The sequence below is a fragment of the Alteromonas sp. 5NS40-0096 genome, assembly GCF_057544385.1.
This window is the reverse complement of record NZ_BAAJLQ010000001.1, coordinates 1-115,343: the sequence shown is the minus strand read 5'-3', so window position 1 is coordinate 115,343 and position 115,343 is coordinate 1. Positions and strand designations below refer to the sequence as shown.

Below are 115,343 nucleotides of genomic sequence, written 5' to 3'. Positions count from 1 at the left end.
ACTCCCCGCCTGCTTAGATTCGTTCAAGGCCTCAACCAGTGACGCCATACCAGAGCTATCGATATAGTTGAGGGCCGAAATGTCTACGACTACGTCACTGCCTTGCTTGATCAATGCAATAATGGACTGCTTAACTTGCTTTGAATTACTGAGATCCACATCACCTTCTAAAGCAACAACATCTCTAGACTGTAACGAAGTGATTTTTAATTCCACGTGTTTACTCCCCGTAAGAAACAATGAGTTCTAACCAGTTGCCACAACCTTCATGTGGAACTAGCCTGACGCTTTCAGCGACGGTGTGTATTAAGTGAAGCCCAAGTCCCCCAGGCTCTTTGAGAGACTTTTTCTTGGGCCTAATTGTGTGATCCGAAATCTCTGAACAGGTATCTTTTACCGTAAAAACTGCATGATCATCATTTAATGTAATGACCAAACTAATACAACCCGACTTATCCATATCGTAACCATGTCGAATGACATTGGCACACGCCTCATCAACCGCGAGTACGGTGGCGGCCAATTTATCGCTACTAAACGGCGAATTCGCACAGGTACTTTCAACAAAATCTCGGATTTGTTTCAGTTCAGATGTACAAGACGTAAACGATTTTTCTTCCGTCATCATCAAGTGAAACCTCGAATGTTAATACTCAATTAGTATTTCAGCCGATGACACCATTTATATTGCTCAACAATAAAATAGTGTTCACCTCAATGTATGTCCAAAAACACGAATATCTACATTGCACGGAAAATTAATATTCATCAACTATATATCTATTCGAATTGATGGACACAGACCGCTAAAAAATCGAATAAATTCGCAGTAATAGTTCGAAACTGTGCAAAACTTTGAGTGTAGCCTATTTTCCGTACACATATTTGGACAGGCTAGCGATACTTTGCATTGCACCTATCGATAAAGATTTGACATTTTAGCACTTCCCCATAAAACTACCTATCACTAGATAGCTAAGAGTAGTATTCATTGTCATGTCTCAACAAACTGAAGTCGTCATAGCAGGTGCAGGCCTAAGCGGGCTTTATGCGGCCGAGCTCCTGTCAAGTCGAGGGGTGTCTTGTGTCGTCCTGGAAGCGCGACATCGCTGTGGTGGTAGAGTCTATTCTCCGGGTGGATTCGACGCCGGTCCAGCTTGGTTTTGGCCAGGTCACATCGAAGTGGAATCTCTGCTGGCACGATACAATCTCCGTTGGTACCCACAACAGGATAGCGGGATGGGCCTGTATCAAGCACACAGAGGCCTCAAACAACTTCCTCCTGGTTATACGGGGTTGGCTTATCGAGTTGACGGTGGCCTGTCGCGCTTGATTGATTCTCTAATAACTGCACTTCCTCCCACTAGTTTAAAAATCGAAAGGGTTGTCCAGGCCATTACCCGTCATGAAAACGCGGTGGTCGTAAAAGCTCGTCATCATGGCGTCGAAGAGGATTATCACGCTAAACACGTCATATTGGCGATACCGCCTCGGCTTATTGCGCAGAATATCGACATCCAGCCTCAGCTCGACATAGAAATGCAAGCTGCCCTCGAAAAGACACCAACGTGGATGGCGAGCCATGCTAAGGCTGTTATCACTTACCCTTCGCCATTTTGGCGCGATAAGGGCCTCAGTGGTACGGTCCTCAGCGAAATTGGCCCTTTAGCGCAAATCCACGATGCCAGTTTGCCCAATAGTCACCATTTTGCTCTGTTTGGTTTTTTCACACTACCGGCATCAATTCGCGGGCGCATGACACAAGCTGAGTTACAATCCAAAGTCATTGAACAATTGATCTCATTGTATGGTGATGAGGCACGGCACGCGACAACATTTGAGGTGTACGATTGGAGTAAAGAACCTTTTACCGCAGCGGCAGCAGATACAAAACCACTACATTACCATCCCATTTACGGTCTCCCGAAATATGCGGATTGGCAAGGTCAAATTCACTTTAGTTCAACGGAAACTGATCGACAGTTTGGTGGATTCTTAGAAGGGGCTTTGAGGAGTGCCAAACGGACGGTTGACGCCATTGTAAAAGAAAATATGCCAGCCAGTGTTTCCACCAGCTAGCATATGGACTTAGAGCGAACTATTAGCGGGTACGTTGCACCACTATTCGCGCTGTTGGGTTATCCCAACGATCACCTTCAGTCAGTACTGAATCGGCTAATCCCTCGAGGCTAGGATCCGTCGCATTCGCACTGGTTACCACACCAGGGTGGAAGTGAACTCGGTCAAACACATCGTCACGAGCGGCATCGAAACCCGCTGCCGCACCGCCGCCACCTGCAGCTTGTGCCGCCGGACCAGGAATAGTAGAAGCAGTTTCAGTATTTGCTTCTGTACCAGAGTCCCAGCTTGGCGCTGTAAACATGCGGTATTCACCTACAGCCATATTACTGATATCAACCGCATTAACACCAGTGAATGCATCGTTGGTATCAACCAGCATTGTCACAACCGACAAACGAAGGTTGTCAGTGTCTAACGCGGGCACGATAAGCGTGCTTTCGCTACCTTGTGAACGCTGAGGTGTACCTGAGCCTTCGACGGCATCCAAGTAATAACTGCTTGCCATTGCTTCAGCAAGTAAATCAGCTGGGTTACCCGCTTCCGCCAGTACTTCAAGCCCTAGGCTCGCTGGTTCACCGTCAACAAACGGCTGAAAACCGGGTTCATGCATCATCACTGCAGCCGGTGAAAATGGTTGGCTATACGTCAAGTTAATCACTTGAACTGTATAGGTCGCAAGCGTACCCACACCACCAGCAGGCCCTTGAGCACCTTGATCACCTTGGTCACCTTGAGGGCCAGCAGGACCTGCAGGACCTTGCTCACCTTGAGGGCCAGCTGGGCCTACAGGGCCTTGCTCACCGTCATCGCCGTTACAACCCGCAAGTGCGATTGCAAATAAAGGAACAATACTTAGTTTTAGAAGTCGACTATTCATCACGATTCTCCAAAACTTAAGCTGCTGGAACAGTGATGGTTACACGCGCGACAGGGTTGAGCCAACGGTGTACACGAGAATTCAGGTCACTCGCACCAGCTGTATCATCAGTGTCACCCAATACATTGCGATGAATGTGAACTGGGCCATCAGTGCCATCAATCACTTCGTTTGGTGCTGCCAAAGGCATGCCATCTGCGTCTTCACCAACCGTAACAGCCACACCTGTTGCGCCTACACCAACTGGAACCGGAGACGCGCCAACACCTGCCATACCAGGTGCACCATAGGCGCCAAGAGGACCACCACCGACTTCAACAATGTCGGTACGAGTCGCGTTTAATTCGTCATTGAGCTCTGTACCCGCGTCGTATGCATTGAGGTAATACGTGTAAGTACCGGGTTCAGTTGGGATGCGAATGCTATCTAGGCCAGCAAACGCGTCATTTGTTGGAATAAGCATAGTCACAACGGACAGGTACTCGTAGTCCATCGTATCAAATGGGTAAGACAGCGTAGATGATGGTTCTACCAAACCACCAAAACGGTGCCAAGTATTCGTGCCATTATCCGTATCTTCTGGGCCTAACATAGCTTCAAAGTTTTGACCCGAAGATGCTGCGTTTTGGTCGTCTTCGATAACACCAGCTTCTGCCATCCACGCTAATGCCGTGGTGGCTTCTTGACCCACTTCAAATGTATCAACAGTGGCATCGTGCGCAACTACTAGACGAGGCGTGAAATGCATTGCTTTAGTCAGATTGGTAATACTAACTTCTATCGTTTGCGCGGCTACAGACGCAGTCGCAGTTGATAATAGGATGGCAGATGCCAGCGTGCTGAATTTCATGATTTATCCTTTTTTAGGTTCGTTTAACAACGTCCAGTAAAAGATATTCAGCAGACATCAAGGCGGCATCACGAATTTATAACAATTTAATAACGGATGTGTACCATAAATATATAATGATATTTTTCAATGATTTAACTCGAATTTATTACGGTAACTAATTTCATTTTTCATTAAATCATCGATTTTTTCTGATTTTTGTTACAAGTCTTTCTCCGGTCATTTCACTTCCCCCTTAAATGTCACATACTCGGTGATATATTTTGCTAGCAATCGCAAAATATAGTGCGCTGAACGACTACCTATTCTGTTCGACTTGCTAAATAGGCATAGCACCCCCAACGTTAGTAGTAGAATAAATTGATGAGGTACACCGTTGATGTTTACAAAACTCAAAAAGTTTTTTGAAGTTCAAGGGGAAACGAACGACAAAGATTTACGACAATTGGAGTCTGCTTGTGCGGTACTCTTGATAGAAATTAGTAAATCAGATGGCGAAGCCAGTGATATAGAACAGCAAGCTATTACTGAATACATTGCGAACGCCTTTGAGCTTAAAGACGAAGAGCTAACTGCGGTAGTTGCTAAAAGCCAATCTGAAGAAGCGCAGTCAACGTCTTACTACCCTTTTGTCAAACTCATTAACGAACAGTACGAATACGACAAGCGCGTGGCACTGGTGAAATCGATGTGGCAAGTCGCTGCGGCGGACGGGGTTATCGATGCCTATGAAGAACACACGATACGCAAACTTGCCGACCTACTCTATGTGTCACATTCCGATTTTATTAAGACAAAACTGTCAGTGATGGATCACCAATAAGCTCACCAGATAACGCTAGCCGCTCAGACTGTTACTACCTTCCACTGACTAATGTAGGTGACATATAGCCGATTGATTACACGTAACCCATACCCTTTCGAAGTTAGCCAACGAAATAGCAGGCTATAGACCTTACTCACCTGCAATAATGGCTTTCATCTCATCAATAGATTTACGCTTGTGTGTTTCAACATAGGTTTGTAAAAACTCAAACGTGGCTTTGGGGTGCTCTCCCAGCATAATCTTCATAGTCGCATCCTTGACTAGTGTTTGGTAAAGCAAAATCTCATTGCTTCTCGCACTGAGCTTCTTAGCCAAAGGTGTGGTGATGCCGTTGGCAATCAGAGCACCGTATAAGGTCGTCAGCAATGCCACCGCCATGCTCGGCCCAATGGCATCGGGATTTTCCATATTTTGTAGCATGGCAACTAAGCCAATAAGTGTTCCTACCATCCCCATGGCCGGTGCAAATTCTGAAAATGTCGTCATGACTTTAATTGCAGACTGATTCCGCTCTCTAGTGAGATAAATTTCTTTGTTTAACAATGCTGAGACGGTATCGATATCATATCCATCGATAAGCATATCCATGGCTTTTGCCACAAAAGGGTCATCATATTTTTCATCTTCTAACGCTAATAACCCACCTTTTCTAGATTTGTCGGCTAACCGAATGCAAAGATTAATTGTCGCTTCGACGTCATGGTTTTTGGCCTTGAACACATGCACAGTATTTGTCAGCGCATTGAGAAAATCAGTGGGCCTAAAACTCAACATAACCGCGCCTATCGTTCCCAATACGACAATGGCAACCGATGACAAACTGATATACGACGCCAGCCCTTCACCACCCGACACGATTCCACCAATAACCGCAAAGATAATGAGAAATAATCCAATAATTGAGCCCTTATCCACGAGAGCCTCCTTGTTGTGTCAAAGATATGGTTTCTGATTTTGCTTGCCCCTGTCGAATCACAATTTCTACTCTGCGATTTGTCGCTCGGCTTTTGGCGTCGACATTGTCGACTAAGGGTTGTCCATCCGCCACGCCTCGGACTTGAACGTGAGCGAGCTTACCTGCTTTTTTCAGCACCCGAGCTATGGTTATCGCCCGAACGGCACTGAGCTCTAAGTTGTCGCCAAACAATTCATTGTTCAACGGTCTATCATCGGTGTGGCCTACCACTTCTATTTGCCCTGGAATAGTAGCCAGCAACGCCCCTATTTTTTGTAGTGGAGGACGAAGTGAAGGTTGTAGAAACGCACTGCTAGAAGCAAAACTGCCTTTTTCGCTGATTCGAATCACTAGCTGCTGCCCTTGATGGTCTAGTTCAAATTCTCCTTTGGCCAAAGCTTCAGCAAGGGCTTGCTCGAGTTGTTCTTGAAGGGCAAACAGCTCTGGATTACCTTCAGGTTTGTTGCGGCCAGTTTTGTCCTGTTGGCGATCTTGAGCTGGGTCTTCAACTCTCAACTCTCTTTCCATCTGCTCGGTAGTGTGTTGGCGTACTTCGTTGAGCGGCGTTGGCGGCGTTGTAGCTGGGCTAAATTCTTGCGCAATCACGCTAGTTCCCATGGGAACTGCCTGAGCTTGAATTTCGTTTTGTACACCAAATGCCGTTTTCATCGAACCGGCGATTTGTTTGAATTTAATCACATCAAGCTCAGAGAAAGACAACAAGAGTACGAAGAAGCACATCAGCAATGACATTAAATCTGCAAATGTAGCAAGCCAACCTTGTTGGTCTTCGGATTTCTCGGTTTCCGCTACCAATTCGGCACTACCCAAAATTTCATTCATCGTCTAAGGCTCAAATCGTTTGTAAGTGGCTGCTAAGTGAGACGTGTTGCCAAAGGCTGTTCATCGCATCACGAGCTTTTGATAAGGCCTGCTTACCCTGCCCTGTTACCGCGAAATAGCGTTTCGCTCGACCGCCTCGTTTTGCAGTTGCTTCTCCCATTCTCGATTCTACAAACCCTTTACTCTCGAGGCGTTCCATCGTTGCGTATAAAGCCCCCACAGACACATCTCGGCCCACTATTTCGTGGAGCTTCTGCCTTATGGTCGCGCCGTAAGCTTGTTCACCAACGATGATGGTCGCGAGCAGTACCATTTGCTCAAACTCCCCAAGAAACTTGTCAGACATAGTCTAATCGGCCCACTTTTATTTCTATAATGTAGTAATAATAAGCTTAACACTATTTTTTACTTTGTAGAACTAATGAAGCTGGAGAACAGAAAAAAGTGGAGTGGCGATTACCAGCGCAGGAACTGAGATTGGATTTGGGAAGGACGATTTGACACAGCCCTCTGTCGAGGGCTGCTGAGTTTGTTATTGTGCGTTTTGCTTTTTAATCCAACGGAACTGGAATGCATAGCCGACCAAGAAAATGATCAAAAACGCCAGGTAGAACTGCTTTAGCAAGGGATCATGTGGGCTAGTGAGAAAAGGGTCGCCTACGGGTAACCTTAAAGTCGCGTCAGTTATGGCTGGAATCATATGAAACAACAATGTTGCCGTATAACACCATGCTTGAAAGTAAGGGGCGATTTTGGATAGGAAGCCTATTTTGGTGACCAAGAAGCCACCAGCCAAGGCTACAAGTGTAAGCACAGCGAGCATGTGTGCCGCACCGAATTTACCGTGTTGAAAAATCATCAGTGCCGTTGCCGCAGCAACCAGTGTACAAGCCAAATATATTTTTCCGGTCACTGTATCTAAATTAATAACACTGAACTTTGCCAATGTGTAAAAACCGGTCACTAGCGCCGTTATGCCGACGATAGTGTGAAACCAGCCGAGTAGTGTGATTTCGGGCATTGTCTAACTCCTCTTATTATGTGTGATTTAAAACGTCTCTATTGGCATATCGACGATGTGCTCAAGCAACGGACTAGCAGCGGCTCTCGTCATTGCATCGTCAATCGCTTTCGCACGTTTTTGCATTGCTTTTTGAAAATTAGGATGGGTAAAAATGTAAAATTCTCCAGCCTTTAACGCTTCAACGGTGCGCTCACCGACGATTGATACATCAATACCGTTTTCCACAAGCTGTTTACTATGCTCTCTGGCTTTATCATTGATGTTAGCCATTGATATTGATGACGTTTCACTTTCTGGGCGGTTGCGATCAGATTCGTGTATACGGGTTTTCACAAAGCCTGGACATAAAACTGAGACAGCGATTTTACTTTTGCCCAGTTCCATCGCCCAGCCTTCTGACAACCCAACAACGGCAAACTTAGTCGCTGTGTAAGCACCACCAAATGGTACGCCTCCCATTCCTGCCATAGACGCAACGTTGACAATCCATCCCCCTTCGCCTTGCGCTTTGATAGTTGGTACAACCGCTTGTGCACCTTTGACCACACCCAACAAGTTAACGTCTAAACTCCATAGCCAACCGTCGGGTTGTTGACCTTCCAAAGGGCCGGTTTCGCCCCCGACGCCAGCATTGTTCACCAACATATGGATTTTGCCGAATGTCTCAATGGTTAGGGCGACCGCCTCCTGCCATTGCGCCGCATCCGCTACATCTAATTTCACCGCCAACACCGGGACACTAGCCTGCTCCAACTGTGCCTTAGCGCTATCGAGGTTGCCTTGGTCGATATCAGCAAGCACTATGTTCATTCCCTCTTTCCCAAGGGCTTGTGCGATTGATAAACCTATGCCCTCACCACCACCACTGATAAGCGCTGTTTTTCCTGAAAATTGACTCATTGTCCTACCCTCTCATTTGTGATTGGTTTATGTGGCTTCCATTCTGGAGAAATATCTCGAGAATGTTAGGCAGCAGCTCATCAAGGCTGGCTCCCTGATTTAAATTATTGGCGAGATGAAGCGATACCAAACCGTGGATCACTCCCCACAAACCGTGTGCGATAACAACAGCATCACCTTTTACAACGCCAACATCGATAAGGGATATCGTGGCGTTAAACAACACTTTCTTCGTTCTATTTTGGGCTCGCTCAATTTCTGAGTTAGCCTGTGACTGATGCAAATGAATCATGTACAGCAATCGATATGCAAAGGGCTCGTCCAAGGCAAAATTCACATAGGCTTGTCCCAAAGCCTGCATATATTCTTTGGGATTACTTTGCGTATCGACTGCTTCTAGTGCATCGGCCAGGCGGTCGAATAAAATCGCGCGTAAAAAACCAAAGACTTCCTCTTTGTTTTTAAAATAGCGATACGCGGTCATCGGACTGCATCCCATTTCCTTAGCAATACCACGCATAGAAACTGCGTGAAAATCATGTTGCTGATATAAGGCATAGGCGATATCGCAATAAGCTTCGCGAAAGTGTCGAATCTCGTCAGTGGACAGTGCTTTTCTCGTCATAGCTAAACTATACATTGCAAAAATTTACACTGTATATTTTTAATCTTTATAGACGAGTATTAGCACGAATAGAGAATGTAGACGTCATGACTGGGTCAAGAACTCAGAGCTTATAGACAAAGCAGTGCCAAGGGTATAGAGGGGTTATTGATTAAGTTTCAATTTAACGTGTTTTTCATAGGTTCGTGAGACTGGCACTTCGAGCTCATTGTGACACTGTATGACGAGCTTGCCCTGTTTTCGGGTCATATCACTGATGGCGTGATTCGCTACCCACCATGACCGGTGGGTTTGCATGCCATCAGCCCCAGCTAATGCACCGATGGCATCTGACAATCTCATCAGGATAAGCTCGTCACCGACATCAGTGAATACACGTAAATAATGGTCCTCTGACTTGATCGCGATAAGTGTTGCTCGGTGATGCTTTAGCGCCAGTCGCTTGAGAAATTGCTGCTCAACATGTTGTGACGCTATTTTCCCATTGTCGGTTGAATCCGGCTGCTCACCTTCTGACGTCTGACTTTCGATATAGGGCCGCAAAATAAAGTAACCGACGAAGACTAAAATGGCAGAAATCACTACGACATAGCGATACTGCAAAAGCCATATATAAAAAGACCAATCTAAACCATAGTTGTGGTCATAGGCTGCAATTACGAGAGTGACAGGGAAAGAGATAAGCACTGCAACAAACGAGAGTTGCAGCACTAGCGGCCGTTTGGGCAGCCATTTTAAAAATACCATGGGTGCAAATACACCGGTTGCAAAATTGCCCACAAACATGGTGGAAAACCAAAACACAAATCGATGGAAATACGGTTGGGTATTGGTGTTGTATACCCCTAAAAATGCAAATAGTGCCCCCAGTAAGATGGAAGCAATCATGCCATGTACAAAATACTTACGAACCAATGTCATTTTTATCCTGTATTTCGCGAATCGTGAAATGCACCTGCTGTCATTTCGTGAAGTATTCCTATCAATTTACGTAAATTCAATAGCATAGTGATATTTTCTGTTTACTCTGATTGCAATCAAATTGAATAGGACCAAGTAATGTTGCCACAAAACCCCGAACTCTTTTCACTGTTAAACACGCTAGCTATGGTTGGATGGGCACTGCTCATCTTATCGCCAAAACGCTGGCAATGGGTATTAGCTACCACGGGCATTGCCATTCCAACACTCATTGGCCTTGTTTACGGCGGCTTAATGTTGACTCATTTTACTCAAGTCGAAGGCGGAGGTTATGGCTCATTATCACAAGTAAAAGCCCTGATGAGCAATGAGGCTGTATTGGTTGCTGGGTGGGCACATTACCTGTGCTTCGATCTCGTCGTGGGTACCTTAATCGCCTACCTATCGGATAAGCAAGGAATTCATCGATTCATCCAAATTCCCATGCTGTTAGCCACCTTTATGTTTGGGCCGGTTGGTTTCGTCTTGTTCTTGTTCAGCAAAGGCATGTATACCCTAGTTGATTCAAAGGAGGCACAGTCGTGAACCTGAATCGCTCACAAGAGATATGGATTCAAAGCTCGGTGTTGATTCTTGCGTGCCTCCCCTTTTTTGGGTTCGCTTTGAGTATCGATACGCGGCTACTGAATGACATCAATATTTGGGTTAAACCACTCAAATTTCACGTATCAACGGCAATGCACCTATTAACGCTGTCCATTGTTATCCATTTTCTACCGCCTACCCTCAAGCAGTCGAAGTGGATTCTCGCTATTGCTTATGTCACGGGCATATCCACCTTGCTGGAGCTCGGTTTGATAGACATGCAAGCTTTTCGCGGCGTTGCTTCACATTTTAATTTTGCGACCGCATTCGATGTAATTGTCTACAGCATGATGGGGGTTTTCGCCCTTTTGTTGACCGTTCCGGCACTCTTTTTGGGGGTAATATTCGCTCGGGCTCCATTGACACCTCAGCTAACACCCGGGTTAAAGCTTTCAATTGTACTGGGGTTAATTCTTGGCTGTATTTTTACCTTAGGAATTGCAGGCTATATGTCGTCGCTGCCCAGCGGCCATTGGGTAAATGCACCAACAACTGATCAAGGTGGCGTCCCCCTTGTGGGATGGACTAAACAAGGTGGAGATTTGCGGGTACCACATTTTTTCGCGACCCACATGTTGCAAGTATTGCCGATCATCGGTTGGCTAGCTGATAAATTATTCACAAATAAAGCCAGAGTTATTGTGCTGGCGTCTACCCTAGTACTCATCGCCATAACGTTATTGACCTTACAACAAGCATTAGCAGGCATACCGTTAATTGCACATTAGGCTTTGTGCAAAGGGTTACTCTTTTTGATAGCGTCGCCCAAACCTATCGCTAACGCGTTAGGTTTGGGCAGTCGGAAAGCCATCAAACAGGATAGTAACTAGCCAATTTTAGTCATTTCATTTAGCGTAAACGACGCTACTGCCCCTTCGGTTGCTTGTAAGTACAATGCCAAATGCGTGTTGCCCATGTGACGTTGCCACAAGTCTCTGGATTCCCAATTTTCATAAAAGACGAAATGCGCAGGGTTCTCATTGTCTTGGTGCAAGTCATAATTGATGCAACCTTCCTCAGCCCTTGTAACATCAATAAGCTTCAACAGCTCCGCTTTCACTAATTCAACGCTATTGGGTTTTGCAATAATATTGGCCACGATGGTGAGTGTTGTCATAGTTTGATTCCTTTTAGTCAATCGCATTTTCTGTTGTTAATTGAGTTTGAAACGCAGTAGTTGATAGGGCTTGCGTGACGCTCCTTTACCTTGGCTGAATGCAGGGTGTTGGTGAAGCTGGTCTGCCGTGACATAGATATAGCCGTTGCTCCACGCCATACTGTCTGGCCAAGAAAGTTGGTCATCCTTCACTAACACTTGATATCCACCTGGCGTTGTTAGTCCAACTGCATTGTTTTCAAGATCAGTTATCGCAATGCCTTTGCCAGGCACATATAACATACCATCACTGGGCTTTTTGGGGCCGAATGTTTCAACTTTTGCCTGCATTGCACCGTCGCTCAGTTGTGAGTTTGCGAGAGAGTCGGCTGGTATGCGGTGAATCACTTCACCATTCATTGTGGCAAAGTACACCCATTCAAAATTTTCGTCTATGGCAATTGGATTCAGCCCAAATCGCAACCTGTTAGTGTTACCTTTGGCATCGACAGAAGCCAACAAGCCCCCCTCAATCACGATATCCCTGTCGGGCGCAACAAATGGTTCGATGCCTTGCATGACTCGTCGAGATTTACCCGTCGCTAGATCTAATACAATAATTGCTGGGCGAGTTTCTCCAGCAAAATTACCGAATGACATATCAGCGATATAAACTTTGCCTCGTTTTTCGTCGATGGCAAAATCTTGAGCAAACGAGTTCTCAACCAGAGATGACTTTGAAATCTTTATTACGGCTTCTAATTTGTTCTTTGCCGAGTTCCAACCTATAAGCTGAGTTGGTGATGTCTCAGACCCCATGTCCAGCATCCAAATAATACCTTGGCTGTCACTGTGAATCCCAAGGACAGAGGCCAAACCGACCTTACCCGTCTGAGGGCCATCTGCCCAATCGATTGTCGGAAAGGGGCGCTTTTCACCATTTGCCATCAATTCCAACACCTTAAATTCGGGATTGTCGAGAGGATGCATACTCACAAATAGTCGACCGTCGGGCGAAACCGTGACGCCAGCGGCTCTCGAATCGTGAAACTCTGCGACCTCCTCTAACTCTATTGTATTGGCTATCGCTGCAGGTATTAGGGCCGTCAGCGCTATTGCCGATAAAATGGTGGTAAGTCGTTTTAAACGCATTTTCATAAGTTGAACTCCATTGGTCGTTAATTTGACGAAAAGCCTTCTAGCACTACCTTTCCGATTGCACTGCCCGTTTCTAAAAGTTTGTGAGCTTTGATCAAGTTATTGGCATTAATGGCACCTAAGTGTTTGCCTGCAGTGGTTTTCACAATGCCTTGGTCAATCAGGTTACTGACTTCTGTCAGTAACTTATGCTGAGCAATCATGTCGTGGGTTTGATACATAGAGCGCGTAAACATGAATTCCCAATGCAGTGAAATGCTTTTACGCTTTAGCACTTTGACATCAAGAGACTCAGGGTCATCAATCAAGGCAAGTTTTCCCATTGGTTGCAGTAGCTCAACGTAGTCATCAAGGTAACTATCGGTATGGGTGAGGCTCGCGACGTGTGTTACATCGCCAATACCAAGCGTTCGTACTTGCTCTACAAGGGGTTGGCTGTGGTCAACCACAAAATCTGCGCCAAGCTCTTCGACCCAAGCTCGACTTGACTCACGCGAGGCCGTTGCAATGACGATTGCCCCTGTCAGTTTTTTCGCAAGTTGAATTAATATCGACCCCACGCCACCGGATGCGCCGACGACCAAGAGTACATCGTTGTCGCTACCTGAGGCTGAAGACTTGCGTTTGTCGATAGCCAAGCGTTCAAACAATAACTCCCAAGCGGTAATCGATGTTAAAGGCATTGCCGCAGCTTGCGCTGAACTGAGCGATTTGGGTTTGTGGGCAACCAAACGCTCATCTACAAGTTGATACTCAGCGTTACTTCCTTGACGGGTCAAATCACCAGCGTAAAAAACGGTGTCGCCCTTTTTAAACAAAGAAGCGTCTGGGCCTGTCTCAACCACTTCACCAACAGCATCCCAACCCAATACTTTGTAATCACCGCTGCCGGGCGATACATTCTGGCGAATTTTGAAATCAACGGGGTTAACAGCCACAGCGTGCACTTTGATGAGTAAGTCTCTCGCGTTGGCGACAGGCTTCTCCAGTTCAATGTCTACAAGGGCATGACGGTGAGTTATTGGCCCAGCTTCAAGGTATCCGATAGCTTTCATAACAAGCTCCAGTTGTCTGTCATCAAGTGCGAATGAGAATAGCCCTTGATTAAGAAAACAAAAACAGCCTATTATTTGAATAATAATCAAATTTAAATTGATAATATGCTAACAAGTGATCTGAATGTCGTATTAAAAGTTGCCGAGTTTAGAAGTATCAAAAAAGCGGCAGAAAGCTTGGACTTATTGAGTGCCACGGCAAGTGCCGCCTTAATGAGAGTCGAGAAATCACTTGGTGTTGAGTTATTTCAACGCTCAACACGACAGCTTAAAGTTTCCCCCGAAGGCGAGCGATTTATTCCCAAAATTGAACAGGCGCTTCTCCTTCTCTCACAAATTGAACAAGACTCAAAGAACGAGAGAGGTATCATCGATGGAGAGATCAGGTTAGCAGCGCCATCGGATTTAGGGCGAAATTTTGTCGTAGATTGGCTTGATGAGTTTATTGATGCCTACCCAGAGGTCTCGCTCAAGCTGCATATTAGCGATAGCGTGGTAGATTTTTACCGAGAACCCGTTGATATCGGTTTGCGCTATGGTGAACCCAAGGACGCGCGAATTTATGGCTTCAAGATATGTGAGGTGCCAAGAATACTGTGCGCTTCGCCGTCTTACTTGGAGAAATTTGGCCAACCGCAACACCCCGATGAATTGGTTAATCACAATGGGCTTATCTACCAACTCCATGATATCGCGCACGATACATGGGAATTTTCCCGTAGCGACGAAAAATTCAAAATTAAGATGAAGAGCAATAGAATGACTAACGATGCAGAATTGGTGCATCGTTGGTGCTTATCAGGAAAGGGGATAGCGTTAAAATCATCACTGGATATGTCGGCGGATTTGCTCAACGGTTCTCTTGTTAGGCTATTGCCAGATTACAGCCCTGTAGGAACAGAATTGTGGTTAATTTGCCCGAGTAAACAGCTCATCACGCCGGCGATAAGAGAATTGCGCGATCACCTAACGACTAAATGTAAAGGGATTATGGACGAGCTTGAGAGCAATTGATCACGATAACGACTGGCCGTCAAAACGCTATCTGCGCTTAAACCACGCATAACGAGAACGTAAGGGAATACGTCATTGGCTTACAAGCCATTGAGCCGGTTGCTAGGGATTACGTCAAGACTGGAATGCCGTTGAAATTTGGTGCGTCTACCCTGACTCGAACAGGGGACCTCTACCATGTCAAGGTAGCGCTCTAACCAACTGAGCTATAGACGCATCAAGAAGTGCTGATTCGTTGAATCGGCGCGTATAATAACGATGGCATTTCAAAGGTGCAAGCATAATTTCACTTTATGCGTTTGATTGCTGGTCTTTTGACCACAAGAGCGAAATTGCCCCCTTTCCAGCGACCGTTAGCGGCATTTAAATCTCAACGGTTGGATATTCTCTTCTACATCACCGGTTTCTACTAGAGACATAAAGTAGTCGCCAAGCCTATCGCTCTCACTAATTACGGTTTGCCAATATTGAATGCGCTGCTGAGCTTCCATCTTCTCGAAGTCTTTTCTATCTGGAATCTTCTTAAACGGCAAACTAGCAATAAATTCCTTTGACGGTACCAACATCACAACATTGTGATAACTCGACATGTGAGGGTGGCGCTTTGGTAACATCTTGTCGAACCAACCAGGGATCGGCGCGTCGTAAAAGTGAGGATACAATACCAACCCTGGCTCCGGACCAAATGCTAAATCAAAGTGGTAATCGATAATGCCCCCATCGCGGTAAACACCATCAGGCGCGTCCACTATGTGTTCAACGCCGTCCAATACGATGGGAATTGCACCCGACGCCAACAATGCATCTTTTAGGTTGTTGTAGCCAAGCTCCACAAAGTGGGTGTCCAACCCGTATGGGTCGCTTACCGATAGCTGACTGCCCGGCGCAGAAAACACATAGCGTTGATAGAGTCGCTGTAACTGCTTTCTGCTTACTGCATTGACAGCAGCGCTCACGCTTAAGCCAAGCGTTTGCCCTGCTCTACCATGGCATTTCATCAAACCTCTACACTTGGCAACGAAAATGTGCAATTTAAAACGTTCATTAGTAATGGCTTCCATTACGCCATTGCTACCCATCACGTCATCTAACAGCACTTTTGCTTTATCTGTGATCTCAGTAGAAGTCGGTTTATCGCTGTAAACGGTTGTCGAGTAATGGGTTGCCAACCTGTTTATCGCAGCCGTTGCATCTTTCTGTACCATACACGCAGCTCTAAAGGCGCCAGCTGAAGAGCCGATCACCTGTATTTGCCCGCTCTGATGAGGAAAAAATTCAGGAAACAACACTCGGTCTAGTCCAGCCAAAGCAAACCATTTAGGGCCACCTGACGCGCCAACAAAATACCGAAATAGTGACGCGGAAAATCCATACTTTCTTATGACATTGATAGCGCCTGGACCGGCGAATATATTAAGTGGTGCAGCCAAAACCGATTAATCCTTAGTTTTTGTTGTGGTCAGAATACCAATACCTCTGCCACAATTGAATTCTCAGCGCCGTTCCTTTGCGTAGATCTGTTCTCTCGTACAGGTTATTGATCACTATGTGTTTCTGCCTTTGTAAAGTTTGTATTATGAGGAAAAAACACCGTAGACGGAAATTTTTAACGAAAGACTAAATTTACACACACCTCAGACCTGATTGCACATTGTTTAACCAAATCCATAAATGCTTTATTTTCATACACCTATGAGTTAACCCCAAGTTATTCAACAAGGTTATCCACAGATTCAGTTTATAACCAGATGGTCAAATAACCCTCAACAAGAAAATTATTTGGAATATCACACGATCAAATAGATTCTTATGGATCTCTATGTGATCCAAGGGTTTAGCGCACATTTGCGATCTACCAAACGATCCTGTGAGCAAATTATAATCAGCATGTATTACAACCACTTAGCTTAAATTTCCTGCAAACATAGCGATGATAAAAGATCTCTAATCGAGCGATCTAACGCCAAGCTGTGAAAAACAATAAGGTTATTCACAATTTTAGTGGATATATCTGTGGACAAGTGTCCAGAGACGTTACAAATAAGGCTATCAACTGATTTGTTTCATTTTTACACGTTTTGGCCCAATATCATCGAAATCCCGTAGTAATTACACATTAATCACCTATGCTTACTCTCAGCAGTAATGATATTTGCCAGTTAGCCGAATGATTCATTATCTGGTGCTAATCTGGGTTAAACTGTGTTAAATCAACAGGTATCGCGTGCCTTCTGTGCCGCGCCATGATTTAATGCATCAACGACTTTTTATAGATGGACACTATGTCGAAGCAAACATTAGCAGTATTGCCACAGTCATTTGTAATACACAGCTTAGATTCAGACGCCACGATACCGGCGGCTGTACTGGCATCTCCCTTGTTTTTTATCGGAAAAACAGAAGACGAATTATCTGTTGTTGTTGATAGTAGTGTTGAAATCGATTCAATCGATCATGACTCCGGCTGGCGAGCGCTCGAACTTATCGGCCCATTGGATTTATCAATGGTAGGAATCATGGCCAGTATCGGGCAGGTTTTGGCCAAAGCCAAAATCAGTATTTTTGTCGTTTCTACCTTCGAGACTGACTTCTTCTTGGTCAAAAACAACAAACTCGATGATGCCATACAAGCCCTAGAGGGCGACGGCTACACCATTAATATGTAGGCGCAAACATGGCGGTGGTTTCTTCTAACTTGGTCACACAAGCACCAAAAGTATTCAAAAAACAAATCGCTGTCTCATCGCCTATTTCGGGTAAGTTAAAACCGCTTTCCGCATTTGAACACATTCCGACTCAAACCGGATTTTTGGGTCCCGGAGCGTGCATTGAATTAAGCGGCAGCAAAGTCATTGCACCTTTTTCTGCCAAAGTAGAATCGCTACCGTTGACTGGGTACGAGGTGGTATTGCGCGCTGCAAATGGGTTGAGAATGTGGATAAAAATTGGATCGTCCAAATCGTCATTAATGGGGCAAAGGTGCGTCTTACAAACTCGCGTAGGTAAAGTCGTGCGATCAGGCGACACAATAATGCTTTTAGATCCCTACTGGATGCGTCAACATCAACACAATACAGACTGTGCTGTCACCTTCATCAATGGTAGTAAGTTAAAGGCCATTATGCCCTCCTCCGCCAAATCTTTGGTCGCCGGAGAAGACCGTTTGTTTACTTTGTTCCTTTAACGTTCGAATACAACTAGCGCAACCGCTTTTGGTTACTGGCGTGATACTACAAATAATGCCTTTGAAAACAACGCCAGCTCACCTCACTTTTTGGTATACGGAAGGCGATAGTCCAAATTGCTTTTCAAAACTGGTTCGAAACGCGGCGACAGACGCGTAACCTAGTTGGTTTGCAGAGCGAGCCACTGAATATTTAGGTAACAAAAAGTCTCTGGCATATTCCATTCTCATCCGCTCATAAAACTTAGCAGGAGAACTGGCAAACACGGCGGAGAACTTACGCTGAAAACTCCGCTGTGACATGCACATAAAGTCAGACATCTGTGATATGGATATCTGTCTTGACACATTGGATTTAAGCCAAATGATCAAGTCAGCGAACTGTTCTTCCTCATTCGGTTTCATATCTTGAATTTCTGCAAACTGGGATTGTTTGCCCGGGCGTTGGCTGTACACCACCAGATATTTGGCGACCGAATGCATCAATTCACTGCCGTGGTCTCGCCTTATCATTTCTAGCGTCATATCAATGCCCGTCGTCACTCCCGCGGATGTCCAACAGCTTCCATCAATATGGTACAAGGCATCCTCTAATACCCTATCATCGCCTTTCCAATGCGATAGTGCGTCACAAGCTGACCAGTGTGTCGTCACCACTTTTGATTCAATTAAACCAGCGGATTGCAGCAGAAAGGTCCCGCTACAAATTGAACCGAACCTTTCACAATGGGGGGCTTGCTCAGCCAACCACCGATTCAATTGCTTGTCTCGTGTCGCTTTTATCAAAGGGCCTTTTTCAGCGCCCACGACGAGTACACAAGTACGGCTATCGCACGCTCTATCTGCCAAACTCGAAGATTGAATTGCAATCCCGGCACTCGTTTGCACTAGCCCATGTTCAACACTCAGGATATCAATGTGATATAGAGGTTGCTTTGCAATGGCATTTGCTGAAGAAAATACGGCCGCAGGCCCACTCAAATCAAGTAATTCAAATCCAGGGTAAACAACAAAGATAATATTTCTCACCACAGCTGGCACTATTTAGTCTAATACTGTCATTTACGCCAAATAAAAACACCGTAAAGTACAAAAGTCAATTCACAAGTCAAAACAGGATGAATATGTTAATCGCAATTGTTTTGTACCCGGGTTTCACTGCGATGGATGCAGTAGGGCCTTATGAAGTATTACGCATGATGCCAAACACAGAAGTGCGTTTTGTGAGCCACAAGGCCGAGCCTATTCCAGCGGATACCGGTATTTTTATTTTAGGTGCGACTCATACGTTCGAGCAGACCCCTAATCCGGATATGGTGCTTATACCCGGATCTACGGCAGACACCCTCACCGCCATGGCAGACAAATCACTTTTGACATGGCTAAAGCAAGTTCACCAACACACTAGGTTAACCTTATCGGTATGTTCTGGCTCTTGTATCTTGGCTGCCGCAGGCATTTTACGAGGCCATCGAGCGACGACCCATTGGGTTGCTCATCGATTACTCGAACAATACGGTGCGATACCAATGAAAAACGATCGCATAGTGGAATCGGGCAAAATCATCACCGCCGCAGGGGTATCTGCTGGTATCGATTTAGCACTTCAAGTTGCCATTAACCTTCACGGCGTAGCCATTGCACAAAAAATCCAGTTATTAATCGAATACGACCCTCAACCTCCCGTTGACGCAGGACATCCAAGTAAAGCGCCGAAGGACATCTTCGATACTGCGAAAAAAGAAATGCTCATCGCCGCTCAAAACAAGCGCAATCTCATATCTATTCCCAAGCTTCTTTGGCAAAAAGCGATTCTCAAAGCCCGCAAGCGTGCCTCGTAAATTTTGGGCCTAGCCAGTCGCGCTAACCTTATTGGTATGGCGTCGAATGGCTGGGTGGCATTTATTTGCATCAACGATAAATATCTCAGCGCCATGCACTCTCGTATTAATCACTCTCTTATAGCGATTGATACTAGCTCTTTACCTCTTACTCTTTGCAACCTGACATCGCTCAAGATAGACTGCCTTCACTATTAGTAAGTATCGGAACTCGACATGTCAGTAACGCTTTATGGCATTCCCAATTGTGACACCATCAAAAAAGCACGAAAGTGGTTGGAACAAAACGGCATTGAATACACATTTCACGACTATCGCAAGGATGGCCTGACTTCAGAATGGCTAGTTCAAGCCGAATCTCACTTGGGCTGGGAAGCCATGTTAAACAAGCGAGGCACTACCTTTCGCCAACTCGATGATGCACAAAAATCGGACTTGACCAAAGACTCAGCTTTGCCCTTACTCTTGGAACACCCTGCGATGATCAAACGCCCAATTTTGGCATCCGGTGGCGACTTCTTTATTGGCTTCAAGCCAGCTCAGTACGAGGAAATTTTTGGCTAATGCAAGATGTAATTGAACTCGCAAAAACACTGATTAATAAACGTTCTGTCACGCCTGAAGATGCCGGCTGTCAGGATTTGATGAAAACCTTGTTGGGTGATCTTGGTTTTGACAATGAAACCATGGTGTTTGAAGACACTACCAACCTGTGGTCAAGAAAAGGCAAAGACGGACCGGTATTCTGTTTTGCAGGTCACACTGATGTCGTGCCCAGTGGACCAGAGGATGCCTGGCAGACACCGCCATTTGTCGCCACCGAAAAAGGCGAAAACCTTCACGGACGCGGCGCAGCGGATATGAAAGGCAGTCTGGCGGCGATGCTCGTTGCGACTCAGCGTTTTGTAAAAGATTACCCGAACCACACAGGCAGTATTGCTTATTTGATTACCAGTGACGAGGAAGGTCCTTTTATCAATGGCACTACTCGCGTCATTGACACCCTTGAAGCGAGAAATGAAAAAATCAAATGGTGTGTCGTAGGCGAGCCATCAAGTACTGATCGCGTTGGTGATATCGTTAAAAATGGGCGCCGAGGCTCACTAACAGGCGACCTTATTGTCAAGGGTATACAAGGCCATGTCGCCTACCCTCACCTTGCCAAAAACCCTGTCCATCTGGCCGCGCCAGCATTGGCTGAATTGGCCCAAAGCCACTGGGACAACGGCAATGAGTTTTTTCCACCTACCAGTTTCCAGATATCCAATGTTCAAGCAGGTACAGGTGCGGGGAACGTCATACCGGGGCAAATGCACGTCTGTTTTAACTTCCGCTTTTCAACAGAAGTGACAGACCAAGAGCTGATTGGCCGCGTTGTCGACATTCTCGACAAGCACCAACTGGATTACGACATCAAATGGACGTTTAACGGCCAACCGTTTTTAACCGATCACGGTGAACTATTAAAAGCAACGCAAGACGCGATTGCGACGGTAAATGGCTCTCCTACTGAATTATCAACCGCGGGCGGTACATCTGATGGTCGCTTTATTGCACCCACTGGTGCCGAAGTTGTTGAGCTCGGTCCGGTTAATGCCTCCATCCATAAAATCGATGAACACGTTAATATGGCAGACTTGCGCAAATTGACCGACATGTACTACCACATCATGGTTAACCTTTTGGGGGCCTAATGAAATCCGTTTGGTTGGGGCTTGACGCCCCACCCTTGTTAGCCTTTGGGTCTAACCACTGGCTACATCAAGACGCCGCACCCGACTTTTTATCCATGCAGCGCGAGGCGCAAGCCGACGGGGTCGATTTACAATTGGTGAGTAGCTACCGAGATTTTCACCGCCAATTAGCAATCTGGAATCGAAAATGGCTTGGCAATGCCACCCTTTTTTCTAGAAGCGGAGACGTATTAGCGTTTGAAACGTTGAGCGAAACCGACAAACTACACGCTATCTTAACCTGGTCTGCCCTGCCGGGCACCAGTCGACATCATTGGGGTACTGACATTGATGTCTATGACAAACAGGCTGTGCAAAGCTGGTCGGGGTCGTTTGAATTGGTGGATGCCGAATATTGCCAAGGGGGCCCATGTTACGCGCTTGCTGACTGGCTAGATCGCAATGCTGGGCGTTTTGGATTTCACAGGCCTTTTTTACATGATAACGGTGGCGTGGCCGTTGAGAAGTGGCATTTGAGTCACACTGCTACGGCGCAATCAATGGAGTGCGAAAGAGACGTTCATTCCCTAACGCAAACGCTCTATGAGCATGATATTCTGGGAAAAGCTGTGATATTGGACAATATTGAGCAGATATTCGATCGATATGTTATGAATAAAGGGGAGCGATAAGCGTGGTTTGGCTAATTATCATCTTACTATTAGTAATAGGCCTTGTCGGTGGCAATATTCTACTATTGCGTCACACGAAAAAGTTTAACCTACCAGATAATTACCCTTCACCTGAAGAGCGCGCTAAGCAACAAAAAGACGACGAAGATAACTGGTGATATCGAAAACCACCAGTTAATCTCTCAAGAGCGGTAGGTCATAGCCTACAGCTTTCAATCTGAACGGCCTTTACGGCAAAGCGGTATCTTTAGCTAATACGGACTGCAGTGCCAGCAATACTCACCATCAGCATACTGCCTTTATCACCAATAACTTGGTAGTCTATATCAATACCAACTACCGCATTTGCGCCCATTGCTCTGGCTTCTTGTTCTAGCTCAGTAAACGCAAGCTTGCGAGCTTGTGTCAATTCATTCTCATAGGATCCAGAGCGTCCACCCACAATATCTCTGATGGAAGCAAAAATATCTTTGAATATATTCGCCCCCATTACGGCTTCACCAACAACAATGCCGTAATAATTTTCAATCTGCTTGCCTTCTATGGTAGGCGTAGTGGTTAAAATCATGAGAGTTCCTTCTGTATTTGTTTTTGAATCTGTGTAATCAATGACTGAGCTGCCTCTTGGGTATAAGCCACCGTCGGCTGGCGTCCCCAGATTGGCGCAGGCCATGCACAGTCGGTTTTCATTCTTACAACATGATGCACATGCAATTGACTGACAACATTTCCCAGTGCCGCAACATTCAATTTATCGGGTGCAAACGTATTTCGCAATACGCGGCTAATGAGCGCAGACTCTTCCCACAACTGTAATTGTTGAGTTTGAGACAAATCGATGATTTCCGTAATACCTTCAACACGCGGCACTAAAATTAACCACGGAAACTGTGTGTCGTTCATTAATAGCACGTCACACAATGCCAAATCTGTTAAGTGAAAAGTATCATTTTCCAACCTATCATCAAGCTTATACATCAAGTTTTTCCAATGTCGTTGGTACAACTGTTAGCAATGCTCGCTGCCCCAGTGCTACGTTCGCATTTGGGAATACAATCGCCTCACCATCTTGCTCAGCAATATAGCTGCTTCCCGTCTCAGATGCTAAAACAGTTCCCTTGGCAAAATCTGAGAAATTCGGCTCGTCATCACTGAAATGCAGTACAAAGTCATCTTTATGTTTATTGATAACTTGATTGACCCGGTAAATGTCCAGTTCACTCAATGCCACTGACGGCGAGTAATCATCCTCGCTTATCAAGGCTCGTAGACTGTGCTCCGCATCGGCAAATCGCGACATGTCATTTTGACCAAACGGCTTCACTTTACCCAGTTCAACGGTAAAAGCATGAGCATTGTGGTTGACCGAAGAGTGATAACTAAACGTTGTTGTTACTGATTCAGATAACAAGATAGTTTTGACACCACAAGATGCGATAAAACCCAATTGAGAAAGGCTATGCAAGCCTCCGTGAAGAAACGGATAAACGGCAAACTTCTCGTTTTTCGATGCTCTTATGGCAGTATGTAAGTCATAGTGAATTTTCGTATCACTTGAGCCCGCTGGCGCAAAGAACTGCGCCACTGCGTCTTCAAGTTGTTTAGCCCGTCTGCGCTCACTGTTAATTAAGCCAGGTCCTTTAGAATGCGCGCCGCAGAACAATCGATTCATGTTTTCTTCGACAAAGCGCTCGGCAATGTCCATGGACGCTAAATTACCGAAAATAAACAGCACTCGGTGCTTAATGACGAGATTACCTAGGATAATGTCCTGAACAATCTTGTCACAAATTTCAATAGGTGCAGTCTCATTACCATGCACACCACAAGAGTAAACAATGTGTTTTGTGGGTGTTTCAGTCGGCTTTTGCGGTTCAAAAACGATGATACCAGGTGCCAAAACAGTGGCTTGTGTGTTGTTTGCAACACTGAATGATTGATTGAGTACAAGGCTATCGGCATCTTGACGAGACATCGTCAAAAACTGCCCTTTTTGTTGTAGTGCGTCGAGCATAGGGTTACCAGAGATGAGAAATTGGCACTAGTCTAACGACTGTATCAATAAATGCAAAAGTCTGAATAAAAAGACCTTCGCGAACCGGCTATTACACCTTACAGATTCACTTTACCGCGCCTTGAAAGGCGCAACGGAGAGTCTCCGACAATGATTTCTTGTCGCGAGAACGACATAAAAGACGCCATAGGTACAGCTTTCGAAAATAAGTAACCTTGCCCGTACTTCACACCAATATCGCGCAATATATGCAACTGTTCAATGGTTTCAACGCCTTCGGCAATCACGTCGCATTGTTTGGCTTCGCCAATTAATTTAGCCGCCTCAATGATAGCTTTGTTTACTGGGTTATCGGTTAACTCAATCACAAAGGTTTTATCGACTTTCAATGCATTGATGTCTAGCTCTCGGATGTAAGCGAGGTTCGAGTACCCTTTGCCAAAATCATCGATCGAAATAGCAATACCCAAACGCCCCAAACTGTTGAGTTGTTTTTTCACCATTGGCGAGTTCGACAGCGCCACATCCTCGGTGAGCTCTAATTCAAATTTAGACAGGTCGAGTTGATGTTTGGTTTGTAATGAAGCGAGCGAGTCAACCAACTTGGAGTCGTACAATTGGGTAGGCGAAATATTAACCGACACCGTAATATCCATACCATTAGCGACAAACTTCGACTGTGCATTGAATGCTTGCTCAAGTGTCCAGTACGCCAATTCATTCATCATGTTATAAGACTCTGCAGCGTCTATCAGCGGTCCAGGAAACACTACACCATTGGTGGGATGATTCCAGCGTAACAGACATTCAGCACCCACAATTTCTAGGGTATTGAGTTCAACTTGTGGCTGATAGTAGAGTTCCAATTCATTGTCTGACAGCGCGCGTTTCAAGTCAGCTTTGAGGGCAAGATACTGGCCAGTCTCCGCTTTATCTTGCATGCCTAACATGTGAAAACTTTCGTATTTGTTTTCTTTCGCTTGTTTGAGTGCCGCTTCGGCTTGAGACACAAAGTTAGTGATATTGAATTCGTGTGTCGACTTAGCGATTGCCCCCACTTTAAAGTCAGCGATGAACGCGTAATCTTCGTGGTACATGGGCGTTTTAAAGTGCTCGATCAGTTTTTCAAACTGGGTTTGCATATAGTTTCGGCTGTGTTCTCCGGGGAATACAACACCAAATACGTCACCACTGATCCGTCCCACCAATCCATCTTGACCAAATAGCACCAAGATGCGGTTTGCAATCTCAAGTAGGAAGTTATCACCCACCGTTATACCGAAACTCGTTGTGACATCCGAAAATCGTACTACGTCAACTAACATTAATGAGAGATGGTCATGATCTCCAGCGCAGTCGGAGATGCAGTCGATAAACGCAAAGCGGTTTGGTATGGTCGTCAGTGATTGGTGCTGGTTGCTCACGAAACTACAGGGCCTCAAGTACGGTTTCTCTTACCGCTTCTTTTTATAATTAGTCGTTCAATAAAAACATGACCTTAGGCATTTAGCAACAGATATTTGGTCTAAAGTGTTTCAAAATATGGAAAATATTCCTTCCGCTAGCGCGCCTGTTTTTTGACGTCAAATTACCGTCTAAGCTATAGGCTTAATTTTATGATTTCTAAAATAAAAATAGGTGCCTAAGCACCTATTTTTGATTTCAAAATTGCGTCATTAAGACACTTTGCACGGGTTCAATTTCCACACTCTTTCGACGTAATCTCGAATCGAGCGGTCAGACGTAAATTTACCCATTTTAGCTGTGTTCATGATCGCCATTTCTGCCCATTTTTGGCTATCGCGATAAGCAACATCAATACGTTCTTGTGCATCTGCATAAGAGCGGTAATCTGCCAATACTAAGTATGGGTCGCCGTGGTCAAGCAAGCTTTGCTTGATTGAAACCAAGGCGCCAGGTTGACCAGGCGTAAAGTAATCGGTTTCCAACCAGTCCAGTACTGCTTTGATTTCAGCGTCACCGTAGTAGTAATCAAACGGGTTGTAACCCTCTGCTTTCAAAGCGGTCACTTCTTCGACCGTCAAGCCGAAGATGAAGATATTGTCATCGCCCACTTCTTCAGCAATTTCGATGTTAGCGCCGTCTAGCGTACCCACTGTCAATGCGCCGTTTAGTGCTAACTTCATGTTACCCGTGCCCGATGCTTCTTTACCCGCCGTACTGATTTGCTCTGAAACGTCGGCAGCAGGAATCATCTTCTCAGCCAGAGATACACGATAGTTAGGCATGAATACCACTTTCAGTTTATCGTTTACTCGTGCGTCGTTGTTGATCTTCTCTGCCACTTTATTAATGGCGAAAATAATGTCTTTTGCCAGTTTGTAACCCGGTGCCGCTTTCGCGCCAAATATAAATACGCGTGGGTGCATATCGTAATCTGGGTTTTCCAACAATCGACGATAAAGTGCCATAATGTGCAGCAAGTTCAGGTGCTGACGCTTGTATTCGTGCAAACGTTTAATTTGGATATCAAAAATCGCGTTTACATCAACGTCTATGCCCATTGACTCTTTGATCTCATCAGCGAGCAACTGTTTGTTCTCTTGCTTCACTTTCATGAACTGCTTTTGGAACGTTTTATTCGTTGCGAATTTTTCTAGACCAACTAATTTGTCGAGATCTAATGGCCAATCATCACCAATTTTCTTGTCTATCAGTGCTGAAAGCTTTGGATTACACGCTTTTAACCAACGACGTGGCGTAATGCCGTTTGTCACGTTAGTTAACTTACCAGGCCACAGTTGATCGAATTCTGGGAACAAGTTCTGCTTAACGAGTTGAGAATGAATTTCAGCAACACCGTTAACCGCAAATGAACCGATGACAGACAAGTTGCCCATGCGAACCATCTTCTCGTTGCCTTCTTCAATAATTGAAAGCTTGGCTTTCATCGCGTTGTCGCCAGGCCACTGCTTGTCGACTTCTTTCATGAAGCGATGGTTAATTTCGTAAATGATTTCCAAGTGGCGAGGTAGGATTTTCTCAATCATACGTGCAGGCCACTTCTCCAACGCTTCAGGAAGCAACGTATGGTTGGTGTAAGCAAACGTATTGGTACAAATCTGCCACGCGCTATCCCAGTCCATGTGCGCACGGTCAACCAAGATACGCATCAATTCAGGAATGGCAATTGCCGGGTGAGTATCGTTTAGCTGAATCACGACTTGATCTGTGAAGCGGCTCCAATCATCACCATGAGCGCGTTTATAGCGACGAATAATGTCTTTAAGTGAACAAGAACAGAAGAAGTATTGCTGAATCAAACGCAACTCTTTACCCGCTTCTGTTTCGTCATTTGGGTATAGTACTTTTGAGATAGTTTCCGCTTGTACGTTTTCTACTTGTGCATCAACGTAACCACCAGCATTAAACACATCCCAATTAAAGAAGTTGGATGATTGGCTTTGCCACAAACGCAATACGTTAACTGTGTTACCACCGTAGCCGACTACTGGGATATCCCATGGTACACCTTTAACAATTGAGCCAGGGTGCCATTCTTTCTCGATTCTGCCATTCTCACCGTATTTGGTTTCAACATAACCGTAAAGCGCTACTTCTTGAATAGATTCAGGACGGCAAATTTCCCACGGGTTGCCGTAGTCTCTCCAACTATCCGGACGCTCGATTTGCGCACCACTTTGAATTTCTTGACGGAACAAACCGTGCTCATAATGAATACCGTAACCAATCGCCGGCAACTCCATTGTTGCCAGAGAATCAATAAAGCAAGCGGCTAGACGGCCTAAACCACCATTGCCCAATGCCATATCCGGTTCTTCTTCCAACACATCTGATAGCTCGACGCCAAGCTCTTTTAACGCGCCACTGGCCACTTCGAACAAACCAAAATTTTGTAGGTTATTTGATAACAAACGACCCATTAAGAACTCCGCCGACAAGTAATGCACGGCACGAGTATCATTCATGTAATGGGTTTTTTGCGTCTTTCTTAATCCTTCTAGAACCTTTTCCTGCATGGCCGCGCAGGTAGCTTTCCACCAAGCGTGATTATTCGCTTTATTCTCGTCGGTTCCAAGTGTGGTATGTAAATGACGTACCACTGCTGCTTTAAATTCACCTTTATCGACCTTTACGTCAGGCTGTTTTTTTGCCTTGGCGTTCATAGCTCTCTCACTTTGTAAATAATGAAAATCGATTAATCGAAGCGCATTCGCTCCAACTGAAAACAGATTACAATTTGGTAATTAAATTACACAATTAAGAACAATTCTGAAAGGACTATAGCAACCTTTTTAACGGCTTTATGTAAAATCTTTGTTAAAAAACACAAAAAAAAGGACTGAATACGAATTCAGCCCTTATTTTTAACATTTAATTTACATAAAGCACATCATAAATTAACAACTGATGTTTTATTTGATGATTTTACCTACTAAACCTTCCGCTTCCTTGATAAGCTCTTGTAAGTGATTTTCACCATTAAAGCTCTCAGCATAAATTTTATAGATTTGCTCAGTACCCGATGGACGAGCAGCAAACCATCCATTTTGAGTCGATACTTTCACACCACCTATTGCGGCATTGTTACCCGGGGCATGAGTTTGTACAGACTCAATTGCCTCACCCGCAAGCTGATCGTTACTAACAACGCTGGCATCCATCGCTGACAATTTTTGCTTTTCTTCCAATGATGCGGCAACGTCGACGCGCTGATAGAAAGGCGTGCCGAACTTTTCCTGTAATGCCGAATAGTGTTCTCCTGGATCTTTACCAGTTACCGCAAGAATCTCTGCTGCCAACAGGCACATAATAAAGCCATCTTTATCTGTCGCCCAAGTCGCACCAGTGCGTTCTAAGAAAATGCCACCTGCACTCTCCTCGCCTGCAAAGCCGATTGTCCCGTTGGATAAGCCATCAACAAACCATTTAAATCCAACTGGCATTTCAGCGATCGTACGATTCATATCTGCAACGACTCTGTCGATCATGCTACTAGACACCAACGTCTTGCCCACTTTTAATGATGCGGGCCAATCGGTACGGTTCTGATACAAATAATGGATAGCAACGGCTAGGTAGTGATTTGGATTCATCAAGCCAGCGCTCTTGCACACAATTCCATGTCGATCGAAGTCTGGGTCGTTGCCCCAAGCAATATCAAATCTGTCTTTTAACTCAATTAAGCCTGCCATTGCATAAGGAGATGAGCAATCCATTCGCAACTTGCCGTCTTTATCTCTTCGCATGAAGCCGAATTGCGGGTCGACAGACTCATTAACAACAGTGATATTCAAACCATACTGCTGAGCAATTCGCTTCCAATAACCGACACCTGCACCACCCAAAGGATCGGTCCCCAAGGACAAACCAGCTTTGGCAATGGCTTCCATATCAACAACTAGCGACAAATCGTCAATATACGGCTGCATGAAATCATCGATACTCACAAACTCAGAGGCATACGCCGCCTTGATATCCATTCGATTCACATCAACATTGCCCGCAGCAATAATGTCGTTCGCTCGGCTTTCGATTTGTTTAGTGACGTCACTGTCAGCTGGACCACCGTGAGGCGGGTTGTATTTGAACCCACCGTCTACCGGCGGGTTGTGAGAAGGCGTAATGACTATACCATCAGCTTGAACATCGCTTTGCTGTCTGTTGTGGCGAATAATCGTACGTGATATGACAGGGGTTGGAGTGTATCCCATACTGTCGTTATCATCTCGTTGGATGACTACCTTCACCTTGTTTGCAGACAACACTTCGATAGCGGTGACCATCGCTGGCTCAGACAACGCATGGGTATCTTTACCAATGAACAAGGGTCCAGTAATACCTTGTTGTTGACGGTATTCAGCAAGAGCTTGGCAAATCGCTGCGATATGAGTGTCGGTAAAGGTGGTGCTTTCAGCGCTTCCCCGATGGCCTGATGTCCCAAATGCAACGCGTTCTGCTGGGTTATTTACATCTGGTTTGAACGTAAAATACTGGCTGACGAGTTGGGCAACATTGATGAGTTGCTCAGGCGCGGCTGGTTGGCCGGCTTCAGGGTGTAATGCCATTTGCTTACCTTTCCTATCTTGTTGATCAAGTACGAGCGTACCGTTGGTTTAATGGGGCAAAACGCCCCGAACACTTAAGAGAACTTTTTGACAATCGCGTTGATAATGTCCTCACTGTAACCCAGTGTATCGAGAACTTGTTTCAACATAGTGACTTTTTTCGCCGTGTTGTTATTGGTGACCACCCAAAATTCGCTGTTGGGTATTTGTTTAGGATTAGTACTGCTACCGGTTTCCAATAACTTTTCTTTTGACTGTGCAAAGTAGACGCGATTTTTGCCTTTGATAGATTCAACACTGCCAAAGTGTTGCGTATTGAGTTCATAGGCCACACTCAAAATATACAAAAACTGGTCAACGCGTTTTGCGTATTCGGATAACGCGCGATCGGTAATGCGCTCAAGAATATCGTCACTACTTTTCACCGCGGGAGACTCTGCCTTGACAGTTTCTTCAGGACTTTCACTCTTAACACTGGTAGGCTTAACTTCCACCGTGTCGCTTTCGGTCGATGAAGGCTCAGTAACATGAGTTGTTGTTTTTTGTTCTGTCACTAAGGGGGTGGTCGACTCAGCTTCTTCTATTAACAGTCTGCGCAAGATGTCGGAAGCGCTCTCTCCGATGTGCTTGGTTTGACTTGCAATAAACGTGTACAAATCATCATCAATTTCAATACTTTTCATAACTACTTCCTTTTTTAGGATGAACCATTATAGACAATATTTTCGTCTGAACGCAGCACAAAATCGGTCTTATCTGTTTAAAATCTTAGTGTATCGGCGACAAACGTGAACAAAAGCGGTGGCCTGCGAGGTCTTTGTTTTTATCGAATGGCATACCTATGTATGCCATTGACTAATAGGAAGCGTTGCGTTGTTCGCTAAAGTGCGGTTTTCACGCTATGTTTTTGTTATCTCTGCAACACTTCATTGCAGGCGGCTAAATGAGGTGTCAGCGTATTTATTTGTGAATTCAGCGACTCTGCTAGTTCAAATATGCAAGTCTGTGTTAACCATATTGTATGCGGTGAGGTCCGGTACCTAACCATTGTCATTAACCATTTTCGGTAGCGAGTTTCAGGTAGTACTAATGAAAGATGAATTCCATTCCCTCGTTAAGTCCATTGATAGGTTGATCATTGGCAAACAAGAGCAAATTAAACTCGCGATGACCTGTATTCTCGCCAACGGCCATTTGCTAATCGAAGATTTACCTGGCATGGGCAAAACCACCTTGTCGCAAACCTTAGCGCAAGGATTTGGCTTGGGGTTTTCTCGAGTTCAATTCACTTCAGACTTGTTGCCAGCGGATATGCTGGGCGTGAATATTTTCAGTCCTTCAGAGCAAGCTTTTAGCTTTCGTAAGGGGCCCATTTTCAATCAGCTCGTTTTGGCCGATGAAATTAATCGGGCTAGCCCAAAAACACAAAGCGCGTTACTCGAAGCAATGGAAGAGCATCAGGTGAGTGTTGAAGGGACTACGTATTCACTACCCCGCCCATTTCTAGTAATTGGTACACAAAACCCGAGCTACCAATCGGGCACCTATCCCCTACCTGAATCCCAGCTCGACCGCTTTCTCATGCGCATCAGTTTAGGCTATCCAGACTGGGAGTCGGAAAAAGCGATGCTTAAGTCGTCTAGTCAACGGCCAACGCCGTTAAATGAGGCACTGCTTTCACCTGACACCCTAGTACAAATGCAACAAGATGTGAGCCATGTAGTTACGTCGGATAGCGTAATAGAGTATGTATTGCGCCTAGTCACGCACAGTCGTGAGTTGCAGGAAGTGTCTAACCCACTCAGCCCCAGAGGCAGTAAAGCCATTTTACATGCGGCAAAAGCATGGGCATTTTTACACAATAGAGACTATGTTGTGCCTGAGGACGTGCAGGCTATTTTTATCGCGGTTGCCGAACATAGAATTAACCCTGAACGAGATTTGACAGCAAACGCTGAGGCGTCGTTAAGTCAACAAATTTTGGACAGTATTGATCCTCTGGCAGCCTAGAGAATGGCAATGATTGATTCGATAAGGAACCAATGGCATCACAAAACACAGCGCTGGCTAGACAAGCGTATTCCCGCAAGTCATAAACACCAACTCAATCACAATAGCATTTTTATTTTTCCGAGTAAGTTTGGCTTTGGCTATCTAGTGATGTGTGCCAGCGTTTTTGTGTTAGGTACCAATTACCAAAACAACCTAATGTTGCTGTTGTGCTATTTTTTGGTCGCACTTTTCCTACTCAATCTGTTTACCAGTTACATGAACTTTTCTAAGCTCATTGTCACTGCACAAAACGTTCAACCTGTCTTTGCAGGGCATCAAGGGAAGTTTTATCTACAAGTCGCACTGCCGCAGAAAGACGGTCAAGTTTCAGGCCTGTTAAACGTGAAGTGGTGGCAATCCGATAAAGTGTATAGCTATGACCTTGATCAACATCCAGCACACCTCTCCTTGCCTACTCACTTTGCGCAACGCGGTAAGTATCGATTGCCAAGGGTTATGTGTTATTCCTATTTTCCATTGGGACTATACCGGTGTTGGACTTATTTAGACTTTAATCAAAGTCAGCTCGTTTATCCCAACCCAATACCTACGAAAAAACGACTCCATGACATTGAAAGTGATGACGGCAACAGTCAAAGTGTTGTTCAGGGTCACGATGATTTTTCCTCGCTAAAAGAATATCAGCCTGGTGATGCACTCAACCACATTGCATGGAAACAAATGGCAAAGAATGGAGAATGGGTATCGAAATCATTTGATAGCCCGATCACCTCAGCAGGGTTCTTAAAGCTCAATGAGCACTATCGCGATATCGAAACTGAGATGGGGAAACTCGCCTTTCAAGTGCTGGAGTTAAGTGCCCAAAAAGCGACATTCGGGTTGCAGTTGGGTAAAGAGAGCATTGCTCCCAATAGTGGTGAACTGCATAAGCACCAATGCCTCCAAGCACTAGCGCTGTATCCAGGTGAGCATCATCATGGCCAATAAACGTTTACCTATTGCTGGCTATTCAGCGAGTTTGTTTATGTCACTGTTTTTCATTGCCATCACACTCAGTTTGTGGACGCCATTGCTCGTTTGGGTCACCTTACTTTGCGTGTGTGGGTTAATCGTCAGAGTTGCCTTGTACTTGGGTTGGTATCGCCACGCCCCCTCAGTTCGGACCGTGAACTTGCTCGCGGTACTTTCCGCCCTCGCGTTGGCTTGGTTCAGTATTGACTTAGGCCTGCTCAATAGCATGGTAAACCTGTTGGTTCTGTCCTGTTCCCTCAAGTTGCTGATGTTGACACGCACCAAAGATATGCTGCAATTATTCGCAGCGGGATTGTTCCTAATTGGCTGTGGCTTTATTTTTTCCCAATCCATTACCGCTATGATCTTTTATTCCTCGCTGTTACTTTTTCTCATAGTGACGCTTCACAGTACCTTTGCGCCATCAATCCGAGTCACGGCTCAACTTAGGCGTCTTGGCACAATGGGGATTCAAGCGTTACCCATCGCGATACTGTTGTTCCTTGTAATGCCGCAATTGCCACCTTTGTGGAAAATGCCCTCTTCCAAGTCGAGTTCAACTGGCCTATCTGAGCAAGTTTCACCTGGTGATATTGCCAGTTTAATTGAATCTGATGAACTAGTATTCAATGTCACTTTCGACGGTTCTGTACCGAGTCGAGGCGAGCGATATTGGCGTGCAATAACCCTCGAGTCATTTAATGGAGAAACGTGGACAACCAGTCAAGAACGAAAACGTACGGACCAGCAATATCAAGCTCTTGGGCATGAATTTTCGCCTCAAGTGGCAGGAAAAAACTACCGTTATGACATTATTGCAGAGCCCACCGGTCAGCGCTGGCTATACGCAATGGATATTGCTGTTCCCGCGAGTTATTCGAGTAGTGAAGCCATCTGGCAGAGTGCAGATTATCAGCTCAACGCTTTACAACCGATAATGAGTAAACGCGCCTATTCCGTCATTTCATACCCCGAGATTGCACTCAATCAAACCCTGATTACGCTGGATAGGCGCATCAACCTGCAATTACCGCAATCCGGTAACCCTAGAACCCAAGCTTGGGTTCGTCAGTTAGTCGCTCAATCGCCAGATGCTGACGCGTTTATTTCCCACTTACTGAGCTATTTTGCTGAAGATGGCTTTACCTATACGTTGTCACCAGATGAAATGCCAAACCACGTCATTGACACATTTCTATTCGACAAGAAAGCGGGTTTTTGCTCCCACTATGCCAGCGCAATGGCTTACGCAATGCGATTAGCGGGTATTCCCGCCCGTTTAGTGACTGGCTATCAAGGTGGGGAGCCTCTCAAGGAGCAAGTACTCACCATTCGCCAATATGACGCGCACGCATGGGTAGAAGCCTACCTTGGCGATCGAGGCTGGGTAAGGTTCGACCCCACGTCCGTCGTTGCTCCCAATAGGATTGCTCAAGGTCTAAGCTTGTCTTTTGGCGAGCAACGAACTCAAGACGCGCTGGTTCGTTTAAACCAGACCGACATGTTTAAATCTGTCGTGAAGTTTTTTACCGAGATGGATTATTTATGGTCAAAATGGGTATTAGGGTTCAACGCTGACCGGCAACAAGATTTGCTAAATGACATTTTAGGCAATGTCACGCCCTCAAAACTATCTTTATTCTTTTTGTCTATTATTGGGCTGATCTGTGGCTTACTGATGTTGTACTTCATTCCTCAGTGGCAGCGCAAAAACCCGTCACCACATTTAAAATATTATCTAAAGAGTGCTGAAATGGTGGGCAAATATACTGGTGTGGCAAGAGAGAACATGGCGCCTTACACCTACTATCAAGTGGTTTCAGCACTATTACCTGAACGTGTTTCATTGGTATTTGAACAAATCACGTCTGGCTATCAGGCCATAGAGTATGAATTGAAAGATAAGCAGAACAGTGACGAGTTTAAACGGCAACACCGTCGATTAAAAAAAGCATTGGCTTTTAGCAAACGCAAAAGCCAATGAAACTGCACCCAGGTACAGTGTTGAGAAACACATGAGCTGAAAGCTATGCCTATTCAAAGTGTTACTGGATACGTCATTCTCTCAGTCAATCCCAACATTCTTTATTCCTTTATTTTTAGACGATTTTCATCAATAACTTTCCACACTGGAAAGTTATTACTTGCCAAAATGGAAAGTAATTATCTATACTGACTTTCCAAGGTGGAAACTAATAGAGGGATTAATGATGAAAGACACCACACGTTCGCAAGCGCAGGATGCACTTAAATCTATACAAGATGCTCAACAATCATTGATACAAGAATCTAAGCCATCAGTCTGGATTCGGCTCATTATTGCATCGAGCTTGGGTAGCATCATTTTCGGATATGGGATGACAGAACACGACAACACGTGGGCACTGGCCATCTGGGGTGGCGCCATTGCTTTTGTACTGTCATCAATACTGTACGTGTATATCTACCGTGTTCAGGGTATCAAGTTAAGCTTTTTACCAAAATCGAGTGAATCCGAAAAACTCAATGTCTATGTCGCGTTTATATTTGCATTTTTGGCTAGTGGTTCGCGTTTGTTGCGCACGGAGTTTGATTGGTCCTACTCCCCTCACCTGTGTGCACTGCTTTCTGCAGCATTATTTTTTTGGATTCAAAGCCGTTACCCGACCGGAGAAATTGTCAACAAAGAGCAAGACAATGGCTGAACTTGATACCGTTATTCACGCCCCCAACCGCCTCCAAATTTGTGCATTGTTGGCAACCAGTGCCGAATTGGATTTCCGTTTGATAAAGGAAAGGCTAGACGTTAGTGATTCCGTTATGTCAAAACAACTCAAAGCGCTGGAGGTTGCCAGGTATATCACTATGACAAAGCGCACTCATAACGGCAGACCCAAAACTTGGGTAGCGCTAACAAGCGAAGGTAGAGCGGCGTATCAATCACATGTCGAAGCGCTACAAGCCATCATTAACACAAGCCAAGGTTAACTTGGCTTTGTTTCATAAAGTGTGGCACTCAGCCGTTTACCCTACGTACTGAAAAGTTGAGTAATGAAGTGATGAATGGGATAAAAATACTTACCTTGACGACAACGCTATCCTAAAAGTATTTAGCCGTACCCGCCCAAATTGAATAAATGTGAAAAACGTTCTAAGACGGGCGAACGAGATAGTTAGCCAAGCGACAAAAGCATTGCGACCCGCTCTGCGACTGCACTGGATAAATACATTGAGTTGAGCAGCTAACACTGATTGAGTTTAGCCAACCCTAAGTCAATGTGGGCGACTATGTATCCATACTGCTTGGCCGACAGTAAACCAGAATCGTAACTAGCCTGGGCAATATCGTGGTTCCAGGCCGAGCCACATGGTGCATCAGGTATCGATAGATCCAAGTTCAACAAGTACGTTTGCGATTCATCAATATCAAAACCTTTTGCCGCAGCCTGATTGGCACATAAACTGAGTGCATATTCCACGGCATATTTGTCTACACTGGGTAAGCCCACAAACTCGACGTCGCAAGCCAGAACCCGCTTCCCTGTGTCATCGGTGTAGTACAACTGCCCCGTAGTACAAGCAAACGTGAGTACTGCTAAGGTAACAATGATTGCAAATTTTTTACGCACGCCCTCTCCTTATCACATTTTACGACAGCCAGATAAATAGCCACGACCTGACGCTCATCCAAATTTAACAGTAACGTCTTGTTACTTAAATTCTTTACAAACAAAAAACCCGCCAGAAGGCGGGTTTTTTTAAAGCTAAAAGCGATTACTTAGCGTTACGCGCTTTTGATTCTTCAATGACTTTGTCTGCAACGTTCTGAGGACATGCAGAGTAGTGGCTGAACTCCATAGAGAACTGACCACGACCAGAAGTAATCGTACGCAAGTGACCGATGTAACCGAACATTTCTGAAAGCGGTACGTCAGCCTTGATACGAACACCAGTAGCACCAGCTTCTTGGTCTTTGATCATACCACGACGACGGTTAAGGTCACCGATTACGTCACCAACGTTGTCTTCTGGAGTGAAAACGTCAACCTTCATCACAGGCTCAAGAAGTTGAGGACCTGCTTTAGGCATAGACTGACGGTATGCACCTTTCGCTGCGATTTCGAACGCGACTGCAGATGAGTCAACTGCGTGGAAACCACCGTCGAATAGTTCAACTTCAACGTCTAGTACAGGGTAACCCGCTAGAGGGCCTGTATCCATCATGCCTTTGAAACCCTTCTCGATTGCAGGGAAGAATTCTTTAGGTACGTTACCACCTACAACCGTAGATGAGAATGTGAAGCCAGAGTTAACCTCACCAGGCTTGATGCGGTAGTCGATTTTACCGAACTGACCAGAACCACCAGACTGCTTCTTGTGCGTGTACGTATCTTCGATCGGCATAGTGATCGTTTCACGGTATGCAACCTGAGGCTGACCCACATCTAGTTCAACACCGTAAGTACGCTTAAGGATGTCAACTTTGATGTCTAAGTGAAGTTCACCCATACCTTTAAGGATGGTCTCACCTGAATCTTCGTCAGTTTCAACTTGGAACGATGGATCTTCTGCAACCAATTTACCGATTGCGATACCCATTTTCTCAACACCACCTTTATCTTTAGGCTTAACAGCAATTGAGATTACTGGCTCAGGGAAGATCATTGGCTCAAGTGTACAAGGGTTGTTTGGATCACATAGCGTGTGACCAGTTTGTACGTTCTTCATACCAACAACAGCGATGATATCACCGGCTTGCGCAGACGTTAGCTCAGTACGGTCATCAGCGTGCATTTCAACCATACGGCCGATACGCTCAGTTTTACCTGTTGCGCTGTTAAGGATAGTCATACCTTTTTCCAACTTACCAGAGTAAATACGGATAAAGGTTAGTGCACCGAAACGGTCGTCCATGATCTTGAACGCAAGCGCACGGAACGGCTCATCAACAGATACTGTTGCCACTTCACCAGTCGGCTCACCAGTCTCTTCATCAGTAAGAGGCTGAGGGTCAACTTCTGTAGGGCTTGGTAGGTAATCTACAACAGCGTCAAGTACTAGTTGAACACCTTTGTTCTTGAATGCAGAACCACAGTAAGTTGGGAAGAAGGCTAGGTCGCGAGTACCTTTACGGATACACTCTTTGATTTGCGCTTCAGTCGGTTCTTCACCTTCCATGTAAGCCATCATCAAATCGTCATCCATTTCAACTGCAGATTCGATTAGTTGCTCACGGTACTCTGCCGCTTTTTCAACCATGTCTGCAGGAATGTCTTGTACTTCGTAGTTTTCAGGAAGACCAGAGTCATCCCACACGTAAGCTTTCTGAGAAAGTACGTCTACAACACCAACGAAGTCATCTTCGATACCGATTGGCAGCGTCATTACTAGAGGGTTAGCACCAAGTACTTTTTTCACTTGCTCTACAACGCGGTAGAAGTCTGCACCCATACGGTCTAGTTTGTTTACGAAGATCAGACGAGATACTTCTGATTCGTTAGCGTAACGCCAGTTAGTTTCTGACTGAGGCTCAACACCACCAGAACCACAGAAAACACCAACACCACCATCAAGTACTTTCAATGAACGGTAAACTTCAACAGTGAAGTCAACGTGTCCAGGAGTATCGATGATGTTCATGCGATGGTCTTTCCAGAAACAGGTAGTCGCAGCAGACTGGATAGTAATACCACGCTCTGCTTCCTGCTCCATGAAGTCTGTTGTCGCTTCACCTTCGTGAACTTCACCAGTTTTATGGATTTTACCGGTAAGTTTAAGAATACGTTCTGTAGTGGTGGTTTTCCCCGCGTCTACGTGGGCGAAAATACCAATGTTTCTGTAATGTGATAAGTCTGCCATTAGTTCACTTTCGTTGGTTCAGAGTAAAAAAACGGCCGGATTATAAAGGATTTTCTTGCCAGATACACCCTTTTGTGCAGAAAGTCATGACAAGAATCTACACCACCAGCCAACTAATTTAAAAATCTTAATATTTTCAAAGCCTTACAAAAGCTTAAATTTTACAACTTTTGCAGCACAACTGCCGTAACTTCATCACGGTCGTGATACAGATGTCGAATTTGAATATTCACTTTGATACCGGCTTTTTCTAACATCGCTAGAAGATGCTGCCGGGCGGCCGTCACAGTCTCATATCTACGCTTCATCGGTAGCTTGAGGTTATATATAACATGATTGGTACGACCTTTAACCAGCCACTCGCCCATTAACTGGGTAACGCGGTCTGGTTGTTCAATCATATCACACACGAGCAACTCTACACGGCCAAATTGAGGTTTGTAAACAAATCCATCTTCTGCATAGTGCTCCACTAAGCCACTTGCCATCAACTTGTCATCAATCAAACCATTATCAACGGCCTCGACAAACATCTGCCGTTGCACCAGTTGATAAGTCCACCCCCCTGGGCAAGCACCGAGATCAACTGCTCTTGCTCCCTCGCGAAACATATCGTCTTGATAGGTCTGGTGCACCATTTCTCGGATCGCTTCTTCCAACTTTAACGTTGAGCGACTTGGTGCATCAGGCGGAAACTTTAAGCGGCATATACCATTGACATGTACAGAGCGGCATTGAGGTAATGAATACCCCAAATAATAGCTATCAAAGTCAGTGAAGAATACGTGCAATTGAGGTTTGTCAGTATTTTCTTTCGCCGATAACAGCCCTTTGTTTCTGAGAGCTTGTCGCAAGGGCACAGAAAACTTTCGGCAAAACTTAGCTAACACTTTACCATCTTCAGTGTCGGCGTATTCCACTACCACATTGCCGAGTTTCGCTTTGATGCTCTCACATAAATCGCTTACGTCTTCCAAAATGGGCGAAATACGGTCGTTTTTATCAATTGCCTCTCGCTTGGCGCTGCACACGACAATCTGTCTTGGGAAAATGGTATCACTCACCGGCACAGATTTAGCGAGTGCATCTGCGTCACCTTCCGCGTAAAAGTGAAACTCGACGTAACCTTGACCAGGCGTCAGCGCGGGGTAACCATATCGGTTACGGTTAGTGGCAATGTCGGTCAGCTCATTTCCTGTATCCGCTTCGTAACCTGGGCGGCAGTATGCCAGCAAACTATGCATTGGCGTTTCCCTTAATCAGTCCCGTTGTGACTAGCCCCCAGCCAAGGATAAAACACAGGCCCCCAAGAGGCGTCACAGGCCCCAAAAACGTCCACGATAACGTCGACAACAAATACAAACTGCCACTAAACAATATAATACCAGCCGCAAAGGCTATCATGGCGCGTTTGAGCCACTTTTCTTCGGCGTAACTGATTAATGCAGGCATTGCTAAGATCGCAAGCGTATGGAAAAACTGATAGCGAACGCCAGTTTCAAACGTTTTTAACATGGTTTGAGAAAGTACGGCTTTGAGGCCATGGGCACCGAACGCTCCAAGAGCAACGGCAAAGACGCCACTCAAGGCAGCAAAAATAAGTATCGCTCTCATATCAGGTCCTGAATAAAAGTAGAAGTGAGTGTTGCAGCACTGGCAATGTGTTGAGACTGAGTCAACCCACTTGCCTTTCTGGGCTTGAAACTATGGTCACCATCGTCGAGAAATACGCATTGTACCGATTCACTCAATGTGTACTCAGCCACTTCTTCTTTATGACCAAATGTATCCCGTTCACCCTGTATCACTAGCAATGGCCGCTTCATAGTTTCTAAATGTTCGACCCGCAGCTTTTCAGGCTTACCGACAGGATGAAATGGATAGCCATACGCAACAGCACCACGCACATTAGGGCACTCCTCGCTTGCTGTGAGTAATGTAGACATACGCCCTCCCATCGACTTTCCGCCAACAAACAAGGGTAACGACTTGAGCACAGGGTCTTCTGCAACTGCGTCGATGACTTGTCGAAATCGATCCAGCAACTTATCCGCTTTTTCTGGAGGCCGGCGTTTGCCCTCAGTTAAGGCTTTTGCCATATAGTCGAAGTTGAATCTCACTACAGTAACGTTGTGAGCAATCAGTGCTGCGGATAGCCATTGCATAAACTCTGAATCCATGCCCGCTCCTGCCCCGTGGGCAAGAATTAAACAGGCTTTTGCTTCTGGCGCGGTGTCAATGTTCAAATCATACTCAGACATACGCCTGTTCCTCGATAACTTGTTCTAATATCCATTCCCGAAATGCCGCGATCTTACCTAAATCCGCTTGTGATTCATCGCAAACCAAATAAAACGCGTCTCTGGATTCTACTCTCTCCTCGAAGGGCATCACCAAACGACCCGCATCTATCTCGGGTTTCGCTAAAATAGTATTGCCCAGCGCAATACCCTGGCCGAGCGCAGCGGCTTGCAGGACCAACATGGAATGGCTGAATACAGGCCCCTGGTTTACATTTACGCCTTTGATTCCGATTTGTTTCAACCAGCTTTTCCACGCCTCTCGACTCATATCGTGAAGCAGAACATGATGTTTCAGATCATCGAGTGAGTGCAGCGGTTTTGGTCCGTTGAATAGACTGGGAGAACACAACGGTGTTAAAAATTCGGTATGCAGCTTGTCGGCCTGTACGCCTGACCATCGACCTTTTCCGTAATAGACGGCAACGTCGACGTCATCATCGAGAAAACCTTCGTCAAAATCAACTGCCTTTATCCGCACATCAATATCGGGATTAGCGATACTAAACTTGCTTATTCTCGGTACCAACCATTGGCTGGCGAAACTTGGTGGCATGGCAACGGTGATAGCACCTTTGCTTCCTCTAGCCAGCAATTTTTCGGTCGCTTCTTGCAAGCTTTTAAAAATATCTTTTAGGTCAAGAAAATACGCTTGACCCTCTTCCGTTAACAACAAAGTGCGGTTGCGTCGAATGAAAAGCTTCATGGATAAGAATTCTTCTAACGCTTTAATTTGGTGACTCACCGCAGCTTGGGTAACGAACAGTTCATCCGCCGCACGGGTGAAACTTAAGTGCCGGGCCGCAGCCTCAAAGGCTTTGAGCGCATTTAGTGGGGGTAACCGTCTGCTCATAGGGTTGTCAATACTCTGTGACGCTTTGATGATAGATTAATTAGTTTTTCTAATGCATTCAACCTAATTTTACTCGCTGTTGTAACGTCAAATTTTTGGCTACTATTTACCCGCATTAAGAAATACCCCTTTAATTACATAGGGTTAATGCAGATTATTTGTTAAACATTTTAACAAATAATAAACATTACTAACGTTATTTAAATTAGGTGTGAATATGAAAAAACTAACTACTATTACGGCAATTCTTGCCACTTTATTTGTTGCCAACGCAGCACAAGCCAATACAACCTTTAACGCTGAACAAATTGCCCTTGAAACGGCACAAAACATCAAAGCAGAGATTGCACTTTACAGCACTGAGCTAGCAACGGAGATCCGTCTTCAAGCGGGCGACAACTTACAGGAGAGTGCGATTACCGTCAATCAAGCAGTACTTATCGCGATGATTAGTGATGAAGTACAAAACGCAGCAAGAGAGACCGCTGGCGAGTAATTTGTTCTTCACACCTGATAAAGCCTGTTTCTTGGCTTGCGCTTTAGAACAGGCCCTGTATGCCGCGACAGCGCGGCATACAATCAGTCTGTGAAACCTTCCTTATTGATTACTGGTATCTAACGCCGGTAGACCTTTTATCAAATCATCCAACGATTTCATTTGTTCAAGGTACGCCTCAAGTTTTGACAATGGCAATGCACATGGGCCATCGCACATAGCTTGATCAGGGTCAGGATGCGCTTCTATGAAAAGACCCGCTAAGCCCAAACCCATACCGCTTCTCGCGAGCTGAGCCGCTTGTGCTCGACGGCCGTCAGCAGAAGTTTCTCTACCACCAGGCATTTGCAGTGCATGAGTCGCGTCAAAAATTACGGGGGCAAATGATTTCATCGCGTCCATTCCCAACATATCAACCACTAAATTGTTGTAACCATAGCAAGAACCGCGTTCACACAGGATAACCTTGTCATTACCTGCTTCACCGATCTTCTTGATGATATGACGCATTTCATGTGGGGCCAAAAACTGCGGCTTTTTCACATTGATTACCGCACCGGTTTCCGCCATCGCCACCACTAAATCAGTTTGTCGGGCCAAAAATGCTGGCAATTGAATCACGTCAACAACGTCTGCAACGGGTTTGGCTTGAAAGGGTTCGTGTACATCAGTGATGATAGGTACATTGAACGTCGATTTGATCTCTTCAAAAATTTTCAAGCCTTCATCCATACCCGGCCCTCTAAAAGAGGTGATAGACGAACGATTTGCTTTATCGAAAGACGCCTTAAATACATAAGGAATCCCCAATTTTTGAGTGACCTCTACGTAGTGCTCGGCAATTTTCATTGCCAAATCACGGGACTCGAGTACGTTCATACCACCGAAGAGTACGAAGGGAAGATGATTGGCAACGTCGACGCCGCCGACATTAATCACCTGTTCAGAATATGACATAGCTTAACAATCCAATTTAAAAGAAAAATACTTGCTTCGTAATAGCAATTTTTGCCGTTACTGCAAGCCAAGCGAGTGCACCGATAAAGCCCACCCACTTCATTGTAACCGTACGCCCCCATTTAAGCGCGAGCATACCCATAATGATATAGGCCAATACACCAATGACCTTGAATGTTACCCAACCATCCACAAACGGGTATTGTGAGATGATGGTACACAGCCAAAGCGCGCTACCGAGTAGCACAGTATCAATGACATGCGGGACAATTTTAACCCATTTTTTCTGCAAGAAATCGGGGGTAAATTGTGACCATACAAAGCGAAGAATGAAGAGAATGATGCTCAACGCCACGGCGGTGAGGTGAAGGTGTTTAGCCATCATGTACATAGTGAGTGCCTTTTATTATCGTTATTAAAAAAGCCTGATGATTCAGGCTATTTGTGCAGTATTACAAGGTTCAACCAGCGTAGTGTTGTTGTATCGCAATAAAGTCGTCAATATGCGTTAAGACATAATCAACGAGTACAGGATCAAAGTGTTTACCACGCTCGGCAAGCAAGGTTGCCTGCACCTGCTTTACATCCCATGCCTCTTTATAGGGCCGTTCATTCATTAGGGCGTCAAACACGTCCACAAGCGTCGCAATCCGGCTTTCGATGCGGATTTGTTCACCTTGTATCCCATCTGGATAACCGTTGCCATCCCAGCGCTCGTGATGTTCTCTGGCAAGATTAGCAGCCAGTTGAATTGTGGGTTTGTCAGAGTCTTTGAGGATTTGGTAGCCAAATTCAGCGTGCTTGCGAATTTCGTGAATTTCGTCTTCAGTTAACGGACCTTGCTTGTTCAGTATCGCTTCGGGCACTCTTGAATTGCCGACATCATGAAGTGGGATTGCGAGTTTGAGCAACGCAATCTGTTCTGGGTTGAGCCCGACTCCCTCACCTAATCTTTGCGCCATCAATACCATTCGCTTGTAGTGGTTTTCACCACAGGATTGATGCTCTAGCGCTTTGCCCAATCGGTCAATAATCTCCGATTGCGTTTCTTCAATCTCACTGGTGAGCAAGACATTCTCAAATGCGATTTGTACATTCTCGGAAAACACTTCTACGAGTTTTTTGTCTGTTTCGCTAATTTTGCGAGGTAAACCAGAAAGGTAAAGTAGTGATCCCTTTGCAGTCTTACTACTGCAATACGCCACTATGTGATCTTCACCGTAAACAATCGCCTGCTCGCTCAGTGCTTTTTTACACGAGTCATATTCTTCGTTGGACAACACGGTCGACAGCAACATACCTTCTTTGTCGGCATATTCGCCATTACCAGCGAAGACGAACAATTCAGTTAAATTTGTGTTCGAAATAGGCTCAGGCGTTGCCACCGCCGAAGTAATATAGGCCGCGTCGCGAGAGCAGCCCAAAATGGAGGCCATTTGCTGAATCAGGCCTTTTACAAACTTTTCTAGCGATCGCGAACTAAACAAATTCGCCGACGCGTCAATGATCTTTTCTAAACCCGCGCGGCTCTCTTCAATAACGACAATATCTCGATAGGAACGCAGTGCAGCTATGATAACGGTGAATAGCTTTTGAGCAGTTAATTCGGTTTTGGATTTGTAATCATTGATGTCATAGTTAATGATTACGTCTTTCTCTGGGGCTTGGCCGGGTTGGCCGGTGCGCAAGATGATGCGCGTGAAATGGTTGTCGAGTTCGTTGCGAATATAGTCCGCAACCATCAAACCAGCATCGTCGGTTTCCATCACCACGTCCAGCAGCACAACAGCAATGTCATCGTGCTCTCGGAATATCGCTTTTGCTTCTTCGCCGCTATAGGCGCTCAAGAATGTCAGTGACTTTTCATTTAGCACAAAATCGCTCAATGCAAGTTTAGTCACCGCATGAACCTCAGGCTCATCATCAACGACGAGTATTTTCCAATGACCTAGCTCCTCGACTTCGATTTCATCGTCGTCTTCAGCAAACAAGAAGTCGTCATTCATACTCAAAAAAGCTCCTGCACGTTAATGTTCCAAACAGCATAGTACTGGATGTAATATTATTCGCAAGCTTTGCGCTTGCCTACCGTAATGCGGTCCAAGCCATTGAGATCTTTAAAAGTCTCAATACACTCATAGCCATTATTCAATAATATACGTGCAACAGCCTCACCTTGTTCAAAACCGTGTTCAAATAGCAGCCAGCCCCCCACTTTCAGGTGGACACTCGCGCGCTGACTGATGAATTCGATATCGGCCAGCCCCGCTTTTTCCGCAGTCAATGCAGATAAGGGCTCAAAGCGCACATCGCCTTGAGTTAAATAGGGACTGTCGGGTTCGACATAAGGTGGGTTGGATACAATGACATTGAAGGTTTTAGCCCCCACCGCATCAAACCAATTGCTCTGGATAAACTCTGCATTGGTGATGGCATTCGCTTTTGCGTTTCGGGTCGCCAATGCAACCGCTTCAGGGATTCGGTCGATGCCTAATACATGAGAACTTTTACATTCGGCTGCAATGGCTAACGCAATCGCCCCTGTGCCTGTTCCCAAATCACATACTTGGTCGCCATCACTGATTTTGTCAATGGCCAATTCGACAAGCAACTCAGTTTCTGGCCTTGGGATCAAGGTCGCGGTGGACACTTCGAGACGCAATGTCCAAAAATCGCGGTAACCAATGATATACGCGACTGGCTCTCCGAGACGCCGGCGCCTAACCAGGGTTTCAAAACGTGCAAAATCGTCGCTTGAAACGATGGACTCTGGCCAAGTGAATAAGTAGGTAGAGGTTTTATCGATGACATGAGCCAATAGCACTTTGGCATCAGTTTTAGGGCTATCACCGCCTTGCAGCACTTGGGTTGCCCAATCCAGCGATTGGGCAATAGTACGAGAGGTCACAGGTTAATCGTCAGCCAAAGATGCGAGCAAGTCTGCTTGGTGCTCTTGGCGAATCGGCTCAGCAAGGGCATTCAGGTCACCCGCGATGACTTCGTCCAGTTTGTACAACGTTAAATTGATGCGGTGGTCTGTCACTCGGCCCTGAGGGAAATTGTAGGTGCGAATACGTTCAGAGCGGTCACCACTGCCTACCAAGCTACGACGCGTTGTCGCTTCTTCTGCAGCGCGCTTTTCTTCCTCGATTTGATTCAATCGAGCTTGTAGAACGCTCATCGCTTTCGCACGGTTTTTATGCTGCGAGCGTTCGTCCTGACACTCTACAACGACACCCGTCGGCAAGTGAGTAATACGAATCGCTGAGTCTGTTTTGTTGACGTGCTGACCACCCGCCCCCGACGCGCGGAACGTATCCACACGCAAATCAGCAGGGTTGATATCGATGGCTTCAGATTCAGGAATTTCAGGTAGCACAGCAACTGTACATGCCGAAGTGTGAATACGACCTTGAGATTCAGTCTCAGGCACGCGTTGTACACGGTGGCCACCAGATTCAAATTTCAATACGCCATAGGCACCATCACCGCTGACGTTCGCGATCACTTCTTTATAACCACCGTGTTCGCCCTCATTGGCGCTCACTAGTTCTACTCGCCAGCCTTGGGTCTCAGCATAACGGCTATACATCCTGAACAAGTCACCAGCAAAAATAGCAGCTTCGTCACCGCCCGCACCCGCGCGAATTTCTAAGAAGCAGTTATGGTCATCATTGGGGTCTTTAGGCAACAGGAGGACTTGGAGTTCAGTTTCTAAACGCTCGAGTGTTGCCTTTGCCTCTTTGATCTCTTCCTGCGCCATCTCACGCATTTCGGCATCGTCTTCACCCAACATTTCGTTAGCCATTGCTAAGTCTTCTTCGGCCTGCTGGAACGCATTAAACCCTTTGACCACGTCTTCTAGCTGCGCATATTCTTTGGAAAGGGCTCTAAACTTATCTTGATCGCCAATGATTTCTGGGTCACCAAGTAATGCTTGAACCTCGTCGAAGCGCTCTACCAAATTTTCGAGTTTGAATTTTACTGATTCTTTCATTTCTTATTCACTGTGCTTGTCAGACGATGTCACAGGCGGTAATGCCAACTCCATCGCATCTGCGAGTAACCTTGCCGTTTGAGTTTCGGTATCGCTCGCAGCTTGTCTCAATGCGCGGGTTGGCCCATGCATGAGGGTATTGGTTAATTTATAGGCTAACTCTTGTAATGCCGCCTCTGCCGACTTGCCCTCTGCAAGTTGGTTTAATGCTTTTTCAACAAGCTCGTCTCGCTGAGCTTCACCACGTTCCCTGAATTGTTTTACTAAGTCGATGGACTTGCGCGACTGCTGCCATTTAACAAAGCTACTCACTTGGCTCTCAACTAGCTTTTCCGCCTCTTGTGCAGCCAATTCTCGAGATGCCATGTTTTGCTCGACAATTTGTTGCAGATCGTCGACGGTGTACAAGTACGCATCACCGAGCTCATTGACTTCAGGCTCAATATCCCGAGGAACAGCCAAATCGACCAAAAACATTGGCATGTTACGTCGCTGTTTTAATGCCCGTTCAATCATACCTTTGCCAATCAATGGCAATTGGCTGGCGGTAGAGCTAATGACAATATCATAGTCTTTCAAATGCTCGGGCAACTGCGCCAAGGTGTACACATCAGCGCCTAACTGGGACGCGAGGGATTCTGCGCGAGATACCGTACGGTTAGCAACAGCAAGGTGCTTAACCCCTTGTTCCTTTAAATGTTGCCCTACTAACTCTATTGTCTCACCAGCACCGACTAGTAACACTGAGCGTTTCGAGAGGTTGGCGAAAATATGCTTGGCCAATTGCACTGACGCAAACGCTACCGATACGGCGTTAGCACCAATTTCCGTCTCCGTTCGCACCCGCTTTGCAACATTAAAGGTATGTTGAAACAGCTTATCGAACGACTGATCGACCATCCCTGAGTGCTTGGCATCACTGAATGCCTGCTTGACTTGACCTAATATTTGGGGCTCACCGAGTACTAAGCTATCCAGCCCACTGGCGACGCGCATGATATGCTTGATAGCTTCTTGCTGACGTAATTGATAGCTATTTTCCTGAATCTCATCACCGGATACACCATGGAATTCCGCTAACCAATTGAGTAATGGCTCAAACTGTTCCAGTTGACCATTGATATAGATTTCTGTGCGATTACAAGTAGAGATAATCACTGACTCATCAATCCCGTCCCTTTCTTTCAAAGACGAAAAGGCTTTAACCAAGGCGTCAGGTGTAAATGCCACTTTCTCGCGAAGGGCAACTGGCGCAGTTTTATGGTTAATTCCTAGGGCTAACAGAGTCATTCATTTCCACGGTATATGATTCGGTGCGGCATTGTACGAAAAAGGCCTTTAGAATAAAAGTAGATATAGCACACAAACACGTGATGTGGTGCGATTGGTGTAATCGCTACAACTGATTAGTGACTTAAGCGGTGCACGTAGTTTTGTCACTCGGGCTTTTCATCTTGCTATACAGGTTACTTGTACTTCTTTGCTGGTAGCGATAAATCAGTTCTGATATTTTAAGCGCAGATTCTGGCCGCCATGGACTGAAATGCGCTATTTACTCTTTGTTCTCTTATTGTTTGTGGGTGGTTGTGCCACCCAGTCTCGGGGCCCAACAGGGCCAGTAGATTTACCTGCTCAGCTCGCCACCTTGGCCGAAATTAATCAATGGCAGGCAAAAGGAAAAATGGCCTTAAAGGAAGAAGAAGAGGCTTTTAGTGCTTCAATGCGTTGGAAAGTGGATAACGCTAATTTCGAATTTAAGCTCACTAACCTACTGGGTATAACGTTAGTCGATATGAAAAGTGATAACGCTATAACCACACTAGAAGCCGATGGTGAGACATACCAAGACAGCGACGCTAGCCGATTAATCAGTCGGGTAACTGGCTGGTCAATTCCCGTCACTCAATTGATAAATTGGACAAAGGGCTTACCCAATCCTGAAGACCAGTATGTATTGCGTGAAGACGGCTTAGTGGCGTCATTAACGCCTGGCTGCACCCGTTGTGAACAGTGGGAAATCAGATATGACCGATACCGTCAAATCGACGGGATATGGTTGCCTCACAGTGTTGTTTTACAGCACCGCTTTATACCGAACAAATGGATTAAAATTCGAATCAGTGCTTGGACGCTGAACCATCAAAAATAGATATGTCTCAGATAAACTCGATGAATAATCAAATTCAAACGATCGATTGGTGGCCAAGTCCTGCCAAAATCAACTTGTTTCTTCACATTTTGGGCCGTTACGATAACGGCTATCACCAGTTACAAACTTATTTTCAGCTGTTAGACCAAGGCGATAGGCTGGGCTTTCGCCAACGTACGGACAATCAAATAATACTCACCCCCTCGATTGAGGGCGTACCAGACGAAGACAACCTCATCTATCGAGCGGCACAACGTTTGCGCGAAGAGGCAAATGTTGACTATGGAATCGAAATACACATAGAAAAGCAGTTACCCATAGGAGGCGGTATCGGTGGTGGTTCGTCGAATGCGGCAACGACCTTAGTTGCACTAAATGCCATATGGAAGCTTAACTACCCGCTAGCACAACTGGAAAGCTGGGGACTCTCACTGGGCGCCGATGTACCCATATTTGTTCGAGGGTTATCCGGCTTTGCTGGGGGTGTCGGTGAAAATATCACGCCACATGAATCAGAGGAAAATGTTTATCTCATCGTTACACCCAATGTTCATGTTAGTACCGCTGATATTTTTAAACTACCAAACCTACCAAGAAACACCCCTTCAATCGAGTGGAGCGATTACACTTTTGATCAAACCCACAATGATTGTCAGGAAATTGTCGTTAATCGCCATCCAGAAGTTGCAAAATTATTACAGTGGTTGCTACACTACGCACCGTCGCGAATGACGGGAACCGGTGCGAGCGTTTTTGCGGTTTTTGACGATGAAATTTCGGCCCATTCAGTACAGCAGAAATTGCCGGCTGAATGGCAAAGCTTTATCGCGAAAGGCGTAAATGTGTCTCCACTGATAAATAAACTAAAATCCGTGAACGTCTGAGTAGACATAAACCAATTTTTTGGGGTATAGCCAAGTTGGTAAGGCAGCGGGTTTTGATCCCGCCATTCGTAGGTTCGAGTCCTGCTACCCCAGCCACCACCTTTATCAATGCACTGAGGAAACACTTGTGCCAGATATGAAGCTCTTTGCAGGTAACGCCGTACCAGAACTTGCCCAGAAGGTTGCCGACCGTCTTTATACCAAACTTGGAAACGCCAGCGTCGGCCGCTTCAGTGACGGTGAAATCAGCGTAGAAATTCATGAAAACGTCCGTGGCTCGGACGTTTTTATTATCCAGTCTACGTGCGCACCGACCAATGATAACCTGATGGAGCTAATCGTGATGATTGACGCGCTTAGACGCGCGTCTGCCGGCCGAATTACTGCGGTAATTCCTTATTTCGGCTATGCTCGCCAAGACCGCCGAGTCCGCTCTGCTCGTGTTCCAATTACAGCGAAAGTTGTTGCTGACTTTTTGTCAAATGTTGGTGTCGATAGAGTCCTTACTATCGATCTCCACGCGGAACAGATTCAAGGCTTCTTCGATGTACCGGTAGACAATGCCTTTGGTACGCCGATTCTACTCGCGGACATGAAAAAGCGCGACTTCCAAGACCCAGTTGTTGTCTCGCCAGACATCGGTGGCGTTGTGAGAGCGCGAGCAACTGCCAAGCTGCTTAATGATACTGACCTGGCAATTATCGACAAGCGTCGCCCACGCGCTAACGTCGCTAAAGTGATGAACATTATCGGGGATGTAAAAGACCGCGACTGTATCATCGTTGATGACATGATTGATACGGGTGGCACTCTCGCGAAAGCCGCTGATGCTTTAAAAGAACACGGCGCTCGTCGCGTATACGCCTACGCAACTCATGCGATTTTCTCTGGTAATGCCGCAGTTAACCTCAAAGACTCTGTTATCGACGAGATCATCGTTACAGACAGTATCCCATTGAGCAAAGACATGCAGGCACTAGATAAGGTCAAGCAATTGACCTTATCTGAGATGTTGGCTGAAACGATAAGACGTATCAGCAACGAAGAATCGATTTCGGCGATGTTTGAATACTAGCAGACACAATCGTCGATAAAAAAGCCACCTTTTCGGTGGCTTTTTTGTTTGTGAAATCCAACCTTCAAAGCGACATCAGCAACACTGTCCACATGGCTAATACCGCCAGAAAATTGATGGTGAATACGACGCCTCGCCATTTCACCGAGCCAATCCAAATTTGTACTACGCTGTGCAAAACTCGACCAAACACGAATACCCAAGCGATTGCCACGACACTGTTACTCACTTTGGGCACCAACACCACAAGTAGCACACACGCGATATGAAAAAACATGGGCCACTCAAATTGATTCTTCAAGTTTGCGGAAAACCGCGGTTCTAACGCCGCTAATGGGTTGTCGCCATTTACAGTTTTTCCTATCCCCCAAACTGCTGGGGCTCTTGCCATTGTCAGTCCTGCGTACAGTAACGCTACCCAAATGACATGAGAGAACATAGGCAACACAATATTGAAAGTATTCATCTAATTGACTTCCCCGTCATTTAGTTAACTTTGACTTGGGCTCTGGCCGAGTCAATAAAAACGTTGCCACTAGGCTAAAGAAAACAGCGAGACACGTCAGTAAAATTGGACTGATACCTCGGCTAAACAAAATCAACCAGCTAATAATAAGCATAACAATAGCCACGACTTTGCTCTTTCTGGATACCGCACCCTCTCGTTCCCAGTCAATCAGCAACGTCCCTAGATGCGGATGCGCATAAAGCCAAGTATGCAACTTTTCGGAACCGCGGGCGGCAAACCACGCCGCTAACAACAAGAAGGGAACCGTCGGCAATCCGGGCAACACCACCCCGATAAGCGCCAATCCCAGAAATACATAGGCCAGCACTAGAAACAACCACTTTTTCATCACACTGCGTTTCCTTTTTTACAGTAACCCGTGTTTTATCATGCGAGCGCGTAAGGTGTTAGGGTGAAGTCCAAGTACATCTGCAGCACCACCCTTGCCCGCAATTTTGCCATTAACTTGAGACAAGGTCGCCTCTATGTGCTGCTTTTCTACTTCAGCAAGAGTTTGGTTAATACTAGACTTGGACTGAGAAACTAACTCTGTCGAGACTAAATCTTGATTGTCTATGCGAATATGATTGTCTCGCGCGAGAATGGCAGCGCGCTCCAATACATTTTGTAATTCACGAACGTTGCCATACCAGGGATAACGGAGCAAACGGTTCATAATATCTTCGGACAACGGCATAAAGGACTTGTTTAGCTTCACCGACAAACTATGCAAAATGGAAGCAATTAAGTCAGGGATATCTGACCGCCTCTCCCTCAGCGGGGGGACTAGCAAAGGAAAGACACCGATTCGATAATACAAATCCGCTCTGAACTCTCCACTTACGCACATCGATTTCAGATCTTTATGCGTCGCAGCAATGATTCGTACGTCGACCTTAGTGGTTTTACTCGCACCAACTCGCTCAAACTCACCTTCTTGTAATACTCGTAAAAGTTTTGTTTGAACCTGAGCAGGTAGTTCCGCCACTTCATCGAGAAACAAGGTGCCTTTATCGGCCAATTCAAAGCGTCCAACTCTTGTCGAATCTGCGCCGGTAAAAGCGCCTTTTTCATGCCCAAACAATTCGCTCTCAACTAAATTATGAGGTATTGCGCCACAATTAATTTTGATAAATGGGCCACCTTGCCTGAGACTTTGGTTATGGATTGCCGTTGCGACCAGTTCTTTGCCAGTACCCGTTTCCCCTTGAATCAATACACTGGCATCTGTTGGCGCAACCTGACTGACTTCCTGCAATAGCTGCTGCATCTTCTGATGGTTACCGACAATACGTCCCATCGAATGTTGCTCGAGTAACTCTGTCTTTAAATACGCGTTTTCGGCCTGCGTTTTATGTTGCAGTTCATGTATGGTTGCGAGCGCTTGCTTAAGCTGTTCTTCTTGTTGTTTTCGTTGGGTAATATCTCTAAAAACAACAACTGCACCGACTATCTTGCCTGAGTTGATCATAGGTGTGCTGGTATATTCAACGTGAAAGCTAGTGCCGTCCTTTCGCCAAAATAACTCATCTTCCTCGTGATGAACGACACCGTCCTTTAACGCAGCATATATTGGGCATTCTTCGACGGGGTATGGGCAACCATCCGCTTTGGTGTGATGCCAAACATCATGGGAGTGTTTTCCCTGTAAGTCTGCCAAACTCCACCCTGTCATTGCCTCCGCGGCGGGATTACTAAAAGTGGTGTTACCTTGAGTGTCAATCCCATATACCCCATCTCCCACAGAATTGAGGATTAAAGAATTGAGGTTTAACACCGCTTGCAGTGTGCTTGATGATGTGGCCATTCAATACTGACTCCACGTTTTGGCATTAGTGTTAACGTTAGCCTAACACCCAAAGAACACCATATATAGTGAACCCATGCAAAAAAATACAAAAAAACAATATAAAATTACCATATTTGGTAACTTCACCAAATATGGTAATCTCGGCGAAGTGGGAAAATAGATAAAAGCATAAAAAACAACAACTTAATATTTGGCATTGATTTTTCAATATAAAAGGGACCGTAACTTACGCTGCCGGAGCATACCCTAACCTGAAAAAGCGATATGTCAGGCGGCAATCAATATTGGAAAAGACAATGGAAAAGAGACTACCGACTCCCCCTTTTACTCAAGACACTGCAATTTTGAAAGTACAAGCAGCAGAAGACGCTTGGAATACGAAAAACCCAGTACAAGTGTCGAAAGCCTACACCCCTGACTCTGTGTGGCGAAACAGAGATATCTTTTTACAAGGCCGCGACAGTATCGTTGAGTTTCTCAGCGACAAATGGAACAGAGAACAAGACTACAAATTGAAAAAAGAATTGTGGTGTTTTGACAGCCATCGAATCGCAGTCAAATTCTTTTATGAATGGCACAACGGTGAGGGACAGTGGTTTCGTTCGTATGGAAACGAGTTGTGGGAGTTTAATGATTTGGGGCTTATGGCACGCCGTGAGGCCAGTATTAACGATTTAATGATTGAAGAATCAGAACGCTTGCTGAAATAGCGTTTTCAGTGCGGCTAGTCAACCCTGCCAGCCGCACGCTCCCTGTAGCATATTGATTCATCTTGTGTTCAACTTGTCGTGGTAAGTTATTCATTGAACATAGGGAGTCGACAGTATGAATATCAGAGCATTAGCTATCCCATTGCTGGCTTTAGTGTTAATGGGCTGCAATGAGTCGCAAGAGTCAACCGGTTCAAAGCCAAATGACAAAGAACAAAAAACACTGACGACAGTATCGTCAATCCCCGCTACAGCAGATGAAACCAAAAACAAGATGGCGCTTGTGAAACAAGACATCGATTTAGAGGCTGGCATCACGCTTAAAGGCGTAATGCAATATAAAGAACTAGAGGGTGGTTTCTACGCATTTGCCAGCGAAGGTGGACAAAACTTTATCCTCCAAGGCTTGGCGCCAGAATATCTGCGCCATGGCTTAGTCATTAGCGTCACAGGTGTCCCGAAACCTGAATTGGTGACCATACAGAACTACGGCACCGTATTCGAAGTATTTGACGTTACCGTCCTGGACGAGTCCAAAGCTAGTGATGCGAATGCCAAAGGTATCACGCACTAAGCCTACCAATATCAGAGTAATAAAAAGACTTTGTATCTCTTGCGTCGCAATGATAGAATTCGCCGCCCTTGAAATTCGGGGTGGCTTTTCATTAAGTCATAGGTAGTGAATTTGGTCGCAAAATTCACTTAAAAATCATTTATTTTTTGGAGACAGTCAATGTCTGACGCAATTTTTACATTGGACGCAGAAGTCCGTACTGATCTAGGGAAAGGTGCGAGCCGCCGCCTACGTCATGCAGAAAAAGTTCCTGCGATCCTTTACGGTGGCGAAGAAGCGCCAGTATCTCTTACTCTTGAGCACAACAAAGTACTTCAAGCGCAAGAATTCGAAGCATTCTACTCACACGTTCTTACTTTGAACATCGACGGCACTGCAGTTGAAGCTATCGTTAAAGATATTCAACGTCACCCGTACAAGCCTAAGCTTCTACACTTGGATTTCCAACGTGTTGTTGCTGGTCAGAAAGTTCACACTAACGTTCCAGTTCACTTCATCAATGAAGATTCAAGTGCAGCAATCAAAGCTGGCGGTGTTGCAGAGCACCACGCAACTGAAATCGAAGTAACTTGCCTACCTGCAAGCCTTCCTGAGTTCATCGAAGTCGACATGGCAGCGGTTGAAGTAGGTCAAACTCTTCACCTATCTGACCTAACACTTCCAGCAGGTGTTGAGTCTGTAGAACTAGCTAAGAACGATGCTGCTCACGACCTTGCTGTTGTGACAATCAAAGCACCTAAAGGCGGTGCAGCTGAAGAAGAAGCGACAGAAGACGCGGAATAATCAGCTTTGACGGATATTCGTCTTATCGTGGGCCTGGGTAATCCAGGCCCCGAATACGAAAATACTCGCCACAATGCCGGCGCTTGGTTTCTAGACCAACTGGCACAGACTTTTAATACCTCCCTAAAAGCAGAAAGCAAATTCTTTGGTAAGACGGGCAGAATTACGATTGCCAATAAAGATATACGACTGCTCTACCCCACGACCTTTATGAATCGCAGCGGCCAAGCGGTTGCCGCAATGGCGAATTTCTATCGCATTGAGCCAGAGCAAATTTTGGTGGCTTTTGACGAGTTGGATTTGCCTCCTGGCGTGGCTAAATTTAAAGTGGGTGGTAGCTCAAGCCAGAATGGTGTTCGCGACATCGTATCGCGATTGGGCAACAACAAAAATTTTATGCGTTTGCGCATTGGTATCGGTCACCCTGGCCATAAGAGCAAGGTGACAGGACACGTACTGGGCAAACCGTCTTCAGCAGAAAAAGTAGCGATTGACGAAACCTTAGACGAGGCGCTTCGTTGTACTGAAATTCTGTTGAAAAACGATTTAAAAATGGCGCAAAATCGGCTCCATTCATTCCAAGCCGATTTGCCTAAGTAACGACTATTTTTAAGGAACTGACATGGGCTTTAAATGCGGCATCGTAGGTTTGCCAAATGTAGGTAAATCCACTCTTTTCAATGCGTTGACTAAAGCGGGTATTGAAGCAGCAAACTTCCCTTTCTGTACAATTGAACCGAATACCGGTGTTGTACCTGTACCCGATCTTCGCTTAGATAAACTCGCTGCCATCGTCAGCCCGGAGCGCGTAATTCCAACAACAATGGAATTCGTAGACATTGCGGGATTGGTCGAAGGCGCATCGAAAGGTGAAGGATTAGGCAATAAGTTCCTTGCCAACATTCGAGAGACTGATGCCATTGGCCACGTTGTGCGTTGTTTTGACGATGAAAACATCGTTCACGTTGCAGGCCGAGTCAGCCCTCAAGACGATATTGACGTGATCAATACGGAATTGGCTTTGGCAGATTTAGAAACGACTGAAAAGGCCCTTATTCGTGTAGCTAAACGCGCGAAAGGCGGAGATGCAGACGCCAAGTACGAGCTAAAAGTCCTCGAAAAAATCAAACCGCACCTAGATGAAGGTTTGCTACTGCGCTCCCTTCCTCTAGAAAAAGAAGAGTTGGCTGCTATCAGCTATATGAACATGTTGACCTTAAAGCCAACCATGTACATCGCTAACGTCAACGAAGATGGTTTCGATAACAACCCATACTTAGACCAAGTGAAAGCCATCGCCGAAGGCGAGAACGCCGTTGTAGTTGCAGTTTGTGCGGCCATCGAAGCAGATATTGCAGAGCTTGACGATGAAGACAGAGAAGAATTTCTTCAAGAACTGGGGTTAGAAGAACCAGGTTTGAACCGTGTAATTCGCGCAGGGTACAACTTGTTGACTTTGCAAACCTACTTCACAGCAGGTGTAAAAGAAGTACGAGCTTGGACCTACCCAGAAGGTTCTACAGCGCCACAAGCGGCAGGCAAAATTCACACTGACTTCGAGAAAGGCTTTATTCGCGCGGAAATCGTTGGCTATGACGATTACGTTGAATTTAACGGCGAATCTGGCGCGAAAGAAGCAGGTAAATGGCGCTTAGAAGGCAAAGATTACATCGTTAAAGACGGTGACGTTATTCATTTCAGATTCAACGTATAATCCTATTCTGTTTTAGAAAAAGGCCCGCTTTATGCGGGCTTTTTTGTCATCCAAATATCGTATTTCACGTATATCCTCACAGTGGTGCGAAATTGAAACGCACTGGTGCAAATAAAACGCCTAGTCATCCGGTCCATTTAACGGTGTGATAACGCCACCCCGTTTTGCAAAGACGACGGGGTAATCGTGATGAAATTTTGTATATTGGTTTGTATTGAAATATGACAACAAAGACACCTTCGCAGATCGCACTTCTACCCGGTGAAAAGGCAATGCCTGACGCCCCAATTGTGCCATTGAATGATAACTGCGGATGTATTCCACAGCATTACCTTGAGTATGCGCATACATTAGAATCCGTCGAGAGTATCGTGCTGGATATCCAGTTTGATGACAACTTTCCGCTTTTTGTTAGCGAAGACCACAGCGGTATGTATCTTCAGGTGGGTGTTATTGGTATCGACAATTACCTGCCCGAGGCGACGCAACAAGACGACAAGATTGTTTACGGCCGACGTTGGCGTGTCGAACCACAATTACCGACGTCTGAAATCATTCAAACTGCGTTCCTAGCGTTTCAGAAAGCTCGTGAACACGAAGTACGGGAACGTTTCCGTTTTCACAGTAATGGCAAAACCACTACCCCGTTCAACACCCATCATGACTTGCCATTGATGGCTCAAGATCCCACGCGATTCGCCTTGCAAGCTGAACACACGAGCCACGATATCGCCAATCAATTAAACTATTACTTGAGTATGGTGACCTACGATAGGTGCAATATTGAATTTAAGCAGGCCGAACGCCGGGCGAATGGCCAATGGATTATTGACTTAACTATCAAACCCAGTAAGCACTCAAGCTTGCCCGAGTTGGTGGGAAACGCTTCACAAACGTCCATCACCTTGCTGATGCCACAAATCTGTTTGAACTCCCTGCTCCACGCCTTAATGGACACGTTTTTAACATGGAGTAATCAATACGTTGAGCAACACTTTACCTTTCAAGGTTTTGCAAGGTTCAGCCGCAATAATAGTGTCGCTGCGATAAGCGAACTTTCGTATTTGACACGCCAGCGTGAGGCGGGCAACAGTATTGATTCGTTTACCCATATCTTTGCCAACAGTAATTACGAAACAGACAAAACCCGCGTGCCTGTACTCAGTGATACCCCACTATCGAGAAAACTGAGAGCACAACTGGCGAAGTCTAAGGTGAAGAGAGGGATTCTTCCTCTGTAATACCATGCAAAGGGCACCGTCCCTCGATGAGGTCCTGATGCTGGGCTAACGCTTTTTGCATATAGCATTTAAATTCCCTGACTTTCGCGTTGTCACGCAGGTCAGGGTGAATCAACATCCACAATTCAAATTTATGTTCACTGGTATACGGTGGTACACGAATCAATTGTGGGTCTTTGTCGCCAATAAAGCACGGTAAAATAGCAATGCCCATGTCTTGCTTACACGCTTTTACCAAAAGGTTGGTATTGACAATGCCGTGACGAGAATCAAATTTTGGATAATCCGTGGCTAATTGACCCACAGGCTTGCGCATTTTGTCTGTCCAACCAATCCAATGCTGTTGAGCCAACCAAGAGCCGTCGTTGAGATAAGGCTGATTTTCAATTGGGGTATACGCACTACGATATACGCCAGCCAACCGATGAGCAATAAGGTGCTCAGGGGGTTTTTGACACACGCGTATCGCAACATCTGCTTCTCGATTAGCTAAATTTAAGCTGCGCACAGAATCTAGAATGTGAATATCAATATTGGGGTACGCTTTGGCAAAATGGCCAATGGGTTCAATTAACAAGTGTTCAGCCACAATATCCGCGGCCGTGACTCGAATCGTACCGCTAAGCTTACCGTCTTTGCCACCGGCCAACCGATGCACATTGTGTAAGGTATCCTCGAGGTGAACCGCTTGAGCGTATATTTCCTCTCCCGCGCGAGTCTTCGCATAGCCATTACCGGAGCGGTGAAACAATGAAAAGCCCAATTGTTGTTCGAAACTATTGATACGTCGGGATACCGTCGCATGACTGACAGACAAATCTTTTGCTGCTCCGCGTATTGATCCGGCACGAGCAACCGCCAAAAAGTACTTCAAATCGTCCCAATTCATAGTTTTCTCAGTAAAAATATTTTGTTTCGTGGCGAAAACGCATATTAACGGTGCCAGATTGCAACTGGCAAGGTACAAAACGACGTAAACATTGCATAAACAATGATCACAAAATCACCGAATTGACGCAAACAGCATCACTTTGGCTATTAACTAAGCAAACAAAACTTTTTTATAAAAAAGTGGTTGACCTACAAAGGGGACATCAGCATAATACGCGCCACTCCCAGAGAGGAGTAACCCAAAAAAACAAATGGCTACGTAGCTCAGCTGGTTAGAGCACATCACTCATAATGATGGGGTCGCAAGTTCGAATCTCGCCGTAGCCACCAGTTTTTTTAAACACATCAACAATGTGTGTCCATGCGGAAGTGGTGGAATTGGTAGACACGCTGGATTTAGGTTCCAGTGCTTCACGGCGTGAGAGTTCAAGTCTCTCCTTCCGCACCATTGTTGGGGTATAGCCAAGTTGGTAAGGCAGCGGGTTTTGATCCCGCCATTCGTAGGTTCGAGTCCTGCTACCCCAGCCATCTCATTTTAGTTAAGTGACCCTGTCATTTAATACCCTTGGGGTATAGCCAAGTTGGTAAGGCAGCGGGTTTTGATCCCGCCATTCGTAGGTTCGAGTCCTGCTACCCCAGCCATATTTCAAACGCCAGTCTCAGACTGGCGTTTTTTGTTTCTGCTCTCAAAACTAAATCTACACGATTTCAACGTATTATATAGCCATTTGCACTTTACTCTGTGCGTAAACAGGGGCAGACTCTTAAGCTTTTGCGCAAAAACAGGATCGTATCGTGGTAAATGAGATTGTTGCAGCGATCAACAATATTCTTTGGGGTAACGGCCAAGTCCTCATTTTTATGTTGCTTGGCTGTGGTATTTGGTTTTCTGTTGGCCTCAAAGGTGTCCAAATTCGACATTTCGGACACATGTTCAAATTACTTAAAGGCAGTAATAAAAGCACAGACGAAGGGATAAGTTCTTTTCAGGCACTGTGTACCTCCCTCTCCGCTCGCGTAGGCACTGGTAACCTCGCTGGCGTCGCCGTCGCCATTTCACTCGGTGGTGCAGGCGCGATATTCTGGATGTGGGTAATCGCTTTATTGGGAATGGCAACGGGTTTCGCGGAAAGTGTGCTGGGCCAGTTGTACAAGGTCAAAGATCACAATGGTGAGTTTCGCGGCGGTCCCGCGTATTACATCAAACAAGGCTTAAATCAAACTTGGTTAGCCGTGTTGTTCTCTCTTTGCTTATTCTTGGGCTATGGGTTTATTTTCAGTGCTGTTCAAGCCAACACCATCACTGATGCACTCAATAACGCGTACGACATTCCTACAACCTATTCTGGATTAGTGATAATAGGACTCGCAGCCTTAATCGTGATTGGTGGCCTTAGAGGCATCGCTCGTTTTGCTGAATGGATTGTTCCTTTTATGGGTATTGGTTATGTCATCGCTGCGTTAGCCATTACCGTGCTTAACTTCGCTGAGGTTCCTGCCATGTTGTGGGATATCATCGCGTCCGCTTTCGGCTTACAAGAAGCTGGTGCTGGCGCATTAGGAGCGGCTATAAAAAATGGTATTCAACGCGGATTGTATTCTAATGAAGCAGGTTCAGGCAGTGTACCCCATGCTGCAGCGAGTGCCGCGCCGCGCCCCAACCACCCGGTCTCACAAGGTTATATTCAGATGCTAGGTGTTTTCCTCGATACCATGGTGTTATGTACCTGCACAGCATTCATTATTTTACTTGCGGGCGGTTCAAGTTCGGACCAAATGGAAGGAATAAGACTTACTCAGAACGCCATGAGCACACATATCGGCACCGGTGGTACCGACTTTGTCGCTGCCGCAATTAGCCTCTTTGCATTTACTTCGGTTGTTGCTAACTATGCCTATGGTGAGAGTAATCTACACATCTTTAAACTCGACAACAAGATAGGCCGTGGGCTCTACACTGCGGGTTATTTGCTTATGATTTTTTGGGGTGCCCAAGCAGATTTACCGAAAGTATGGGCGATGGCTGACATGGCGTTGGGGTTAATGACCGTAATCAACATTATTGCCATTGTTTGGATGACACCAACAATCGTATCCATCAGCAAAGACTACTTTAAAAAACACGACAACGGCGAACAGCCCGAGTACAAAACTGGCGACTGCGAAATCCAGGGGCAGTCTGAAAAAGGCGTGTGGGACTGAGAATACTAAAAAGCCAGCGACAAGCTGGCTTTTTTGTTTAGGTGCTTAAACAAAGGCTTTAAACGGTTCATCAATTGGCGTATCAGCAACGTGGTTTACGTAATTGCTGATGACTTTTTGCGAAAGTATTAAAATAACTTCAAGTACGTTTTGCTTGGTAAAACCCGCCGCGTAAAACGCATTAATTGCATCAGCCGCAACAACACCGCGCTGCCTTACCACAGTTAAGGTAAACTGACGTAAAGCTGCGAGCTTCGAATCTGACGGGTCTTGTCCACCGCGAATCGCTGCAACAATACTGTCATCCACTCCCATACTTTTAGCAATCGCGCTGTGAGCAGGCACACAGTAATGACACCCGTGCTCCACGTTGATGGTTTGCCACACTACGGTCAGTTCTTCTTTGTTAAAAGACGTTTGCTGAGCCAATGTGTGAAGTTGTTGATAAGCATCCAATAATTCTGGCGACTCTGCCATCACAGCGTGTAGATTGGGTATCATTCCAAACGCAGCAACAGATTTTTGTAACAGTGCTTTGCTTCCTTCAGGGGCTGATTCTTGTGTAAAAAGTTCGAAATTGCTCATACTGGTTCCTCGTAGACAATGTCATTGTTGACTGAATTATCACAATATAGGTTCACATGAACGATCGTTCAAGCTACAATTGAACAAATGTTCAAGCTGATACGTCATAGGTTAGATAGAAATGAAATATGAACGCGCAGAAATTGTTGAAAAAGCCGCTCACGTATTTTGGGAAAAAGGCTACTTAGGTGTCGGGATGAGAGACCTGCAAGTGGCATTGGATATGCGCCCAGGTTCTATTTACGCGGCTTTTGGCAACAAAGACGGTTTGTTTTGTGAAGCGCTTGATCAATATGCTGAACAAAGTTTTAGCTGCTTTACGAACATTGAGAATGCCAACGACGTATTGGCCAGTTTGCGCACCTTTTTTGAAAGTGTCCTCATTGTACAAGACAAGCCGAATTATCAACAGCGTTGCTTCCTCGTCAATACATTGGGAGTCAGCCACGCCCTATCACCTGAACTAGCCTCTCATGCGGATGACTTAATGAACCAAACTCTCACTCATTTTACTGCCATCTTAGAAGCAGCGAAAAACAATGGAGAGATTAATGAGGACAAAGCGACGGTACAATGGGCTAAATGGCTTCAGGCGCAATTTATTGGTTTGCGAGTAATCAGTAGTGCCAGCCCCAATAACAATGATGTTAAGTGGCAACTCGATGCGATTTTTGACGCCCTCGCGCGTCGTTAGATTAAACGTATCAACTGCACAAGTAAGAGTATTCCCATAAGCGGCCAAATCCATCGAGAAATTTTGCCAACCTCTTCGTCAGACATGCGATATTTCGATTTTTCCAACAAAGGCACGATGAGAAACAATGCGGCAAACAACACCGCGAGAATAATAAGTACTGTCATTTTGATAATCCTGTGGCATAGCGAAGCACTGTATTTTTGATTGGTCCAGCTTGTTGGGCCAATCGCAATGCCGTATTCCTTAAGACAGATACCATACCATTTTCATTGCTAAAAAGCTGATAAAAACCATCCATTGCTGACATCATTAACAAATTATCCCGTTGCCTAGGACGCTCGAAATCTGCTTTCAACGTTGCATAAAACTGGTTGGGTTGATTGAATTGGGTTCGTGACTCGCTGACTTTCAGAAAGCTTTCTACGTCTTTAAATCCCAAATTCACACCCTGCCCGGCCAATGGATTGATCGTATGCGCAGCGTCGCCAATCAACACCGCTCCAGGCAGCACATATTGACTCGCGTGTTGTCGAGTCAGCGGAAACGCAGCACAATCAAGGACTTCAAATTGCCCCAATTCAGACGGGAAATGCGACACCACTTCGTCGTGTAACTGTGTTTTGCTGAGGCTTTTTAATGCCTTAATACGAGAGGCACTGTCATACCAAACAACAGAGCCAAATTGTCCATACATGGGTAGAAACGCCCTTGGGCCGGATGGAAAAAACTGCTGCCATGTGCAGTCTTCCACCGATTCGGTCATTTTTACCGTAATACCAAGTGCTTGTTGCTCGTATTGCCACCCACTGGTGCCGACATTCAGTAAGCGACGCACCATTGACTGGGCACCATCGGCGCCAATCACCCAATGACTTTGAAGCGTTTGCCCATCGCTTAGTACCAACTGACAACCTGTTTGATTGGCCTCGAGCTGCGTCATGCGGCCCTGATTTATCCATGTTAGGTTTTCATGTTTTGCCAAAGCCTGATGACAAGCCAATTGAAGAATCCGATTTTCAACAAAATACCCAAGTTGCTTTTCGCCGATGTCTGCGGCATTAAAATCGGTTCGGCTGGATGGCTGATCCCACACCGAAAGGCCAGAATATGAACGTGCTCGCATGGCCATGACATGTTGCCAAGCACCGAGTTTCTCGAGAAGTTGAATTGATGCCATGCTAATGGCCGACACTCTTAAATCAGGTCCTTGATTCGAATCAAATGGTTTGGGCATATTGGTCTCAATCAAGGCAACGCGGTAACCTTGTTCCAGCAGACCAAGTGCAACGGCACTGCCTATCATACCGCCACCATTCACACAAAAATCAAACATCCAACTTCCTTAAATTGCTTCGCAAGCTAGCGCTACTTGAGCACATGAGAGCGTACATTTTATCTCTTAGTATCACACTCTTATCTTTCACGATGGCGCCAGCATCTGTGTATGCATTATGACGTATTCTACACCGTGACTCCATGATCTCGATCACTTGCTTTAACGCCTGAGACCCTCAGATGAAAAGCCACCAGCCCAAACCAATACCCTTACGGGCTTTGCGGGTTTATACTGGGCATAATAAGAGCTGGGATTTGGTGCCAATTCGCGGTAAAATACGCGGCTATTTTGAACATTAATGACATTGGTGAGAAGACCAAACGCATTGTAGTCTTTACACTGCCCTCACCCGTCAATAACAGGCAAGTATTTACGTTACCATGACCAAAAAGCTGTATATCAAAACTTGGGGTTGCCAAATGAACGAGTATGACTCGGAGAAAATGGCAGACCTACTCGATTCAACCCACGGTTATAGCCTGGCTGAAGAAGCGGAAGACGCAGACGTTATTCTACTGAATACGTGTTCTATTCGTGAGAAAGCGCAAGAGAAAGTATTCCATCAACTGGGGCGTTGGAAAAACCTTAAACAAACCAACCCAGACTTGATTATTGGTGTAGGCGGCTGTGTAGCATCACAAGAAGGTGACATGATTCGCCAGCGCGCACCATTTGTTGACGTGGTGTTTGGCCCACAGACGTTGCACAGGCTGCCTGAAATGATCAACCAGATCAAAGGCGGAGAAAAGTCAGTTGTTGACGTGAGCTTCCCTGAAATCGAAAAATTCGATCGGTTACCTGAGCCGAGAGCAGAAGGCCCAACGGCGTTTGTTTCTATCATGGAAGGTTGTTCTAAATACTGCACCTTCTGCGTCGTGCCTTACACACGGGGTGAAGAAGTGAGTCGTCCGGTTGACGATGTACTACTTGAGATTGCGCAACTCGCCGAGCAAGGTGTTCGCGAAGTAAACTTGCTCGGACAAAACGTTAACGCCTTTCGTGGTGAGCACTACGATGGTTCTGTTTGCCGCTTTGCCGAATTGCTCGAATTAGTCGCCGCTATCGATGGCATTGACCGAATCCGTTACACCACGTCACATCCAGTGGAGTTTACTGACGATATTATCGATGCTTACGCCAGCATTCCTGAGCTTGTAGATCACCTGCACTTGCCTGTACAAAGCGGCTCTGATCGCATTTTGAACCTGATGAAGCGTGGTCATACAGCACTTGAGTACAAGTCGAAAATACGTCGCCTACGTAAAGTTCGTCCCAATATTTGTATGTCATCAGACTTCATTATTGGCTTCCCTGGCGAGACGGATGCCGACTTTGAAGCCACGATGGATCTGATTCAAGCGGTCGATTACGACTTGAGTTTCAGCTTTATCTACAGCGCACGTCCGGGTACACCAGCGGCCGATGCCGTTGATGACGTTTCTGAAGACGCTAAGAAGCAGCGACTCTATCTGTTACAGCAACGTATCAATCAACAAGCACAGCGTATTGCACGAAATATGCAAGGTACAGAACAACGTATATTGGTTGAAGGCTTGTCGAAAAAGAACGTCATGGAGCTTTCAGGTAGAACGGAAAACAATCGCGTTGTGAATTTTGAAGGCAGCCCAGATATGATTGGAGAGTTCGTTGATGTAGAAATTACTGACGTTTACTCCAACTCCTTGCGCGGCAAAGTAATTCGCCGTGAAAAAGACATGGGACTGCGTGTTGCCGTGTCTCCTCAAAGCATCGTTAATCGTCAACGCGCTAATCAACCTGATGAATTGGGTGTGGCCCAATTTAATCCAAACCTGTGAGGAATGAAGCAGTTTGAGCAATATTGTAAGCAGTGAAATTGTTTTAGAGCCAGAAGACAACAAACGTCTATCTAGTTTGTGTGGACCGTTCGACGACAACATTAAACAAATTGAGCGTCGCTTGGGCGTAGAAATTAGCTACCGTAACAATGCGTTCAAGGTAATGGGTGAATCTCAGCAAGCTAGCGGCGCTAGTGAATTGCTCAAGCTGTTATACATTGAGACACAACCGGTTAAAGGTGTCGTGCCAGACCTCGATTCCGAGCAAGTACACTTGGCGATTCAAGAAGCCAAATGCTTAGAAAAAGCGGAAGCGGGCCACTATGGCAAAGAGGTGCATATTCGAACCAAACGCGGTGTTATCAAACCGCGTAACCCGAACCAGTCTCAATACGTGGCGAATATCATTAATCACGATATTGCCTTCGGTATTGGCCCAGCGGGCACGGGTAAAACGTATTTAGCAGTGGCGGCTGCAGTTGACGCACTGGAGCGTCAAGAAATTCGCCGTATCCTTTTGACCCGCCCTGCGGTAGAAGCTGGCGAGAAGCTCGGTTTTTTACCTGGAGACTTGTCGCAAAAAGTCGACCCATATTTGCGCCCGCTTTATGACGCTTTGTTTGAGATGTTGGGCTTTGAAAAAGTCGAAAAGTTAATGGAACGCAATGTCATCGAAGTCGCGCCATTGGCCTACATGCGCGGTCGTACGCTCAATGATGCTTTTATCATCTTGGACGAAAGCCAGAATACAACAACAGAGCAAATGAAGATGTTTCTGACCCGTATCGGTTTTAATTCAAAAGCGGTGATCACTGGTGATATTACGCAGGTAGACTTACCTCGAGGTGTGCGTTCTGGTTTGCGCCACGGCATTGACGTGTTGCAGAACGTTCAAGGGATATCATTTAACTTCTTTAACGCCAATGATGTTGTTCGCCACCCAGTTGTCGCGCGAATCGTAAGAGCGTACGAAGAGCACGATGCAGAGCAAGACCGCATTCGGGCTGAGAAAAAAGCACAAGCATTAGCTGAAAAAGACGCGAAAGAGGATGATGCATGAGCATCACCCTCGACTTCCAGCAAGCTTATGAAATAGAAGACGACATTCAGCGTTCTATTCCTTCAGAGCAGGCGTTTGAAACATGGGCTAATGCCGTCCTGAGCCATATTGGCGTAGTCGATAAAGAAATGACAGTTCGCATCGTCGACGAGCAGGAATCCCACGGTCTCAACTTCGAATACCGGGGTAAAGACAAATCGACCAATGTATTGTCATTTCCATTCGAATGCCCTCCAGAAGTCCCAATTCCCCTGCTTGGTGACTTGGTTATTTGTGCCCCAGTTATTGTTGCTGAAGCCGCACAACAGAAAAAAGCGATTGCTGACCATTATGCCCACATGGTGATTCATGGCACGTTGCACTTGTTGGGTTACGATCACATTGACGATGCCGATGCTGAAGAAATGGAAGGTATTGAAGTACACATTTTGAAGCAATTAGAGATTGACGATCCTTATCAAGAGATTTAACGTTGAGACTGGACAGATAGAAACACGGAAATTATGAACGACGACAACCCCCACTCTACCAACGGCGCTTCGAATAAAAGTTGGTTAGAAAAAATCAAACTGACTTTCTCCGGAGAGCCGAAAAATAAGGAAGAGCTTGTTGATGTCATCACTGAAGCCCAGCAACGTGAAGTCATCGACCCCCAAACCCGAGAAATGATTGAAGGCGTCATTGGCGTTAACGAAATTCGGGTTAGAGACATCATGATTCCTCGCAATCAGATGATCACCATCGACATCGACCAATCTGTAGAAGAATTTCTCCCGGTGATGCTGGAATCTGCACATTCGAGATTTCCGGTCATCAGTGAAGATAAAGATCATATCGAAGGCGTACTACTTGCAAAAGACTTACTAGAATATGCTTTCGTACCGGGTAAAGAATTCAAATTGAGAGACGTGTTACGCCCGGCGGTTATCGTACCCGAAAGCAAGCGCGTTGATGTATTGCTTAAAGAGTTCCGTCAAGAACGCTATCACATGTCTATCGTCGTTGATGAATATGGCGGTGTGTCAGGCTTGGTGACCATTGAAGATATTCTTGAACTTATCGTCGGTGAAATTGAAGACGAGCACGATGCAGAAGAAGATGGAACGGATGATATTCGTCCATTGAACAAACACACGTATTCTGTGAAAGCATTAACGCCAGTCGATGATTTTAATCGCTTCTTTGAATCTCAATTAAGTGAGGAAGAAGCGGATACCATTGGCGGTATCGTGCTGAAGGCTTTCGGTCACATGCCCGAGACCAATGACGAAATTGAGATCAATAATTTGCATTTCAAGATCACCCATTCCAACAAACGCCGACTCGTGCAATTGAAGGTAACACTGCCGTCATAGGAATTGCCGCATTGAAAATCAAAATCCCTTTTGTTTTAGCGCTACTTAGTGGCGCTAGCCTCACTTTCGCCTATGCGCCGTTTAACCTTTGGTACATTGCGCCTATTGCCTTGATTATTGCTATCAGACAACTGGCTATGGTCAAACGCGAACGCGCCTTTTTCACGGGTTGGTTGTTTGGCTTAGGCTGGTTTGGTGCCGGTGTTAGTTGGGTTCACGTTAGTATTGCCGATTTTGGTGGTTTGCCCTTGGCAGCGTCGGTTGGCATGATGTTTTTGTTATGTGCCTACCTCGCACTGTTTCCAGCCATTTCGTTCTATTTGGCCAAACGATTCGCGTCAGTGGCAGCGTGGCCATTGCTGCTGCCGGCTTGTTGGTTTGTCGCTGAATGGTTTCGCAGTTGGTTCTTATCAGGCTTCCCCTGGCTCTCACTCGGATATAGTCAATTACACAGTCCGTTAGCCGGCTGGCTTCCCATAGTGGGTGAGACAGGTGTTACCTTATTGATTGTCATGCTATCCACCAGCTTGGCCATTTCAATCCAGCGTACGGGCCGAACGACAACCTTCATCATGCCGGTATTATTGACCTTAACGCTAGGCATTGCTGGCTTAGTGCTAAACCAGGTTGACTGGACCCAACGCCACAAGCCCTACTCCATTGCAATGGTTCAGGGTAACATCGCTCAGTCTCTGCGCTGGGCACCAGAGCATGACGGTCCAACGATGGAAAAATACCTATCGCTTACCGACCCACTTTGGCAAAACGACCTTATCATCTGGCCTGAAGCAGCGATTCCCAAAATCGAACCGCTCGCACAAGATTACATTGCCTATGTCGACCGTTTGGCGGGCCAAAACAATACTTCGCTTGTCACTGGCATCGTCAACTTCAATTTAGAAACCGATGAAGCTTGGAATAACATCATCGTGTTGGGTAATAAAGAACGAAACGATAATGTCGGCCAGTATCGCTATTTTCATGGTAACCGCTACGCAAAACACCATTTGCTACCTGTTGGTGAAGTTGTCCCTTTTGAAGATTGGTTAAGGCCACTGGCACCGATATTTGATTTGCCCATGTCCTCTTTTGCTCGCGGCGATTATCAGCAAACCAACTTGGTTGCAAATGGTATTCATCTTGCGCCGTCATTGTGTTTCGAAATAGCCTTTCCGCGTTTGTTGAACGCCAACCTTCACAACGACACTGACTTCATTATTACGGTGAGTAATGACGCTTGGTTTGGCGCATCCCATGGCCCAGACCAACACTTGGAGATTGCACAAGTACGTGCAAAAGAGTTTGGCATACCCGTATTGAGAGCGACGAACAACGGCATCACTGCATTCATTGACGAGAAAGGGGACTTGATCTCTAGGCTGCCCCAGTTTGAAGCAGGTAGTTTAACTGCGACCCTCTATTCGACCAGAGGCCTAACACCTTACCGACGCTTTGGTGACACCTTCGGTTGGGTAGCAACATTGTTATTACTGGTTGGATACCGATATCTCTCTCGTCGATAAATATTGCGTTTTTATCCAATAAAAATCATCAAATTCGTACAAACCCGCGTACACTCCTAAAAGCAAACAGACTCGTCACGTGAGTCTGTTTGCTATCGCAATAACAAACACACTAACTAAGGAATTCTCATGAGATTGTTATTCATGATGATTAGCACTATGCTGCTCGCTTGTTTTTCGCAAGCTGACACCCTTGTCATCACTGCGGATAGGGTCGTCGACGTAGACAATGGAAACGTTATAAAGCACGGAATGGTAGTGATAGAAAATGACACCATCATTTCCGTTAGTAAACAAAACAAAATGCGCTATCCAGACAATGCTGTTGTGATGGAATTAGGAGATTACACCCTAATGCCTGGAATGATGGATATGCACGTTCACCTCACGTCTGATGCAAACCTGCATGGCTATAAGCGACTTCAAGTTTCATTACCTAGAGCAACAATCACGGGGGTCAAACACGCCGAAACCACCTTGATGGCGGGTGTAACAACGGTGCGTAACGTAGGCGCTCCAGGTTTTGCAGATGTCGCGCTCAGAGACGCGATTAACGATGGTGATGTGCTTGGCCCACGTATGTTTGTCTCAGGCCCGTCTATTGGCGTAACAGGAGGACACTGTGACACCAATCTGCTGCCTTACGAATATAAAAACTACAGCGAAGGCGTTGCCGATGGCCCATGGAAAGTCAAAGAGCGAGTCAGAAGAAATATTAAATATGGCGCCGACGTTATTAAATACTGCGCTACCGGAGGTGTACTTTCTAAAGGCACTAAGGTGGGTGTACAGCAATATACCTACGAAGAAATGAAAGCCTTGGTTGAGGAAGCACATATGCGTGGGCTAACCGTTGCCACGCATGCGCATGGAACACAAGGTATTAAAACAGCAATCAAAGCTGGCGTAGATTCTGTGGAGCACGCAAGTTTACTGGATGAGGAAGGAATAGCGTTAGCTCTTGAACACGGTACATACTTTTCTATGGATATCTACGTAACTGAATACATCCTCGGCGAAGGTGAAAAAGCGGGCATTCTGCCTCAGAGCTTAGAAAAAGAGAGAATCGTTGGCGCTCGTCAGCGTGAAAGCTTCAAAAATGCAGTCGATGCTGGGGTCAAAATGGTGTTTGGATCTGATGCCGGAGTCTACCCTCATGGCGACAACCTGAAACAATTATCTCGTATGGTGACATTTGGGATGACCCCCATGCAAGCATTGCAAGCCGCGACGATTCAACCTGCAAGATTGTTGAAACAGCAAGACAAGCTAGGCAGTCTACAACCGGGGAAATTAGCCGATGTGATTGCGGTCAAAGGTAACCCCTTAGAAGACATGACCCTTATGGAGAATGTGGACTTAGTAATCAAGAATGGCCAGATTGTTAAATCGTTGGCAATGTAGTCGCGTCACTTATTGGGGAGCGGATGCTCCCCTATTCATTTTCCAAAACATCCAGCCGGCAACACACAATTCTATATAGGCCCCTAAAAATGCACTTAAGCCAGCGCTAAACTGCATGACATAAGACATGCACGCTGCGCCAATCAGCATGGCAGCCGCTACCCAGTAGGCCTTAATCCCATAAACTGTTTTGAGAATTAAATATCTGACACCCAGAGTAAAAAGCGCAATTTCGAACAACATTGCAGGATCTTGTCGGCTGGCAATAATGGCGACAATCAATCCACAAATGAGGAAAAAGTTAGCGTCATTCGTCAAGCGCGGCAGAGGGTTGTTATTGATATGGCGACCTATTGCCATGAACTCACGCATCACCATGATACCCAAAGGATGACATATAACCATAGCACTCAAGAAAACAGGCTGTGCAAGTGTTTGGCCTTGCACGATATGAAGCCAACCTGCGACAAACCAAACTAGCCCCGACGCAAAAATAACGGGTGCACCTCCGAAATAAGCACGGCGCATATCTAACTGAGCAATATCCAAAGTCATGATGATTCTCGTAAATGAATCCTTGAGTACATCTAGCAGTGCTGCTATTCGCCTTTTTCTCTCACTTACTCTAATGACAACCATGATATTGCACTTGATAAATCATCAATATTGAGACACGCTGAACATAGGCATGTTGCGGATTTATCTAATAAGTTGCGCAGTTGCCCTTTTATTGGTTAAAACGGGATTAACCATGATGAATTCTGGTGGAGCTTGACTCAGTGTTATTCGATGTAAATGTTAAGCAATGGGGCGTCAGAGCCTTCTTTTTTTTATTCTTACTGACGAGTTTATACTCGCCATCGAATGCTATCGCCGATACCTCCCCGATTCCCCCCTTCATCCACTACGGTGTAGAGGATGGCCTATCGCAAATTACTGTCCATGATTTTGTTGAGGATAAACAAGGTTTTATTTGGTTGGGAACACAACGCGGTATCGACCGTTTCGATGGCCACCAATTTACCCAGGTCATTAAAGGTGAAGCGCCCTCTGGCCTACCCGGTTCCTCTGTTTATGCGCTCGAGCTTGACCCAACGAGCGGGCTCATTTGGGCTGCAACCATTGGCGGCCTCGCATTGTTTGACCCAATATCCTTTCAAGTCACACACATTCCACTTATCGACCACGGTGGTTACCGCCATCAGTCAGCTCGCTCTCTGTTTTTTGATGCGACAGGTCAACTGTGGGTCGGCACCGAGAATTCATTGTTTGTGTATAATGCCGACACAAGCCGGTTCATCCCTGCACCGGGGTTTTCCGCTCGATTAAAGAATATTAATCACATTACACAAGATGCTTCCGGTTTGTATTGGCTCGCAACCGGAGATGGACTGTATATTTATGACACAGAATCGGTAACGGCCGTTTTAGCATCAGAAATCAGTACTGAGTTAAACAGCTTATTGTATGACGAAAAGGGCTTTTTGTGGGTGGCATCATCAGGTCTGGGTTTGTTAAAACTCGATATTTCGGATACTGCCGATATACAAATCAATAAATCCTACACCCCAGAAAGCAGTAATATTGATTCCATCGTCTTTGATATCATTCCCCGCCCTGATGGCAGTATATGGGTGGCGTCATTTGAACACCTAATAGCAATAAATGAAGAACAAGACAGAGAGGTCCTTGATTATACGGCAGGTTTAACTCGGGACATTAGCCAAAGCAAAGCGAGAGTTTATAGCCTGTTTGAAAATAGCCAAGGGGTAGTCTTCATCGGTACATGGGATAGTGGCTTTTTTTCCCACGACCCCAATTCCATTAAATTTAAACGGCTAGACTATAGCTCTGACGTCAATACCTTTAGCGTCTCTGTTGGGCCAGAGCAGTCTCTATTGCTAACCAATTCTGAAGGGCTTTGGATTCGATCAGAAGACAATGGTATTGAGGGGCCCTACGATATCACCCAATCATTTTCACAGCTAAAATCAAAAGGCTATATCTCTCGGGTTTTATACGACGACAAGCGCGACATGTCATGGGTGGCTGGCCGCTTTGGTTTGGGGCAGTTTAATCAAAATACAAAAGCCTTTTCATTGACCCAACACACCAATAGGCAAGGTTACTCACTTTTACTCACCGACAACCACAATACCCTTTGGTTTGGTACCTATAACAATGGGCTGTACAAGCTCAATGCCGACACCCTATCAGAGATAAATCATTGGCAAATGCCCTTAGTCATCAATTTGTTCCAGTTCAATCAAGACGAACTATGGGCAGCAACATTGGGCGGCTTGTATCGTGTGCTATTGAATAGCGATACGGTTCAATTATTTGAACATGAGTTTAACAATGACAAAAGCATCAGTCACAGTGTTGTGACCAATGTGCATCCTTTGTCGGAAAACGAGTACTTAGTTACCACGCAGGCTGGGGGCGTGAATTTAATGACTGTCTCAGGAAAAACGGCCGGTGATGTGTCATTTAAACGAGTCTATCGAGACTCAGTACTGAATAGTCTATCCATTGGCGGCGTCGTCACCGACGACAGCGAGAATCTGTGGCTAAGCACGACCCAAGGTATCGTGCAATTGAATCCGAAATCCGGTGAAACCACAGAGTATAATTCTAAAAACGGTGCATTTGACTCAGGCTATTATATCGGGTCCACGGCACAGGATGCACAAGGAAAAGTCTACTTTACCGGTGTAGAGGGCACGACCGTGTTTCACCCGAATGAAATCAAGGTATCTGACTATCAACCCGAGGTGTACTTTACCAGCTTGTCAGTGATGAGTGAGCCCTATACCGCATACCCGTTCCCCAGCACAGGCAATAGTGCGCAGCCCGACGGCGTGCAAATCAATTTGCCACATGACACCTTGTTTATCAGTGCGGATTTTGTTTCGATTGATTACGCAAACCCAAAGTCTAACCAATATGCTTATCGCTTGCTTGGCCTGAATGACACGTGGCAGGCCCTGCCCTCGCAGCAATATTCCCTTACCCTGACCAATCTCAACCCCGGGCATTACACCTTAGAAGTCAAAGCGACAAATATCGATGGGGTATGGAGCGACAAAGTCGCTCGCCTGAACATCAATATTTTACCTCCTTGGTGGCAAACGCCAGTTGCCATCTTTATTTTCGGAATCGCGTTCTTAGTGGCGCTCTACACTATTTTTAGATGGCGAATTTCTATTGTTGAAGCTCGCTCACAGAATTTGAGTAAACTCGTTGAAGAGCGAACCCAAGAATTAGAGAGAGCAATCGAAAAACTGACGAAACTATCGGCAACAGATCCACTGACCGGTTTATTAAACCGTCGCGCATTTAATGAAAGAGCAACTCGAGAATTTACCCGCTTCAAACGAGGCGGCAAAGCCTTCTGTCTATTATTGATTGATATTGATTACTTCAAGTCGATAAACGACCAATATGGCCACGACATCGGTGATAGTGTACTGGTGCAGTTTTCTGAAAATATGGCAAAGCGCTCGCGCCCCCACGATATTATTGCCCGTTGGGGTGGAGAAGAGTTTTTAGTATTACTGCCAGATTCCGATCAGGCCGACGGCATAGCTGCCGCCAAAGAGATAAGCAATAGCGTGCCTCATGTCATCGTCAATGGTTTACAAAAAACATTGGGTTTAACCATTGGCATTGCCGAAATTTCCGATGCTCATGACTCTATAGAGGCCTGCATCAAAGAAGCAGACCAGAGACTCTACACGGGCAAGGAGAATGGCCGAGGATTAATTGTGGGTAGTCGTGGTATCCAATAACGCAGTGTGATCGTTAGCCATTCGTGCAACGTACTACAGCGTTTAATGATACGTTTGCAATCATGCACAAAAAGTTAAACCTACCATCAAAAGTTTGTCCCGTCTGCGACCGCCCATTTTCATGGCGAAAAAAATGGCAGCGCAATTGGGAAGCGATCATTTATTGCTCTGAAAGGTGTCGGCGCAGTAAACAACGGAGCCGTTCGTGATATCAGAATACAAGCTCTGCGTAATTTACCCATAACAGCCGAAGTGCTAACAATGTCAAGACTATGCGAAAACCCACTTTAAGGTAACCCTGAGGAATGCGTTCGAGCATGTGCAGCCCTATCTTCGTCCCCAAATACCCACAAAAGATCATTGCGGCAACCAACACTAGCCATTCTGAAAAAATGAAGCCAGCGGCACCAAAAACGATGAGTTTGACGGTGTGCTGGGCCGTCATGCTGGCGGCAAAGTTAGCAGTGTAATGCCACCGATTGGCACTATTGACGTTCAGCCACGCTGCGACTAAAGGGCCTGAAGCCCCTACGAATATACTGGCCAAAGTGGTTGTTACTCCACCGATAAACATACCTAAACGCGTCTGCCCAATCTTCAAAGCGGGCATATTCCCCCAACAAAGCCACAGAATAAACAAACCAACAATTAGCGGTAGCCACTTGAAGACCATATTGCCGATAAAGAACAGGCCTATGATTGTCGCTAGTAATGCGCCAAGCAAGAATGGGACTACCCGACTGGGTTGCACGTGTTTCTTAGTAAGCCATAAACGAAACCCATTAGAACCGAGTTGCACCATCCCATGAACCGGAATCAGCACAGATGGAGGCAAAATACTGGCCATGATCACTAGCACCAACGCGCCACCTCCTACGCCCAAAGATGAGGTAAGAAGTGACCCTAAAAAGCTTGATAACAATAGTACGAAAAACTCGGTCAATGTGACCGACAAATCAAACATGTGCACTCCATACAATGACAAGGGCAACTGACAATTGCGATTCGCCTCTAAGATTTCATCGTTCACTTATCCATGATAATGGCACCTCGCCCACTCTGCGTTGCGCAGACGAAGCAAAAACGACTGTAACAACGATAAGCGAAGCTCGCAGCCCCCCAATGTGCCACGCTCAAGTAAATCTGTACAATGCTACACATTAATACCCGTTATTGTTATTACTATCACTACTCATACATTTACGAGCCGCTATGCTAGTATTGCCCTTTTACTATTGGCATTACACCATGAACCAACAACCAAACAATCCGTTGCACGGCATCACATTAGAAAAAGTCGTTACTCAATTAGTCGAGCATTATGGTTGGGATACGTTATATACCAAAGTAAGAATTAACTGTTTTAGCAACGACCCATCGATAAAAAGTTCATTGAAATTCCTACGAAAAACGCAGTGGGCGAGAGACAAGGTTGAATCCTTGTACGTAGATACGTTTAAATGATTTGCACAAATACTTCGTACTCTTTGACCCGCCTTACTCCATAAGTACCGAATATAGTCAATTTGTTAGCGAAATTCCGACTAGACATTAATACAGTTAAGCCACCAATAGAGATCTTCAAGGGCTCTATCAGGCAAAGGAACTTAATTGTGGGTTGGTATTGTTTGCATCACTGGCTATACTGACCGCCCGCTAAAAAGCGCCGTCATGTTTTACGATGTAACGTCAAATGCTCAGTGCTTACTCCTCTTTATTTGGGCCTTTATCTAAATAATTAATGCCGCTTTAACGCCGTATAAAAAGTGTCGAACTAGAGCTATTGAGCTTTTTAATTATTGAGACGTGTCTACTACACAATGGTGTTTGGGGCGGGCAAGCTTAACGCCATCATAGTCCGATGTTCATGCATTATTGGTTCTTTATAGCTGGTCATATTTCACACCGATCTAAAAGGCCCGAAGAGTTAAAATTTATCGCTATTCTCCATCCTACTGAAAGCACCAATTTGTGCTAAGAAATACATTCTATCGTCAGTTTTTTTTACAAATTTGATATCAAAACGAAAACGTAAATATTAACTTCATAAAAAACAAGCATTTAAATAATGGCAAAGTTTATGCTATAGGCTTTGGTGCAATTTTGACCAGTTGTTAAATTTATGACTAACATAAGGAAAATGTAAAATGAAAAAGACAATTGTATCTTCTCTTTTGATATTGCTTGGCTTCAATGCTAGCGCAGCTATTATCGAATATAACGACGTAACATCTTTCAATGCTGCCTTGACGGGCGGAACCACAACCCTTGAAACCTTTGATGCCTCATCTATTGGCCAATTGACTCCCGGAGTAGAGCGCGCTTTCGACGGATTTGGTTTATCAGTTATCGGCTCACAACAAGGTGCCGGAATTGCGAGTGCTGCTCAGGTAAACGGCGCATCTGGAACATCTATTAATAGTACAAACAGTGTTGCATGGGGTGAACGCTTGTTTTTTAATGGTACATTAGATGGACCAGATTTGGTGTTTCGTTTCTTCGCGCCCATTACGGCTTTCGCATTCGACTTCTCTGATTCAGATAGAACTGACAGCTACAGTGTTCAATTCGATAGCGAAGCACCATTTGCACTGGACGTTCCCTCCAATGCTACAACTTTTATCAACTTTTTCGGATTCGTAAGTGATACTTCATTTACTACGATAAGATTTAGCCAAACCGCTACTGGTGGTTTCACAGAGGCTTTCTCAATCGATAACATAAGAACCAACGGATTTCGTACTCAACAAGATGCCGATAACGCCACTAATGTGTCGTCACCAGCAACAGTAGCATTGCTGAGCTTGGGTTTGGTTAGCATTGCTCTTCGCCGCAGAAAATCTTCTAAAAAGTAGTCTTCACTAGCGAAACACTAGATTTAAAACTGGTCCTAGAATAAGTCGACACTTATTTGCTTTTTAAACGCCCGATGTATTTCATCGGGCGTTTTAGTGTTTACCACTAAGTTTTACTCCGAAAAAACAATCGACGACGTGCTCACTCTCTAACCCCATAGTATACATAAACGTACTTACCTGTGGTTTGTACGCGCTCCCAAGATAAGTTCGATACAAGTTGTCACATACATTAGTATCAATGCATGAAACACTTTTCATTTTACGTCATTAAGCACGGTATCTCGTCTATGCCGCTGCAATACCCCCAGAACTATCAGCGAATAACAACCCCTTTTTTACACTCAAACAGTTCTATTGGAATGCCAACAAAACTAACCTAACTATTACTGAGTACGTGTTCCACAAGGTCAAAATTTATAACAACATTAACAATAATAGGCCTCGTCCTTAAGCCAAAGTGGACAAACTAAAATCGTCAACAAATATTGCATTAGTTGTTATAGAAAATAGACTATTTATTGTTCGACGCTCAAACAGCAACAAAAAAGCCCGCTAAAAACAGCGGGCTCACTTGAGTCTGTACAGAGCAGGTTAAGTAACGTTTATCTACAAATTACTCCCACTCAATCGTCGCTGGTGGTTTACCAGAAATGTCGTAAACCACTCGTGATATCCCATCGATTTCATTGATGATACGGTTTGAAACCTTACCAAGGAAGTCATACGGAAGATGAGCCCAATGTGCAGTCATAAAGTCGATAGTTTCGACAGCGCGAAGCGACACAACCCAATCGTATTTGCGAGCATCACCCATCACACCCACAGAACGCACAGGTAAGAAGACGGTAAACGCCTGACTAACTTTGTGGTAAAGGTCAGCCGCATACAGTTCCTCAATAAAGATGGCATCAGCACGGCGAAGTAAATCACAATACTCTTTTTTGATTTCACCCAATACGCGCACGCCTAGACCAGGACCAGGGAACGGGTGGCGATACAACATGTCATAAGGTAAGCCCAATTCCAAACCGATCTTACGCACTTCGTCTTTGAACAATTCGCGTAATGGTTCAACCAACCCTAGCGTCATATCCTCAGGCAAGCCCCCGACATTGTGGTGGCTCTTAATGACATGGGCTTTACCCGTTGCAGAGCCTGCTGACTCAATTACGTCTGGATAAATTGTACCCTGCGCCAACCATTTAGCATCAACCCGTTTTGACGCCTCTTCATCGAAAACGTAAACAAATTCATTACCGATAATTTTGCGTTTTTTCTCTGGGTCTTCTTCGCCTTTAAGCGCATTCAAGAAACGCGTTTCCGCCTCCACTTTGATGATATTGAGCCCAAAGTGATCACCAAACATATCCATCACTTGTTGCCCTTCATTCAATCGAAGTAAGCCGTTATCCACGAATACACAGGTGAGTTTGGGACCGATCGCACGGTGCAATAGCATCGCAGTGACAGATGAGTCAACGCCGCCAGATAACCCAAGAATCACTTCATCATCGCCTACTTGCGCTTTAATTCTAGCAATGGCATCTTCGATGATAGCGCCCGCTGTCCACAGTTTTTCGCACTGACAGATGTCCAACACAAAGTGCGACAGTAACCTTTCACCTTGGCGAGTATGCGTGACTTCAGGGTGGAACTGTACGCCGTAGAATTGCTTTTCTTCGTTGTACATTGCCGCATGCGGGCACGATGGTGTTTGCGCGACGGTAACAAAACCATCTGGAATCGTGGCGACTTTATCACCATGACTCATCCAAACATCGAGCAAGGCGTTGCCATCGCTATTGATGTGATCTTCGATTTGCGCCAGCAATGGTGATTGTTCAATCACTTCTACCTGTGCATAACCAAATTCGCGTTTATCTGAGCCCGCAACGCTACCGCCAAGCTGTTCAGACATTGTTTGCATACCATAACAGATACCCAACACAGGTACGCCAGCATTAAATACATATTCAGGCGCTCTTGGAGACCCTGTTTCTGTCACTGATTCAGGGCCACCTGATAGAATAATGCCGTTAGGATTAAACGCTTTAATTTGCTCTTCAGTGACATCCCATGCCCACAACTCACAATAAACGCCAATTTCCCTTACACGTCTCGCGATGAGCTGGGTGTACTGGGAACCAAAATCCAAAATCAAAATACGTTGATCATGTATATTCGCGGTCATGTTTCTCGCCTGTCATAATAAAAAATAAAAGGGCTGAAAAATTCAGCCCTGCATAGAAATGTTGTGGATTAACCCAATCGGTAGTTTGGTGCTTCTTTCGTGATGCTAACGTCATGGACGTGAGACTCACCCATGCCCGCGGCAGTCACGCGCACAAACTTGGCTTCTGTACGCATCTTATCGATCGTGCCGCATCCGGTAAGACCCATTGCTGAGCGCAAACCACCCATCTGCTGGTGAATAATATTCGCAATCGGTCCTTTGTATGCCACTCGCCCTTCAATGCCCTCTGGCACCAATTTTTCCGCGTTTTTGCTGTCTTGGAAATAACGGTCTGATGAACCGTGGCTTTGGTTCATTGCACCAAGAGAGCCCATGCCGCGGTAAGACTTGTAGTAACGCCCCTGATACAGCTCTACTTCACCCGGTGCCTCTTCAGTTCCAGCAAGCATACTGCCCACCATGACACAACTCGCGCCTGCGGCGATAGCTTTAGCAATATCGCCCGAATAACGAATACCACCGTCGGCAATAACAGGGATATCAGTATCAGCCAGTGCCGCAACTGCATCAGATACCGCGGTAATTTGCGGCACACCACAACCGGTTACGATTCGAGTAGTACAAATCGAACCTGGGCCAATACCCACTTTTACAGCATCGACGCCTGCATCAGCGAGCGCTTTCGCTCCCTCGCCTGTTGCTACATTACCCGCAATAAGCTGAATGTCTGGGTAGCTATCACGGATTTTTTTCACTCGCTCAATCACACCTTGAGAGTGACCGTGAGACGTATCAATAAGCAATACGTCAACGCCTGCATCAACCAACAACGCAATACGCTCATCGGTACCTGGGCCAACACTAACCGCGGCACCAACCCGTAAACGTCCTAATGAATCTTTACACGCATTCGGTTTATTTTCCGCTTTTTGGAAGTCTTTAACGGTAATTAGGCCGGCGAGTTTAAAAGCATCATCGACGACTAAAATTTTCTCGATACGGTGTTCATGCATTAAATCGAGGACTTGGTCAGAATCAGCGCCTTCTTTGACCGTCACGAGACGCTCTTTTGGCGTCATGACTTTACTGACTGACTCATCCAATCGCGTTTCGAAACGCAAGTCACGTCCAGTCACAATACCAATAAGGTTGTTGTCACTATCTGTAACAGGGAAACCGGAGTAACCCAGCTTCTTACTCATTGCAATCACTTCGCCGATTGTCGCATCAGCTGTCACTGTAACGGGATCAGAAACCACACCGCTTTCATATTTCTTAACTTCGCGAACGTGATTTGCCTGTTGTTCTGGCGTCATGTTTTTGTGAATAAAACCAATACCGCCCTCTTGAGCAAGAGCAATAGCCAACCTCGCTTCGGAAACTGTGTCCATAGCGGCGGAAACCATAGGGATATTTAATGTGACACCACGAGTTAAACGAGTCTGCAGATTCGCAGTGTGGGGAAGAACGTTTGAGTGGCCAGGCACTAACAATACGTCATCAAAAGTAAGCGCTTCTTGAACAATTCTGAGCATGCAACAACACCTTTAGGAGTGAGGGTTAATTGCCGCGCAATTGTAGTGTTTTTTATTATTCAGGTAAACTCTATTTGTCATTAACATAGAAAATAGTTTGCATGATTACGAATTCTTCCTCAGAAAACCGCCAAATCCTTACGGTAACCAAGTTAAATCGCCTATCTCGAATGTTGTTAGAGAGCGAAATTGGTTTGATTTGGCTCTCGGCTGAAATCTCCAACTTTGTGCGGGCCGCTTCTGGTCACTGGTATTTTACGCTCAAAGACAATAAAGCTCAGGTTAGAGCAGCCATGTTTAAAAATGCCAACCGCCGCATTCAACAATTACCCAAAGAAGGAGATAAAGTGCTGGTTAGAGCCAGCGTGGGCTTGTACGAGCCAAGAGGAGATTACCAGCTGATCGTTGAGCACCTCGAAAAAGAAGGACAAGGAACGCTCAAACAAGCCTTCGAAGCACTAAAAATGAAGCTGTACAACGAGGGGTTGTTTGCCTCCGATATCAAACAGCCTTTGCCGAATACCATTAGTAGAGTTGGTATCATTACGTCATCCAGCGGCGCTGCATTACACGATGCACTCACAGTATTAAAGCGACGTAGCCCTACTACTTCTATCATCGTCTACCCATCCATGGTTCAAGGTGAACTAGCGGCAGCCCAACTGATTGAGGCAATTGCAACGGCTAACCGTCGCCAAGAAGTCGATGTCATACTGTTAACTCGCGGCGGCGGGTCGCTTGAGGATTTATGGTGCTTTAATGACGAGAGGCTCGCGAGGGCAATTCGACAGAGCCAGATTCCCATTGTCAGTGCCGTTGGCCACGAGGTTGATGTCACAATATCGGATTACGTCGCAGACATGCGAGCACCGACACCGTCGGCTGGTGCGGAACTACTCAGCCAAGATCAAGAAGTGCTAAAAGACGCCGTCACATCCTTGTTTAATCGCTTACTTCAAAGTTGGCAGACTCAACAGCATCAAAGACAACATCGCTTGGCCATTGCGCAACGAGACCTCAAAACTGAGCACCCCTCGGTGCGCATTCAAAACCAGATTCAATGGCTCGACAGGCTTACACTTCGACTAGAGAATCAAATCACGCACCGTATGAACGCCAAACGCCAAGCGCTGAGCCGTTTGGACAACCGTTTGAGTCAGCACAATCCAAAGTATGCGCTGGCACAATTGAGAGAGAAACAAGAAAGTCTAACCAATAGGTTAGTCAGCTCAACTCAAGTTTACTTGAGCCGTCTGAAGCAACAACACGCGTATACTGCACATCAACTCAACGCAGTAAGCCCATTGGCCACACTCGGAAGGGGCTACAGTATCACGTTTCACAATGATAAATCTGTCGTAAATTCTGAGCAACTCACCGTAGGTGACACCATTAAAACGAAACTACATCAAGGCGAAATTGTCAGTACGGTAAGTGAGATTAGTCACGACAATACAAGTGGTTAGAACGTAAGCAGGAAAAACAACGTCGTGAATCTTGCGGAAAATGGACGTAATCATGGGGTGAATATCCAAAATTTACCCCAAATTAAAAGTTGTGCTGGGCGAAATCATGGTCCACACTACGGGCTCATCAACTATTGTGAAGATTGAGTGAAGCGATTTTTTATTACTAGCGCATTGTTGGGGTTAGTAGGTTGTCAACAAACGCCGTACCTAACCGATAACGCCGAACAGCGCCAATCTCCCAAGGAAGGGCAGGAAACACAGGTAAATGCTGTGCGTCCTGCACTAGACTTTTTCTCGTCTTACATGAGCGAAGCGGGTTCCAATCAGTGTTTGTCCAAAAACAGTAACTCGCCATGTGTGGAAGATGCTATTCCAGCGGAGGCATTTTTCAATGCCCTGAAACAAAGCCAGCGTTTTGTCGATGTTTTACCCTCAAGTAACCAACACGATTATCAGGTATTGATCGCCAATGAAGCTGCGCAGGTTGCACGCACATCTTGGCAAAAATTCCAAGGCAGCGTGTTGGGTGACCAACGTTACCGCGCTGACACTACAACCTATTTCACTGAAATATCACTTCAGTGGAGAGGATTGGAAATTCACAGTGAAATGTTTGAGCTCGACGTTCCCACTCAAACCGATCCTGACAATGCAAAATTGGCGTCACAAGTCGTGGAACAATGGGCCGATTCGTCCGAATCTCAAGGGATTTTTACGCCAAGCTACCTGTTTGCAGCACTGAAAGCGAGTGATTATCAACGAGATTTAAAAATCCCCGCTAATATCGGAGAATTTGAAAACACCGATACCCAACTTTACCCTGACCCATTTAAAGGTGTGATTTCGCGCTATATCCATCCGATATACGAAAATGCAGTCATGGACATTACTGTCTATCCTATTTTGCAAGATATCAATACGCCGTTGCCTGATTTGCTGAATTTTGAGATGCAAAATGAACTGCATCAAGCGCAAATGGTGGCAGAAGCGAGGCAAACACCATTGGTTGTTGATGTACCGCCCTCCCCTTTTGAAAGTGCAGGTAATAGTGGTTATCGCTTAGCACTGAGCGCAACAGGTACAAATGGTGAACCCATGTTTGCCACCAGCTATGTGTTCAAAATGGAAGATAAGATAGTAAAGTTTAGTGGCACCTTTCCACCGCGAATTGCCGATGATTTGGTCAGCCGGACTTTACCGTTAATGAATGTGCCCGGTGAATCCGAATTAATGGCAGAGCTGAGGCAAATTGCGCATCAATGACGTATACCGATACTTGCCAATAAAAAAGCCGCATAACGCGGCTTTTTTATTAGCTATTTTTTGTTAGCGTGAAACGCCATCATACGCTTGCGCTTTCTTTGCTGCGCAAGTGTTAGTTGGTTCTTTTTGCCTTCGAATGGGTTGCTACCCTCTCTAAATTCTATGCGAATTGGAGTGCCCATTACATTGAGCGACTTGCGATAATAGTTCATCAAGTAACGCTTATAGGAACTTGGTAAGTCCTCAACCTGATTGCCGTGAATAACAATGACTGGGGGATTATAACCACCCGCATGGGCATACTTCATTTTTACTCGCCGTCCGCGTACCAATGGCGGCTGGTGGTCATCTTGAGCCATTTCCATAATTTGCGTCAGCATAGAAGTATTCACTCGAGTCGTTGCACTCAAGTACGCTTCTTGAACCGACTCGAACAAGTTACCCACGCCTGTGCCATGCAAAGCAGAAATAAAGTGCAATCGCGCAAAATCGATGAAACCTAAACGTCGATCTAGTTCGCGTTTGATTTCATCTTTAATGTCGGTATCCAACCCATCCCACTTATTGACTGCCAGTACCAAAGAGCGACCAGAGTTAAGCACAAAGCCCAACAAACTCAGGTCTTGATCAGATATTCCTTCTCTAGCATCAATGACCAACAGAACAACGTTCGCTTCTTCAATGGCTTGTAAGGTTTTGACGATAGAGAACTTCTCTACTGCCTCGGTCACTTTTTTACGTTTTCTTACCCCAGCAGTATCGATAATGACATATTCGCGCTCATCTCGTTCCAGCGGTATATAAATACTATCGCGGGTCGTGCCTGGCATATCGTAAACAACAACACGCTCTTCACCTAAAATGCGATTGGTCAACGTTGATTTACCCACATTCGGCTTACCTACAATTGCAAGCTTAATAGGCTGAGATTGGATACGCTCAAGTTGTGTCTGTGCATCTTCTTCCTCATCGATAACCTCTTTTTCAGCGGTCATATCTGGGAAGGCTTCTGCTAAAGGTGCTAAGCCTTTTGCCAACAACTGACTAACACCACGACCATGTGCGGCAGCAATCTGATGCACGTCACCTAAGCCAAGAGAATAAAACTCAGCACTTTCACTGTCGCCATCGATGCCGTCGACTTTATTCGCGACAAGGTAAATCTGCTTTTGTGTTCGTCTGAGGTAATCAGCAATCCCCAGATCCGCTGGCAACACACCGGCTCTAGCATCAACCAAAAACAACACTACATCAGCTTCTTCTACAGCGAGCAGTGACTGCTGTGCCATGTGAGCGTCGATACCTTCTTCATCTCCAGTGATACCGCCTGTATCAACCACAATAAACTGACGTTGGTCAAACTTAGCCTGACCGTACTTACGGTCTCGAGTTAAACCGGGGAAATCCGCAACAAGTGCATCCCGAGTATTAGTCAATCGATTGAACAAAGTGGATTTGCCAACATTCGGGCGACCCACAAGAGCAACTACTGGTAACATGAAGAGTATCCGGTATTAAAAATGAATGAGTCAGCACTACTGGCTGACACAAATCAGCCGCGTACATACGCGGCTGAAGACTATCTATAAATTATAAACGTAAATGAGCGGTTAACCAGCTCGACTACGCAACCATTACTGGTTCGGCATAGTGATCGCGTTGACTTCACCATGGCGAGTAACAACAATTAATTTGTCGTCTACGACGAGAGGACTCACGTAAATCGACTCATCCTCGTCATCACTGCCTACTTCGAGGCGCGCGACTATATCACCATTCTCTTGTGTGAACCAGTGCAGGAAGCCGTACTTATCCCCTGCCACTATATAGTCACCAAACGGTTGTGGTGCAGTCAAAACACGCCCTTTTAGGCCACCCTGAGACCACAATTCAACGCCGTTACGACGATCAAGGCCATATACATTTGAATTGACATCAGTGACGAATAAGCGATTGCCATCCATAGTCACATTGCGGAAAGAGCCGTACTCACGCTTCCAAACCACACGACCACTGCGCAATTCTACTGCCGCCAATGTGCCATTGTATGACACAACGTAAACCATTCCCGCGTATACAAGTGGCGTCGTGTCGACGTCGACAATACGTTCAAGCTCAGTAGCACCCGTTGGTGTGCCTATGGTTGCTTCCCACGCCGGTAAGCCTGAGTCCAAAATATTAACTTGTAACTTACCAGAAGCCGTACCAACGATCGCACCGCCATTTGACGCAACCGGAGAAGAAATTCCACGTAAGCTCAGTGGAGGCACATCAGATTCATGCTGCCACAATTGCTCTCCTGAATCGGTATCAAGGGCGAACATAGTACCTGAGCCGGTATTGAGCACTAGCGTGCCGTTGTCGATAGAGCCAGCCGCTAAGATTTCACCTTTAACGGCAGTTTCCCAAACCGGTTCACCTGATTGCGCATCAAGCGCAATAACCACCCCGTTTTCGGTACCGACAAATAGTTTGTCATAACCTAGTACCAAACCGCTGATTTTCGCCGACTCGCCGCTTTTCCATAAATTGGAAATGGAAGATAGGTAGCCTTCGTCACGGAAAATCGCAAAGTCTTGCTGCCATATGGGTTTGCCCGTTTGCGGGTCCAACGCTTTTACCTTGCCATGACGGTCCGCTACATAAAGCTTCTCGTAGCCGTATACCGGGCGAAGATTAGAGTAGTACTTTGACACGCCTTTGCCGATATCGGTATCCCAGACCACTGAAGGTTGAAACTGAGCATTGAGTGGCTTAAGGCGACGAATCTCAATCTCTTCTTCTTCCGCGAACCAATCCGCAATCGTGCTGCACCCAGACAACGCTGCAAGAGTAAGTGCAGCAACACCAACTTGGCGCAGTGCTTTAAACGATGTATTTGTTTTGAACATAATTCCGTTACTCCTGTGCCATTTACGCGTCAGTTTGTAACGATAAATTGTCTAACTTCATCTGTAGCAAACGATTATTCTCGTTAGATTCAAGTGCCGCTGTGTAGGCCACTCGAGCTTGTTCAGGTTTGCCTTGTTTTACGTAGGCATCGCCTTTCAATTCTTCAACCTGTGGTTTAAAAGACGCTTGCTGAATGGCATTAAGTGTGACCAGTGCTTGGTCTGCTTGATCAAGTTCCATCTGAACACGGGCAAGTCGCAAACCTGCAACAGCCGAAACCTCAGGCGCGATAGGCGAATTGAAGACGCGAGCCAATTCCGTTGCCGCTTTTTCAAAATCACCCTCATTGACCGCTTGCTGAGCCAATACCAAGCCAGCGATGTCAGCGTACCCCGAATCCGTTGTTGAACTAATAAACGCCGATACGTTGGCCTCGCCGTTTTCATCAACTAAGGTTTCTACTGCAGTTTGATACGCTTCTGATGCCGCTTCTTTTGCCGCAATTTGCGACTCGTCATATTCGCGCCATCCAATTAAACCGCCAAAACCCACGACTGCACCAATGATTATTGCAGTGCCGTGGTCTTTCCAAAACTTTTTGATCGCTTCTACTTGTTGTTCTTCTGTTGCAAACTGTTCCATTACTTACCTCTAATACTACCGACAGTGCCGGCTAATGGGTATTACTCTAAAAAAGTATCCAATGTATCAGCAAGTGCATCAACACTTACTGCGACTTGTTCTTTGTCGTTCCGCAAGGGTTTAACACCCACTTGCTTCGCGTTCATTTCTTCGGTGCCGATTAAGATAGCCACTTGAGCACCGGTTTTATCTGCTCTTTTCAGCTGTTTCTTAAAGTTACCGCCACCACAATGCATCATCACTCGCAAATTCGGTCTGGCGTCACGCAACGATTCTGCCACCTGCATAGCAAAGCCTGCCGCCTCATCGCCCATTGCAGTGATATACACATCGGCATTGCTGGCATCCACATTTATGGTCTCAAGCGTGGTAAGTAACAGTACCAAACGCTCCATTCCCATGGCAAAACCTACCGCTGGTGTCGACTTACCACCAAGCTGCTCAACCAAGCCATCGTAACGGCCACCAGCACAAACTGTACCTTGGGCACCAAGACTGTCAGTTACCCACTCAAAAACCGTGCGGTTGTAGTAGTCCAAACCACGAACCAATTTGGGGTTAACTTTGAATTCGATTCCCGCTTGCGTCAAACGTTCACATAAAAGTGAAAAATGTTGCTTAGATTCTTCATCTAGGTGGTCCAGTAGTACAGGCGCATCTTTGACTAACGCTTGGACTTGCGGGTTTTTACTATCGAGTACACGCAGAGGGTTGGACTCTAAACGGCGCAGAGAATCCTCGTCCAACTGGTCTTTGTGTTCAGACAAGAAGGCAACTAACGCGTCGCGATAGCGAGCTCTGGCTTCATTTGAACCCAGAGAGTTTATTTCTAGCGTTACCGCATCAGATATGCCAAATACTTTCCACAATCTAGCGGACAACAAAATGACTTCTAAATCGATATCCGGACCGTCCAAACCATAGGTTTCAACACCAAACTGATGAAACTGGCGATAACGGCCTTTTTGCGGACGCTCATGGCGGAACATCGGCCCCATGTACCACAAACGCTGTTGTTGATTGTAAAGTAAACCGTGCTCGTTTCCTGCGCGAACCGTACTGGCGGTTCCTTCAGGTCGAAGAGTCAGACTATCGCCACTGCGATCGTCAAAGGTATACATTTCTTTTTCAACAATATCAGTCACTTCACCGATAGAGCGCTTGAAAAGAGCGGTGTTCTCTACAATGGGCGTGCGAATTTCTTGATAGCCATAATTCGCGACGACTTGACGAAGCGTACTTTCAACACGCTGCCACACTCCCGTTTGTTCTGGGAGACAATCATTCATTCCGCGAATAGCTTGGATAGTTTTAGCCACCTGAGGGTCTCATACAACTTATACATAAAAGCCCCGCATTATAGGGGCTTTAGGGTTAAACAACAATCAAAGACGCGTAAATCACGCTTCTTTTACAGTAACTGGGATTTGATTCTTCTCATCGAGTTGTGCCGCTTTTGCTCGAATTCGCGTTTCAAGTTGAGACACTAGTTCGTCGTTGGCCAAACGCTCTTTTTGACGTTGCCCATCGAGATAAAAACCGCTCATATTACGTGCCCCTGTTAAGCCCAGATCCGACACTTCCGCTTCGCCTGGGCCATTCACGACACATCCAATGATGGATACGTCCATTGGAGTTAGCACGTCTTCCAAGCGTTGCTCAAGCTCATTGACCGTACCGATTACATCAAATTCTTGACGAGAGCAACTTGGACAAGCAATAAAATTGATACCGCGAGAACGAATGCGCAATGATTTTAAGATATCAAACCCAACTTTGATTTCTTCAACCGGATCGGCTGCAAGAGACACTCGTAACGTATCGCCAATCCCTTCAGACAATAACATACCAAGCCCAATGGCACTTTTCACCGCGCCTGCGCGCTGGCCACCTGCTTCGGTAATGCCCAAATGCAGTGGTTGTTCAATTTGCTTTGCCAACAGACGGTAAGCACCCACCGCTAAAAACACGTCAGATGCTTTAACGCTAACTTTAAACTGGTCAAAGTTGAGTTTATCTAGGATGTCGACATGGCGCATGGCAGACTCAACAAGCGCTTCTGGTGTTGGCTCACCGTATTTCTCTTGTAAATCGCGTTCCAAAGAACCACCGTTCACGCCGATTCGAATCGGGATATTTTTGTCTTTGGCACAGTCGACAACCGATTTCACACGTTCCATGTTTCCGATATTTCCAGGATTGATACGCAAACAATCCACGCCGTACTCAGCGACCTTCAATGCGATGCGATAATCAAAATGAATGTCCGCCACTAGTGGCACGTCAACTCGTTGTTTGATGTGCTTGAACGCCTCGGCTGCATCCATTGTCGGTACCGACACACGAACAATTTCGCCACCTACGCCTACAATGCGGTTAATTTGGTCTACCGTTGCATCCACGTCAGTTGTCAATGTATTCGTCATCGATTGCACGGCAATGGGAGCACCGTCGCCGATGGGGACATTGCCTACATTGATGCGCGTAGATTTGCGTCGTGTTATTGGGCTTTCTGCAAACATGTTTATTCCTGTAGAGGAAGGCTAAAACGCGCTGTGCGGCCAGTAGGAAATTGGCTCATATCAACGGGCTCTCCCTCGAATTCAATACTAACGACTTGGGGAGCCCCCAAGGTAACGGAAAAGGGTGGGCTACCGGGTACAGGCATCACTCTGCCCGCCTTCTTGGTACCGTAGGCTACGCGTTCACCGGTGACATCTTCAATACTCACCCAACAGTCATCTGCAAAGGTCAGTACCAGGCTGGATACGATACTATCAGATGAACCTTGCTCAGTTGCCACTTGCGGGCTTTCTGTTTCAGTTAATTGCGTGTCCAGCGCCGCACCATCGATAGCTGCATTAGATGCTTCCTTGTTGTCCTCACCAGAGAGCAACGTACTATTTAGATCTGTTGATTCGCTGAGCTGAGCTACATCTGAAGGTAGCGTCGTATCGCCCTGGTTTTGTTCCAGCGCTTCGCTCGTTGCTTCAATGCTTTGAACTTCGTTAGGCAATACTGCAGCAGGCGCTTGTGATACGTCATTTTCGCCTTCCGCGATATCCGCTTGTTCGGTTTGTGCGGTTTCAGCGCTTGATGAGGTAATCTGCGAGAATAGTCCAGTATCACCATCTTGTTGGTACCACCAAATGACTACGCCGGCTAAAATGACCGCCAAGATAGCATAGGTAACCATCATCCAACGGTCATCTTGTGCTTGATTAGCCACCTTGCGCGAGAAGCTTTGTAATTTAGCGGGTGCTTGAGGGCTCGTATGACGCGTTTCAAACGCACTAACCACATCGCTTTCATTGAGCCCAACGTGTTTGGCATAGAGCTTAACGTAACCCTTTGCGAAAGTCAGTGAAGTGGCATCGTCAATGACGTCATTCTCAATTGCCGATATTTGCTCGGCTTTCAAGTACAGCTTTTCTGCGATCTGCTGCACCGAGAGTTGGCGTTGCTCTCGTGCTTGTCGCAACATGTTACCCGGACTGGGTAATGTATTCTCTTGTTCTTCAGCTGACCTTGCTTCTGAATCCATTGTACTACCTATTCAACTTGCTGTTCTGGTGGCACTAACCAAAGCACCATACCTTCTCGAATTGCGCCTGCATCGCTCAAATTATTCCACTCTTGCAGCGATGCCATTTTAATATTGTATTGCAATGAAATCCGGTAAAGATTTTGTTGCTTTTGCACGATATGTTTGACCGGATTACCGTTCTCAGTAACGTCGGTATCAACAGTTTGCCGTTGTTTTACTACCGCCTCTTTTTCTACTTGGGGCTGAACAGCTTCGGTTTCAACTTGCGCTACCTCACCTGGTTCTGAATTCGCCGGCTTATCGTTAGTTTCCACTTTGTCAATAACTGATGTTGACACCACTTCAACAGGTTTTGGCGCCAATGCTTGTGTTTCTTGCTGAGTCGCGACGGCCTTTTTCTTTTGTGAGATTTTTATCACAGGCTGTTGAGCTTGGGTGTCTTCATAACGCTTGGTTAGCGGGTTATCCGGATACATGCTCTTCAGCATTTCGCCATACCCCTCTGCCGTATCAAAGTCTTTTTGCCCTCTCGCGATTTCAACGGCCAACCACAACGTATCTGGTGTCACTCGTCCTACTCTTTCATATCGACGCAGGCCAGCTTTTGCCTCTTCCCATTGCTCTGATGCAACATAGGCTTGGGTAAGCAACAACAGTGATTTCGCTCTGGTTGGTTGGTGGTTTAGCGCCATTTGGAAATACTTGATAGCGTCTTCCAGTTCACCTTGCCCTTGAGCACATAACGCCATGTTTTCATAGGTTTCAGCTGAATTAGCATATTGCTGATTGTTAACGGCTTTGAGGAAAAATTCCGTGGCTTCTTTATAGCGCCCTTGTTGGCACAAAAACGCCCCGTAGCTATTGGCGATGTCAGCATCTCTTGGCGCTAGAGACAACGCATTATCAAATGCTTCTTCTGCTCTGGCGACTTCACCCACTTGTTGGTAGTAATAGCCCAGCGCGTAATGCGCGTTCGCTAATCGAGGGGCATATTCTAGTGCTTTATCAAGGTTCGCCTTGGCTTGGCTAAAGTTGCCATTTTTTAAATACGTTAGGCCAAGAGATATGCGTGTTTTCGCTGCATCAGTCTGATTGAAATCGTCACCGGCAAAGCCCCTCGGTTGAGGTTCGCTCACACAGCCGGTGAGAAGAAGTAATGTTGCAACAAGTAAAACACGCATAGGCAGTCCAAATCACGCAATTGATTGTTATTGTGCCATTTTTACCGAAATTGGCTTTCCATTCATCTGTTTTTTCAACATTCTTTTGGTTCGGTCGACAACATCACCAACTAATTGACCACATGCCGCATCGATATCGTCGCCTCGAGTCTTGCGCACAACGACAGTAAAGCCGTATTCCATCAACACCTTAGCGAATCGGTCGATACGCGAATTGCTCGAACAGGTATACGGTGAGCCCGGGTATGGGTTGAACGGGATCAGGTTGATTTTGCTCGGCGTATCTTTCAGTGCTTTTGCCAGTTCATGAGCTTGGTCAGTGCTATCGTTAATGTGACTTAGCATCACATACTCGACGGTAACCTTACCTTGGTTGGCACGAGACTTACTCAAGTAGCGCCTTACGCCAGCAAGAAACACGTCGATTGGATATTTTTTGTTGATCGGTACTATCTCATCGCGCAACGTATCGTTGGGAGCGTGTAAAGAAATAGCCAATGCAACGTCAATTTGGTCACCCAACATGTCCAATGCGGGTACGACACCCGAGGTACTCAATGTCACCCGACGCTTGGATAAACCGAAACCGAAATCATCCAACATTATGTCCATTGCCGGTACAACGTTTTTCAAGTTGAGTAACGGTTCGCCCATTCCCATCATTACAACATTCGTAACTGGGCGCTTTGACGTATCATTGGACAATCCCAATGTTGTTGCTACTCGCCAAACCTGACCAATAATTTCGCTGACCGTTAAGTTTCGGTTAAAACCCTGTTGCGCAGTTGAACAGAACGTACATTCCAGTGCACAACCTACCTGAGACGATACGCATAATGTTGCTCTATCGGCTTCTGGAATCCAAACGGTTTCGACTTCTTGACCACCTTCTAGTTTAAGGGCAAATTTGATAGTGCCGTCAGTCGCGTTTTGCTGGTAGGCAATTTCTGGTGCGACAACTTCGCAAGACGCTTGCAATTTTTCACGCAATTTCTTGTTTAGGTTGGACATTTGTTCAAAGTCGCTGATGCCATGCTGATAAATCCATTTCATCACTTGATCGGCGCGAAACGGTTTTTCACCGATACTCGCAAAATACTCTCGCATTCCTTCTCGATTCAGATTCAATAAATTCGTTTTTGTCATGTTGACGACCTATCTCAGCGCTGGCTTTGCACGTGCATAAAATGCGACAGCGATTAGCTAAAAATGTTCAATAAATTCGCAGGGCTAGAAGCAAATAAATACCGGATAAAACCCCCTTTGTGCAAAGGTGCGTTATTTCTTTAGGGTACTTACGCTTTAGACTAGCCAAAATTGCGCGGATATTACCATAACAGCGGGGGTTGATACAGCGTCACGGGGCATTTTGTCACCCCGTCATACACTTTCATTTCAACGCCATGGCAAGCGTTAAGAGTTGGACTCGGTGTGTTTCATCAATTCTGCAACCTCTTGTGGAGGTAATGGGCGGCTCAACAAGTAACCTTGTAGATAATCACAGTGTAAATCAGTGAGCATTTTGCATTGAGAAGCAGTCTCAACACACTCTCCAACAAGCGCTAGGTTTAAACTTTGCCCAAGCGTGATTATCGCCTGTACTATGCCGTCATTCGCTCTGTCTTGGCCGAGTTTAGCGACAAAGCTTCCGTCGATTTTCAATCGGTCCAGAGGTAACTGACTGATATAGCTTAAACACGAATAGCCTTTGCCAAAGTCGTCCAGTGCCACACTCACCCCTTCCTTCTTGAGCTGAGCCAAGGTATCGGTTGCCAGTTCAATTGAACTTATGAAAGTCTCTTCGGTAATTTCAATCTCGATACAATGAGGCGAGACCTGATGTCGAGCCAGAATATTCATTATGGTGCTCGCGCACTCAGCCTGCACGACCAGCGAAGCAGGTAAATTAATGGCGACAGGCACTAATTCGATACCCGATGCTCGCCATTGCGCTATTTGTTGGCATACGCTATCGACGACCCAAAGACTCAATGCATTGATCAAACCGATTTCCTCGGCGACAGGCAGAAATTCATTGGGCCGAATATACTGGTTGCCGTCATGCCAGCGTATCAGCGCTTCCATACTCGATATCGACTGAGTTTTCGTATCGTATTGAGGCTGGTACACCATATGGAATTGGTCGCTTTCTAGTGCTTTTCGCAGGTTCGTTTCTATCGACAGCCGTTCAACGCTCTCGTTGAGCATGTATTTATCAAAGAAGCGGTATTGAGCAGGACCCGCCTCCTTGGCCTGATACATACTGATATCGGCATGCTTCAATAAATTCATGGCCTCAGCGCCATCGTCAGGAAACACAGCAATACCAATACTCGTCGATACGTGTAACTGGTGACCGGATATTTCAATGGGCTTGGCTAACGTACTGGTAATCAGTTTCGCGATGTCGGTCAACTCATCGTGGGTTGGATTGTGCTCGAGCAGAATCACAAATTCGTCACCTCCCCAACGGCATACACTGTCAGTTCGGTGCATGATTTTCGATAGTTTTTGCGCCACAGCAATCAACAACTGATCGCCAACTGAGTGGCCAAGGCTATCATTGATAACCTTAAATCGGTCTAAATCGAGAAACATTACCGCCAATCTCTCTTCGGCGAGCGTGGCGTTTTCTATCGCGTGCTCGATTCGGTCAATCAGCAAATGGCGATTGGGCAATTGGGTCAAGGCGTCAAAGTTAGCGCGATGAAAAAGCTGCTCTGTACGCAGCTCTACTAGGCTCTCAAGTTTATCGTTTTGACTTTGTAATTGCAGCCTGTGATCTTCAATCGTGTCGAGCATACTGTTTATGCCACTGAACAACTCACCCATATCATCGTTGCGTTTAATCGCAATCCGAGCGTCGTATTTTTGTTTGTGATCGACGTCTCGTACCAACTTCATAAGCCGATTAATTGGCCGTGTGAGAAGCTTTTGCAACCGCCAATTGAGAATCAACGCGAAGACTGTCGCAATCACAAACACCCACAATACAATATTGGTGTAGCGGCGTTCTTGTTGTTGCAGTGCCAAGGTGTCTACGGAAAGTACTAAGCGCCCTAACTCTTCGCCGGCAAAGGTTATTGACTGCTGAACATATAGGTTGTTATCGATGAAATCGGCGTCGGATTGCAACATTGACGCTGCCGTCACCATGTTTTCAATATTGGCCCGCTTGTAGGATGAGAAAACTTGGTCCGTTTGGGTAAAAATGACCGCAAATCGAGTTGAATTATGCTGCTCTAGTGTGCCGAGTATTAGCCCTGCGCTGACCTCGTCGTCAAACAGCAAAGCGGATGCGGTTGACTGAGAAATAATAGCCGCTTTACTGCGCGTTACATCGACTAGGCTTTGTTTGTAACTGTCGATAAAATTTGAGTGCAAGAGCACAGCGGTAACAGCCAAAGTAAACGTATTGATCGCTAATACTGCAATGAGCTGCTTGCTGAAAAATGAAAACCGCCTTGCCTTACTTACCATTGTTAATCTTCGCCAATTTCAATAGCTCTGAGCTCACTTTAATTCCGCTAGTTTGAAGTGACGGTAAATCTACTTCAAACCGCAATTTATTATCACTCTCAAAAAAAGAAAACAGCGGTGTACACACTTCGATGTTTCTGTCGTTGCCCACCACTAAGACGTCCGTTCGTTGACACAAATTGGCGTCGACGTTTTGTGTCAAAAAAACAATATCACACGGCGTATTTGCAGAGCTGGCAGGAAAGGGACCCACCTGAATCGCCCTTTTTGATTGCCCTACTCGTCGTCCGCGAACCAAATCGGTCATAAAGGCTCTCATGGCGTCATTACCCTGCATACACACGCTTACCGGTAGCTCGTCTGCTGGCCAATCAATGTACTTAGCAAAGTTGAAAATATAAGCCGATTTTAATTTCATTTCCTTCGTTAACGCCTGACCGTAGCCATTCGTTGAAAACAACGCTAGTAATCCAATGGCCAAGTACTGAGTCTTACGTTTCATGTTTCTACTACTCAATACGCGTGACCAAAGACAGGCTACTTGACCAAGTCTCTTGGGGCTGTGGGCCATTTAGGTGTTGATAAATCGGCTTCGTAAAATCGACCGACAACTTGAATTGTTCATTGATATTCCACAGCACGCCCAACGTAGTTGAGAGCTTCTTGCCACCGTAATTGTCAGGATTTGTGATACTCGCAGGAAAAGGGAATGGCCCATCGACCAATAAACGGTCATCTCTACCACTGATCGCCTGACGATATGATGCCCCTAGACCAGCAAATACCTGTATTTCACTGTTTTCAAACCAGTAATATCTGGCATTCGCGGCAATAGAGTGACCGAGTCGATAGTTCTCGTCGTTTCGGCCCGTTCTCAGCATTGCCGACAGAGACACTGAATAGTGATGTGCCCCCGAGTGGTGATAAGCCACATCAACGGGAATATCAAATGTCCCTGAGCCCAGTTGCATGGTATAGGGCAAAGGTTGGTCGCCTACCTCTCTTGGGGTGTCGCCTACTTCATCAATAGAGCCAGTGGGTAAGCTTAACCCCGCTCCCACCGACCAACTACCAGTGTCGGAAGAGGAAAAACGATAATTCCCTTTCACTACGACATCGCCAACGCCATCGGTTTTTAATAAAAATGTTTCGTAATCGGGAACAATACTGATGTGGTCTGTTTCTTGACTGATATAAGGCACTGACAGCGACACTGACCAATTGTCAGAAAACTCTCTCGAGATAGAGAACAAATGAACGTTTTGTATGATGACTGTTGGGACAATGGGATAATTGTTAGGGGTTCTTACCTCTTGCGGACCACTCCACAATACTTCGTCCACGGTAAGATCAGAATCACCATGAAGATAGCCATCAAACTCGGCGTGCCTGAGCTGATATTGAAATTGCCATAGACTATCACCTGCGTCAGCGTTTGACGGTTCCAGCTCAATATTGAGTAGCTGCTGCATTGATAACTCAGCAAACTCAGAGGGCGTACTTTGTGCCACAGCCGAATTTGGCAATCCAACCAAAAGTGCGGTGGTCAGCGCACTTACAACATATAGGCGTTTTTGCATAATACGTTTTAGCTTTAAGCAATTGACTATTAAGTAGAAAGACTGTTTATCTTCCCCATTTGTAAAAGCATGATAACAGAGTTTTTACGAGACAAAACAAGATTATCTAAATTCCAGTTGGCAAGTGAAGTAAAGCTAAACAAACAAATGCGTTGCCAATGCAAAAATTGTCTTAAATGTTATACAATTACACATCAAATTATTCCAAAGACAGAACATTATGGCCATTCACGAAATAAAACATCCTCTTATTCAACACAAGCTCGGCCTGATGCGTGATGCCGATATTAGCAGTAAAGATTTCCGAGAATTGGCGAGTGAAGTGGGCAACCTGCTGACTTATGAAGCGACACGAGACCTAGAAACGGAATCCACCACCATTGAAGGTTGGAATGGCGAGGCTATTTCGGTTGACAGAATCAAAGGTAAAAAAATTACAGTCGTGCCAATTTTACGCGCTGGCTTGGGGATGCTTGATGGCGTAATGAAATTAGTACCTAATGCCAAAATCAGTGTGGTTGGATTATATCGAGACGAAGAGACGCTTCAGCCTGTTGCTTACTTCGACAAAGTGGTGAACAAAATTGAAGAGCGCACAGCGTTAATCGTCGACCCTATGCTAGCAACAGGTGGTACCCTGATTGCGACTATCGATTTGTTAAAGAAGAAAGGCTGTACTCGAATATTGGGATTGTTTCTGGTTGCCGCACCTGAAGGCATCAAAGCGGTGACTGAAGCGCACCCTGACATTGAAATTTACACCGCGTCTGTTGATAGCCACTTAAATGAAAAAGGCTACATCTTACCTGGCTTGGGTGACGCGGGTGATAAAATTTTTGGTACTCGTTAGTACGCGGAAAACGGCTTGTACAAAGCCGTCTATTTCGGACATAAAAAAAGGAAGCTCAACGCTTCCTTTTTTCTGCTTGGTATCGAATTAACGAGTACGTGGGCAGATTTCTTCTTCAGAGAAGAAGTAAGCAATTTCGCGAGCAGCAGACTCAGGCGCATCTGAACCGTGTACTGCATTTTCGTCGATAGACTCAGCGTGGTCAGCACGTAGTGTACCAGCAGCCGCTTCAGCAGGGTTAGTTGCACCCATGATTTCACGGTTTTTCACTACAGCGTTCTCGCCTTCAAGTACTTGAACCATCACTGGACCAGAAGTCATGAAGTCAACTAGTGCGCCAAAGAAAGGACGCTCTTTGTGCTCTGCGTAGAAACCTTCAGCTTGTTCTTTGCTAAGGTGTACCATTTTAGAAGCAACGATACGTAGACCAGCAGTCTCGAAACGGTTGTAGATTGCACCGATAACGTTTTTCGCTACCGCGTCAGGCTTGATGATTGAAAAAGTACGCTCTAGCGCCATCTTTCTGTCTCCAATGATTTTAATTTAGAAATTTTGGCCGCGAATTATAGGCAATTCTGTTTGCAGAAGCCACGCCTTATGCACACTTTTTTATGACAAATGTGTCACAATCCGTGGTTTCGACGCTGCAATCAGCTCATTTCTGTCGCTAATTGTTTGATTTTACCGACAATTGCACGCAAACCATTGCCACGAGTTGGGCTGATGTGACGCTCTAAATCGAGGGTAGTAAAGTACTCATCGATATCGAAATCGAGAATGTCAGCCGGTGATTTGCCATCGTAGGCGGCTAAAACCAGTGCCAATAAACCTTGTACAATGATGGCATCACTGTCTACGTCGAAGTGCAGTTTGTCGCCCTCAACTCGAGAGACCATCCAAACGCTACTTTGGCAGCCACGTACTAAGCGTTCATCGGTTTTTTGTTCATCTGCCAAACGCGGCAATGCCTTTCCCAAATCGATAATATATTGATAACGTTGTTCCCAATCATCGAAAAATTCGAGATCTTCTACAATGTCAGTACTGCTCGGGATAGACATTCACACACCTACAAAATAAAAATTTAGAAAAATAGCCCAGTTTCTAACTGCGCTTCCTCGCTCATCATATCACGAGTCCAAGGCGGGTCGAATACCAAGTCGACATTGACGTGCTCTACATGGGGAACCAAACCCACCCGATATTCTACGTCGCCGACCAGCACTGGGCCCATGCCGCAGCCCGGGGCGGTTAATGTCATATCGATGTTCACTGTGTGAGAATCGTGGTCGATTTCCATTTTGTAGATAAGCCCAAGCGACACAAGGTTTACCGGTATCTCCGGGTCATAGATAGTCTCCAGAGCGTCCCAAACATGCTGCTCGCGAATTTTTCCATTCTCAGCGGGTTTGAAATCTAACACCATAGGTTTGCGCCCAATGGCGTCTGCATCAGTACCGTCGATGCGATACATGTTGCCAAGGCGTGTCACCGTATAGTTGCCACCCAAATCTTGGGTGATAGTGATAAATTCACCCTCAGCAATGGTTTCAACATTACCTTGCGGTACCCGTCGCGCCGTTACATCACGCTGGGTGACGACCATAGTTTGTTTCATATTGACAGGGTTCGCTCTCGTAATTAACCCACGTTGAAGCTTTCGCCACAACCACACTCATCAACCACGTTAGGGTTGTTGTATTTGATAATGCCGTTTACGCCTTCCATCACGTAATCAATTTCGGTATTGCGAACCAAATCGATAGCATCAGGGGAAATAGCCAAAGTGACTGCATCACCAAACTCGATAATTTCATCTTCGCTTTGGGCTTGATCTGCAAAATCCAAGACATAAGCATAACCCGTACAACCGCTTACTTTCGTTGCAAGGCGAATAATCTTGCCCGGTTGTGAAGCGAGTTTGCTAGAAAAATGCTGGATTGCAGCATCCGTTAACGTCACGGTTTTCTGACTCGGAACAAACGTTTCTACCGTCATGTCATCAGCTCCTAGGCCAACATCATTTGCGCTTTTTTCAAAGCGCTAAACAAGATGTCGACTTCTTCTAATGTGTTGTAAATTGAAAAAGAGGCACGAGCGGTACCCGGAATACCAAACTTTTTCATTAGTGGTTGAGCACAGTTATCGCCAGTGCGAATAGCTACCCCTTGGCGATCGAGAATAAAGCCCACATCAGCCGGATGTGCGCCATCAAAAACAAAGCTCAGCACACCGACTTTGTTCGCAGCAGTGCCAATGATCTTCAAACCATCAATGCCTTCTGCGAGCGCAGTTGCTTTGTCTAACAAGGCTTTTTCATGGGCTGCGATGGCATCCAAATCTAGCGCGCTAAACCAGTTAACCGCCGCACCAAGGCCAATTGCACCAGCAATATTTGGCGTGCCCGCTTCTAAACGATTTGGCAATGCGCCCCAGGTAGCGTCTTGGTATGTCACATCGGCAATCATTTCACCGCCAGTTTGCCAAACAGGCCAAGTTTCGAGGACCGCTTTGCGTCCCCAAAGTACACCTATACCCGTTGGTGCAAACAATTTGTGACCAGAAAATGCGTAGAAATCACAGCCTATGGCTTGCACGTCCACACCGCCATGGGCAATACCCTGAGCACCGTCAACCAATACCCATGCTCCAACCGCTTTCGCCTTGGCAGTAAGAGATTGAATCGGGTTAATGGTCCCCAACGCATTGGAAACATGCGGGAACGCCACTAATTTAGTGTTGTCGCTTAAGCAGCTATCGAAACTGTCGATGTCTAGTTCACCAGCGTCATTGATGCTGGCAACTTTTAACGTCGCTCCCGCTTTTTTACAAGCTTGTTGCCACGTAACCAAATTGGCGTGATGCTCCATTTCTGTCACCACAACTTCATCACCCACTTGCAGTATCTGAGCGAGACCATTGGCAACAATATTGATTGCTTCCGTTGTACCAGTTGTCCAAATCACTTCTTCTTTGGCATTGGCGTTAATGAAAGTCGCAACATCCGTTCGCGCTTGTTCGTAACGGCGTGTGGCTTCATCAGACAAATGATGTGCACCACGGTGAACATTGGCATTGGTTTGAGTATAGAAATCCATGAGCGCGTCAATGACTGCTTGTGGCTTCTGTGTCGTCGCCGCATTGTCGAGATAGACCAATGGCTTACCATCAATCTCTCTTGATAAAATAGGGAATTGCGCGCGCAGTGCCTGGATATCTAAACTCATTTTACCTCCATGGCAGCAAAGCGGTCGCTAAGTTGCGGCTGTAACCAATTTGCGATGTGTTCATTAGGCATGTCGCTGATCAGTTCATTGATAAAGCCAAAGTTGAGCATAACCAACGCTTGGCTGCGGCTGATCCCGCGACTTAAAAGGTAATACAGCGCTTCATCGTCGATTTCCGCAACTGTTGCACCGTGTGCACAACGCACATCATCAGCATAAATTTCTAATTCAGGCTTTGTGTTCACCACACCGCGACGAGACAACAGCAAATTGCGGTTGTTCAGCTCTGCAAGGGTTTTCTGGGCGTCACGGTGAATGTGAATACGGCCGTTGAATACCGCTCTTGCGCCATCACCGATGATGCCGCGAGCGTTTTCTTCTGTTGTGCCATTTGGCACAGCATGTTCGATGGTAGTGTGAAGGTCGAACAATTCCCCCTCAGCCAACAAATACACGGCGTTCATTTTCGCAAAGGCGTGTTCGCCGGCATGATGAACGTCCACATCAAGGCGAGATAACTGACTGCCAAACCCAACAAAGTTACTGTTCATTGTTGCTTTGCTATGCAGTTCAAAATGGCTTCCGCCGACCTGCACGGCTTGTTCAGTGAACAATGCAAACCGGTAGTGCTCTAGTGCAGCTTGCTCGCCAACTACATACTCGGCAAACGCTGTATTCATGCTAGAGACAGTGCCCTGACCGTGCTCAATAATAGTGGCACTGGCATTAGCACCAAGGTTCACGAGAACCCGAGTATGATTGTCTGCATTTTGTGTGGCCAGATTCACGATGCGAACCGGCTGTTCGATAGTCGCGCCTGCGTCTACATCGATGAAAATGCCCTGCCCCGCCAATACGTCATTGACTAACCCGAAAAGATGATTAGCGGGTTTGACTTTGCCAAACAAACTTTGCATGCGATTCTGAGTGTCATCGTCAAGCGTATCAAATGACGAAATTGTCATACCAGCTTCAGTTTGTAACGCACTGATGTCTGTGATGAGCTCACCATCAACAAAAACGATATCTAAACTGTTTAGCCCAGGGACTACAGGTACTTGAACGTCTTTGGTTGGTGTTGCGGCTAGCGCGAGGCTGCGTTTCTCAACACTCATCAAAGGTGTAAATTGCCATTCTTCTGTTCGGCGATTCGGCCACTTGCGCGTTTTCAGCGCTTCCAGTGAGGCCTGTCGCACAGCAGAGAAGGCATCATCACGGCTTACGCCGTTATCGATAACTTCAGCTAGCCACTGGCTCATGCACTTGCCTCCTCAGCATCTTCATTTAGGAAGGCATAACCGCTGCTTTCTACCTCAAGGGCAAGTGAAGCGTCACCACTTTTGACAATTTTGCCATCGGCCAAAATGTGAACGAAGTCGGGTTTGATATAGTCAAGAAGACGTTGATAGTGGGTAACAACGATAAAGCTGCGCTCGCCATCGCGTTGGCTGTTTACGCCATCGGCTACGACTTGAAGGGCATCAACATCGAGACCTGAATCTGATTCGTCAAGAATACACACTTTTGGCTGTAGCAAAATCATTTGCATGATTTCATTACGCTTTTTCTCACCACCAGAGAAACCTTCGTTCACGCCGCGCTTTAAGAAATCTAAAGGCAAGTTTACTTGCTTACACGCGGCTTTGGCCGCTTTTAAGAATTCAGCTGCAGTAAGTGCGTCTTCGCCACGTTGTTCACGAACAGCATTAACAGACTCTTTCATGAATTCCATGTTAGACACACCTGGAATTTCAACCGGGTATTGGAATGCCAAGAACAAGCCTTCACGAGCGCGCTCTTCCACTTCCATATCCAGCATATCTTTGCCATTTAATTCAACAGCACCTTCAGACACTTCGTAACCTTCGCGGCCTGAAAGCACATAACCGAGTGTACTCTTACCAGCACCATTGGGGCCCATAATAGCGTGTACTTCACCTGGCTTAACTTCTAGGTTCAAACCTTTGATGATGTCTTTTTCTTCGACGCTAGCATGTAGATTGTTAATTTTAAGCATTGGTTACCCCACTGAACCTTCGAGACTAATTTCGAGCAGCTTGCCGGCTTCGACCGCGAATTCCATCGGCAGCTCTTTGAATACTTCTTTACAGAAACCATTTACGATCATAGAAACGGCTTTCTCTGCATCTAAACCGCGCTGTTGGCACAAGAACATTTGTTCGTCACTGACTTTTGACGTTGTTGCTTCGTGCTCAATAATGGCGCTTGGGTTGCGACTTTCAATGTAAGGGAAAGTGTGTGCACCACACTTATCACCAATGAGAAGAGAGTCACACTGCGTAAAGTTACGAGCACCATCCGATTGCGGGCCCATTTTGACTAATCCGCGGTAAGCATTATTGCTCTTACCTGCAGAAATCCCTTTTGAGATGATGGTCGACTTCGTATTTTTACCTAGGTGAATCATCTTGGTACCCGTGTCAGCTTGCTGACGGCCTCGGGTTAACGCCACTGAGTAGAATTCACCAATACTGTTGTCGCCTTTCAATACACAACTAGGGTATTTCCAAGTAACTGAAGAACCAGTCTCAACTTGCGTCCACGAAATCTTAGCGTTGGTGTGGCAAATACCGCGTTTGGTAACGAAGTTGTAGATACCACCGCGGCCTTCTTCGTCGCCCGGATACCAGTTTTGAACCGTAGAATATTTGATGTTGGCATCGTCCATTGCGACTAGTTCAACAACCGCAGCATGCAGTTGGTTTTCATCGCGTTGTGGAGCAGTACAGCCTTCGAGGTAACTCACGTGGCTACCTTCATCAGCGACGATCAACGTTCTTTCAAACTGACCTGTATTTTGCTCATTGATGCGGAAGTAAGTAGACAATTCCATCGGGCAGCGAACGCCTTTCGGAATGTAAACGAATGAACCGTCTGTAAACACAGCACTGTTAAGCGCGGCGTAGTAGTTATCAGTGCGCGGCACCACTGAGCCCAAGTACTTTTTCACTAACTCAGGGTACTTGTGAACCGCTTCAGAGATAGGACAAAAAATAACACCGGCTTTTTCCAATTTGTCGCGGAACGTCGTGACAACAGAGACCGAGTCGAATACAGCGTCAACCGCTACACCTGCAAGCATTTCCTGTTCGTGCAAAGGAATACCGAGCTTCTCGTAAGTGCGAAGTAGCTCAGGGTCAACTTCGTCCAACGACTGAGGCTTATCCTTCATGCTCTTTGGCGCTGAGTAGTAAGAGATGGCTTGGAAGTCGATTTTAGGATACTCGACATGAGCCCATTCAGGCTCTTCCATTTCTAGCCAGCTTCTGAAGGCTTTTAAGCGCCATTCTAGCATCCACTCAGGCTCGTTTTTCATCGCAGAGATACGACGAATAATGTCTTCGTTCAAACCCGCTTCGAAAGTTTCTGATTCAATCTCAGAAATGAAACCAGCTTCGTACTGTTTCGATAACGCCTGTTCGATCTGTTCACTCATGTTGTGATCTCACTTTTATACTGCGCCTGTTGCGTTTGGTCTTGTCAAACGCGGCTTTCCAGCCTAGCTCTATCGCCGGGCTTACGTATTTTAAATTGGGTAAATTTTACAATACCCGAGTATTTCACTCAAGTATTCACGTTCCATGCGGGAGTCTTATTATTATTGGTACGGTAGCGCCGCTATTTTTGGCGGCGAATCATGCCCGAAACATCGAAATTATTCAATGCTCCAAGGGTCTTAAGTGCATCAAACACTTGCCATTCGGCTCATCCGTAATCGACTCACTACCGTGTTGACTTTGTCTATGACGTAGTCAATTTCTTCCTCTGTCGTATAGCGCCCAACGCTAAATCGGATTGCGCTATGTGCGAGTTCTGGTTCGAGACCGAGAGCTCGCAGCACGTATGACGGTTCTAGACTTGCTGACGTGCAAGCCGAACCTGACGATACAGCAATATCGCCAAGTGCCATGATCAAGCTCTCACCATCGACATCCGCAAAGCTGACATTGAGGTTACTAGCGACGCGTTGCGCCATATCACCGTTAATCGTCACACCTTCAAGCTGTAACAAACCAGCAAGCAGCCTATCGCGCAATGCCGCCATTTTAGGCAACTCGTCATGCATTTCTTGCTGTAATAAAGCAAAAGCTTCGCCCATTCCTACAATCTGGTGGGTAGGTAGCGTGCCAGAGCGCATACCTCGCTCATGACCACCGCCGTGAATCTGCGGCGCTATACGCACTTTGGGTTTGCGCCTCACAAACAGCGCGCCAATTCCCATTGGGCCGTAGCTCTTATGAGCTGAAAAGGACATCAAATCGACTGGCAGCGAGGCAAGGTCGATATCCACTTTCCCCGTGCTTTGTGCGGCATCGACATGGAAAATAATCCCCTTGTCTTTACACAGCTGACCAAGAGCCGCTATGTCTTGCACCACACCTATTTCATTATTCACGTGCATGATTGAAACAAGCACCGTGCTGTCGGTAATGGCTGCAGATAACTGCTCGACACTGATCAATCCTGAAGCAGGCGGCACTAAATAGGTTACGCTCGCTCCTTCAGACTCTAACTGCTCGCAAGTATCAAGCACGGCTTTGTGCTCGGTTGCTACAGTAATGATGTGATTGCCCTTTGTCTTGTTAGCGTCATAGGCGCCTTTAATCGCAAGGTTATCGGACTCTGTCGCACCACTAGTGAATACGATTTCTCTGGGATCGCAGTTCACCAGATCGGCGATTTGATTTCTGGCGATATCCACAGATTCTTCCGCTACCCAGCCAAATCGGTGAGCACGAGACGCAGGATTGGCAAAATTGCCATCAATCGTCAAACACGCCGCCATTTTTTCGGCCACGCGCGGGTCGACCGGCGTGGTCGACGCATAATCTAGGTAAATTGGCGTTTTTACGTTCGTCATGACTACCTGGAGATGTTAAAGCTGAACGCTAACTTCAATACCAGCAATACTGGCGTGCAGTTTTGTTTGGTCCTGACGACCAGCAACTTCTTGTACATCTCGTTTAGCCATCAATTCACCAAGGGTGATGCTGTCGAGAAATACACTGATACGATCACTCAAGTCTTGCCACAGGCTGTGCGTTAAACAACGTTCACCACCTTGGCAATCTGACTGCCCTTGGCAGCGAGTGGCATCTACGCTTTCATCAACCGCACGAATAACCTCGCCCACAGCGATGTCTTGCGCATCTTTACCCAGTTTGTAGCCGCCACCGGGGCCGCGAACACTCTCAACGAGTTGCTCTTTGCGCAAACGCGAAAACAACTGTTCGAGGTATGATAAGGAGATTTCTTGGCGCTCAGAGATATCGGCCAGTGGCACAGGACCACGCTTGGAATGCAAAGCTACATCCAGCATTGCGGTTACGGCATAACGACCTTTCGATGTCAGCTTCATGACTTACTCCGAGGCATTAAAATTGGCGGCGATTGTTCCATACCCGACTATTTTAGTCAAGTAAAAGACCACATAAGTTAGTAAGGTATTATTTGAGGCGTTATTGATGGGTGCATTTGAAGCTGTTGCAAAGGAGGTATTTCTTTTAATTCTCATCTATGCGGTGGTGTTAAACTCAGAATAGAAGCGAGTGCTCATTGGCGTTCTGGAGTGAAAACAATTCTATAATATGCTCGGTTATGTCTTTGTTTTGCTCACCATATCGTGAGACTCTTGGGTTCACCGAGAGTACTTGCACAATAGAACCAGACTTAAGCATCGAGATTCCGTAGATTGGATTGTCGCGCCCAACCAACATATCCTTCTCAAAATGTTTTACAAATATGCGGTTTAAATTGGGACATTCTCTAACGTCAGTTTTAATACTATATAACTTGTCGATCCCTACAATGCAGTGACCACTGTCATCAAATGCGTAAAAATAGAAATTAAAGGCGCCTCTGTTAATGTTTACTTCATAGTATACAAGCCAACTTGAGTAATTTACTTCAATTTCAGATAAAGACTTTTCAAACCTTAAATAGTTATCCGTCTTGAGCGCAGTCGCTAAATCCGCTATCACTATCGGATTGACGCCTCGATAGGAAAAGTGCTCGATATCTCTTTTCAAGCTCCATTCGACAGTTTTGGATGGCTTCCCTGCTTCCACATGATTGATGTCAGCACTATCACATCCGAAAAAACTTAATGCTACTATAAGTAGAATTCCAAACGTGAACGTATTGCTTTTACAAAAATTACGTCTCATCTTGCGTAATTCATCTTTTCTTAGCGATTGACGGTAGTCGAGGGAATATGGATTAAGAGCCACTTTACTTCACATTGGCACAACTGAGTAGCCTAACGATTATTGTCTCTTTCAATAATCCCCTCTTCAACAGCCGCTGCAGATGCTCATGGCTTTCTCAACATTTTATCCTCATATTTAGCGAAAAATGATCATAGTTTTGAGTCTAAAGGTTTCAATTTGGCTCTGACCCCTTTTATTGAATCATTACAATAAAAAGACTTGTTAGGGGCTTTTATGAATGAAATATCATCTCCTTTACCAAGCTCATCGGCCCCGTTTTTCCCCCACGAATAAACTATGCTTTCCTCTTCAATAAAACCAAAAGGATTGTCCCACCCATCTAATATAAGATGCTTTTCGATCGAAGACGAGTGAAAATCTAAATTTGTAGCATTTGTTTTCAAGTCTAGTCCAATCTTTGATTTTGGATAAAATTTAATAGTGTATTCTTTAATCACACTTATTGTGAATTTGTACTTTAAACACGTTTCTTGTTCATCAGAAGTTAGTCTCTGACACCCCTGCAAGCTCAAGATTGAAACAATAAACAATACCGAAAGGCATAATATTTTCACTATTCTACGCTCTTAATTTCACAGCTAGTTTCTTTAAAGGAAGAGTTAATTACTTTTCCACTTTCAAAATTCGCCGCAGATGCCCTCGGCTTTCTCGGCATTTTATCCTCTCATTAAGCAAAAAAATAACCATACCTTTGAGTGTAGAGGATTTAATTCGGCTCTGACCCTTTTTATTTATGTCATTACAGTGCTACGTGCCGCTATTTAAAACTTTACGCTCAACTAACGACTGGCAGGAGATCAATTTCCTTAAATGTATTTTTTAATTCTTTGGCCAACTCTTCACCAACTATGTAAATGGGTGCTTTTTCCTTGGAACTCCCAAAACTGATATCAGTCTTTACAACTGAGAATGACTCAATTTGACTCGTACCTTTAAGCATTATCGGCGTCGCGCCAACTACAGATTCGTAATTTCCACAAATATCACAGTAATCAACAAACCGTGTTCCCCTTTTTTCAACATCAAAAGCAACGATTTCGCTTGTTTCCATAACGTAAATGTCAGGTTTTTTATTCACAAGCTTGAAAGTCAATTGTGTTCTTGATTTCTCTATTAAAAATTCACGAGCTACATTACTTAACAAGAGTCGGTTGTCATAAGTAGTTGCAAAGTTCTTCTTTAGCTTTCTAATATCAAGTTTTTCTGGATAGTACTTGTCCATACCGATACATGACCCACATCCAGAACAAAAGTGCTGTTCGGGAGCACCTTTAAAAAATTAAGCATCGCAATCTGCTGCAAAAATACCAAAATACTTCATTATTTCTAATCCGGATGCCAGCTAATGAAATCACTAGCACCTTCTTGAACAAATGGGCTCAGAGCCACTTTACTTAACATTAGTACACCTGAATAGCCTGACGATTGTTGCCTCTGTTAATAATACCCGTTTCAACACCCAATGCAGATACTCACGGTTTTCTCAGCTTTTTATCCTCATATTTAGCGAAAAATGATCATAGTTTTGAGTCTAGAGGGTTCAATTTGGCTCTGACCCTTTTTATTGTTTTTCCGAGACTTCAAAATAGGCACATATCCAAGAAAATAGAATTAGCAATGGAATAAACACCAATTCAAGTTACTGGCTCTTCCATTTTTGGTGCAATTCTTCGATATCAGTATTAACCTTGTAATGTTTGTTCCAGTAGATGTATTTCGAATACACTCTTAATCCAGTTATTAAAAAAAGTAATATAATCAAAATCTTCCAAGAAACCGAAACCACAAACTCTTGTGTACTAAACAATGCATCATTTAACGACTCCTTGAGCCCCCATGTAATAAAAAAATTTAACGTAGAAAAAACTACTATCAGTTTTAGCGTGTTGTAGAAAGCCGACTTAATACAGTTCGGCATATCTAACATAAAATATTGAATTACCTTTCTATCAATCACTTAACACACCTTACCAATGGGGATTAGTTGGCAGCCATTTACCCATCCTTTCGACAATAGCCTGACTATAATTGCCTCTCTTAATAACATGCTCTGCAACACCCGCTGCAGGAGCCCTCGGCTCTCTCGGCATTTTATTCTCACATTACGCAAAAACTAATCATACCTTTGCGAGTTGAGTTTTTTACTCGGCTCTGACCCATTTTATTTCTAGTTATCCCGTTTTGTTTCTTAACCATTCCTCAATTTTTCGAACATCACTTCCAGTAAAACTAGCAATATTGATAAACTCCTTCGAGCCATCAACATTAATTTCGATGAATGCACTTCTGAATTTTTCTGACTTATCAAAAAAAACCACTTTGTAATTAGTAATTGCATTTGCGTTAAAGACTTTCTTTGAAAAAGTTGGGAAACCCGTAGCTCGATATGACATAGCATCATTACTTAGAGCGACCTGATAGCCGAATATCTGATACTCAAGAAAACCTATTAACAAAGCTGCCAAAAACAACATTTTTAACCCTTCTACAGGCTGAAAGCTACCCCAGACATTAAAGTTGGGCAGCGCTAAAACTACCATAAGAAGTGGCACCCAATAAATTATTGCCCTATTTTTCCAATTTGGTTTAATTATCATTTTAACGTTCGACATCATTATTTTAAGATATGACCGAGCTGCTAAATCCCCCTCTGCCCTCTCGGCATTTTATCTTCACATTAGGCAACAAAAACCTATACCTTTGAGTTTAGCGGATTCAATTCGGCACTGAACCCATTACCTCTCTCCAACCTTCCTCACAATAGTAAATGAATCACTGTCTATGAAGTAATTTACGACCCCACCATTTTGTCCCAAAATTTCGTTAAAAAACCGAATATGCAATTGTTCAGTCCCCTTTTTTACACAGGATACTTCTGCATATTCCTCATAGAATTGCTCTCTTGGTATCTCTTTGTTTGTAAATTCTAGGTCATTTAAAGCAATAGATATGGCTTTAGCACAAACCGTATTTATCTTTGAAGGCGCCTTGATTTCATCATACTCTCCGGAAATGGCTGCAAATGAAAGAACACTAAAAAACACGGGTACTGCTATTTTCATAGTTTATTCCTTATTTAACGAGGGTACTCGCAAGAAGCCGCTTATCCTTCCTCACTGCTTCGCCAAGCTAGTCAAGCTAATAGCCGTTCCGATATCGTTAATGATCGTAGCGTCACCTTCAGCTAGTTGCTTTACATGCTCGAAAACTTCTCTATCACTCCAACAAGGAGCTTCTTCATAAAGACTAAGAGCATGATTAAGAAACCTGTGAACACACTCGTTCAGCAGTATAGTTCGATTTTGCTCGTTACTCTCCGCTGCGCCGAGAGCCAAGTTTACTCGTATCTGTAAGCACACATTATTTGCAAGTGAAATGAAAAAACGCCGCCTTTCCTCGAGCGTTTTTTCACGCAATAAACTTAATATTAATTTTGAAGCCATTTAATTCCCTCTTCAGCGATACAACCGGAACACAGTAAACGGGAATCGACTTATCCCTCCAACATTGCTAATTAGCTCTACTTTTGCACCGATTTCATAGATTCCAAGATGACAGATAAAATTTGTCGACTATCTTCTTATTCTCAATTATGTAGACAACAAAATAGGTTGAAGTATCAACAGAGAATATTACTTGTAGTTCAGTGTCGCTCTCACTATTTTTCCAAGCACGCCAAAGCGTGATGTTTTCCATTTTCTGATCAATACTTTCCGCTTTAAGGGTAAAGGTCAGAGGATTTTTAGCGTAATCTGTGGTTATCGCATTCAATAGATCCTCTTCTAGCAACTTCAAATCTAATTTAACAACGTTCCTTTTGTTTAAATCTCCACCTTTCCAATTAAAGTATATGTTTTGAGTCTCGCTAGAAAAAGCCAATAAGCTAGCACTGCATAACAAAAACACTAATTTAACTACCCAGTTTTTCATTCTCTATCGCCTTGTAAACCGTTTCATGTTTGAGCGAAACATTTTCCTTGCGGTACCCATAAATAATAGAGTTAAGAGCCTGTTGACTTTACATTGACACACCGGAATGGCCTGAGGATTATTGCCTCTCTGAATAACAACCGCTGAAACACCCAATGCAGATGGCGTCGGCTTTCTCGGCCCTTTATCCTCACATTAAGCAAAGATAACTATAGCTTTGAGTCCAGAGGAATTAGTTCAGCTCTGCCCCTTTTATTCCCTGTCCATGAATTTCCATTAAATCTATTCCAATGTTGGGCTACTACATTCTTTGCTATAAAAGTTAGTAGCCTCATCTATAGTTGGCAGCTTATACAGGTCCCTAGTTAACGCCTCATGCATGTAACAATAGAACGCATCGGTATCTTTAACACTAGATTTCATTCGAACTAAGGTCGCTGCGTCGAGATTAAACTGGTCGAAATAGTTTATATAAAGCAGGTATTTAGCAATCATTGCGCTTTCAGACATATCGTATTGTTTTTCCATTTCAATCGCTTGTAAGAGCAACGCTAAAGCGGTCTCATAGGGGTTCTCGGTACCTTCTTTTGAAAACGAAGGTGGATATGCAATTAAAGAGAGCGCGGCAAACAGCTTAACAAGATATTGTTCGTTTTCGTATTGCTCCCCAAATCTAGAAAGAATTTTTAAGCCAAAGACTCGCTCTGCGTGAGAGGAATTTAATGCACTAATTCTTCCTATATTAGCCAAACTTTCTTCATCTCCAAGTAACGCTGCCTTCCCCCAATAGCTAAATGCCATTTTCAAATCATTTTTTTTGAGAGAGCAATTACCCATGATTTTATAATTCGCTAAATTTTCTTCTAAAGGAAGTATCATTTCATCAACGTAACTATTGGCTAACTGACACCTTTCTTCGCTAGGAATTCTTGGAATAGCTTGACTCAGTACTGGCTCACTTGATTTCGTATTTGTACTTACCAAGAAGTAAATAAATAATGTGTATACAAGCTTTTTAAACATATTTTTACCTATTGAATAAGAATTGCATCTAGTGGGTGTGAATTTTCTACTGAAACAGGGGGAATAACGCCATCTAATTTCGGGTAACCACTTCTTGGATATTCATTTTTTACTGAGCAATATGCTTTACGCATGGGCGATTAGCCACAATTTCTTTTTACAACCACAGCAAATCAAAAATAGGGGGCTGAGCCACGTTACTTTACACTGATACACCTGAATAGACTGACGAATATTGCCTCTCTGAATAATACCCCGCTGCAGTAGCCCTCGGCTTTCTTGGCATTTTATCCTCACATTAAGGATAAAATAATCATACTTTTGAGTGTAGAGAATTTAATTCGGCTTTGGCCTCTTTTATTCTGAGTTTGAAGCAACCCCAATAATTGGACAGCCCAGTTATTGGGGCCAAGTCAAAATATGACGTATTGGATTCAGAATTGTTATATCAGGCGTTGCCTGACCATAAATTAGTCTATTAGACACTCTACCTATACAGTAGTTTATCGCTATCTTTATGCAGACAAAGACCAGGATGATGTCATATATTTTTTCAAAATATTTCCACAATTAACTTCATATACTATGAAATAAGTGGAATCGCTAAGTTGAAACAAATATGTTCTCTTGCTCCCTTCTTTGTTTTTCCAAACTGAATGTAATTGTATATTATCGTTGACCTTTTTTACATTTTCGACTTCGATAATGAGTTCTAAAGGTGACTTCCTAAAATCTTCAACAATTTTGGCAACTACTTTATTGTCTGCATCTTCAAAAAGTACCTGCTTTAAGTTAGTTCGATTAAAATCAGTGTAAGGCAGATTGTATGGCCAACTAATATCATTTGATGCGTTTGCAAATGGCCAATAACTAGCAATTAGTATTGCAATGACGAGTGTTTTCATGATTAGTTTCCTTGATCATTGTCGACCTCATGTCCTCATATCTCATGAGCCGAAACCGCTTGAGACTAACTTATCATATTGGAGCCGTCCTAATTAGTAGTTGTCAATTCCGGAATAAATGGGGTCAGAGCCACTTTATTTTACCTGACTTCACCTAGAGGCCGACAGCTCTCGTTTGTCTTTTCTCCACCCCGTTTTTCTTCCTCTTTTTCCTCTCTTTCAAACGTTTACCCGTTATCGCCTCTACGTCAGCAATAAAACGTGCATTGCCTAATGCCAGGCCTTTGTTAGTCGCTCTGCGTATGTTTTCTAGCAGCTTACCTTCAATATGATGTTGAAACAGTTCCCTGTAACTTGCTTGCCTTTCCAACCCTTCCTTACCGATAGCAAGATAGAGTGAATAAGGCGTTAGTAACTCGCTCTCTTTACCTAGCGCATTGCACTGGTAACTCGACCAGCAATATTCCGCGGGGTCATCAACCATGCCTGCCCGCACAGGGTTCAATTCGATGTATCGATAAACCTGCAATAGGTAAATCTCATTTTGAACAAGACAAGAACGATACCTTCCTTCCCATAAAGTGCCCGACCGATGATATGAACGATTAAAGTACATT

At 45.4% G+C, this 115,343-nt stretch carries 118 protein-coding genes and 6 tRNA genes (1 of these 124 running past the window's edge); 47 read left to right on the top strand and 77 right to left on the bottom strand.

Annotation, left to right across the window (positions count from 1 at the left end; genetic code table 11):
* Positions 1-216: the 5' portion of an STAS domain-containing protein gene (locus AC27G9_RS00620; protein ID WP_487069957.1), read on the bottom strand. The gene continues 105 nt to the left of window position 1, outside the view; the window shows 216 of its 321 coding nt (coding positions 1-216); the start codon lies at positions 214-216; its stop codon lies beyond the left edge, outside the window.
* 4 nt (positions 217-220) lie between these two features.
* A complete protein-coding gene (locus AC27G9_RS00615) occupies positions 221-628 on the bottom strand; it encodes an ATP-binding protein (RefSeq protein WP_487069955.1) in 408 nt (135 codons plus the stop codon).
* A 368-nt stretch (positions 629-996) separates the two neighbouring features.
* On the opposite strand from AC27G9_RS00615, the gene AC27G9_RS00610 reads away from it, so the two are divergent.
* Positions 997-2,079 (top strand): flavin monoamine oxidase family protein, encoded by a 1,083-nt coding sequence (locus AC27G9_RS00610; protein WP_487069953.1) that lies wholly within the window; start codon positions 997-999, stop codon positions 2,077-2,079.
* A gap of 22 nt (positions 2,080-2,101) precedes the next feature.
* On the opposite strand, the gene AC27G9_RS00605 is transcribed toward AC27G9_RS00610, so the two are convergent.
* Together AC27G9_RS00605 and AC27G9_RS00600 are read right to left on the bottom strand one after the other, a co-directional pair.
* Entirely contained in the window at positions 2,102-2,959 is an 858-nt protein-coding gene (locus AC27G9_RS00605; RefSeq protein ID WP_487069951.1) for a spondin domain-containing protein, read from the bottom strand.
* 16 nt (positions 2,960-2,975) lie between these two features.
* Positions 2,976-3,809, bottom strand: a complete 834-nt coding sequence (locus tag AC27G9_RS00600) for a spondin domain-containing protein (protein ID WP_487069949.1) — start codon at positions 3,807-3,809, stop codon at positions 2,976-2,978.
* 379 nt (positions 3,810-4,188) lie between these two features.
* Here AC27G9_RS00600 and AC27G9_RS00595 point away from each other — a divergent pair, with 379 nt between their 5' ends.
* A complete protein-coding gene (locus AC27G9_RS00595; protein ID WP_487069947.1) occupies positions 4,189-4,632 on the top strand; it encodes a tellurite resistance TerB family protein in 444 nt (147 codons plus the stop codon).
* A 132-nt stretch (positions 4,633-4,764) separates the two neighbouring features.
* On the opposite strand, the gene AC27G9_RS00590 is transcribed toward AC27G9_RS00595, so the two are convergent.
* From AC27G9_RS00590 to AC27G9_RS00560, 7 genes are all read right to left on the bottom strand, one after another.
* Positions 4,765-5,550, bottom strand: a complete 786-nt coding sequence (locus tag AC27G9_RS00590) for a motility protein A (RefSeq protein ID WP_487069945.1) — start codon at positions 5,548-5,550, stop codon at positions 4,765-4,767.
* A complete protein-coding gene (locus AC27G9_RS00585) occupies positions 5,543-6,433 on the bottom strand; it encodes a MotB family protein (RefSeq protein WP_487069943.1) in 891 nt (296 codons plus the stop codon). The genes AC27G9_RS00590 and AC27G9_RS00585 overlap by 8 nt, the downstream gene beginning before the upstream one ends.
* Before the next feature lie 10 nt (positions 6,434-6,443).
* Positions 6,444-6,779: a PadR family transcriptional regulator gene (locus AC27G9_RS00580; protein WP_487069941.1), complete on the bottom strand. Its 336-nt coding sequence runs from the start codon at positions 6,777-6,779 to the stop codon at positions 6,444-6,446.
* 186 nt (positions 6,780-6,965) lie between these two features.
* The gene (locus tag AC27G9_RS00575; RefSeq protein WP_487069939.1) at positions 6,966-7,454 is read right to left on the bottom strand and encodes a hypothetical protein; all 489 of its coding nucleotides are present in this window, start codon (positions 7,452-7,454) and stop codon (positions 6,966-6,968) included.
* A 27-nt stretch (positions 7,455-7,481) separates the two neighbouring features.
* Positions 7,482-8,357, bottom strand: a complete 876-nt coding sequence (locus AC27G9_RS00570) for an SDR family NAD(P)-dependent oxidoreductase (RefSeq protein WP_487069937.1) — start codon at positions 8,355-8,357, stop codon at positions 7,482-7,484.
* Positions 8,358-8,361: 4 nt separating this feature from the next.
* Positions 8,362-8,982: a TetR/AcrR family transcriptional regulator gene (locus tag AC27G9_RS00565; RefSeq protein ID WP_487069935.1), complete on the bottom strand. Its 621-nt coding sequence runs from the start codon at positions 8,980-8,982 to the stop codon at positions 8,362-8,364.
* Positions 8,983-9,126: 144 nt separating this feature from the next.
* Positions 9,127-9,903, bottom strand: a complete 777-nt coding sequence (locus AC27G9_RS00560) for a LytTR family DNA-binding domain-containing protein (RefSeq protein ID WP_487069933.1) — start codon at positions 9,901-9,903, stop codon at positions 9,127-9,129.
* A gap of 138 nt (positions 9,904-10,041) precedes the next feature.
* On the opposite strand from AC27G9_RS00560, the gene AC27G9_RS00555 reads away from it, so the two are divergent.
* Together AC27G9_RS00555 and AC27G9_RS00550 are read left to right on the top strand one after the other, a co-directional pair.
* Complete coding sequence (locus tag AC27G9_RS00555; protein ID WP_487069931.1) at positions 10,042-10,488, top strand: ABA4-like family protein; 447 nt, start codon at positions 10,042-10,044, stop codon at positions 10,486-10,488.
* Entirely contained in the window at positions 10,485-11,276 is a 792-nt protein-coding gene (locus AC27G9_RS00550; RefSeq protein ID WP_487069929.1) for a hypothetical protein, read from the top strand. The genes AC27G9_RS00555 and AC27G9_RS00550 overlap by 4 nt, the downstream gene beginning before the upstream one ends.
* A 98-nt stretch (positions 11,277-11,374) precedes the next feature.
* On the opposite strand, the gene AC27G9_RS00545 is transcribed toward AC27G9_RS00550, so the two are convergent.
* Genes AC27G9_RS00545 through AC27G9_RS00535 form a run of 3 tightly spaced genes read right to left on the bottom strand, consistent with a single transcriptional unit; the run spans position 11,375 to position 13,857 of the window.
* Complete coding sequence (locus AC27G9_RS00545) at positions 11,375-11,665, bottom strand: putative quinol monooxygenase (protein ID WP_487069927.1); 291 nt, start codon at positions 11,663-11,665, stop codon at positions 11,375-11,377.
* A 36-nt stretch (positions 11,666-11,701) separates the two neighbouring features.
* Positions 11,702-12,802 (bottom strand): L-dopachrome tautomerase-related protein, encoded by a 1,101-nt coding sequence (locus tag AC27G9_RS00540; RefSeq protein ID WP_487069925.1) that lies wholly within the window; start codon positions 12,800-12,802, stop codon positions 11,702-11,704.
* A gap of 20 nt (positions 12,803-12,822) precedes the next feature.
* Entirely contained in the window at positions 12,823-13,857 is a 1,035-nt protein-coding gene (locus AC27G9_RS00535) for a zinc-binding alcohol dehydrogenase family protein (protein ID WP_487069923.1), read from the bottom strand.
* Between the two features lie 105 nt (positions 13,858-13,962).
* Here AC27G9_RS00535 and AC27G9_RS00530 point away from each other — a divergent pair, with 105 nt between their 5' ends.
* A complete protein-coding gene (locus AC27G9_RS00530) occupies positions 13,963-14,871 on the top strand; it encodes a LysR family transcriptional regulator (RefSeq protein WP_487069921.1) in 909 nt (302 codons plus the stop codon).
* A gap of 139 nt (positions 14,872-15,010) precedes the next feature.
* Here the strand turns inward: AC27G9_RS00530 and AC27G9_RS00525 are convergent.
* Together AC27G9_RS00525 and AC27G9_RS00520 are read right to left on the bottom strand one after the other, a co-directional pair.
* Positions 15,011-15,087: transfer RNA gene (locus AC27G9_RS00525), tRNA-Val, on the bottom strand.
* A 137-nt stretch (positions 15,088-15,224) separates the two neighbouring features.
* Positions 15,225-16,301, bottom strand: a complete 1,077-nt coding sequence (locus tag AC27G9_RS00520) for a patatin-like phospholipase family protein (protein WP_487069919.1) — start codon at positions 16,299-16,301, stop codon at positions 15,225-15,227.
* Between the two features lie 852 nt (positions 16,302-17,153).
* On the opposite strand from AC27G9_RS00520, the gene AC27G9_RS00515 reads away from it, so the two are divergent.
* Both AC27G9_RS00515 and AC27G9_RS00510 read left to right on the top strand, forming a co-directional pair.
* Positions 17,154-17,537 (top strand): ACT domain-containing protein, encoded by a 384-nt coding sequence (locus AC27G9_RS00515; RefSeq protein ID WP_487069917.1) that lies wholly within the window; start codon positions 17,154-17,156, stop codon positions 17,535-17,537.
* Between the two features lie 8 nt (positions 17,538-17,545).
* Positions 17,546-18,055 (top strand): PTS glucose transporter subunit IIA, encoded by a 510-nt coding sequence (locus tag AC27G9_RS00510; protein WP_487069915.1) that lies wholly within the window; start codon positions 17,546-17,548, stop codon positions 18,053-18,055.
* Positions 18,056-18,133: 78 nt separating this feature from the next.
* Here the strand turns inward: AC27G9_RS00510 and AC27G9_RS00505 are convergent, their stop codons facing one another.
* Positions 18,134-19,087 (bottom strand): GlxA family transcriptional regulator, encoded by a 954-nt coding sequence (locus tag AC27G9_RS00505; RefSeq protein ID WP_487069913.1) that lies wholly within the window; start codon positions 19,085-19,087, stop codon positions 18,134-18,136.
* Between the two features lie 92 nt (positions 19,088-19,179).
* Here AC27G9_RS00505 and AC27G9_RS00500 point away from each other — a divergent pair, with 92 nt between their 5' ends.
* The 5 genes from AC27G9_RS00500 (at position 19,180) to AC27G9_RS00480 (ending at position 22,419) form a co-directional block, all read left to right on the top strand.
* A complete protein-coding gene (locus AC27G9_RS00500; protein WP_487069911.1) occupies positions 19,180-19,896 on the top strand; it encodes a DJ-1/PfpI family protein in 717 nt (238 codons plus the stop codon).
* Between the two features lie 216 nt (positions 19,897-20,112).
* A complete protein-coding gene (locus tag AC27G9_RS00495) occupies positions 20,113-20,460 on the top strand; it encodes an ArsC family reductase (protein WP_487069909.1) in 348 nt (115 codons plus the stop codon).
* Positions 20,460-21,590: a succinyl-diaminopimelate desuccinylase gene (gene dapE / locus AC27G9_RS00490; protein ID WP_487069907.1), complete on the top strand. Its 1,131-nt coding sequence runs from the start codon at positions 20,460-20,462 to the stop codon at positions 21,588-21,590. The genes AC27G9_RS00495 and dapE overlap by 1 nt, the downstream gene beginning before the upstream one ends.
* Positions 21,590-22,261 (top strand): M15 family metallopeptidase, encoded by a 672-nt coding sequence (locus tag AC27G9_RS00485; RefSeq protein ID WP_487069905.1) that lies wholly within the window; start codon positions 21,590-21,592, stop codon positions 22,259-22,261. The genes dapE and AC27G9_RS00485 overlap by 1 nt, the downstream gene beginning before the upstream one ends.
* Before the next feature lie 2 nt (positions 22,262-22,263).
* Positions 22,264-22,419: a DUF2897 family protein gene (locus tag AC27G9_RS00480; RefSeq protein WP_487069903.1), complete on the top strand. Its 156-nt coding sequence runs from the start codon at positions 22,264-22,266 to the stop codon at positions 22,417-22,419.
* Between the two features lie 89 nt (positions 22,420-22,508).
* On the opposite strand, the gene AC27G9_RS00475 is transcribed toward AC27G9_RS00480, so the two are convergent.
* From AC27G9_RS00475 to seqA, 7 genes are all read right to left on the bottom strand, one after another.
* Positions 22,509-22,829, bottom strand: coding sequence for a heavy metal-binding domain-containing protein (locus AC27G9_RS00475; protein WP_487069901.1), 321 nt, complete (start codon positions 22,827-22,829; stop codon positions 22,509-22,511).
* Positions 22,826-23,239 carry an HIT domain-containing protein gene (locus tag AC27G9_RS00470; RefSeq protein WP_487069899.1) on the bottom strand — a complete coding sequence of 138 codons (414 nt, stop codon included), beginning with the start codon at positions 23,237-23,239 and terminating at the stop codon, positions 22,826-22,828. Before AC27G9_RS00470 ends, AC27G9_RS00475 begins: the two co-directional genes overlap by 4 nt.
* On the bottom strand, positions 23,232-24,275 hold the full coding sequence (astE, locus tag AC27G9_RS00465; protein ID WP_487069897.1) for a succinylglutamate desuccinylase: 1,044 nt from the start codon (positions 24,273-24,275) through the stop codon (positions 23,232-23,234). Before astE ends, AC27G9_RS00470 begins: the two co-directional genes overlap by 8 nt.
* 98 nt (positions 24,276-24,373) lie before the next feature.
* Positions 24,374-25,699 (bottom strand): putative bifunctional diguanylate cyclase/phosphodiesterase, encoded by a 1,326-nt coding sequence (locus AC27G9_RS00460; protein WP_487069895.1) that lies wholly within the window; start codon positions 25,697-25,699, stop codon positions 24,374-24,376.
* A gap of 252 nt (positions 25,700-25,951) precedes the next feature.
* Positions 25,952-28,423 carry a glycogen/starch/alpha-glucan phosphorylase gene (locus AC27G9_RS00455; protein ID WP_487069893.1) on the bottom strand — a complete coding sequence of 824 codons (2,472 nt, stop codon included), beginning with the start codon at positions 28,421-28,423 and terminating at the stop codon, positions 25,952-25,954.
* Positions 28,424-28,672: 249 nt separating this feature from the next.
* On the bottom strand, positions 28,673-30,325 hold the full coding sequence (gene pgm / locus AC27G9_RS00450) for a phosphoglucomutase (alpha-D-glucose-1,6-bisphosphate-dependent) (RefSeq protein WP_487069891.1): 1,653 nt from the start codon (positions 30,323-30,325) through the stop codon (positions 28,673-28,675).
* Between the two features lie 74 nt (positions 30,326-30,399).
* On the bottom strand, positions 30,400-31,008 hold the full coding sequence (gene seqA, locus AC27G9_RS00445; protein ID WP_487069889.1) for a replication initiation negative regulator SeqA: 609 nt from the start codon (positions 31,006-31,008) through the stop codon (positions 30,400-30,402).
* A gap of 406 nt (positions 31,009-31,414) precedes the next feature.
* On the opposite strand from seqA, the gene AC27G9_RS00440 reads away from it, so the two are divergent.
* The 5 genes from AC27G9_RS00440 (at position 31,415) to AC27G9_RS00420 (ending at position 36,316) form a co-directional block, all read left to right on the top strand.
* Positions 31,415-32,335, top strand: a complete 921-nt coding sequence (locus AC27G9_RS00440) for an AAA family ATPase (RefSeq protein WP_487069887.1) — start codon at positions 31,415-31,417, stop codon at positions 32,333-32,335.
* A 9-nt stretch (positions 32,336-32,344) separates the two neighbouring features.
* Complete coding sequence (locus AC27G9_RS00435) at positions 32,345-33,325, top strand: DUF58 domain-containing protein (protein ID WP_487069885.1); 981 nt, start codon at positions 32,345-32,347, stop codon at positions 33,323-33,325.
* Positions 33,315-35,333 (top strand): transglutaminase TgpA family protein, encoded by a 2,019-nt coding sequence (locus AC27G9_RS00430; RefSeq protein WP_487069883.1) that lies wholly within the window; start codon positions 33,315-33,317, stop codon positions 35,331-35,333. The genes AC27G9_RS00435 and AC27G9_RS00430 overlap by 11 nt, the downstream gene beginning before the upstream one ends.
* Positions 35,334-35,556: 223 nt before the next feature.
* Positions 35,557-36,033, top strand: a complete 477-nt coding sequence (locus tag AC27G9_RS00425) for a hypothetical protein (protein WP_487069881.1) — start codon at positions 35,557-35,559, stop codon at positions 36,031-36,033.
* The gene (locus tag AC27G9_RS00420; RefSeq protein WP_487069879.1) at positions 36,026-36,316 is read left to right on the top strand and encodes a transcriptional regulator; all 291 of its coding nucleotides are present in this window, start codon (positions 36,026-36,028) and stop codon (positions 36,314-36,316) included. Before AC27G9_RS00425 ends, AC27G9_RS00420 begins: the two co-directional genes overlap by 8 nt.
* Before the next feature lie 254 nt (positions 36,317-36,570).
* Here AC27G9_RS00420 and AC27G9_RS00415 read toward each other — a convergent pair whose 3' ends face one another.
* From AC27G9_RS00415 to AC27G9_RS00390, 6 genes are all read right to left on the bottom strand, one after another.
* Positions 36,571-36,957 carry a hypothetical protein gene (locus AC27G9_RS00415; RefSeq protein ID WP_487069877.1) on the bottom strand — a complete coding sequence of 129 codons (387 nt, stop codon included), beginning with the start codon at positions 36,955-36,957 and terminating at the stop codon, positions 36,571-36,573.
* A 145-nt stretch (positions 36,958-37,102) separates the two neighbouring features.
* Complete coding sequence (fusA, locus tag AC27G9_RS00410; RefSeq protein WP_487069875.1) at positions 37,103-39,187, bottom strand: elongation factor G; 2,085 nt, start codon at positions 39,185-39,187, stop codon at positions 37,103-37,105.
* Positions 39,188-39,348: 161 nt separating this feature from the next.
* Positions 39,349-40,431: a 23S rRNA (cytidine(2498)-2'-O)-methyltransferase RlmM gene (gene rlmM, locus AC27G9_RS00405; RefSeq protein ID WP_487069873.1), complete on the bottom strand. Its 1,083-nt coding sequence runs from the start codon at positions 40,429-40,431 to the stop codon at positions 39,349-39,351.
* Positions 40,424-40,801: a DUF423 domain-containing protein gene (locus AC27G9_RS00400; protein ID WP_487069871.1), complete on the bottom strand. Its 378-nt coding sequence runs from the start codon at positions 40,799-40,801 to the stop codon at positions 40,424-40,426. The genes rlmM and AC27G9_RS00400 overlap by 8 nt, the downstream gene beginning before the upstream one ends.
* A complete protein-coding gene (locus tag AC27G9_RS00395; RefSeq protein ID WP_487069869.1) occupies positions 40,798-41,448 on the bottom strand; it encodes an alpha/beta family hydrolase in 651 nt (216 codons plus the stop codon). The genes AC27G9_RS00400 and AC27G9_RS00395 overlap by 4 nt, the downstream gene beginning before the upstream one ends.
* On the bottom strand, positions 41,441-42,340 hold the full coding sequence (locus AC27G9_RS00390) for a transcriptional regulator GcvA (RefSeq protein ID WP_487069867.1): 900 nt from the start codon (positions 42,338-42,340) through the stop codon (positions 41,441-41,443). The genes AC27G9_RS00395 and AC27G9_RS00390 overlap by 8 nt, the downstream gene beginning before the upstream one ends.
* 217 nt (positions 42,341-42,557) lie before the next feature.
* Between AC27G9_RS00390 and AC27G9_RS00385 the strand changes: the two genes are divergently transcribed.
* Positions 42,558-42,836, top strand: coding sequence for a hypothetical protein (locus AC27G9_RS00385; protein WP_487069865.1), 279 nt, complete (start codon positions 42,558-42,560; stop codon positions 42,834-42,836).
* Positions 42,837-42,938: 102 nt separating this feature from the next.
* Here AC27G9_RS00385 and kdsA read toward each other — a convergent pair whose 3' ends face one another.
* The 6 genes from kdsA to hemA all read right to left on the bottom strand — a co-directional run bounded on the left by kdsA (position 42,939) and on the right by hemA (position 49,080).
* Positions 42,939-43,793, bottom strand: coding sequence for a 3-deoxy-8-phosphooctulonate synthase (gene kdsA, locus AC27G9_RS00380; RefSeq protein WP_487069863.1), 855 nt, complete (start codon positions 43,791-43,793; stop codon positions 42,939-42,941).
* A 16-nt stretch (positions 43,794-43,809) separates the two neighbouring features.
* On the bottom strand, positions 43,810-44,184 hold the full coding sequence (locus tag AC27G9_RS00375) for a SirB2 family protein (protein ID WP_487069861.1): 375 nt from the start codon (positions 44,182-44,184) through the stop codon (positions 43,810-43,812).
* Positions 44,185-44,254: 70 nt separating this feature from the next.
* Entirely contained in the window at positions 44,255-45,799 is a 1,545-nt protein-coding gene (locus AC27G9_RS00370; RefSeq protein WP_487069859.1) for a DUF3369 domain-containing protein, read from the bottom strand.
* 56 nt (positions 45,800-45,855) lie between these two features.
* Complete coding sequence (gene prmC, locus AC27G9_RS00365; protein ID WP_487069857.1) at positions 45,856-46,701, bottom strand: peptide chain release factor N(5)-glutamine methyltransferase; 846 nt, start codon at positions 46,699-46,701, stop codon at positions 45,856-45,858.
* A gap of 3 nt (positions 46,702-46,704) precedes the next feature.
* Complete coding sequence (gene prfA / locus AC27G9_RS00360; protein ID WP_487069855.1) at positions 46,705-47,790, bottom strand: peptide chain release factor 1; 1,086 nt, start codon at positions 47,788-47,790, stop codon at positions 46,705-46,707.
* A gap of 3 nt (positions 47,791-47,793) precedes the next feature.
* Positions 47,794-49,080 (bottom strand): glutamyl-tRNA reductase, encoded by a 1,287-nt coding sequence (gene hemA, locus AC27G9_RS00355; RefSeq protein WP_487069853.1) that lies wholly within the window; start codon positions 49,078-49,080, stop codon positions 47,794-47,796.
* A gap of 253 nt (positions 49,081-49,333) precedes the next feature.
* Here hemA and lolB point away from each other — a divergent pair, with 253 nt between their 5' ends.
* From lolB to AC27G9_RS00335, 4 genes are all read left to right on the top strand, one after another.
* Positions 49,334-49,939: a lipoprotein insertase outer membrane protein LolB gene (gene lolB / locus AC27G9_RS00350; protein WP_487069851.1), complete on the top strand. Its 606-nt coding sequence runs from the start codon at positions 49,334-49,336 to the stop codon at positions 49,937-49,939.
* A gap of 20 nt (positions 49,940-49,959) precedes the next feature.
* The gene (gene ispE / locus AC27G9_RS00345; RefSeq protein WP_487069849.1) at positions 49,960-50,823 is read left to right on the top strand and encodes a 4-(cytidine 5'-diphospho)-2-C-methyl-D-erythritol kinase; all 864 of its coding nucleotides are present in this window, start codon (positions 49,960-49,962) and stop codon (positions 50,821-50,823) included.
* A 20-nt stretch (positions 50,824-50,843) separates the two neighbouring features.
* A tRNA-Gln gene (locus AC27G9_RS00340) sits at positions 50,844-50,919 on the top strand.
* A gap of 40 nt (positions 50,920-50,959) precedes the next feature.
* Positions 50,960-51,898 carry a ribose-phosphate pyrophosphokinase gene (locus AC27G9_RS00335; protein WP_487072021.1) on the top strand — a complete coding sequence of 313 codons (939 nt, stop codon included), beginning with the start codon at positions 50,960-50,962 and terminating at the stop codon, positions 51,896-51,898.
* A 64-nt stretch (positions 51,899-51,962) separates the two neighbouring features.
* On the opposite strand, the gene AC27G9_RS00330 is transcribed toward AC27G9_RS00335, so the two are convergent.
* Genes AC27G9_RS00330 through AC27G9_RS00320 form a run of 3 tightly spaced genes read right to left on the bottom strand, consistent with a single transcriptional unit; the run spans position 51,963 to position 54,213 of the window.
* A complete protein-coding gene (locus AC27G9_RS00330; protein WP_487069847.1) occupies positions 51,963-52,364 on the bottom strand; it encodes an MAPEG family protein in 402 nt (133 codons plus the stop codon).
* A 16-nt stretch (positions 52,365-52,380) separates the two neighbouring features.
* Positions 52,381-52,755, bottom strand: a complete 375-nt coding sequence (locus tag AC27G9_RS00325; protein WP_487069845.1) for a YbaN family protein — start codon at positions 52,753-52,755, stop codon at positions 52,381-52,383.
* Between the two features lie 18 nt (positions 52,756-52,773).
* A complete protein-coding gene (locus tag AC27G9_RS00320) occupies positions 52,774-54,213 on the bottom strand; it encodes a sigma-54 interaction domain-containing protein (protein WP_487069843.1) in 1,440 nt (479 codons plus the stop codon).
* A gap of 299 nt (positions 54,214-54,512) precedes the next feature.
* Between AC27G9_RS00320 and AC27G9_RS00315 the strand changes: the two genes are divergently transcribed.
* The 6 genes from AC27G9_RS00315 to AC27G9_RS00290 all read left to right on the top strand — a co-directional run bounded on the left by AC27G9_RS00315 (position 54,513) and on the right by AC27G9_RS00290 (position 59,238).
* On the top strand, positions 54,513-54,926 hold the full coding sequence (locus AC27G9_RS00315; RefSeq protein WP_487069841.1) for a nuclear transport factor 2 family protein: 414 nt from the start codon (positions 54,513-54,515) through the stop codon (positions 54,924-54,926).
* Positions 54,927-55,041: 115 nt separating this feature from the next.
* A complete protein-coding gene (locus AC27G9_RS00310) occupies positions 55,042-55,500 on the top strand; it encodes a hypothetical protein (RefSeq protein ID WP_487069839.1) in 459 nt (152 codons plus the stop codon).
* Between the two features lie 159 nt (positions 55,501-55,659).
* Positions 55,660-56,283: a 50S ribosomal protein L25/general stress protein Ctc gene (locus AC27G9_RS00305; protein WP_487069837.1), complete on the top strand. Its 624-nt coding sequence runs from the start codon at positions 55,660-55,662 to the stop codon at positions 56,281-56,283.
* Between the two features lie 6 nt (positions 56,284-56,289).
* Complete coding sequence (pth, locus tag AC27G9_RS00300; protein ID WP_487069835.1) at positions 56,290-56,883, top strand: aminoacyl-tRNA hydrolase; 594 nt, start codon at positions 56,290-56,292, stop codon at positions 56,881-56,883.
* A gap of 22 nt (positions 56,884-56,905) precedes the next feature.
* Positions 56,906-57,997 (top strand): redox-regulated ATPase YchF, encoded by a 1,092-nt coding sequence (gene ychF, locus AC27G9_RS00295; RefSeq protein ID WP_487069833.1) that lies wholly within the window; start codon positions 56,906-56,908, stop codon positions 57,995-57,997.
* A gap of 221 nt (positions 57,998-58,218) precedes the next feature.
* A complete protein-coding gene (locus tag AC27G9_RS00290) occupies positions 58,219-59,238 on the top strand; it encodes a hypothetical protein (RefSeq protein WP_487069831.1) in 1,020 nt (339 codons plus the stop codon).
* On the opposite strand, the gene AC27G9_RS00285 is transcribed toward AC27G9_RS00290, so the two are convergent.
* Positions 59,207-60,127, bottom strand: a complete 921-nt coding sequence (locus tag AC27G9_RS00285; protein WP_487069829.1) for a LysR family transcriptional regulator — start codon at positions 60,125-60,127, stop codon at positions 59,207-59,209. The genes AC27G9_RS00290 and AC27G9_RS00285 overlap by 32 nt on opposite strands.
* 255 nt (positions 60,128-60,382) lie before the next feature.
* On the opposite strand from AC27G9_RS00285, the gene AC27G9_RS00280 reads away from it, so the two are divergent.
* The 5 genes from AC27G9_RS00280 (at position 60,383) to AC27G9_RS00260 (ending at position 62,331) form a co-directional block, all read left to right on the top strand.
* A tRNA-Met gene (locus tag AC27G9_RS00280) sits at positions 60,383-60,459 on the top strand.
* A gap of 33 nt (positions 60,460-60,492) precedes the next feature.
* Positions 60,493-60,577, top strand: a tRNA-Leu gene (locus AC27G9_RS00275).
* A gap of 4 nt (positions 60,578-60,581) precedes the next feature.
* Positions 60,582-60,657: transfer RNA gene (locus AC27G9_RS00270), tRNA-Gln, on the top strand.
* 38 nt (positions 60,658-60,695) lie between these two features.
* Positions 60,696-60,771: transfer RNA gene (locus tag AC27G9_RS00265), tRNA-Gln, on the top strand.
* 153 nt (positions 60,772-60,924) lie between these two features.
* Positions 60,925-62,331 carry an alanine/glycine:cation symporter family protein gene (locus AC27G9_RS00260; RefSeq protein WP_487069827.1) on the top strand — a complete coding sequence of 469 codons (1,407 nt, stop codon included), beginning with the start codon at positions 60,925-60,927 and terminating at the stop codon, positions 62,329-62,331.
* Positions 62,332-62,376: 45 nt separating this feature from the next.
* Here the strand turns inward: AC27G9_RS00260 and AC27G9_RS00255 are convergent, their stop codons facing one another.
* Complete coding sequence (locus tag AC27G9_RS00255; RefSeq protein ID WP_487069825.1) at positions 62,377-62,916, bottom strand: carboxymuconolactone decarboxylase family protein; 540 nt, start codon at positions 62,914-62,916, stop codon at positions 62,377-62,379.
* 121 nt (positions 62,917-63,037) lie between these two features.
* Between AC27G9_RS00255 and AC27G9_RS00250 the strand changes: the two genes are divergently transcribed.
* Positions 63,038-63,610: a TetR/AcrR family transcriptional regulator gene (locus AC27G9_RS00250; RefSeq protein ID WP_487069823.1), complete on the top strand. Its 573-nt coding sequence runs from the start codon at positions 63,038-63,040 to the stop codon at positions 63,608-63,610.
* Here the strand turns inward: AC27G9_RS00250 and AC27G9_RS00245 are convergent.
* A complete protein-coding gene (locus AC27G9_RS00245) occupies positions 63,607-63,777 on the bottom strand; it encodes a hypothetical protein (protein ID WP_487069821.1) in 171 nt (56 codons plus the stop codon). The genes AC27G9_RS00250 and AC27G9_RS00245 overlap by 4 nt on opposite strands.
* Positions 63,774-64,946, bottom strand: a complete 1,173-nt coding sequence (locus tag AC27G9_RS00240; RefSeq protein WP_487069819.1) for an FAD-dependent monooxygenase — start codon at positions 64,944-64,946, stop codon at positions 63,774-63,776. Before AC27G9_RS00240 ends, AC27G9_RS00245 begins: the two co-directional genes overlap by 4 nt.
* A gap of 383 nt (positions 64,947-65,329) precedes the next feature.
* On the opposite strand from AC27G9_RS00240, the gene miaB reads away from it, so the two are divergent.
* The 6 genes from miaB to AC27G9_RS00210 all read left to right on the top strand — a co-directional run bounded on the left by miaB (position 65,330) and on the right by AC27G9_RS00210 (position 72,108).
* Entirely contained in the window at positions 65,330-66,766 is a 1,437-nt protein-coding gene (miaB, locus tag AC27G9_RS00235; RefSeq protein ID WP_487069817.1) for a tRNA (N6-isopentenyl adenosine(37)-C2)-methylthiotransferase MiaB, read from the top strand.
* Between the two features lie 13 nt (positions 66,767-66,779).
* Positions 66,780-67,826, top strand: a complete 1,047-nt coding sequence (locus AC27G9_RS00230) for a PhoH family protein (protein WP_487069815.1) — start codon at positions 66,780-66,782, stop codon at positions 67,824-67,826.
* Positions 67,823-68,296 (top strand): rRNA maturation RNase YbeY, encoded by a 474-nt coding sequence (gene ybeY / locus AC27G9_RS00225; RefSeq protein WP_487069813.1) that lies wholly within the window; start codon positions 67,823-67,825, stop codon positions 68,294-68,296. Before AC27G9_RS00230 ends, ybeY begins: the two co-directional genes overlap by 4 nt.
* Before the next feature lie 33 nt (positions 68,297-68,329).
* Entirely contained in the window at positions 68,330-69,181 is an 852-nt protein-coding gene (locus AC27G9_RS00220; protein ID WP_487069811.1) for a CorC family transporter, read from the top strand.
* A gap of 11 nt (positions 69,182-69,192) precedes the next feature.
* Positions 69,193-70,704: an apolipoprotein N-acyltransferase gene (gene lnt / locus AC27G9_RS00215; RefSeq protein ID WP_487069809.1), complete on the top strand. Its 1,512-nt coding sequence runs from the start codon at positions 69,193-69,195 to the stop codon at positions 70,702-70,704.
* A gap of 129 nt (positions 70,705-70,833) precedes the next feature.
* Complete coding sequence (locus AC27G9_RS00210) at positions 70,834-72,108, top strand: Xaa-Pro dipeptidase (protein WP_487069807.1); 1,275 nt, start codon at positions 70,834-70,836, stop codon at positions 72,106-72,108.
* Positions 72,109-72,117: 9 nt separating this feature from the next.
* Here AC27G9_RS00210 and AC27G9_RS00205 read toward each other — a convergent pair whose 3' ends face one another.
* A complete protein-coding gene (locus tag AC27G9_RS00205) occupies positions 72,118-72,747 on the bottom strand; it encodes a DUF7010 family protein (protein WP_487069805.1) in 630 nt (209 codons plus the stop codon).
* Positions 72,748-72,887: 140 nt separating this feature from the next.
* Between AC27G9_RS00205 and AC27G9_RS00200 the strand changes: the two genes are divergently transcribed.
* Together AC27G9_RS00200 and AC27G9_RS00195 are read left to right on the top strand one after the other, a co-directional pair.
* A complete protein-coding gene (locus tag AC27G9_RS00200) occupies positions 72,888-75,899 on the top strand; it encodes a ligand-binding sensor domain-containing protein (protein WP_487069803.1) in 3,012 nt (1,003 codons plus the stop codon).
* A gap of 59 nt (positions 75,900-75,958) precedes the next feature.
* Positions 75,959-76,108, top strand: a complete 150-nt coding sequence (locus AC27G9_RS00195; protein WP_487072019.1) for a DUF2256 domain-containing protein — start codon at positions 75,959-75,961, stop codon at positions 76,106-76,108.
* A gap of 2 nt (positions 76,109-76,110) precedes the next feature.
* On the opposite strand, the gene AC27G9_RS00190 is transcribed toward AC27G9_RS00195, so the two are convergent.
* Positions 76,111-76,863: a TSUP family transporter gene (locus tag AC27G9_RS00190; RefSeq protein WP_487069801.1), complete on the bottom strand. Its 753-nt coding sequence runs from the start codon at positions 76,861-76,863 to the stop codon at positions 76,111-76,113.
* A 284-nt stretch (positions 76,864-77,147) separates the two neighbouring features.
* Here AC27G9_RS00190 and AC27G9_RS00185 point away from each other — a divergent pair, with 284 nt between their 5' ends.
* Together AC27G9_RS00185 and AC27G9_RS00180 are read left to right on the top strand one after the other, a co-directional pair.
* On the top strand, positions 77,148-77,363 hold the full coding sequence (locus tag AC27G9_RS00185) for a VF530 family protein (protein ID WP_487072017.1): 216 nt from the start codon (positions 77,148-77,150) through the stop codon (positions 77,361-77,363).
* A gap of 683 nt (positions 77,364-78,046) precedes the next feature.
* Entirely contained in the window at positions 78,047-78,754 is a 708-nt protein-coding gene (locus tag AC27G9_RS00180) for a PEP-CTERM sorting domain-containing protein (protein WP_487069799.1), read from the top strand.
* A 616-nt stretch (positions 78,755-79,370) separates the two neighbouring features.
* On the opposite strand, the gene guaA is transcribed toward AC27G9_RS00180, so the two are convergent.
* Entirely contained in the window at positions 79,371-80,948 is a 1,578-nt protein-coding gene (gene guaA, locus AC27G9_RS00175) for a glutamine-hydrolyzing GMP synthase (RefSeq protein ID WP_487069797.1), read from the bottom strand.
* 68 nt (positions 80,949-81,016) lie between these two features.
* On the bottom strand, positions 81,017-82,486 hold the full coding sequence (gene guaB / locus AC27G9_RS00170; protein ID WP_487069795.1) for an IMP dehydrogenase: 1,470 nt from the start codon (positions 82,484-82,486) through the stop codon (positions 81,017-81,019).
* Positions 82,487-82,587: 101 nt separating this feature from the next.
* On the opposite strand from guaB, the gene xseA reads away from it, so the two are divergent.
* Positions 82,588-83,952: an exodeoxyribonuclease VII large subunit gene (xseA, locus tag AC27G9_RS00165; RefSeq protein WP_487069793.1), complete on the top strand. Its 1,365-nt coding sequence runs from the start codon at positions 82,588-82,590 to the stop codon at positions 83,950-83,952.
* Positions 83,953-84,099: 147 nt separating this feature from the next.
* Positions 84,100-85,218 carry a hypothetical protein gene (locus AC27G9_RS00160; RefSeq protein WP_487069791.1) on the top strand — a complete coding sequence of 373 codons (1,119 nt, stop codon included), beginning with the start codon at positions 84,100-84,102 and terminating at the stop codon, positions 85,216-85,218.
* A 53-nt stretch (positions 85,219-85,271) separates the two neighbouring features.
* Here AC27G9_RS00160 and der read toward each other — a convergent pair whose 3' ends face one another.
* From der to AC27G9_RS00105, 11 genes are all read right to left on the bottom strand, one after another.
* Positions 85,272-86,717 carry a ribosome biogenesis GTPase Der gene (gene der, locus AC27G9_RS00155; RefSeq protein WP_487069789.1) on the bottom strand — a complete coding sequence of 482 codons (1,446 nt, stop codon included), beginning with the start codon at positions 86,715-86,717 and terminating at the stop codon, positions 85,272-85,274.
* Between the two features lie 135 nt (positions 86,718-86,852).
* Positions 86,853-88,109 carry an outer membrane protein assembly factor BamB gene (gene bamB / locus AC27G9_RS00150; protein ID WP_487069787.1) on the bottom strand — a complete coding sequence of 419 codons (1,257 nt, stop codon included), beginning with the start codon at positions 88,107-88,109 and terminating at the stop codon, positions 86,853-86,855.
* A 22-nt stretch (positions 88,110-88,131) separates the two neighbouring features.
* Positions 88,132-88,752, bottom strand: coding sequence for a YfgM family protein (locus tag AC27G9_RS00145; protein ID WP_487069785.1), 621 nt, complete (start codon positions 88,750-88,752; stop codon positions 88,132-88,134).
* A 41-nt stretch (positions 88,753-88,793) separates the two neighbouring features.
* The gene (gene hisS, locus AC27G9_RS00140; RefSeq protein ID WP_487069783.1) at positions 88,794-90,071 is read right to left on the bottom strand and encodes a histidine--tRNA ligase; all 1,278 of its coding nucleotides are present in this window, start codon (positions 90,069-90,071) and stop codon (positions 88,794-88,796) included.
* 81 nt (positions 90,072-90,152) lie between these two features.
* Complete coding sequence (gene ispG, locus AC27G9_RS00135; protein WP_487069781.1) at positions 90,153-91,274, bottom strand: flavodoxin-dependent (E)-4-hydroxy-3-methylbut-2-enyl-diphosphate synthase; 1,122 nt, start codon at positions 91,272-91,274, stop codon at positions 90,153-90,155.
* A gap of 2 nt (positions 91,275-91,276) precedes the next feature.
* Complete coding sequence (locus AC27G9_RS00130; RefSeq protein ID WP_487069779.1) at positions 91,277-92,296, bottom strand: RodZ domain-containing protein; 1,020 nt, start codon at positions 92,294-92,296, stop codon at positions 91,277-91,279.
* An 8-nt stretch (positions 92,297-92,304) separates the two neighbouring features.
* Positions 92,305-93,480 (bottom strand): type IV pilus biogenesis/stability protein PilW, encoded by a 1,176-nt coding sequence (gene pilW / locus AC27G9_RS00125; protein ID WP_487069777.1) that lies wholly within the window; start codon positions 93,478-93,480, stop codon positions 92,305-92,307.
* A gap of 27 nt (positions 93,481-93,507) precedes the next feature.
* Positions 93,508-94,626, bottom strand: coding sequence for a dual-specificity RNA methyltransferase RlmN (gene rlmN, locus AC27G9_RS00120; protein ID WP_487069775.1), 1,119 nt, complete (start codon positions 94,624-94,626; stop codon positions 93,508-93,510).
* Positions 94,627-94,893: 267 nt separating this feature from the next.
* Complete coding sequence (locus AC27G9_RS00115) at positions 94,894-96,960, bottom strand: bifunctional diguanylate cyclase/phosphodiesterase (RefSeq protein ID WP_487069773.1); 2,067 nt, start codon at positions 96,958-96,960, stop codon at positions 94,894-94,896.
* Positions 96,950-97,462, bottom strand: coding sequence for a YfiR family protein (locus AC27G9_RS00110; RefSeq protein WP_487069771.1), 513 nt, complete (start codon positions 97,460-97,462; stop codon positions 96,950-96,952). Before AC27G9_RS00110 ends, AC27G9_RS00115 begins: the two co-directional genes overlap by 11 nt.
* 7 nt (positions 97,463-97,469) lie before the next feature.
* On the bottom strand, positions 97,470-98,540 hold the full coding sequence (locus AC27G9_RS00105; RefSeq protein ID WP_487069769.1) for a transporter family protein: 1,071 nt from the start codon (positions 98,538-98,540) through the stop codon (positions 97,470-97,472).
* 220 nt (positions 98,541-98,760) lie between these two features.
* On the opposite strand from AC27G9_RS00105, the gene upp reads away from it, so the two are divergent.
* Complete coding sequence (gene upp, locus AC27G9_RS00100; RefSeq protein WP_487069767.1) at positions 98,761-99,390, top strand: uracil phosphoribosyltransferase; 630 nt, start codon at positions 98,761-98,763, stop codon at positions 99,388-99,390.
* Between the two features lie 87 nt (positions 99,391-99,477).
* On the opposite strand, the gene ndk is transcribed toward upp, so the two are convergent.
* From ndk to AC27G9_RS00005, 19 genes are all read right to left on the bottom strand, one after another.
* On the bottom strand, positions 99,478-99,909 hold the full coding sequence (gene ndk, locus AC27G9_RS00095; RefSeq protein ID WP_487069765.1) for a nucleoside-diphosphate kinase: 432 nt from the start codon (positions 99,907-99,909) through the stop codon (positions 99,478-99,480).
* Between the two features lie 131 nt (positions 99,910-100,040).
* Positions 100,041-100,451, bottom strand: coding sequence for a SufE family protein (locus AC27G9_RS00090; protein ID WP_487069763.1), 411 nt, complete (start codon positions 100,449-100,451; stop codon positions 100,041-100,043).
* Positions 100,452-100,474: 23 nt separating this feature from the next.
* Positions 100,475-101,008 (bottom strand): putative Fe-S cluster assembly protein SufT, encoded by a 534-nt coding sequence (sufT, locus tag AC27G9_RS00085; protein WP_487069761.1) that lies wholly within the window; start codon positions 101,006-101,008, stop codon positions 100,475-100,477.
* 23 nt (positions 101,009-101,031) lie between these two features.
* Complete coding sequence (locus AC27G9_RS00080; protein WP_487069759.1) at positions 101,032-101,388, bottom strand: HesB/IscA family protein; 357 nt, start codon at positions 101,386-101,388, stop codon at positions 101,032-101,034.
* Between the two features lie 11 nt (positions 101,389-101,399).
* Positions 101,400-102,617, bottom strand: coding sequence for an aminotransferase class V-fold PLP-dependent enzyme (locus AC27G9_RS00075; RefSeq protein ID WP_487069757.1), 1,218 nt, complete (start codon positions 102,615-102,617; stop codon positions 101,400-101,402).
* Positions 102,614-103,876: a Fe-S cluster assembly protein SufD gene (sufD, locus tag AC27G9_RS00070; RefSeq protein ID WP_487069755.1), complete on the bottom strand. Its 1,263-nt coding sequence runs from the start codon at positions 103,874-103,876 to the stop codon at positions 102,614-102,616. Before sufD ends, AC27G9_RS00075 begins: the two co-directional genes overlap by 4 nt.
* Positions 103,873-104,634, bottom strand: coding sequence for a Fe-S cluster assembly ATPase SufC (sufC, locus tag AC27G9_RS00065; RefSeq protein WP_487069753.1), 762 nt, complete (start codon positions 104,632-104,634; stop codon positions 103,873-103,875). The genes sufD and sufC overlap by 4 nt, the downstream gene beginning before the upstream one ends.
* Before the next feature lie 3 nt (positions 104,635-104,637).
* A complete protein-coding gene (gene sufB / locus AC27G9_RS00060) occupies positions 104,638-106,074 on the bottom strand; it encodes a Fe-S cluster assembly protein SufB (RefSeq protein WP_487069751.1) in 1,437 nt (478 codons plus the stop codon).
* A gap of 249 nt (positions 106,075-106,323) precedes the next feature.
* Positions 106,324-107,499, bottom strand: a complete 1,176-nt coding sequence (locus tag AC27G9_RS00055) for an IscS subfamily cysteine desulfurase (protein WP_487069749.1) — start codon at positions 107,497-107,499, stop codon at positions 106,324-106,326.
* A 15-nt stretch (positions 107,500-107,514) separates the two neighbouring features.
* The gene (gene iscR, locus AC27G9_RS00050) at positions 107,515-107,997 is read right to left on the bottom strand and encodes a Fe-S cluster assembly transcriptional regulator IscR (RefSeq protein WP_487069747.1); all 483 of its coding nucleotides are present in this window, start codon (positions 107,995-107,997) and stop codon (positions 107,515-107,517) included.
* Between the two features lie 175 nt (positions 107,998-108,172).
* Positions 108,173-108,667 carry a hypothetical protein gene (locus tag AC27G9_RS00045; RefSeq protein ID WP_487069745.1) on the bottom strand — a complete coding sequence of 165 codons (495 nt, stop codon included), beginning with the start codon at positions 108,665-108,667 and terminating at the stop codon, positions 108,173-108,175.
* A 329-nt stretch (positions 108,668-108,996) separates the two neighbouring features.
* Complete coding sequence (locus AC27G9_RS00040; RefSeq protein ID WP_487069743.1) at positions 108,997-109,422, bottom strand: hypothetical protein; 426 nt, start codon at positions 109,420-109,422, stop codon at positions 108,997-108,999.
* Positions 109,423-109,643: 221 nt separating this feature from the next.
* Positions 109,644-110,090 carry a hypothetical protein gene (locus AC27G9_RS00035; RefSeq protein ID WP_487069741.1) on the bottom strand — a complete coding sequence of 149 codons (447 nt, stop codon included), beginning with the start codon at positions 110,088-110,090 and terminating at the stop codon, positions 109,644-109,646.
* A gap of 949 nt (positions 110,091-111,039) precedes the next feature.
* Entirely contained in the window at positions 111,040-111,465 is a 426-nt protein-coding gene (locus tag AC27G9_RS00030) for a hypothetical protein (RefSeq protein WP_487069739.1), read from the bottom strand.
* 138 nt (positions 111,466-111,603) lie between these two features.
* Positions 111,604-111,930 (bottom strand): hypothetical protein, encoded by a 327-nt coding sequence (locus AC27G9_RS00025; protein WP_487069737.1) that lies wholly within the window; start codon positions 111,928-111,930, stop codon positions 111,604-111,606.
* Positions 111,931-112,405: 475 nt separating this feature from the next.
* Positions 112,406-112,798, bottom strand: coding sequence for a hypothetical protein (locus AC27G9_RS00020; protein WP_487069735.1), 393 nt, complete (start codon positions 112,796-112,798; stop codon positions 112,406-112,408).
* A gap of 282 nt (positions 112,799-113,080) precedes the next feature.
* Positions 113,081-113,821 carry a hypothetical protein gene (locus AC27G9_RS00015; RefSeq protein WP_487069733.1) on the bottom strand — a complete coding sequence of 247 codons (741 nt, stop codon included), beginning with the start codon at positions 113,819-113,821 and terminating at the stop codon, positions 113,081-113,083.
* Positions 113,822-114,336: 515 nt separating this feature from the next.
* Entirely contained in the window at positions 114,337-114,726 is a 390-nt protein-coding gene (locus AC27G9_RS00010; RefSeq protein ID WP_487069731.1) for a hypothetical protein, read from the bottom strand.
* Positions 114,727-114,880: 154 nt separating this feature from the next.
* Positions 114,881-115,343, bottom strand: a 463-nt coding sequence (locus tag AC27G9_RS00005; RefSeq protein ID WP_487069729.1) for a transposase, incomplete at its 5' end; no start/stop codon positions are given.

Excerpts from the sequence above, each read along its gene's own strand:
- AC27G9_RS00615 (WP_487069955.1), bottom strand. The coding sequence starts at position 628 with ATGATGACGGAAGAAAAATCGTTTACGTCTTGTACATCTGAACTGAAA.
- AC27G9_RS00610 (WP_487069953.1), top strand. The coding sequence starts at position 997 with ATGTCTCAACAAACTGAAGTCGTCATAGCAGGTGCAGGCCTAAGCGGG.
- AC27G9_RS00605 (WP_487069951.1), bottom strand. The coding sequence starts at position 2,959 with ATGAATAGTCGACTTCTAAAACTAAGTATTGTTCCTTTATTTGCAATC.
- AC27G9_RS00600 (WP_487069949.1), bottom strand. The coding sequence starts at position 3,809 with ATGAAATTCAGCACGCTGGCATCTGCCATCCTATTATCAACTGCGACT.
- AC27G9_RS00595 (WP_487069947.1), top strand. The coding sequence starts at position 4,189 with ATGTTTACAAAACTCAAAAAGTTTTTTGAAGTTCAAGGGGAAACGAAC.
- AC27G9_RS00585 (WP_487069943.1), bottom strand. The coding sequence starts at position 6,433 with ATGAATGAAATTTTGGGTAGTGCCGAATTGGTAGCGGAAACCGAGAAA.
- AC27G9_RS00580 (WP_487069941.1), bottom strand. The coding sequence starts at position 6,779 with ATGTCTGACAAGTTTCTTGGGGAGTTTGAGCAAATGGTACTGCTCGCG.
- AC27G9_RS00575 (WP_487069939.1), bottom strand. The coding sequence starts at position 7,454 with ATGCCCGAAATCACACTACTCGGCTGGTTTCACACTATCGTCGGCATA.
- AC27G9_RS00570 (WP_487069937.1), bottom strand. The coding sequence starts at position 8,357 with ATGAGTCAATTTTCAGGAAAAACAGCGCTTATCAGTGGTGGTGGTGAG.
- AC27G9_RS00565 (WP_487069935.1), bottom strand. The coding sequence starts at position 8,982 with ATGACGAGAAAAGCACTGTCCACTGACGAGATTCGACACTTTCGCGAA.
- AC27G9_RS00560 (WP_487069933.1), bottom strand. The coding sequence starts at position 9,903 with ATGACATTGGTTCGTAAGTATTTTGTACATGGCATGATTGCTTCCATC.
- AC27G9_RS00555 (WP_487069931.1), top strand. The coding sequence starts at position 10,042 with ATGTTGCCACAAAACCCCGAACTCTTTTCACTGTTAAACACGCTAGCT.
- AC27G9_RS00545 (WP_487069927.1), bottom strand. The coding sequence starts at position 11,665 with ATGACAACACTCACCATCGTGGCCAATATTATTGCAAAACCCAATAGC.
- AC27G9_RS00540 (WP_487069925.1), bottom strand. The coding sequence starts at position 12,802 with ATGAAAATGCGTTTAAAACGACTTACCACCATTTTATCGGCAATAGCG.
- AC27G9_RS00535 (WP_487069923.1), bottom strand. The coding sequence starts at position 13,857 with ATGAAAGCTATCGGATACCTTGAAGCTGGGCCAATAACTCACCGTCAT.
- AC27G9_RS00530 (WP_487069921.1), top strand. The coding sequence starts at position 13,963 with ATGCTAACAAGTGATCTGAATGTCGTATTAAAAGTTGCCGAGTTTAGA.
- AC27G9_RS00515 (WP_487069917.1), top strand. The coding sequence starts at position 17,154 with ATGTCGAAGCAAACATTAGCAGTATTGCCACAGTCATTTGTAATACAC.
- AC27G9_RS00510 (WP_487069915.1), top strand. The coding sequence starts at position 17,546 with ATGGCGGTGGTTTCTTCTAACTTGGTCACACAAGCACCAAAAGTATTC.
- AC27G9_RS00500 (WP_487069911.1), top strand. The coding sequence starts at position 19,180 with ATGTTAATCGCAATTGTTTTGTACCCGGGTTTCACTGCGATGGATGCA.
- AC27G9_RS00495 (WP_487069909.1), top strand. The coding sequence starts at position 20,113 with ATGTCAGTAACGCTTTATGGCATTCCCAATTGTGACACCATCAAAAAA.
- dapE (WP_487069907.1), top strand. The coding sequence starts at position 20,460 with ATGCAAGATGTAATTGAACTCGCAAAAACACTGATTAATAAACGTTCT.
- AC27G9_RS00485 (WP_487069905.1), top strand. The coding sequence starts at position 21,590 with ATGAAATCCGTTTGGTTGGGGCTTGACGCCCCACCCTTGTTAGCCTTT.
- AC27G9_RS00475 (WP_487069901.1), bottom strand. The coding sequence starts at position 22,829 with ATGATTTTAACCACTACGCCTACCATAGAAGGCAAGCAGATTGAAAAT.
- AC27G9_RS00470 (WP_487069899.1), bottom strand. The coding sequence starts at position 23,239 with ATGTATAAGCTTGATGATAGGTTGGAAAATGATACTTTTCACTTAACA.
- astE (WP_487069897.1), bottom strand. The coding sequence starts at position 24,275 with ATGCTCGACGCACTACAACAAAAAGGGCAGTTTTTGACGATGTCTCGT.
- AC27G9_RS00455 (WP_487069893.1), bottom strand. The coding sequence starts at position 28,423 with ATGAACGCCAAGGCAAAAAAACAGCCTGACGTAAAGGTCGATAAAGGT.
- pgm (WP_487069891.1), bottom strand. The coding sequence starts at position 30,325 with ATGGCATTACACCCTGAAGCCGGCCAACCAGCCGCGCCTGAGCAACTC.
- seqA (WP_487069889.1), bottom strand. The coding sequence starts at position 31,008 with ATGAAAAGTATTGAAATTGATGATGATTTGTACACGTTTATTGCAAGT.
- AC27G9_RS00440 (WP_487069887.1), top strand. The coding sequence starts at position 31,415 with ATGAAAGATGAATTCCATTCCCTCGTTAAGTCCATTGATAGGTTGATC.
- AC27G9_RS00435 (WP_487069885.1), top strand. The coding sequence starts at position 32,345 with ATGATTGATTCGATAAGGAACCAATGGCATCACAAAACACAGCGCTGG.
- AC27G9_RS00430 (WP_487069883.1), top strand. The coding sequence starts at position 33,315 with ATGGCCAATAAACGTTTACCTATTGCTGGCTATTCAGCGAGTTTGTTT.
- AC27G9_RS00425 (WP_487069881.1), top strand. The coding sequence starts at position 35,557 with ATGATGAAAGACACCACACGTTCGCAAGCGCAGGATGCACTTAAATCT.
- AC27G9_RS00420 (WP_487069879.1), top strand. The coding sequence starts at position 36,026 with ATGGCTGAACTTGATACCGTTATTCACGCCCCCAACCGCCTCCAAATT.
- fusA (WP_487069875.1), bottom strand. The coding sequence starts at position 39,187 with ATGGCAGACTTATCACATTACAGAAACATTGGTATTTTCGCCCACGTA.
- rlmM (WP_487069873.1), bottom strand. The coding sequence starts at position 40,431 with ATGCATAGTTTGCTGGCATACTGCCGCCCAGGTTACGAAGCGGATACA.
- AC27G9_RS00400 (WP_487069871.1), bottom strand. The coding sequence starts at position 40,801 with ATGAGAGCGATACTTATTTTTGCTGCCTTGAGTGGCGTCTTTGCCGTT.
- AC27G9_RS00395 (WP_487069869.1), bottom strand. The coding sequence starts at position 41,448 with ATGTCTGAGTATGATTTGAACATTGACACCGCGCCAGAAGCAAAAGCC.
- AC27G9_RS00390 (WP_487069867.1), bottom strand. The coding sequence starts at position 42,340 with ATGAGCAGACGGTTACCCCCACTAAATGCGCTCAAAGCCTTTGAGGCT.
- AC27G9_RS00385 (WP_487069865.1), top strand. The coding sequence starts at position 42,558 with ATGAAAAAACTAACTACTATTACGGCAATTCTTGCCACTTTATTTGTT.
- kdsA (WP_487069863.1), bottom strand. The coding sequence starts at position 43,793 with ATGTCATATTCTGAACAGGTGATTAATGTCGGCGGCGTCGACGTTGCC.
- AC27G9_RS00375 (WP_487069861.1), bottom strand. The coding sequence starts at position 44,184 with ATGTACATGATGGCTAAACACCTTCACCTCACCGCCGTGGCGTTGAGC.
- AC27G9_RS00370 (WP_487069859.1), bottom strand. The coding sequence starts at position 45,799 with ATGAATGACGACTTCTTGTTTGCTGAAGACGACGATGAAATCGAAGTC.
- prfA (WP_487069855.1), bottom strand. The coding sequence starts at position 47,790 with ATGAAAGAATCAGTAAAATTCAAACTCGAAAATTTGGTAGAGCGCTTC.
- hemA (WP_487069853.1), bottom strand. The coding sequence starts at position 49,080 with ATGACTCTGTTAGCCCTAGGAATTAACCATAAAACTGCGCCAGTTGCC.
- lolB (WP_487069851.1), top strand. The coding sequence starts at position 49,334 with ATGCGCTATTTACTCTTTGTTCTCTTATTGTTTGTGGGTGGTTGTGCC.
- ispE (WP_487069849.1), top strand. The coding sequence starts at position 49,960 with ATGAATAATCAAATTCAAACGATCGATTGGTGGCCAAGTCCTGCCAAA.
- AC27G9_RS00335 (WP_487072021.1), top strand. The coding sequence starts at position 50,960 with ATGAAGCTCTTTGCAGGTAACGCCGTACCAGAACTTGCCCAGAAGGTT.
- AC27G9_RS00330 (WP_487069847.1), bottom strand. The coding sequence starts at position 52,364 with ATGAATACTTTCAATATTGTGTTGCCTATGTTCTCTCATGTCATTTGG.
- AC27G9_RS00325 (WP_487069845.1), bottom strand. The coding sequence starts at position 52,755 with ATGAAAAAGTGGTTGTTTCTAGTGCTGGCCTATGTATTTCTGGGATTG.
- AC27G9_RS00320 (WP_487069843.1), bottom strand. The coding sequence starts at position 54,213 with ATGGCCACATCATCAAGCACACTGCAAGCGGTGTTAAACCTCAATTCT.
- AC27G9_RS00315 (WP_487069841.1), top strand. The coding sequence starts at position 54,513 with ATGGAAAAGAGACTACCGACTCCCCCTTTTACTCAAGACACTGCAATT.
- AC27G9_RS00310 (WP_487069839.1), top strand. The coding sequence starts at position 55,042 with ATGAATATCAGAGCATTAGCTATCCCATTGCTGGCTTTAGTGTTAATG.
- AC27G9_RS00305 (WP_487069837.1), top strand. The coding sequence starts at position 55,660 with ATGTCTGACGCAATTTTTACATTGGACGCAGAAGTCCGTACTGATCTA.
- ychF (WP_487069833.1), top strand. The coding sequence starts at position 56,906 with ATGGGCTTTAAATGCGGCATCGTAGGTTTGCCAAATGTAGGTAAATCC.
- AC27G9_RS00290 (WP_487069831.1), top strand. The coding sequence starts at position 58,219 with ATGACAACAAAGACACCTTCGCAGATCGCACTTCTACCCGGTGAAAAG.
- AC27G9_RS00285 (WP_487069829.1), bottom strand. The coding sequence starts at position 60,127 with ATGAATTGGGACGATTTGAAGTACTTTTTGGCGGTTGCTCGTGCCGGA.
- AC27G9_RS00255 (WP_487069825.1), bottom strand. The coding sequence starts at position 62,916 with ATGAGCAATTTCGAACTTTTTACACAAGAATCAGCCCCTGAAGGAAGC.
- AC27G9_RS00250 (WP_487069823.1), top strand. The coding sequence starts at position 63,038 with ATGAAATATGAACGCGCAGAAATTGTTGAAAAAGCCGCTCACGTATTT.
- AC27G9_RS00245 (WP_487069821.1), bottom strand. The coding sequence starts at position 63,777 with ATGACAGTACTTATTATTCTCGCGGTGTTGTTTGCCGCATTGTTTCTC.
- AC27G9_RS00240 (WP_487069819.1), bottom strand. The coding sequence starts at position 64,946 with ATGTTTGATTTTTGTGTGAATGGTGGCGGTATGATAGGCAGTGCCGTT.
- miaB (WP_487069817.1), top strand. The coding sequence starts at position 65,330 with ATGACCAAAAAGCTGTATATCAAAACTTGGGGTTGCCAAATGAACGAG.
- ybeY (WP_487069813.1), top strand. The coding sequence starts at position 67,823 with ATGAGCATCACCCTCGACTTCCAGCAAGCTTATGAAATAGAAGACGAC.
- AC27G9_RS00220 (WP_487069811.1), top strand. The coding sequence starts at position 68,330 with ATGAACGACGACAACCCCCACTCTACCAACGGCGCTTCGAATAAAAGT.
- AC27G9_RS00210 (WP_487069807.1), top strand. The coding sequence starts at position 70,834 with ATGAGATTGTTATTCATGATGATTAGCACTATGCTGCTCGCTTGTTTT.
- AC27G9_RS00205 (WP_487069805.1), bottom strand. The coding sequence starts at position 72,747 with ATGGTTGTCATTAGAGTAAGTGAGAGAAAAAGGCGAATAGCAGCACTG.
- AC27G9_RS00190 (WP_487069801.1), bottom strand. The coding sequence starts at position 76,863 with ATGTTTGATTTGTCGGTCACATTGACCGAGTTTTTCGTACTATTGTTA.
- AC27G9_RS00185 (WP_487072017.1), top strand. The coding sequence starts at position 77,148 with ATGAACCAACAACCAAACAATCCGTTGCACGGCATCACATTAGAAAAA.
- AC27G9_RS00180 (WP_487069799.1), top strand. The coding sequence starts at position 78,047 with ATGAAAAAGACAATTGTATCTTCTCTTTTGATATTGCTTGGCTTCAAT.
- guaA (WP_487069797.1), bottom strand. The coding sequence starts at position 80,948 with ATGACCGCGAATATACATGATCAACGTATTTTGATTTTGGATTTTGGT.
- guaB (WP_487069795.1), bottom strand. The coding sequence starts at position 82,486 with ATGCTCAGAATTGTTCAAGAAGCGCTTACTTTTGATGACGTATTGTTA.
- xseA (WP_487069793.1), top strand. The coding sequence starts at position 82,588 with ATGATTACGAATTCTTCCTCAGAAAACCGCCAAATCCTTACGGTAACC.
- der (WP_487069789.1), bottom strand. The coding sequence starts at position 86,717 with ATGTTACCAGTAGTTGCTCTTGTGGGTCGCCCGAATGTTGGCAAATCC.
- bamB (WP_487069787.1), bottom strand. The coding sequence starts at position 88,109 with ATGTTCAAAACAAATACATCGTTTAAAGCACTGCGCCAAGTTGGTGTT.
- AC27G9_RS00145 (WP_487069785.1), bottom strand. The coding sequence starts at position 88,752 with ATGGAACAGTTTGCAACAGAAGAACAACAAGTAGAAGCGATCAAAAAG.
- ispG (WP_487069781.1), bottom strand. The coding sequence starts at position 91,274 with ATGTTTGCAGAAAGCCCAATAACACGACGCAAATCTACGCGCATCAAT.
- AC27G9_RS00130 (WP_487069779.1), bottom strand. The coding sequence starts at position 92,296 with ATGGATTCAGAAGCAAGGTCAGCTGAAGAACAAGAGAATACATTACCC.
- pilW (WP_487069777.1), bottom strand. The coding sequence starts at position 93,480 with ATGCGTGTTTTACTTGTTGCAACATTACTTCTTCTCACCGGCTGTGTG.
- rlmN (WP_487069775.1), bottom strand. The coding sequence starts at position 94,626 with ATGACAAAAACGAATTTATTGAATCTGAATCGAGAAGGAATGCGAGAG.
- AC27G9_RS00115 (WP_487069773.1), bottom strand. The coding sequence starts at position 96,960 with ATGGTAAGTAAGGCAAGGCGGTTTTCATTTTTCAGCAAGCAGCTCATT.
- AC27G9_RS00110 (WP_487069771.1), bottom strand. The coding sequence starts at position 97,462 with ATGAAACGTAAGACTCAGTACTTGGCCATTGGATTACTAGCGTTGTTT.
- AC27G9_RS00105 (WP_487069769.1), bottom strand. The coding sequence starts at position 98,540 with ATGCAAAAACGCCTATATGTTGTAAGTGCGCTGACCACCGCACTTTTG.
- upp (WP_487069767.1), top strand. The coding sequence starts at position 98,761 with ATGGCCATTCACGAAATAAAACATCCTCTTATTCAACACAAGCTCGGC.
- ndk (WP_487069765.1), bottom strand. The coding sequence starts at position 99,909 with ATGGCGCTAGAGCGTACTTTTTCAATCATCAAGCCTGACGCGGTAGCG.
- AC27G9_RS00090 (WP_487069763.1), bottom strand. The coding sequence starts at position 100,451 with ATGTCTATCCCGAGCAGTACTGACATTGTAGAAGATCTCGAATTTTTC.
- sufT (WP_487069761.1), bottom strand. The coding sequence starts at position 101,008 with ATGAAACAAACTATGGTCGTCACCCAGCGTGATGTAACGGCGCGACGG.
- AC27G9_RS00080 (WP_487069759.1), bottom strand. The coding sequence starts at position 101,388 with ATGACGGTAGAAACGTTTGTTCCGAGTCAGAAAACCGTGACGTTAACG.
- AC27G9_RS00075 (WP_487069757.1), bottom strand. The coding sequence starts at position 102,617 with ATGAGTTTAGATATCCAGGCACTGCGCGCGCAATTCCCTATTTTATCA.
- sufD (WP_487069755.1), bottom strand. The coding sequence starts at position 103,876 with ATGAGCCAGTGGCTAGCTGAAGTTATCGATAACGGCGTAAGCCGTGAT.
- sufC (WP_487069753.1), bottom strand. The coding sequence starts at position 104,634 with ATGCTTAAAATTAACAATCTACATGCTAGCGTCGAAGAAAAAGACATC.
- sufB (WP_487069751.1), bottom strand. The coding sequence starts at position 106,074 with ATGAGTGAACAGATCGAACAGGCGTTATCGAAACAGTACGAAGCTGGT.
- AC27G9_RS00055 (WP_487069749.1), bottom strand. The coding sequence starts at position 107,499 with ATGACGAACGTAAAAACGCCAATTTACCTAGATTATGCGTCGACCACG.
- iscR (WP_487069747.1), bottom strand. The coding sequence starts at position 107,997 with ATGAAGCTGACATCGAAAGGTCGTTATGCCGTAACCGCAATGCTGGAT.
- AC27G9_RS00035 (WP_487069741.1), bottom strand. The coding sequence starts at position 110,090 with ATGGACAAGTACTATCCAGAAAAACTTGATATTAGAAAGCTAAAGAAG.
- AC27G9_RS00030 (WP_487069739.1), bottom strand. The coding sequence starts at position 111,465 with ATGATAATTAAACCAAATTGGAAAAATAGGGCAATAATTTATTGGGTG.
- AC27G9_RS00025 (WP_487069737.1), bottom strand. The coding sequence starts at position 111,930 with ATGAAAATAGCAGTACCCGTGTTTTTTAGTGTTCTTTCATTTGCAGCC.
- AC27G9_RS00020 (WP_487069735.1), bottom strand. The coding sequence starts at position 112,798 with ATGAAAAACTGGGTAGTTAAATTAGTGTTTTTGTTATGCAGTGCTAGC.
- AC27G9_RS00015 (WP_487069733.1), bottom strand. The coding sequence starts at position 113,821 with ATGTTTAAAAAGCTTGTATACACATTATTTATTTACTTCTTGGTAAGT.
- AC27G9_RS00010 (WP_487069731.1), bottom strand. The coding sequence starts at position 114,726 with ATGAAAACACTCGTCATTGCAATACTAATTGCTAGTTATTGGCCATTT.